The organism is Flavobacterium sp. GL_143, from assembly GCF_057834355.1.
The window spans coordinates 1,441,790-1,557,132 of the sequence record NZ_CM174401.1 but is presented as its reverse complement, the minus strand read 5'-3'; the positions used below and the strand labels follow the sequence as shown (position 1 = coordinate 1,557,132).

Here is a 115,343-nt window from a genome sequence, read left to right as displayed (position 1 = left end):
AAAATAATTTTCATTTGTCATCCTAGAAAACTAAAATCGGGAGAAATAGAAATCTTAAATATTAATAATCTTAAGGAAATAGATGAATGGTTAGCTTTGTTAAAAAAATAAACATTATCCTCGTTCCCCGCGCCCAAACGTGTCATTTTGTGTGGCATAAGGAATTATTCTGGTCAAAAAGAATTTATTAATGATGTTGTGATTTTTTGAATATTTGATATTTGGTTGTTATGGCCTCATGAAAGGATTCGTATGGATGCATAGGGAGAATTATTTGAATCACAATTAATACAATTGCATAGATTTTGGTCTCGATAGTGCTAAAATTATCTATCCCAACAACCGAAATAAAAAAATAATCAAGAAGAATAGCATTAAACATTAGAAAACTGGACTTATTTAATTTTTGTGTTTACTTTTGCAATCTAAAATTTGGATCATGTATAGAAGTCATAATTGTGGCGAATTAAACGCCTCACACATTAATACAGAAGTTACACTAGCGGGCTGGGTTCAGAAATCGCGTGATAAGGGATTTATGAATTGGGTCGATTTACGTGACCGTTATGGAATCACACAACTTATTTTCGACGAAAGCCGTAGCGACAAAGCCGTTTTTGAAGCAGCAAAAACGCTAGGAAGAGAATTTGTTATCCAAGTTAAAGGAACTGTGATTGAACGTGAGGACAAGAACAAAAATAAAAACATGGTTACTGGTGACATAGAAATTTTAGTCACTGAACTAACTGTTCTTAATGCTGCATTAACACCTCCTTTCACAATAGAAGATGAAACTGATGGTGGAGAAGATATCCGAATGAAATATCGTTACCTTGATATTCGTCGTAATCCAGTAAAAAATAGTTTACTATTCCGTCATAAAGTGGCAATGGAAGTTCGTAAATATTTATCTGATTTGGATTTCTGCGAAGTAGAGACTCCTTACTTAATAAAATCGACTCCAGAAGGAGCAAGAGATTTCGTTGTACCAAGTCGTATGAACGAAGGACAATTTTATGCATTACCACAATCTCCACAAACTTTCAAACAATTATTGATGGTTGGTGGAATGGATAAATACTTCCAGATTGTAAAATGTTTCCGTGACGAAGATTTACGTGCAGACCGTCAGCCTGAGTTTACACAAATCGATTGCGAAATGGCATTTGTAGAACAAGAAGACATTTTAAATGTTTTTGAAGGACTGACAAGACACTTACTAAAAGAAATAAAAGATGTAGAAGTAGATAAATTCCCCAGAATTACTTACGACTATGCTATGAAAACATATGGAAATGACAAACCGGACATTCGTTTCGGAATGGAATTTGGAGAATTAAACGAATTTGCACAACATAAAGAGTTCCCAGTATTTAATGCTGCCGAATTAGTAGTTGGAATTGCAGTTCCTGGCGCAGGAAATTATACTCGTAAAGAAATTGACGGATTAATTGACTGGGTTAAACGTCCACAAGTTGGCGCATCTGGAATGGTGTATGCTAAATGTAATGACGATGGAACTTACAAATCATCTGTAGATAAATTTTATGATCAAGACGATTTAACCAATTGGGCAAAAGTTACAGGAGCAAAACCTGGCGATATGATTTTCGTGCTTTCTGGTCCGGCTAATAAAACACGTGCTCAATTAAGTGCTTTACGTATGGAATTGGCTACACGTTTAGGATTACGTAAACCAGAAGAGTTTGCACCACTATGGGTAGTTGATTTCCCATTGTTAGAATTAGACGAAGAAACTGGTCGTTACCACGCAATGCATCATCCATTTACATCTCCTAAACCAGAAGATATGCAATTATTGGAAACTGAACCTGGAAAAGTTCGCGCCAATGCATATGACATGGTTCTTAACGGAAATGAAATTGGAGGAGGTTCTATTCGTATTCACGACAAGGCAACACAACAATTAATGTTTAAATACCTTGGTTTTACTGAGGATGAGGCCAAAGCACAATTCGGATTCTTAATGGATGCGTTCCAATTTGGGGCTCCACCACACGGAGGATTAGCTTTTGGACTAGACAGATTAGTAGCTATATTAGGTGGACAAGAGACAATTAGAGATTTTATCGCGTTCCCAAAAAATAATTCGGGTCGTGATGTAATGATTGATGCTCCTGCAGCAATTGATGCTTTACAATTAAAAGAATTACACATCCAAATTGAAGCAAAATAATAAGTGAATACACTGTAAATCAATATTTTTTCTAAAAAATTAACAGTTTGTTGTCTTTTGTATTATTTTATATCTTACATTTGCCTCATTATAAATTATTATTACTATTACAATGCGTACAGGTACAGTTAAATTTTTCAATGAGTCTAAAGGTTACGGGTTCATTACAGACGAAGAAACAGGAAAAGACATTTTCGTTCATGCATCAGGAATCAACGCGGAAGAATTACGCGAAGGTGACAGAGTAAGCTACGAAGAAGAAGAAGGAAGAAAAGGTAAAGTTGCTGCTAAAGTTGCAGTAATCTAAGCATAAAAATATAGCAATTTATTTTTTTTGCCACCGAATGCTTAAAAGCGTTTCGATTAATTTCGAAACGCTTTTTTTTTACGCCTAATTCTTAAAAAAATCATAAAATTCGAAATCTTATTTATAATCAATAAAAATTACACTATTACTACATTTCAAAACCTACTTAAATCATTTTTTAGCTTGTGATTTACATACTTGAGGGCTATCTTTGTGACTTATTTTTAAGCAAAAAATCCTTAAATTATGCATTCAGATCAAGTAAATTATATTCCAATTTTAATGCAGCTTATTTTAGCTGTTGGTTTTGTAGTAGGAACCATTATCATTTCTGGAAAATTAGGCCCAAAAAGAGCTTCCGCAAGCAAAGACAAAAACTTTGAGTGTGGTGTAGAATCTATTGGTAATGCTCGTGTACCATTCTCAGTAAAATATTTCTTAGTTGCTATATTATTTGTATTGTTCGACGTAGAGGTAATTTTCCTTTACCCATGGGCTGCAAACTTTAAAGAACTAGGTATGGAAGGAATGCTAAAAATGTTAGTATTCATGTCACTTCTTTTAGTAGGCTTCTTCTACATTATCAAAAAGAAAGCCTTAGAGTGGGAATAAAAAGAAATTTCAGATTTCAGATTACAGATTCTAGATTGATTTCGTTTAGAATTTTAGATTTGAAAAATAAATTTCTCAAAATATAATTTCGGTTTTATAAAATATTGATTTCGGTTTTTTCAGATTTTCTAAATCTAAGATCAGAAATCTAAAATCTAAAATAATAATGAGCGATTCAAATATAAATATGGTTGCCCCGCCAGAAGGAGTTACAGGAGAGGGTTTCTTCGCTACAAAACTTAACGACGTTGTAGGTTTAGCGAGAGCCAATTCGTTATGGCCTTTACCATTTGCAACTTCTTGTTGTGGTATCGAATTTATGGCTACAATGGCTTCGCATTACGATATAGCACGATTTGGTTCTGAGCGTGTGAGTTTTTCTCCTCGTCAGGCTGATATGCTAATGGTAATGGGAACTATTTCTAAAAAAATGGGACCAGTTTTACGTCAGGTTTATGAGCAAATGGCCGAACCTCGTTGGGTTATTGCCGTAGGTGCTTGTGCATCATCCGGAGGTATTTTTGATACTTATTCAGTTCTTCAGGGAATTGACAAAATAATACCTGTAGATGTTTATGTTCCGGGTTGTCCGCCAAGACCAGAACAAATTCTTGATGGTGTAATGAAATTACAAGAATTAGTAAAAAGCGAGTCTGTAAGAAGACGTAGCTCACCTGAGTACCAAGAATTATTGGCTTCATATAACATTCAATAACAAAATGGCATTAGAGACAATAGAAATTCAAGATAAATTAATTGAAACATTTGGAGAAAGTGTTTTCAATTTCAATCAAGAAAGAGACATTTTTTCATTAGAAGTAGATTCTGATAAAATTACAGCTGTAATTCTTTTTTTGAAAAATGACCCGATATTACGTTTTCATTTCCTAACTGATTTATGTGGTATCCACTACCCTGATAATGAAGTTGACCGCCAATTTGCAATAGTATATCATTTGCATAACTGGTATGAAAACAAAAGAATTAAAATAAAAGCCTTTATCAATGGTGAAAAACCAGAAATAAAAACCATATCAAACATTTTCTTGTGTTCAAACTGGATGGAAAGAGAAACATATGATTTTTATGGAGTAAATTTCATCGGTCATCCACAATTGAAACGTATTTTGAATATGGATGAAATGATTTCATTTCCGATGCGTAAAGAGTTCCCATTGGAAGACAGTGGAAGAACTGATAAAGACGACAGGTTCTTTGGAAGAACAACAACAAATTGCTAAGACAAAATCATATAATTTTTCACATTAAATAAATGTCAGAACTATTATTACCACCAGAGCATCGCTATGCTAAAATAATCGAACAGAAACTAAACGACGAAGGAAGCGAACTTTCTGTTCTGAACTTAGGACCAACACACCCAGCTACACACGGTATTTTTCAAAACGTACTGTTAATGGACGGTGAGAGAATTCTTGAGGCTGAAACAACTATTGGTTACATCCACAGAGCATTCGAAAAAATTGCCGAAAATCGTCCTTTTTATCAAATCACTCCTCTTACAGACCGAATGAACTATTGCTCCTCTCCTATCAATAATATGGGATGGTGGATGACTCTAGAAAAACTTTTAGAAATTGAAATACCTAAACGTGTTCAATACTTAAGAGTTATCATAATGGAACTGTCTAGAATTACCGATCATATCATCTGTAATTCAATTCTTGGGGTAGATACAGGTGCTTATACAGGTTTCCTTTACGTTTTTCAATTTAGAGAAAAAATATACGAAATCTACGAAGAAATTTGTGGAGCTCGTTTAACTACAAATATGGGAAGAATCGGTGGATTTGAAAGAGATTGGTCTGAGGCCGCTTTCAAAAAAATTGAAATTTTCTTAGAAGAATTTCCAGTTGCCTGGAAAGAATTCGAAAGCTTATTCGAAAGAAACAGAATTTTCATTGACAGAACGGTTAATGTTGGACCAATAAGTGCCGAAAGAGCTATGGCTTACGGTTTCACAGGACCAAACTTACGTGCTAGTGGTGTTGATTATGACATACGTGTTGCACAACCGTATTCATCTTACGAAGATTTTGACTTTATCGTTCCAGTTGGAAAATCTGGTGATACTTACGACCGTTTCTGTGTTCGTAATGCCGAAGTTTGGGAAAGTTTAAGCATTATTCGTCAAGCATTAGATAAAATGCCAGAAGGAAATGTTTTCCATGCTGAAGTTCCAGATTACTATCTTCCTCCAAAAGAAGATGTATACACTAACATGGAATCGTTAATATATCACTTTAAGATTGTTATGGGAGAAGTTCCTGTTCCAGTTGCCGAAATATACCATGCGGTTGAAGGCGGAAATGGTGAATTAGGATTTTACCTGGTAACCGACGGAAGCAGAACTCCATACAGATTACATTTTAGAAGACCATGCTTTATATATTATCAAGCTTATCCTGAAATGATTAAAGGAGCTATGTTATCGGATGCCATTGTAATATTATCAAGTTTAAATGTTATCGCTGGAGAGTTAGACGCATAAAGAATTCAGATTGAAGAATCTAAAACTTAAACAATGATTGCAGAATATAGATTATAGACAACAGAAAAAACTGAAATCTAAAATCTAAAATCTAAAATAAAAATGGAACGTAAACATTACAAACAAGAAATAAATATGACTGAGGCATTGATGAACCGCATCAATGAGTTAATCAGTCATTATCCTGAAGACAAAAGAAAATCGGCTTTATTGCCTGTTTTACACGAAGTACAAGATGCCCATGAAAACTGGCTAAGTATTGAGCTACAGGACAAGGTTGCCGAAATTTTACATATAAAACCGATTGAGGTTTACGAAGTGGTAACTTTTTATACCATGTACAACCAAAAACCAATGGGGAAATACATGTTTGAATTTTGTCAGACTTCTTGTTGTTGTTTAAATGGTGCCGAAAATTTAATGGATTACACATCTGAGAAATTAGGTATCAAAATGGGTGAAACAACTCCTGACGGAATGTTCAGCATTGCTGGCGTTGAATGTTTAGGGGCTTGTGGATACGCTCCAATGATGCAGTTAGGCGATTTCTACAAAGAAAAACTTACAGAAGAAAAAATTGATCAGCTAATCACTGATTGTAAGGATAATAAAATAATATTACACGATAAATAATATGTCACAGAAAATATTATTAGATAAAATCAATATTCCTGGTATCAAAACCTACGAAGTGTACCGCAAAAATGGTGGTTATGCATCTGTAGAAAAAGCTTTAAAAACGCTTACACCAGACGAAGTTGTTGAAGAAGTAAAAAAATCAGGTCTTCGTGGTCGCGGTGGTGCAGGTTTCCCTGCAGGTATGAAATGGAGTTTTATTGATAAAAAATCAGGAAAACCAAGACATTTAGTATGCAACGCCGACGAATCTGAGCCAGGTACTTTTAAAGATCGTTATTTGATGGAATACATTCCTCACTTATTGATTGAAGGTATGATTACTTCAAGTTTTGCCTTAGGCGCTAACTTATCATATATCTACATTCGTGGAGAATATATGTGGGTTTTCAAAATATTAGAAAGAGCCATTGCCGAAGCGAAAGCTGCTGGATTTTTGGGAAAAAACATATTAGGATCAGGATATGATCTGGAACTATACGTTCACTGTGGGGCTGGTGCTTATATTTGTGGTGAAGAAACTGCACTTATTGAGTCATTGGAAGGAAAAAGAGGAAATCCGCGTATTAAACCACCGTTCCCTGCTGTTTCTGGACTTTGGGCTAACCCTACCGTAGTAAACAATGTGGAAACTATTGCCACTGTGCCATGGATTATCAATAACTCTGGTGATGATTATGCCAAAATTGGTGTAGGTCGTTCTACTGGAACTAAATTAATCTCTGCTTCTGGACACGTTAAAAATCCTGGAGTTTACGAAATTGAGTTAGGTTTAAGTGTTGATGAATTCATGAATTCTGATGAATACTTAGGCGGAATGTCTTCTAGCAGACCTTTAAAAGCGTTTGTACCCGGAGGTTCTTCTGTGCCAATTTTACCAGCTGAATTAATTTTTAAAACTGCAAATGGTGAAGATCGTTTAATGACTTACGAATCTTTAAGTGATGGTGGTTTTGCTACTGGATCTATGTTAGGTTCTGGAGGATTTATCGTATACAATGACACTGCTTGTATCGTAAGAAATACATGGAATTTTGCACGTTTTTACCACCACGAATCTTGTGGACAATGTACTCCTTGTCGTGAAGGTACAGGATGGTTAGAAAAAATATTATGGAGAATCGAAAACGGTCAAGGTCGTGAAGAGGATATCGAATTATTATGGAGCATTCAAAGTAAAATCGAAGGAAATACGATTTGCCCACTTGGAGATGCAGCATCTTGGCCAGTAGCAGCAGCTATTCGTCATTTTAGAGATGAATTTGAATATCACGTTCGTTTCCCGGAAAAAATAAAAAACAGAGAACATTTTGTTGCTGAGCCTTTTTCGCAAGTAAAACATTTAGTAACAAAACAAACAGTTTAAATTAGTTTGAAGCTTTTTAGCTTTAAGTTCAACAACTTGAAACTTTAAACCTTAAACTAAAATAACAAAATATAGAGATGAAAGTAACCATAGACGGTCAAAGTATAGACGTAGAGCCAGGAACAACAATCCTACAGGCTGCACGTATGATTGGTGGAGATTTAGTTCCGCCAGCCATGTGCTATTACTCAAAATTAAAAGGTAGCGGAGGAAAATGCCGTTGTTGTTTAGTTGAAGTATCGAAAGGAAGTGAAGCTGATCCAAGACCAATGCCAAAATTGATGGCATCTTGTGTAACAGGATGTATGGATGGTATGGAAGTAAACAGCAAATCTTCTGACAGAGTAACGGAAGCACGTAAATCTGTAACAGAATTTTTATTGATTAATCACCCTTTGGATTGCCCTGTTTGTGATCAGGCTGGTGAATGTGATCTTCAAAATTTAAGTTTTGAGCACGGAAATCCGAAATCACGTTTCATTGAAGAAAAAAGAACTTTTGAACCAGAAGATATAGGTCCGCATATTCAATTGCACATGAACCGTTGTATCTTATGTCAGAGATGTGTACAAGTTGCAGATCAATTGACAGACAATAGAGTTCACGGAGTATTAGATCGTGGAGATCACGCTAATATTTCGACTGGTATCTCTAAAGCAATCGATAATGAGTTCTCTGGAAATATGATTGATGTATGTCCTGTTGGAGCTTTGACTGATAAAACTTTCCGTTTTAAATCAAGAGTTTGGTTTAATAAGCCTTATAACGCACACAGAGAGTGTACTACTCCTGGATGTTGTGGTAAAACAACTGTTTGGATGTTTGGTGGTGAAATACAACGTGTAACTGGTCGTAAAGACATTTACCATGAAGTAGAAGAGTTTATTTGTAACAGTTGTCGTTTTGACCACAAAAATGTTGCTGACTGGACTATTGAAGGACCAAGAGAGTTTGAAAAAGATTCGGTTATCAACCAAAATAACTACACTCGTAAGTTAGAAAAAGTAGAAATCGCTACTGAAAAGAATATTCTTTTGGGTAGAGATGAAGACCGTAAAAAAATTAGTATGGCACAAATTCCATTAACCAATAACGACAAAATCTCTTAGGAATGGATAGTACATTTATTATAGAAAAAAGTGTTGTAATCTTAGTGGTTTTTGCCGTGACTATGATTATGGCGATGTATTCTACTTGGGCTGAACGTAAAGTTGCAGCATACTTGCAAGACCGTGTTGGACCTAACCGTGCTGGTTGGGGTGGATTATTACAACCTCTTGCAGATGGTATGAAGTTATTCTCGAAAGAGGAGTTTATACCTAATACTCCAAATAAATTTTTATTTGTTGTAGGGCCTGCAATTGCCATGAGTACTGCTTTAATGACAAGTGCTGTAATTCCTTGGGGAGATAAATTACATTTATTTGGCAGAGATATTTTACTACAAGCTACAGATATCAATATTGGATTATTATATTTCTTCGGAGTTGTTTCTGTTGGGGTTTATGGTATTATGATTGGTGGATGGGCATCTAATAGTAAATTCTCATTGATGGGAGCAGTTCGTGCTGCTTCGCAAATGGTTTCGTATGAAATCGCAATGGGATTATCGATGATTGCTTTATTGATGATGACTGGTAGTTTAAGCTTAAGAGAAATCTCTATGCAACAAGCTGAAATGAACTGGAACGTATTTTACCAACCTTTATCTTTCTTGATTTTCCTTATTTGTGCTTTTGCTGAAACAAACAGAACTCCTTTTGACTTAGCAGAATGTGAAACGGAATTAGTTGGTGGATATCACACAGAGTATTCTTCGATGAAAATGGGATTCTATTTATTTGCTGAATATGCAAATATGTTTATCTCGGCTACTATTATCTCTGTATTATTCTTTGGTGGATATAACTATCCTGGTATGCAATGGATGGTGGAGAATGCAGGTGTAAACCCAGCTAACGTTTTAGGAATGGTTGTTTTATTTGCCAAAATATGCTTTTTCATATTTTTCTATATGTGGGTTCGCTGGACTATTCCAAGATTCAGATATGACCAATTGATGCATTTGGGTTGGAAAATATTAATTCCGCTTTCTATCATCAATATCATGATTACTGGTGTTGTAATGCTAAGAGGTGAAATTGCAGCTTATTTAGGGTTTTAATAAACGAAATACCTAGCCCTGATAGAAGTGGAAATCCTTTATTGTTTTCCTTTAAAACAATAAAGATTGTAACGGATAGCAGGATTAGCTTCAGATAAAAATAAAAGAAATAAATTTTTGAATTTGGTTTTGGAATCAAAATCGCAAATGATAAATTAAAATGTCGATAGAAACTATATCATTATCGGGTAGAAAAAAGGTAGTCTCAAATAAAGAGATGACTTTTCTTGAGCGATTGTACCTTGTTGCAATTTTCAAGGGCTTGGTTATTACAATCAAACACTTTTTTAGACGTAAGAAAACAATTCACTACCCAGAACAAGTTCGTGTACGAAGCGATGTTTATCGTGGTCAACACCAGTTGAAACGTGATGAACAAGGTCGTGAGAACTGTACTGCATGTGGATTATGTGCTTTGTCATGTCCTGCTGAGGCAATCACAATGAAAGCTGAAGAGCGTAAACCAAATGAGAAACATTTGTACAGAGAAGAAAAATATGCTTCGATATATGAGATTAATATGTTGCGTTGTATTTTTTGTGGATTGTGTGAAGAGGCTTGTCCTAAAGATGCAATTTACCTGACTACGTCAAAAGTATTAGTTCCTTCTAGTTATGAAAGAGAAGATTTTATTTTTGGAAAAGATAAATTAGTGATGCCATTAGATGTGGCTATGAAAAACGCTCAACTTAAAAACGCTAATTAATGATACATATACCTGATTTTGCAAATGCAAATGCAATACAAATTACTTTTTGTATATTAGCTTTCATAACAGTGATAACTGCTTTCTTAACGATTTTTAGTCGTAATCCTATTCATAGTGCTATTTATTTAGTGATTTGCTTTTTCTCGATTGCGGGTCATTATTTACTATTAAATGCTCAGTTTCTAGCGATTGTTCACATCATAGTATATTCGGGAGCCATAATGATTTTGTTTTTATTTACCATTATGTTGATGAACCTGAACGAAAAACACGAAGTACATAAACCCCGAATTACTCGTTTGGGTGCTATTGTTTCTTTCTGTTTGATTTGTATTGTATTAATTGCAATATTTATTAACTCTAAACCAATTGTTGGTGAATACGACTCGACTGGTGAAGATTTTCAATCGATAAAAGTATTAGGTAAAATATTACTGAACGAATATATGGTTCCGTTTGAATTTGCTTCTATTTTACTTTTGGTTGCCATGATTGGAACTGTGTTATTGTCTAAAAAAGAAAAATCGAAAAAATAATGAATAATATTTTAAATCAAATAGGTATTGAAAACTACATATTTTTAAGTGTAGTCCTTTTTTGCGTAGGCATATTTGGTGTTTTATACAGACGTAATGCGATTATCGTTTTTATGTCTATCGAAATCATGCTTAATGCGGTAAACTTATTATTTGTTGCTTTCTCTACTTATCACCAAGATGCACAAGGACAAGTATTCGTATTTTTCTCGATGGCAGTTGCTGCAGCTGAAGTTGCAGTTGGATTGGCAATTTTAGTATCGATATTTAGAAACATACATTCAATTAGTATCGATAATTTAAAAAATTTAAAAGGATAAATGGCAATGGATACCAATTTAGCTTTAGTTTTAGTATTAGCTCCTTTTTTAGGATTTTTAATCAATGTTTTCTTTGGGAAAAGTCTAGGAAAGACAGTTTCTGGCGCTATAGGAACTCTTTCTGTAGTTGTTTCATTTGCTGTAACTATTTATTTTTTCCTTCAAATAAATCAGACTCAACAACCTATCAGCATTTCTTTATTTGAATGGATTCAGATAAGTAATTTCAAAGTTGATTTAGGTTTCTTATTAGATCAATTATCATTGCTTTGGTTACTTTTTGTAACTGGTATTGGTTCTTTGATTCACTTATACTCTATCAGCTATATGCATGATGATGAGAAAATGCACCAGTTTTTTGCTTACTTAAACCTGTTTGTGTTTTTCATGATTACATTAGTTGTTGGAAGTAACTTATTAGTATTATTCATTGGTTGGGAAGGTGTAGGACTTTGTTCTTACTTACTAATCGGTTTCTGGTATAAAAACCAAGAATATAATGATGCGGCTAAAAAGGCTTTTATCATGAACAGAATTGGGGATTTAGGATTATTAGTTGGTATTTTTATCATCGGTTCTATGTTCTCTTCTCTAGATTACGCAACTATAAAAACTGCAATTGCTAGTGCGACTGACTTAAATGTTCCGTTGCTTTCTTTAGCTGCTTTTTGTTTATTTATTGGTGCTTGTGGTAAATCGGCTCAAATCCCATTATACACATGGTTGCCTGATGCGATGGCTGGACCAACTCCAGTTTCTGCATTAATTCACGCAGCTACGATGGTTACTGCTGGTATCTTTATGATTACCAGATTAAACTTTGTTTTTGATTTAACTCCAGATGTACAAAGCTTAATTGCTATTATCGGGGCAATAACTTCTCTTGTTGCTGCTACGATTGGTCTGGTTCAGAATGATATTAAAAAAGTATTGGCTTACTCTACTGTTTCGCAATTAGGTTTAATGTTTTTAGCATTAGGATTAGGTGCTTACGAAGTAGCTGTTTTCCACGTAATAACTCACGCTTTCTTTAAAGCTTGTTTATTCTTGGGTTCAGGTTCTGTAATTCACGCTTTACATGGTGAACAAGATATGCGTAAAATGGGTGGATTGCGTAAAGCTATGCCAGTTACATTTATCACGATGCTTGTTTCTTCATTGGCAATATCGGGAGTTCCATTATTCTCTGGTTTCTTCTCGAAAGACGAAATTTTATTGACTGCTTTTCATCATAATATTACGCTTTATGTTGTTGCATCGGTTGCATCTATCATGACTGCTTTTTATATGTTTAGATTAATGTTCTTAACTTTCTTTAAAGATTTTAGAGGAACAGAACATCAAAAAAGTCATTTACACGAAAGTCCTGCTTTAATCACTTTTCCATTAATCGTTTTAGCAATCCTGGCTACTTTTGGCGGATTGATTAGCTTACCTGGAAATAGCTGGTTAAATACTTATTTAGCTCCGCTTTTTACAAAAGTAGCTGGCGAAGCTCATCACTTAGGAACTACTGAATATACCTTAATGGGTGTTGCAGTAATTGGTGGTTTAGTTGGAATTTTTATTGCCTACTTAAAATACATCAAACAAAATAATGTTCCTGGTGAAGATGAATCTATTACTGGAATAACAAAAGTATTATACAACAAGTATTATGTTGATGAAGCTTACGATTTTGTATTTGTACGCTCTATTAATGGATTATCTAAATTCTTTAGAGATTATGTAGAAACAAGTATATCAGCTCTTGTTTTCGGATTAGGAAAAGTAACCAATGAGATAAGTTATCAAGGTAGAAAATTACAAAGCGGAAGTATCGGACTATATTTGTTTGCTTTTGTTTTGGGTCTTTGTGCCATTGTTTCTTATATATTTTTAGCTCAATAATTTAATAACTATGAACGTTTCTCTTATATTAATTATACTTTTAATTGGTGCATTTGTCACTTATTTTGTTGGTGATAAACTGGCTTCAAAAGTAGCTTTGTTCTTTAGTTTGGCCGCTTTAGGTTGTTCGGTTGTATTGTTAAATCATTATAATCTTGGCGAAAGCATCAGTTATATTAGCCAATGGATTATTCAGCCTAAAATTTCATTTGTATTAAATGCAGATGGATTGGGTATTGCAATGTTGTTGCTTACAACGGCATTGACTCCTATAATCATACTTTCTTCTTTTGGGAATTCTTACCCAAATGCAAAAGGATTCTATGCTTTAATTTTATTCATGGCATTTGCAATGGTTGGGACTTTCCTTGCCGCAGATGGTTTGTTATACTATATCTTCTGGGAATTATCATTAATCCCTATTTATTTCATTGCCTTAATTTGGGGTAATGGCGATACTGAAGAACGCAAAAAAGCGGTAGTTAAATTCTTTATCTATACTCTTGCTGGTTCATTGTTTATGCTTGTAGCATTTGTTTATTTATACACAAAAGCAGGTAGCTTCTTATTGACTGATTTATACGAATTGGATTTATCTGCAACAGAGCAACTTTGGATATTCCTGGCTTTCTTCTTAGCTTATGCTATTAAGATTCCTCTTATTCCTTTTCATACTTGGCAAGCAAGCGTGTACCAAAAAGCACCTACTGCAGGAACTATGCTTTTATCTGGTATCATGCTTAAAATGGGACTATACAGTATCATTCGTTGGCAATTGCCAATTGCTCCACTTCCTGCAAAAGAATACATGACTGTATTTATTGCATTAGGGATTGCTGGTGTAATTTATGGTTCTATTGTTGCATTAAGACAAAAAGACTTAAAAAAATTACTTGCTTATTCTTCATTAGCTCACGTTGGGTTAATCGCTGCAGGTACTTATACTCTAACTGCTGATGGTTTAAGCGGATCGGTTTTACAAATGATTGCTCACGGTTTTGTAGTAGTTGGTTTATTCCTTGCTGCCGAAATCATCTTTAGAAGATACGAAACCAGAGTTATCTCTGAAATGGGTGGGATTCGTTACCAATCGCCTAAGTTCACTTCGATGTTCTTAATTTTAGTATTGGCATCGGTTGCATTACCATCTACTTTTAACTTTGTTGGAGAGTTCACAGTATTATATAGCCTTTCTCAAATTAATATTTGGTTTGCCGTTTTAGGTGGAACTACTATTATTCTTGGTGCTTACTATATGCTTAAAATGTTCCAACATGTAATGTTAGGAGAAACAAATACGAAGCCTTTTGCAGATGTATCTGTCTCTGAAGGTATTTCGCTTATAGCAATTATTGCTGTATTATTCTTTTTTGGATTATATCCAAAACCAATTACAGATTTAATTTCTCCAAGTTTAGATGTAATTTTAAAAGTTATACATAGAAACTAAGCTGGTAAAGAATAAATAACATATTTTAAATAAAAATAAATTAGGGCATCATTAGTTTTAGATTCCTAAATCAAAAAAACAAAAATGAATACATTAATAGCTATAATAGGATTGGGTGTTTTTTGCCTACTGTTTGAAATTCTTAATTTAAGAAAAGCCATTATTCCAGTAACTATAATTGGTTTATTAGGCGTTTTGGCAATAAACTATTCAGAGTTCGGTTTAACCGAGAGTTATTACAATAATATGATTGCGGTGAGTAAATACTCTACGGCGTTTTCATCTTTGTTTATTGTTTTAACGATTTTTTTAGTGGCTTTGAGTTACAATTTCTACGAAGATCACCAAACTAAAATTTCTGATTATGTAGCTATAAAAATATTCTTATTGGCAGGAGCTGTTGCAATGGTTTCTTTCGGAAACTTAGCGATGTTCTTCTTAGGAATCGAAGTATTATCAATTGCTTTATACGTATTAGCAGCTAGTGACAGAACAAAAATAAAAAGTAATGAAGCCGGAATGAAATATTTCCTAATGGGTTCTTTTGCTTCTGGAATTATCTTATTCGGAATCTGTTTGATTTACGGAGCTATGGGAAGTTTTGATGTAATTGAAATTAGTGATTTATCTCAATCTGCTGAATTGCCAATTTGGTTCCCAATCGGGATTGTTTTATTAACTGTTGGTATGTTGTTTAAAGTTGCTGCTGTTCCTTTCCACTTTTGGGCTCCAGACGTTTACGAAGGTTCTCCTGCTTTAACAACTGCTTTAATGAGTACTTTGGCTAAAGTTGTTGCTATTGCTACTTTATACAAACTATTAACGATATTAAATGCTGAGCTTTCTGAAAGCTATGTAATCGTAATCGTGATTGTTTCTATGTTATCTATGACAGTTGGTAACATTATGGCATTGCGTCAAGTAAACGTAAAACGTATGCTTGCATATTCTGGTATTTCGCATGCAGGTTTCATGTTAATGACTTTATTAACTTTGGCAACTTCTGCAGGAACTCTTTTATATTACACAACTGCTTATGCATTGGCTGGAATCGCAGCTTTTAGCGTAATATTATATGTTTGCAAAAATCAAGATAACGAGGATATTACCAATTTTCATGGTTTAGGAAAAACGAATCCTTTATTGGCAGCAATCCTTACGGCTTCGCTTTTATCTATGGCAGGTATTCCGATTTTTGCAGGTTTCTTTGCTAAGTTATTCTTGTTTAATCAAGCAATACAAGCTGGATATATTGCATTAGTAATTGTTGCAGTGGTTAACTCTATTATTAGTGTTGGTTACTATTTCAAATTAATCTTAGCTATGTACACTAAAGAACCAAATGAAACTCGTACTGGAAGACCTTTCCTTATATACGCAGTTGCAGTGGTTTCTATACTATTAAACATTGTTATCGGTTTGTTCCCTTCTTTGGTTTTAGACCTTTTGAACTAAATAGACTTACATAAAAATACAAGCCATCAAGTTTTAAACTTGGTGGCTTTTTTATTTAAACCATATAAGCGATGTAAGGAAATATAAGTTTCAGCTATTCCTCTTAAATGGACTTATATGACTTACATGGTTTCATTTTTTATAGTTTCTATTAATACCGTAGATTTTTTATGACTATATAGAATGAATTGCATTCAGTAAACTCTCTCGCAAAGACGCCAAGGCGCAAAGTTTACATCTAATCGCTTGGCGGCTTTGCGACTTGGCGTGAAAACTACTAATTCTGCCTTTATAGGGAAAAGTTCTACTTGATAGCATTGAACTAAAGCAGGAGGCAATTCATAAATAAAATGCGCTAAATAAATCTCTTGTTAGTATAAAAAAGGCATAATCCAATTGTTAAAATATTTATAGCAACTAGACCAAATATGAAAATATGCGTTATATTTGGTACGTTTTAAAATCAAAATATATTATGGCTTTCAACTCAAACAATCCGTTTTTAAGTAACAAACGTTTTTCTCCAACATCGGTTGCTGCAAAAAGTGACAATGTTCACCAAGCAAAAATTATCGATTACGGTAACGAAATGACATTGTCTGGTACTATCAACAAAACTCTTATCTTGTTTTTATTGCTTACTGCTACAGCAATGATTACTTGGTGGATGTCTTTTAACGGAATCAACCCTATGCTTCCTACTATTGGTGGAGCTATCGTTGGATTAATTTTAGTAGTAGTCGCTGCATTCAAACCGCAACTTTCTCCATACTTAGCTCCAGGTTATGCCTTGTTCGAAGGTTTATTTATTGGTGGAATATCTGCGATTTTTGAAGCAATGTATCCTGGTATCGTAATTCAGGCTGTTGGTGCTACATTTGTAACATTTATGGTTTGTCTTGGTTTATATAAATTCAAAATCGTAAAAGTAACTGAGCAATTCAAATCGGTTGTTATGGCTGCTACACTGGCAATTGCAACTTACTACTTAATTTCTTGGATAGTTTCGATGTTTACAAGCTTTACTCCTGTTCATCACGGTAACTCTATGATGAGTATTGGTATTAGTGTTTTTGTAATCGTTATTGCTGCTTTAAACCTATTTTTAGATTTTGACAGAATCGAAGAAGGTGTACAACAAAAAATGCCAAAATTCATGGAATGGTACGGTGCAATGGGATTAATGATTACTCTAGTTTGGTTGTATATCGAATTCCTAAGATTGTTATCTAAATTAAATAACAGAAACTAATCCTTTCTATACTTATACAAAAAAGCCTTTTTGAAAATCAAAAAGGCTTTTTTTATGCCGCTTTCTCAAAAGCAATAAAATGAGATAGTTTTCCCTTTACATTAAAAACAGGGAAAGCATTTATAGTACAAAAGTATGTTTCTCCGTTCTTTTTATAATTAAGAATGGTCTTTTCAAAAGTTTCTTCAGAATCGATAGCTACTCTAATTTCATTTGTGGTTTGTGAACAGGTTTCGGGTCCTTGAAACATTTTTGGTGTTTTACCCAAAACCTCAACTTCAGTATATCCAGTCATGTTTACGATTCGGCTCGAAGCAAAAACGATCTTCAGCTCTAGATCGGTAATTACAAAAACTTCTTCTTTCAATCGTTCTAAAACATCAAATTCGGATTCATCCCAATTGAATTGATTGGAGATATTGTTTACTCTTTGCCAATCTGAATAATTAGCTTTTAAGTCATTTAAAAAACCATGATGAAAATCCCATGAAATCACAGGAATGCCATTGCAATTCATCTCTCGATGGTATTTTGCAATTGCGGTATCATAGGCATCTAAATTAGACATAATCAAAAATTTTAATCAAAGGTATATTGAAAACAACATCTATCATAGCGATATTACGCATTTAACGCTTGTTTAATCAATTTAAAAGTCAAATTTAAGCTGTACAACAATAGCCTTCTTTTCTTCTGTATTTAGATTGCTTAATGAAATCCCTAGTAATCGAACTGAATCTTTCATTCGTTCCTGATACAATAACTCTTTTACAGTTTCCATAATCAAACTCTTATCAGCAATAAAATAGGGTAATGTTTTACTTCTGGTTTGCTGAGTAAAATCACTATACTTAATCTTAAGTGTAACTGTTTTACCAGAAACTTTATATTTTTTTAAACGTCTTTCTAATGAAGTTGCAATTCTTTCTAGTTGTTCTAGCATAAAAATCTCCGAAGAAAGATTGACATCAAAAGTATGCTCTGCTGCCACCGACTTTGTAATTCTATCAGCTTTAACTTCGCTATTATGAACCCCACGTACAACATGATAATAGAAAGTACCCGATTTTCCGAAATGCTTTTCCAGAAACTCTAAGCTTTTACTTTTTAAATCTGTACCGGTAAAAATACCAAGCTGATACATTTTTTCGGTGGTTACCTTCCCTACTCCATAAAACTTCCTGATGGGTAATTCTTCAAGAAAAGGAACAACCTCATCTGGATTAACCGTTTTCTGACCATTTGGCTTATTATAATCACTAGCAACTTTGGCTACAAATTTATTTATCGAAATTCCAGCCGAAGCTGTTATTCCAACTTCATTAAAAATACGCTGCCTTATTTCCTGAGCCAATAAACTGGCACTCGGATTTCCTTTTTTGTTAACCGTAACATCAAGATAAGCCTCGTCAAGCGAAAGTGGCTCAACTAAGTCAGTATATTCATGAAAGATTTTATGGATTTTTATTGATATCTCTTTGTATCGATCAAAACGCGGAGGTACAAAAATAAGCTCTGGACAATATTTCTTGGCAAGAACTCCGCTGATTGCGCTACGAACACCAAATTTTCGAGCTTCATAACTCGCTGCAGATACTACACCTCGATTCTCTGAGCCACCAACGGCAAGGGGTTTCCCTCTTAAAAAAGGGTTATCCATTTGCTCTACCGAAGCATAAAATGCATCCATGTCTATATGGATAATTTTTCGATATGTAGGCAGTTCAGACATGCTACAAATTTAGACAGGAAACTGTTATAACAGATTCAAATGACACCAAAAAAATTCGATAAATACGTTAAATTTTATCTATAGTCTGGTAAACCAAAACAATCCTGAAGAACGTAATAAATAGGCTAATTAAATAAACTAAGATTTTTGTAATAATAACAAACATTAACAAGTGAATAAGTAAATACCAAATCAATTTCTGCTATTTTTGTAAGTACATTACAAAATATTAAAATGAGAACATTCGTTATTGGCGATATACATGGTGGCTTGAGGGCTTTGCAACAAGTCATGGAAAGAGCCGCTGTAACAGACAAAGATACCTTGATTTTCTTGGGTGATTATGTAGACGGTTGGAGCCAGTCGCCACAAGTAATTGATTTTTTAATTGACCTGAGACAAAAACAAAACTGCATTTGTATTCGTGGCAATCATGATGATTTACTACAACAATGGATGAGAGATGGTATAGACAATGAATTATGGCACCATCACGGAGGCGAAGCCACTGTACTTGCATACGAAGCAATAAGTAACAGCCATAAAGAAATACATGTTGCCTTTTTTGAATCATTACAGAATTATTATTTAGACTCCCAAAACAGATTATTTGTTCATGCTGGTTTTACCAATATGAATGGAGTAACCTATGAATATTCTAGTGAAGCCTTTTATTGGGACAGAACTCTTTGGGAAATGGCTCTTGCCCTAGACCCGAATATGAAAACTGATTCTTTGTTTTACCCAAAGAGATTAAAACACTATAAAGAGATTTATATTGGCCATACTCCTGTAACTAGAATACATGAAACTGTTCCTGTGCAAAAAGCCAATGTTTGGAATGTAGACACTGGAGCTGCATTTACAGGAAAATTAACAATTATGGACGTTGACACTAAGGAGTTTTGGCAAAGCGAACCCTTAAACGAACTCTATTTTGACGAAAAAGGTAGGAATTAAGATATAAAAATCCTAGTTTTGCAAAAAAATTAAATCAATAAATTTTATGAAAAAGATTATTACACTTGCGTTTTTATTGGCATTTGGTTTAACTCAAGCACAACAAGCATTTAGTGGTAAAGGTGACACTAAAGTAAATATCGGTGCAAACATTCAAGATGGTGGATCAGGAATTCAAGCTTCTGTAGATTTTGGTCTTGGAGAAAATTTCTCTATCGGATTTGTTTCAAATTACTTATTAGGAGTTAACGAATATTCAGGTTTTTATGGTACAACTCAGTATTATGGAACTAAACCAGATTTTCAAGATCGTTTTGATGCTAAAGTTAGAGTTAATGCTAACCTAGGAAGCGTTATTAATGTAGATAAAAAATTAGATGTTTACCCAGGATTAAGCTTAGGTTTAAGAAATTTTGGTGGTCACGTTGGTGGTCGTTATTTCTTTACTGATGGATTTGGAGTATTTACTGAACTTGGTTTTCCTATTGCAAAATACGGAAATGATGACAGAGTATTTTACAACCTGAATAATCAATTCACATTTAGCTTAGGAGCTTCTTTTAATTTGTAAAAGAACAAGAGATAAAGCTTTTACACATAATTACTGTAGAAACTTACAAAAAAAGACCATTTGAAATTTCGAGGGCACTGAAAAACATCCCTTATTTTGATCAGGTTTATTTTTTAGACAATGAAAAAACGCTTATAACAGGATTTAAAAATATCCGTTGTAAGCGTTTTTCGTTTTATATCTGTTTTTTATTTGCAGCTATATGAATCGATTTTTGATTTATAGAGAGGCATTTTGTGTAGGCATACTTATTTTATAAATTTCTTACATTAATTTCAGTATTCTTTTTAAGTTGACTGTAAAAATAGCCATTGCTCCTTGCATTTGCATATTGGCAATGCCGTACGATATTGCTCTATCATAGCCATGTACGTTTTTTAACTCACTATTTTTAGCCTCTATTTTGTATCGATGTTTTGCTTTTTCTTTGAAATAATCCGTTTCTTGAAAGGCGATTTGTTCTTGGTGTAAGTCTGATTTTATCCTTACACAGTAGGTTTTTGTTTTTGCCCCTTTATAACACCCCTGTTTTAAAGAACAAGATTTGCATTTTTCGACATCGAAATAGTAGGTATATGTTTGATTTTTCCCAACATTTTTTTTGCCCTGTCTAGCTTTTCGTATAGCCATATGTCCTGCAGGACAAACCATTCTATCGGCATCTTTATTATATTGAAATTTATCTTCCTCTTTTCTTGTCCCATTTGCTACTGAAACATTTAACTTAGCTACAACTCTAATATTTTTCCCGTTTGCTCGCTTGAGATTTTCTGTTCCTGAATAAGCTCCATCACCAATAATGGTATTTACATCAATTCCGTTTTGCTGACTAATCTCTAAGAGTTTTGGTAACTCTGGACCATCTGCTTTCTCTCCTGAGGTAACTACAGCCGCTGTGATGATTCGCTCTTCGGTCATCGCTAAATGAGTCTTGTATCCAAAGAAAGAGCTATCTGCGGATTTATGACCTGTTTTAGCATCTATATCTTTTGATAAGATAAAATTTTCCTGAGTATCTTCTATAGTTTCTTTAAGCAGATTTAGCTTTTCTTTTACAGCAGGTATAGAACTCAAAGATTCTTCTTTTTCTATGCGCTGCTCCAGTTCTTTACAATAGGCTAATTCTTTTTCCAATTCATTGGTATTGTTCTTCTCGGGCATATGCTCTTTGAATTGGTCATCAAATAAATATACTGTTCTTCGTAGAAGTTTAGAGCGCTCTCTTAATACATCAATTGCTGCAAATGGATTTGATCTTGATAAAGTGTGTGTAGCATCAACTATAATAGACCTGGATCTGATGATTCCCTTTTCGACGGCTATAGATACTGTTTTACCAATGAGTAGATTTAATAAGTCCGTATCCTTCAGGCGAAGTTTACGAAATTTCGTTAAAGAACTTGGATTAATAACACTCTCCTCTGGTGTCATTTCTAAGAAATACTTAAAAGACATATCAAAACGTGAACGTTCTACTACATCAACATCCGAGACATCATAAATTGTTTTTAGAAGTAAATACTTAAACATACGCACTGGGCTTTCTGCTGTGCGACCATTAGTGATGCAATATTTATTTAGCAACTCATCGTAGATGAATGAGAAGTCTATGAGTTCGTTGATTTTTCTAAGGAGATTATCCTGAGGAACAATTAAATCATATAATGAGGAATAGGGACTAAACTGAATTTGTTGCTGTTGAATTAACATCTAAAAAGCCTTATGATTACACTCAAAAGATACAAAAAAAAGGAGCAGAAACTTTTAGCTTCTACTCCTTTTAATTAACAATTTATTCGTGAAAAGGACTTTTTCAGTGCCCTCGAAATTTCAAATGGTCTTTTTTTATGACTAAACTTCAATATGTCTATTAATTATTAAATACATTTGTAATAAATTATTTACATCTTAATTATGAAAAAACTAATTCTAAATTCGTTCTGCTTTGCAGCAATAGGAGTTTTAACTCTTAGTACTCTATCCTGTAAAGACTCTAATAAAGCTTCTGAATCTGAACAATCAAATCCATTTGCAGGTACGTGGGTTGCTAAAGACTTCATTGATAATATAATCGAAGACAATGGAATTGAAACCGTTGATAATGGGGTTACAGAAATAATTATCCCAGAAACACTAAAAGACAGCATTACTTTCCTAAATGAAGATTTAGAAAGAGGCAAATATACTGCTACAATTAAAAACGACACTTTAGTCAATCATTTATACGAAACCAAAACTCAAAAAGCATTTTTACAAAATGGAAATTTAGTATTATTGCCTCTTGACGAACGCTATGAGGCACAGGAATACGTAAAGGCTGACAGTACTTTGGTAAAGAAAGCAAAAGAAGCAAATGTATCGGTAGTACGTATTTTAATAAACAAGATACTTTCAGGAAATACCTATTCTAATAAATCTTCTACAACCGAAATTAAATTTTCTGAAGATGGTAAAGTAAGCGGATTAGCCAATTTTAAAAACTATTACATTAGTATTAATGGCGATGATGCCAATACACAAGGCATAACATCCATAAATTTTACAACTACAGATGGAACCTACAAAAAAATGGGAATAGAGTTTCTAAAAAACAAAATAGAACTATACGATGTTGTTCTATTAACAAAACCAGATGAGAAACCATCATTTAAAAAAGGTAAATTATTATTTTCGTTGAAAGTCACAAAGTCAAAATAATTTAAAGAAAACTATTAAAATAGAAAAACGAAGCATCCTCATTCGTTTATAATAAAAAGCAACTCCTATTGAGTTGCTTTTTTTATGACCTAACGTCAAAAAAACTACTGAACACAGAAGAAACGACAACTAATCCTATACCAATAGAAAATAATTAACAAAACCAGAATACACATACACAATCAATATCCAAACATGGTTTTTTTTATGCAATGCGTATTTTTTTGACAAAATAATTATTAATACAGAAATTTTATTTACTTTCGTGTAATCGATTACATTTTAAATTAAAACAACAAACCTATTGCAAACAATTAATTACCAAACCATTATTAAAAACCATGATTATGAAAAAATTTCTACTTTTATTGACAATTACACTTGTCTCTGCACAAGTTTGGGCACAACAAGTCACAATTAATGAAGCTTCAGGCTGGCTAGAATCTGCTTACGTAAAATGGCAACCAGTTACTAATGCCCAAAGTTATAATGTATACTATTCGGGGATGGGCGTAACCGACCAAAAAATAGATGGACAACTCATCCGAAGCTACGGAACATATTACCGTGCAGATATACCAGGAATTAAAGCTGGTTCATACACCATAAAAATTAGACCGGTCATATCTGGCATAGAAGGTACAGGCTCAACAACAAGTGCAGTAACTGTAAAAGCGCATGACCGTGCAGGATTTGCTTTTTCTAACGGTCGTATTCCCGGAGCATATAATGCAGATGGTACACCAAAAAATGGAGCCGTAATACTATATATAACTGAGAATACTAAAAACACAGTTTCACTAGCAGTAACTGGTGCAACTCCGAGTCCTTCTGTAGGTTTACAAACTATCTTGGATGGTTATAAAAAAGGGAAAGATCTACGACCTTTAATTGTTCGTATAATCGGACAAATAACAGACCCTGCCTATATGCTGGCTGGCGATATTGTAATCGAGAACAATAATAATGCTTCTAGTTATATAACTCTTGAAGGAATTGGTGATGATGCAGTAGCAGATGGCTGGGGGATTCGCGTAAAAAGCGCCTCAAATATCGAAATTCGCAATATAGCCACAATGAACTGCGACAGTGGCGAAGGTGACAATATAGGCTTACAACAAGACAATGACTATGTTTGGGTACATAATTGTGATTTCTTTTATGGAAATGCAGGTGGTGATGCCGATCAAATAAAAGGTGATGGCGCTCTGGATTGCAAGAAATCAACTTATATCACATTCTCTTATAATCATTTTTGGGATTCTGGAAAATCTAATCTATTAGGTTTAAGCGAGAATACTACAACAGGATTATACATCACTTATCATCACAACTGGTATGATCACTCCGATTCACGTCATCCACGTGTGCGTTTTTATTCAGCTCATGTATATAATAACTATTATGATGGCAATGCAAAATATGGTGTAGGATCTACCATGAGTTCCTCTGTATTTGTTGAAAACAACTTTTTTCGTAATTGCAAATACCCAATGCTTACCTCAATGCAAGGTACAGATGTATATAATGGTGCTTTAGGAACTTTCTCTAAAGAAGATGGAGGAACAATAAAAGCCTATAACAATACCATGAGTGGCGAAACACGCTTTGTAGCATATGATGCTGCTAATTACCCTATAGAATTTGATGCTTATGTAGCAACTACAAGAAATGAATTAGTGAGCAATACCATTGTTTCTAAAAAAGGCGCTAAAACATACAATAACTTCGATACAGATACAGCTGTAATGTATCCTTATACACCAGATAGTCCCGAAGTTGCCAAAACTAATGTTATGCAATATGCGGGGCGTATTTCTGGAGGTGATTTTAAATGGACTTTTAACAATGCCATAGATGATGCCGAATCTTTGGTAAATGCACCATTAAAAGCCGCTCTGGTAGCTTACAAAACAAGTTTAATAGCAGTACAAGGAGAAAACAACACACCAATAACTTCTCATACACTAACTTCAACTGGAAACAATGATCAAACTGTTGCTACCGGATCAGCAATTAACACAATTGTGTTTACTTGGGGTGGAGATGCTACAGATGCAACTGTAACAGGATTACCAGTATCTGGAATTACGTATACAAAAAACTCAATTGCCAAAACAATTACAATAACTGGTACACCAAGTGCTACGTTATCGTATTCTATTACTACTACTGGTGCTGTAGGAACACCTGCCACTGGCTCAGGAACTATCACAGTTACTACCAATGGCAGCGGTCCTGCAGATAAAACACATAATTTTACTACCGATGCAAAAGTAAATGCTTTCTATACAATTACTGGAAACATGAACTCAACAGCCGGATCTGTAACCTATTCTGGTTTATCATTAACAGCTCGTTTAAAAATGGAGTCAAGCACCTCTATCACTTACAGTACAACAAGTGAATCAACATTAACCTTAGTGTTCGACAATACATTTGCTGGAAAAGTAAAAGTAAATGGTTTAAATTATACCGCAGTAGCAGGAATTGTTACCATCTCGGTACCGGCGGGTAACAATACAATTACCAAAGGAGATACTACAAACTTATTCTATATAAGTACTGCATACAAAACGACATTACGTATTGAGGACGAAATCATGCCAACAAAGTTAATGTTGTACCCTAATCCCGTTACTGATTATTTACGCATATCAAACCCAAATCAAAATGTAGAGAAAGTAACGATTTACAGCATGAACGGTTCAATAGTAAAAACTACTGAAAAAGGTATTGAAACTATAGATATGAGCCATCTAATTCCTGGAAATTATTTGGTAAAACTACAAACAGCAGCAGGCATATTAAACCAAATAATAATTAAGAAATAACCAAAACCAATTACTGCTTTAAAATAAAAGGCTTCCGAAATCGGAAGCCTTTTATTATTGCAACTTTATTGCGAAAAGTATTTTTAATGCGAATTTCACAAATCAAGATCAATTTATTTAAAAAATTAGCGCTAATCTGGGCAAAATGCATTAATTTAATTACTTAAATCCAAATAGCAACTATATTGCATTATCTGTTTCTATTTCTAAATTCTTGCTGCTCTGTTAATTTTCCGAACTCTTTTACAAACTTTTTAATCGTACTAAGGTTAAACACTACAAAGAATAACATCCCTGAAAAGATTGTTATCCAACTGTAAATTAGCTGCACGCCTGAAATATCTGATGCTACTACACAAAAAATAATTGTTGGTAATATCGAGATTAACAATGTTAGTCCTAAACACAATGTTAGTGGTGATATAAAATAACTAATAATAGCAGTTAAACCAATCTTTCTAAATATGATTGCAATAATACTTAATCCTAAAATACCAAATATTAGAACAGCAAACCCATAGATTAAAACTAAATCATGTGCTTTATTGATTTCGGCTTCATAACCGAAGAATGTATTAAAATTGAATCCCATTATATGCTTTTTCTTCTGTTGAAACTTCAAATAACGTTTGTGTATGATATCCTAATATTTTTGCCAAAATAAGATTAGGGAATTCCTGAATTCCGATATTATAAAGATTGACACTATCGTTAAAAAACTCCCTTCTGTCGGCGATTTTATCTTCCATCTGAGAAACTCGTCTTTGTAATTCCAGAAAATTTGAATTAGAAGCTAATGTTGGATAATTTTCTGAAACAGCAAATAAGGTTTTCAATGATTTAGAAAACTCATTGGCGTTTTCAATCTTTTCGTCGACCGTTTTAGAATTTAAGAAATCAGTACGAAGCTTAGTCAAATTAGTTAACATAGCGGTTTCATGTTCCATAAACTTAGAAGCAACTTTAACCAATTCTGGCACTTCATCTGCTCTTTGCATCAAAATAACATCTATATTTCTAAAAGCTTTTTCGAAGTTATTCTTTAGCATAACCAGCTTATTATAGGTACCTATAAAAAAGTTAAGTAGTATAATTACCAGAATTAACCCCACGATTAAAGCAATGTTTTGTGCTGACATAATTTATTTAGTTTAAAATGATATAGATAAGTATAAGTGTAATAAAAAATAGCGTTGTTAAAAATGAAACTAGCAAAGGTTGGTATTTATTCCTAAACGAGATACTTTGAGGTATTCCAACCCCAAAAATGCCATTAGAATCACCTTTTCTGAGAATAACATTCCCATTATCAGAATCGGCATAACCAATAAGCAACATATAATCATCGTGTTTTAAATAGGTTTCAGAATATCTCTTTTTACCTCCCTCTTGCCTATCGACTCTATCAAAATAGAATTCTAATCCTTCTCCATTTACAGTAACACTTCCCGTTTCGTCTTTTATTTTAAAATTACCCGTTTTTAGTTCGGTAAAAATAGTTCTATAAGATCTTTTACCATCATCATCTGCCGGACCTTCTTCTTCGATAGTATAATAATATCCTATGCAAGGTTTACTGAAATAAGGTGAAATGATAGGTTCAATTTCTTCCAAATCACCCTCAACTTCAACTAATCCCATAGCAATAGCATTCATTTTAGAAGTTGGTAAAACTGCCTGAAGTTTAAGAAACTTACTTTTGTTACTCGGAAAAAAAATAATTTTTATAAAAATAAGTCCTGGAATAATAAAGAAAAGAAACTGTAATTTCTCTATATAAAGCAACCAAAAAAATCCTCCAATAACTCCAAGCATCATAAGCAAGCCCAATAGTTTCTTGCCTAAAGGTGTTTTCTGGATGTTGTGTTTAGCATTAAATTTTTCTCTTTCCGCTTTTTCACTTTTACTACTTCTAATTCCGGAATAAAACATACCAACAATTCCGAGTATAAAAACAGATGCAAATAAGAAGAAGAAAACCATGAGAGCATATTTGGAATCTACCAGAAAGCTCAAGCCAATAAACAATGGACATAAAACAAAAAATAACCAACTTGGGAACTTTAAATTATATAACCCAGAGAGAATTATAGTTTGAAACAAAGCAATACCAAGACTGAAGAACATCAGGAATACTACCATTCCTCCATCTAGTTTATTCTGCTCAAAAAAGGCAAAGAATTCGTTCATTATTAGAATTTAAAAAAGGGTTATCAATATTTAGAAGTTATTAAAACACTATTTCGACCTGATTAGCAAGCAACTTACGAATCTTATTTCTTTCTACATCAGAAATAGGATTACCACTTAGATCCAAACCTATTAATTGCTGCAATTTATTTACTTCGTTGGGGATTTCACTAATATTATTATTACTTAAAGTCAGAAACTTAATATTTTTAAATTGTAAAATCGCTACGGGAAATTCATCTATTTTGGCATTAGCTAAATTTAACTCCACTACCATATCGGGTTTTAGCTTTGCTTCTTCTAATTTATAAAAAGTGGTCTTTTCTTTTTTCTTACCTTCTTTAGTTTGAATTACAAGGCCAATAGCAGCCAAAATAAGTGATGCCAAGAAAAAGATACATAAGAAAGCAACCCAAATAGGAGAATCATCTTTTTCATGAGTAAAAAGCCTTAAATAAACAAAATAAGCTAAGCCGCCAACCATCGTTAAAAACAATCCTAGCACTATTAAAAACAAAACGTATTTAAAAATCGTAAGAAGCACTTTTTTAACTCTCGTTCTATTCTTGCTGAATACAATGAATGCTGCCAAAACTAAAAGTATAGACCAAAAAATAGCCACTCCTATCTGTGCAATTTTTGCCCCATTCTCTATAATCGAAAAAGATATAGAAGCAGGAAACATTAAAGCAAACCAAATAACAAGAGCTGTTAATCCGACGGAGAGACATCCCATCTTTTCTTTTTTGCCCGATGATTTAAGCCACACATAAGCAATTAAAAAAGACAGTGCCAATATTCCTAAAAATCCATATCCATAAGGAGTAAGCCCTGCTAAAAAAATCAAACTCATTTTAATAATTTTTCAAAATATTATTTGGTTACTCTATTATTATTTCTGCTACTATTTACCCAAAACAGCATCAGAAATAACAAAAAATTTCATACTTAAATGCGAATTTAAATAAAACACTATAAATTATGCAATAAAAAAAACCGCTTCTTCCAAATAATATGGAAAAAAGCGGTTTTTATATAAATGATTCTAATCTTACAAATCAAATTTGATTCCTTGTGCCAATGGCAAACTTGTAGTATAATTGATCGTATTGGTTTGGCGACGCATATATATTTTCCATGCATCAGAACCTGATTCACGACCTCCACCAGTTTCTTTTTCACCACCAAAGGCTCCACCGATTTCAGCACCAGAAGTTCCGATGTTTACGTTTGCAATTCCGCAATCAGATCCTACTACAGATAAGAAATACTCTGCTTCACGCAAATTATTAGTCATAATTGCAGAAGATAAACCTTGAGCAACTCCATTTTGAATATCAACAGCATTTTCTACAGTTCCACTATATTTAATCAAATATAAAACTGGAGCAAATGTTTCGTGTTGTACAATTTCAAATGAATTTTCAGCTTCAGCAATAGCGGGTTTTACATAACATCCACTTTCGTAACCTTCTCCAGAAAGTACGCCACCTTCTACAAGGATTTTACCTCCTTCGGCAACAACTTTAGTTAAAGCATTTGCATACATCGCTACCGCGTGAGTATCGATTAGTGGACCAACATGATTATTTTCGTCCAAAGGATTTCCGATACGTAATTGTTTGTAAGCAGAAACAATTGCATCTTTTACTTTGTCATAAATACTTTCGTGAATAATTAAACGACGTGTAGATGTACAACGTTGTCCTGCAGTTCCTACTGCTCCAAAAACAGCACCAATCACAGTCATTTTAATATCTGCATCCGGAGTAACAATGATTGCATTATTTCCTCCTAACTCTAATAATGATTTACCTAAACGTCCTGCAACAGTTTGCGCAACAATTTTACCCATACGAGTAGAACCTGTAGCTGATACTAAAGGAATACGTTTATCTGCAGTCATTAACTCTCCTACTTTATAATCTCCATTAATTAAACAAGAAATCCCTTCTGGAAGATTGTTCTCTTTAATTACCTGAGCAATTATATTCTGGCAAGCTATACCACAAAGAGGTGTTTTCTCTGATGGTTTCCAAACGCAAACATCTCCACAAATCCAAGCCAAAGCCGTGTTCCATGACCAAACTGCCACTGGGAAATTAAATGCCGAAATAATTCCAACAATTCCCATTGGGTGGTATTGCTCATACATACGGTGTCCTGGACGCTCTGAATGCATTGTTAATCCGTGAAGCTGACGTGATAATCCTACTGCAAAATCGCAAATATCGATCATCTCTTGAACTTCACCATATCCTTCTTGTAATGATTTCCCCATTTCGTAAGAAACCAATTTACCTAAAGCTTCTTTATTCTGACGTAATTTTTCTCCAAACTGACGTACGATTTCTCCACGTTGTGGCGCTGGCATAAGTCTAAATGTCTTAAATGCTTCAGTCGCTGTTTGCATTACTTTTTCGTAATCGGCAGCTGTAGATGTTTTTACCGATGCTATTAATTTTCCGTCTACTGGCGAAAAGCTTTCAAGAATATCACCTGAAGAAAAATTATTTATTCCGGTAGATGTTCCTTCGTTTATGGCTTTTATACCCAATTGCGCCAATGCGTCTTTCATTCCGAATTGCTCTGCTATTGTTATCATTGTAACTTTTTGGTTAGAAATTGTTATATTTTTTTATGTAAATATATTTGAATTTATCTATCTATTAAAATTTTATTACGTGTGGTTACATAATGTTTTTCTTTTTAAACCAGATATAAATAAAAACACACATGACAAACATAAAAATAATTGCGTACAAATAACCATATTTCCACTCCAATTCTGGCATAAATTTAAAATTCATCCCATAAACCCCAACTAAAAAGGTTAAAGGCAAGAAAAAAGCAGAGAAAACTGTTAATAGTTTAACCACATCATTATTTTTCTGCGCTGTTACAGACAAGAAAGTGTTCATTAAATTTATCGCATCCTCCATCGCTTCCTCATAGGCTAAGATGAGCTTAACGAGATTATCTTTTACATCCTCAAGTGCCGATAAATTTTCGTCTGGAACATGAATCTTATTGATTACATTTTGCGTAAGCACCAATAACTTCTTACTAATCCTTGTTTCAGCTTTCTGGAAATACAAATCTTCCAGCGAAATTTTGTTTTCCTTTTTCAGGAAGATCGTTTTCTCAACTTCATCGACCTGATCCGTTTGCCATTGCGAGGGTACATTATAAGTTTGTACGATTTCTTTAAAAATATGAATAAGTAATTCGTAAACCGATTTAAACTTAAAATCTGATTTGTGAATATCTTCCAAAAAAGGAAATGCTGTTCTATGAATCGTAATCAATTGCTTTTCATTATAAAAAAAAGCAACTTTATTTGACAGTTCTTCTACTGTAGAATTGTTATCAAACTCATTTGCCGTATAAGCCCTTAAAATGATAAAATCAAAGTTTTTAATCTTTTCAATTTTAGGTAAATGCCCATGTTCCACCGAATCTTTGACTGGAAAAACCTCTAGATCAAACTTTTTAGCAACATCTTCTAATTGTGTTTCAGTAGGTCCTTTTATGTCGAGCCAATTAAACGATTCAAATGTTTTCTCGGAGATATTTTTAGTCATTATACTATTTAGTTTTTTAATTAAGATTGAACCTATTAGGCGTAATTAATTTTAAACCTATAAAGTTACGATTAAGGATTTAAAACAAACAAAATGATTTTTGTTTCAAGCAGATATTACAGATTCAAGCAGATTTATAAGTAAATAAATCTGCGTATATCAGCTTAAATCTTGTGAAATCTGCGTGAAAGAATATCTATACCTTTTATTGTAAAATTACATAACGGGCTTAAAACATATTCTTTTTCTTGAACAAGAAAACACCACAAATTGATATTAATAATGAAATCAGTAATATGATAAAGAAACCGTGATTGTTTTCCTGAAGATTGTTAGGAACGTTCATCCCGTATAAACTCGCCACTAATGTTGGAATCATCAATATTATCGAAATAGAAGTTAACCTTTTCATGATAACATTTAAGTTATTGGAGATTACAGATGCATAAGCATCCATCATTCCGGTCAGGATATTGCTGTAGATATTTGTCGTTTCTTCCGCTTGACGTAACTCAATCTCGACATCTTCGACTAAAACAGGATCAAAATCATCTCTGTGATTTTTAAGATTCTTAATTCGGTGAAACAACATATCGTTACCTTTAAGGGAAGTAATAAAGAAAACCAAACATTTTTCTATTTGAAGTAATGCTTGTAATTCTTCATTTTTGATTGATTTTTCAAGGTTATCCTCCGCCAATCGAATACGTTGATTGATTTGCTTTAAGTATTTTAAGAACCAAATACTTGAAGACAAAAGCAATTTTAAAACCAAATCGAAATGATTACTGATATCCGATTTTTTCCGTTGGGTATATAAAACAAAATCGGGTAAAATCTCGGTTTGATGAAAACTAAGCGATACAAAAACATCGTCTTTAAACATCAATCCTAAAGGTGCTGTATTAAAAGGTAATTTTGCATCATTGCTCTTAAAAGGAATTCGCAAGATGATAAGAAACCAACCGTTTTCGATTTCTATACGAGGTCTTTCGTCGATATCTTCAATATCGTTATAAAAAGCTTCTGGAATTTGTAACTCCTGGAGCAAAAATTTAGTTTCTTCCTGAGTAGGGCAAACTACATTGATCCATTTGTTGTTTTCACGGTTTTCTGTAGGGAATAATCCGTTGTTGTTTTTGTAAAAGGTAATCATAATGCAAAACGTTATTATAGAAATAGCGCATGCATTATGCAACAACTATTTCTGTTTATCTTTCTTCTTCCTCGAATAATAATCGTCCATGTGGATAATTTATTTTTTTTTGCAAAAGTATACCTTTTAAATAGAAAACTCAGAATTATTTTTTGGCTATAAATCTTGGATCAGATTCCATTACAGTTCCACATTTTGTACAGGTTCTCAAATCTTTAGAATTATAAAAATGTTCAAAGTGTGGCAAGAAATCTTTCTCGATATTATGAAGCTCAAAAAACACTTCGTATAATTTATGATTGCAATTATCACAATGCCAAAGCAATCCGTCTTTATATCCTTTCCCGGCACGTTTTCTCTCGATTACCAAACCTATAGAACCTTCTGAGCGTACTGGAGAATGTGGTACACGAGCAGGATGAAGATACATATCTCCCGCATGTAATTCCATTTCCTTGCGCTCACCATCTTCCTGAATAATAACTTTTATACTTCCCTCTAGTTGGTAAAACAACTCTTCGGTTTCATTATAATGATAGTCTTTTCGGGCATTAGGTCCCGCAACAACCATTACAATATAATCACCAGATTCAGTATATAAATTTTTATTTGCTACTGGTGGTTTAAGTAAGTGACGGTTTTCATCAATCCATTTAGTAAGATTGAATGGTTTTGCTATAGCCATATTTTTTAGGTGCTAAGTTACTAAGGTGCTAAGTTAATAAAAAGTACGCTGTCTCGATGTTCAGTCACAGTTTTTAGTACCAGTGTTCAGTATCAGTTCGCAGTACCAGTCGCAGTTTTCAGTTGTAAACTGGTACTGTAACTGCAACTAAAAACCCATCTCTTTAATAAGATAAACATAAACCGGAAAATGGTCACTGTAACCAACTTCGGTTGTCGCATGTCGAAGCGGATATCCTTTGTATTGACCAGAAGTTTGTATCAAATACGATTTATTGAATATTCCAGCTTTCCAAAATCGATAAGAACTAAAATCGGACTTAATTAAAGATTCCGTAACCATGATTTGATCAAAAATATCCCATGAATCCCGATAAGCGATAGTTCCCATTCCTTTCTTTGCCATATCTTCAAAGGGATTGTAAACACCAAACTCTGGAACATCGGCTTTATTGGCTTTCGCGCCAAGCGCAACTTTTACACTTTTGTTATAAGGTCCATCGTTTAAATCGCCCATTGTAATAACTTTGGCATTGCGATTTATTTGCTGCAAGGAATCAATTATTTTTCGGTTCAAAGCACCGGCTGCTTCACGATACGGACTCGATTTTTGTTCTCCTCCAGAACGTGACGGCCAGTGATTTACAATTATATTAATTTCCTCCCCATCCAGAAATCCCGTTACAAGTAATTGATCTCTTGTAAACACCCGATTCTTTTTATTCGCGATTGTATCGACACTATTTTCTGTTGGTTTTTTATAAATAACAAGCGGAGTATTCGAAAACGAAACTGGTTTAAAATGTTTCTTCTGATATAGTAACCCCACATCGATACCGCGTTGATCTGGCGAGTCAAAATGAATGATTCCGTATTCTTTATCTATTAATTTAGGTTGTTTTATTAAATCCTCCAGAACTCCCCTATTTTCTATTTCGGCACAACCAATAAAAGTTGGTGAATTAGGATTTTCTGGCGTTCCAATTTCGGATAACACTCTGGCAAGATTGTCTAATTTCTTAAAATATTTTTTAGATGTCCAATGTCGTGTCCCATTTGGCGTCCATTCGTCATCCAGAATATACGGATTCTTTATTGTATCAAAAAGATTTTCGAGGTTATAAAAAGCCACTGTATGAATCGTATACTTTTTTGTTTGTCCGTGTAATTGTGTCATCAATAAATTGAAAAATATAAAGATAGAAAAGGTAATTATTCTCATAGCAATTCATATTAAAAAAGGAAAACTTTTAAATTAAAGAAATTTCTTTCAATTATAAATCTAATTCATTTAATTAAGATATTTTAAATTACTTTTGATAATGGCTATCTTTGTTTTACAAAATCTAATTTATCCCATAAATACAAGGGATTGACATTTATAATATTAATATAGAATGAAACTTTTAGCGACAACTTTACTCGTCCTTTTATTCAACTTTACTTTTGCACAAGTCACTTTTAAAGTAAATAACTTTTCGAAGGATTATTACGGAAAGATATTTATCGCAGATACATCCGAAGTTTTTTCTAAAGGCTGGGTTGCGATTTATGATACTAAATCCCAAAAACAAATTATAAAAGTAACCGCTGAAGAACTGGCACTGAGTTTACATGACGGAAAAGCACTTGCAAACATAAAACAGTTGCCTTATGGCGAACAAAGTTCAATAATGTATGAGGATTACAATTTTGACGGAATTAAAGATTTTGCTATCGAAGACGGACAAAACAGTTGCTACCACGGCCCTTCTTTTAAAATATATTTAGGAACTAAAAATGGTTTTAAATTCAGTCCCGAATTTACAGCACTTGCTCAAAATTATTGCGGAATGTTTCAGGTAGATTATAAGACTAAGAAAATAAGCGTAATGACAAAAAGCGGATGTTGCTGGCATCAGTTCTCGGAATTTATTGTCGAGAATAACAAACCGAAAGTAGTCAAGATAGTTGAAGAAGACCAAATGGGATATCCTTATAATAATTATAGCGAAGAAAATTGGGATGGCAAAAAAATGGTACTAACATCAAAAAGGACGATTAATCTTGATGAAGATGGTATAAAAACCATACTATCCTTTACAGTCGATAAAAATCAGAAGCGAGTTGTTTTATTTAATATCAACGACCGCACGCTTAATTATGTTTTAATTGATAAAAATGATGAAGTTGAGTTTTCTTATCCTATAAATACAGTTTATCAGAACCCCGATTTTACTCTTGACAAAAAGAACAATACCGTTACATTCCAGAATAAAGATGTTGTTTATACCATATATGACAACAACGATTCTATCGGAATCACAATAAATACTGGCGGAAAAATATATAACTGGATTGGAAACAGTACAACCAAAAAAGGCAAACTAACGGATATAACTACAACACAACTAGACAATGTTGTTGTAAACTAAAGATAAAAAACATGAACACAAACCAATTCCGATACATCAAGAAACATTTTGCTTTTTGTAAATTCGCATTTCTTATTATAGCATTACAATCATTCACCTGTCAATCTCAACAAAACATGATAACACCACCTTACTTACAAAAAGGCGATACTGTAGCACTTGTAGCAACAGCTAGAAAAAACATCGATGATAATTTAAAACCTACAATAGACTTGCTTAAAAGCTGGGGGATAGAAGCTGTAATAGGAAGCACAATAGGTTTAGACACCAATCAGCTTGCTGGAACCGATGAACAACGTGCAGCCGATTTTCAACATCAGATGGACAATCCAAATATTAAAGCTATTTGGTGTGTTCGCGGTGGTTACGGAACCGTTCGAATGATAGATTTACTTGATTTCACAAAATTCAAACAACATCCTAAATGGGTTATTGGTTTTAGTGATGTTACCGTTTTACACAATCATCTAAACACGATGGGGTATAAATCTATTCATGGTATTATGCCAGTAAGTATCCCGCGTGCCACTCCAGATGCAATTGCAACTATGCAAATGGCTTTATTTGGGAATCCAATATCTTATGCTGTTTCGCCAGATCCTATGAACCGATTTGGTAAAGCAACCGGAGAATTAGTTGGAGGTAATTTATCTATACTATATAGTTTATTAGGTTCGAAATCGGCTATCGATTGTCAGGATAAAATACTATTTATAGAAGACTTAGATGAATATCTATACCATATCGATCGTATGATGATGAACCTTAAACGCAATGGTTGTATCGAAAACCTAAAGGGAATAGTGATTGGAGCAATGACAAAAATGAAAGACAACGATATTCCGTGGGGAAAAAACGCCTTAGAAATCATTGATGATGTTACCAAGAAATATAATATTCCCGTAATCTTTAATTTCCCTGCAGGACATATTCAAGACAATAGAGCATTGGTAATGGGAAGCACCGTAACAATAGAAGTTAATGCATCAGGAAGCACACTTGTTTTTAATAAATAATATAAACGATTACCTAGTCTAAATACCTATTTAATTAAGTACAATCTCGCAAAGACGCAGAGTCGCAAAGAAACCTAATTCAAACTTTGCAACTCTGCGTCTTTGCGTGAAAACTATTAGTATAAAAAAAAACTGAGACCGAAACTGAATACTAACCTCTAAAAACTAAAAAAAATGGCTGAACACAATGAGCTCGGAAAAAAAGGAGAAAATCTTGCTGTGGAATATCTCCAACAAAACGGTTATAAAATTCTAGATAGAAATTGGACTTTCCAAAAAGCCGAAATTGATATTATTGCTACCAAAGAAGATATCTTGGCAATTGTAGAAGTAAAAACCAGATCGAGTTTAGATTTTGGCTCACCACAAGATTTTGTCGATGCAAAAAAAATCCAACTTCTTGTAAAAGCAGTAAATGCCTACATAAACGATAGGGAAATAGATTTTGAAGTTCGTTTTGATATCATCGGAATCCATAAAAATAAGGAATCATTTGTGGTTGAACATCTTATAGATGCTTTTTATCATTTTTAACATAATTTTTTATTGTTATAATTGTAACAAATTGTTTTTTAATTTATATTTGTAAAAAAATATAACACAACAACTAACTAAACCAACCACACTAAATTAGTAAAAAACCAGAAAATTATGAAAACTGTTTCCTCCATCGTAGAAAATTACATCAAAACGAAGCCTTTTTTATTAAATGCATTATCACTCGGCATTATTAATCTGACCTCATTGTCTAGAAATATAATGACAGAATTAGAAAGCGAGTTTGGCAAAGAAGTAAAACAAGGTGCTGTAGTAATGTCTTTAAAGCGTTTAACGGAAGAATTAGATTTTAAATTAAACCACAAAATCAATAAAGTAATCAAGAATATCGGTGAAATTACGGTACGCTCAGAACTTACAGATTACACTTTTGCAGCATCAGAAACTGTCTTAAACAAACAAGCTGATTTAATTTCGGATATTAATACATTATCAGATATATTTTATACCTCATCTCGTGGTGTAAATGAAACTAACATTGTAGTTAGCAGCAGTATAAATCAATTAGTTGAAAAACATTTTGCTCGCGAAAAATTAATCCAGAAATTGAGCAACTTAGCTTCAATTACTGTAAAACTACCAAAAGAAAACATTGTCGTTCCTGGAATTTACTATTTCATTTTCCAACGCTTAGCTTGGGAAGGAATTATAATCAACGAAGTAATTTCGACTTCAAATGAATTTACCATTTTAGTAAGCGAAGATCAGGTAGATATCGCTTTTAAAGTAATTAAAGACCTGAAGAACTAGATTCTTAATAAATATACCGAAATCCCTTTTCCAATTTAAAAGTTGAAAAAGGGATTTTTTTATGTATACTTCTCAATACTTGTAACATATAAAACGAGGAAAAGAAAAGCGCCTTTAAACATTGCCACCAAAAAATCAAACTGATTTGTACTGGTAGGGTTATTTTTGAATCAATCCGAAAAGAATAAACAGTTCTCCCGTTAAAACTTTTAGTATTAAAAAAGAATAGATTCTAACTATTAATTGTACTAAAACTCATACTTAAAAATTTACTTCGACTACAGAATAATTTCAAAAAAACAGTATTTAAACAAAAAAATTACATTTAAGAGATTACTTTAAAATATTCACCCTAACACATTTCACTTAATATTACAACGAAAAACCTTATGTTTTTTCGTCATTCAATCAAATTTTACTCCATTTTAGTTTCCTCTTTACTAATTTATGAGTATTTAAAATCATTCCTCTTTTTTGATTTTCTAACCTCAACAATCTACTGATTTTATCACTTGATAAAATGGCACACTTGGCACACTTTTTTCTAAGCATCAAAAACAAACTGGTAGGTACTGGTGTATTTTATATATACAATCTTCTAAATTTGAATTTCATTATTCTTAGTAAAAAGCATTCAAAAAAATAAATATCACTTTTTTAAAAGTAAAACCCATTCATAATGACAAAAAATTAATAACCACGACAGACAAAACCACCCAAATAGAATAAAAAAGCTTAACCACAACCAGAAACCAAAAACTAACACCAATGAAACAATTAAAAAACTTACTTAGGAAGCCTTTTCTAATGCCGATCATTCTCCTTTTTTGGCTGCCTAATACCCTGCTTGCGCAGGAAAGTCAGGCAAAAAAAACTATCTCTGGAAAAGTTACAGATGATAAGAACAACACCTTACCAGGTGTTAGTATATCTATAAAAGGAACCAAATACAACGCTGCAACCGATTTTGATGGGTCGTACTCATTAACGTATACACCAAGCGGTACAAATCAAACTATTGTTTTTTCATATGTAGGTTTTATAGAGAAAACTGAACCTCTTGATAATCGCAGTGAGATTAATGTATCCATGCAAGAAGAAACCAATAAACTTAACGAGGTAATCGTGATTGGTTATGGTACTCAAAAGAAAGGTAATGTTACCGGAGCTATCTCATCTGTAAAGAAAGAAAGTCTTGAAACACGAGCTACAACAAATCCAGCCGAAGCATTACAAGGTTTAGTATCTGGAGTAAATGTGCAAAAAGCAGGTGGTGTTGCAGGTGCTGATGTAAGCGTAAAAATACGTGGGGTAAATACCTTTGGAGCTACTGAACCGCTTTATATTATTGATGGTTTTCAAGGAAACATCAACACAGTTAACCCAACAAATATAGAATCTATTGAGGTTCTTAAAGATGGTGCAGCTGCTGCAATTTACGGATCTGTTGCTGCCAATGGTGTAATTATTGTTACAACCAAAAACGGTCAGAAAGAAGGAATAAAAGTAGACTTTAGTTCATTTTTAAGCATCACTAATCCATCAAAAACATTGGATTTATTAAATGCAGATGAATACAAAACCGTACACAAAAGAATGTACGATGAATATAATAAATATGCTACTTCTCCTAAACCTCTTCCTGCATATATAAGCGCACCATCTACAACCGATACTGATTGGCAAGATGAGGTTTTCCGTTCTGGACTTACTCAAAATTACGGTTTAGGTATCCAAGGAAGACAAGGCGATATTAAGTTTGCATTATATGGTAACTATGTAAAGCAAAAAGGAATTGTAATCGATAATGATTTTGGCCAACAAACTGCCAGCGCAAGAGTTAGTTTCAAAAAATCAATCTTTGATGTAGATGGAAAAATGGCATTTATAGGAACACAAAATGCACAGCCAACATTTCAGTTAAAAGAAGTATATACAATGTCACCATTAGTGCCTGTTTATGACGCTGACGAACCTTATGGCTATGGATTATCAAACAAAAATGGTTTACCAGCTGGTACAAACCCAGTTGCCGAAGAACATTTTAGAGATAGAATGAACAAAGGACAAGATTTAACTGCAAATATTGCCATAACTGCAAACATTACCTCTTGGTTAAAATATAAAATAGCGTACTCTTACCGTGTAAAAAACAATCAGGAAACCTATCATTTCCCTCCATACATTGCCAATCCTAAAGAAATACATCAATATGCTTCACAAGAAGAATTAAGAACACATTGGGATGAACAAATATTAGATAACATTATTACAATTGATAAAACTTTTGGAAAACATTCTTTTGGATTAATGCTTGGTAATACTATAAACGGAGTTTCGTCTAACTGGAATCGAGTAACTGTAGAAGGAAAAACAACCGATTATTCTGTAGAGAATGGACAATTAGTATCGATTGATCGTCCGTCTGGGTTTTTAGATCCAGGTTTTGCAACTATCGGAGCTGGTAAAGGAGGAACATTTTCTGCGGATGGTTCAAAATATCAATACAACCGTGTTTCTTTCTTTAGCCGATTAAACTACTCATTTAATGATCGTTATTTACTTCAAATGACAGTTAGAAAAGATGGTTCTTCTAAATTTGGCGAAGACAGCCGTTGGGGAACTTTCCCATCTATAGCATTAGGATGGAAAATAGAAAAAGAAGATTTCTTCCCTAAAGATTTCATTATATCAACTTTAAAATTACGTGCTAGCTGGGGACAATTAGGTAACGAAGCTGCCTTAGGATATTACTCTGCAAATACATTAATTAAAACAGGAAACACTTTAGGCTCAGGTTATGTACAAGGAAGCGGAAGTAACCCATGGCCAGGAAGTATTGCAACAGCATTAGAGAACAGAAACTTACAATGGGAAACAACAGACTCTAAGAATATTGGTATCGATTTTACACTTAAAAACGGAAAAATTAGCGGTTCTATGAACTACTACCATAATGTAACCGATAATTTATTGATTACAAAAAAACTGGCTCCATCTGCTGGAGTAGATGATCCAACACTTAACGTAGGTAAAATTAGCAATAAAGGATTTGAACTTGAAGTTAATTATCGTGATCAAATCGATGAGTTTAAATACAACGTAGGCTTTAACTTTACAACGCTTAAAAACAACGTAGAATCTCTTGCAAACGAAGGGCAGACTATTTACGGACAAGGATTAAAATTTGGCACAGAACATTTCCCTACTCAAGCACGTGTAGGAAGCCCAATTAGTGCATTCTACTTATACAGAACCGATGGTATTTTCCAATCTACAGATGAAGTAAATGCTCATAGCAAAAATGGTGTTTTATTACAACCGAATGCACAACCAGGAGATATTCGCTTCAAGGATTTAAACGGAGATGGTGTTATAGACGAAAATGACAAATCATACGCAGGAACAGGATTGCCAAAAATGGAAGCTAACCTTAGTTTAGGCGCTAGTTATAAAGGATTCGATTTCTCTGCTTTGATAGGAAGTGGTTGGGGTAACAAATTATATAACGGAAACAGATATTTTTACGAATCTATGAATTCAGGAACCAACATGTTGGCTACAACGCTTAACTCATGGACACCAGAAAATCCTAGTAATACTCCTCGTGCGGTACTACAAGATCCTAACGGAAACAGTCGCGAATCTGATCGTTTCTTAGAAAGTGGTGATTTTATAAGAATGCGTCAGTTACAAATAGGATATACAATACCTAATAAAATGTTAGGTGGTGCAAAAATAGATAAGCTTAGATTTTACGTAAGTGTCGAGAACCTATTTACAATTACAAATTACTCCGGTATTGACCCAGAATTCTCACGCGACACAGTTCTTAATACAGGAGTAGATCGTTTTGTGTACCCATTTACAAGATCATTTGTATCTGGTGTTCAATATATATTTTAATACTATTATAAAAACATAATCATGAACAAGATATTTTTTATATTATCCGTTATAGGTTTATTCACAATCACTGGTTGCAGTGACTATTTAGACCAACAATCGCCCGACCAACTTACCTCAGAGAATTTCTGGAGGAACAAATCTGATGCTGAATCTGCTCTGGCTGCAACATATTCTCAACTTGAAGCTGCTACAAGTGAATGGTATTTTGCCGAAGTAAAATGGCCCGTTGAGGCATATCGTGAAGACATTTGTGATTTAGGAAGTGATGCATTAAATTACCCAAACTGGGTAGAACTTTCAACATTTACCTACACAAATGGTAATAGCCAGTTTACTGAATATTGGAGAATCAATTATAGAGGAATTAGTAATGCCAATCAGGTTATTGATAAGTTACCACAAATTCCAGCAGCAACTATTACCGATGCCGACAGAGCGCAAATAGAAGCTGAAGCTCGTTTTTTGCGTGCGTATTATCACATGAAATTGCTGCTTAACTGGGAACAAATTTATGTTAGAAGTAAGTATGTTACTAAAGAAAGTGATTTAAACATACCATTATCTACACGTGCCGAAGCTTGGGATTTTATTACAAGTGAATTTAAAGCTGTAGCTGCAATATTGCCTCTTAAACAATCTCAGGACAAAACAGGTCGTGCTACTAGTGGAGCTGCCAATAGTTATTTAGGGTTTGCTTATTTAACCAGAGCTTATGAAGAAACGGCTCAAAAACAAACCTACTTAAACGAATCTCTTGCCGCATTAAACAAAGTACAAGGATATGATTTGGTTAAAGATTATGTGTCTATGTTTGACGGAACTAATAAGAACACCAAAGAATCTATATTCGAACTTCAATTCTCAGAAACAACTGCCAATGGAGCATTCTATCGTAATGCACTACATTATTGGATGGGTGCTGCAGAACTTGGCGGATGGGACGAAATTCTTCCGAGTACAATGCTTGTAAATGAATTTAAAAAAGAAGGAAAAATAGCCACTACAGGAAATTATGATTCTCGTATTTATAGCACGCTTTTCTTTAAAGATCCTTATTTTAATGACCCAGATAACCCAAGAGTATTAGGAACTACTTATGATGAAAGATTTGGCGATGCCGACAAACCTGTGTTCCGAAAATTCATACCAAGTACTCAGGAAAAAATGGATCAGGAATTTACAGCAATCAACATTCCGCTTATGCGTTATTCAAATGTATTATTGATGCAAGCTGAGGCTTTAAACGAATTAGGTCGTACACCCGAAGCAATCCCATATATTAACAAAGTTCGTGACAGAGCCGATATGCCTGCAATGACTGGTACAACAGGTAGTGAGGTAAAAGCACAAATCGAACACGAAAGAATACTAGAATTCCCACTAGAGAACTATCGCTTTTATGACTTACGTCGTTGGGGAAAAACAAAAGCGGCACTTGATGCTGTAGGCCGTACAGGTTTTGATGCATCAAAAAACAATTTTTATCCAATACCATTAACAGAATTACAAACAAATTAATCCATTGAATCATTTTAATTTTTAAAAGAATAGCCCTATATTTCTTGGGCTATTCTTTTTATCTACTGATTTCGTATTTCCCTATTAATCACTACTTTAAAAAAAGAAATATATCTCAAAACCAAAAACATTCAATAAAAAACGAAATAACATGGGCAAAAGGCAAACACTTTTTATTCTTTCATTCTTTTTTATATTACAATCCAGTTGGGCACAAAAAGACTTTCCGATTTTAGAATCTTCAAAAAACAGCATAAACTACAAAGGAAACCCAGCAAATGCAACCGATAGAGAATCATTAGTTTTCTCGGATAAAGGCGCTTGGTTCGGATTCGGATTTCTAGAACCATCTGAAGTTCAAGGTGGTTTTTCTGGTCCATTTTTAATGACAGAACAAAACGGAGTTTGGTTAAGTCCCTCGTTTGTTTCCTTACAACTTAATGACGAGAACAAACAACAAGCTATAAACTGGAAAAAGGCTTTAGTAAGTCAAAACAGCTACAATAGCCACCTCGAACAACAATTTAAAAACGAGAAATTAGAGATAAAACAACAACTTGTTTTTTTATCAGGACATTCGGCATTACAAAAAACAAGTATTACTAATAAATCTGGGAAAACGATAACTCTTTATCCTTCCTATAATTCTAACATGTTTTTAGATGATTTACAGTTATCTAAAGATGGTAAAACATTAAAAATCGTTTCCACGAAAAGTACTTCTGTAGGTTACATTCAGTTTTTTAATACAACACCACAAATTGAAATCACAAAACAAGGTTATAAAACTCAAACAGAAAAACTAACATTAAAACCAAATGAAACTAAAGAAATAGTTGTTTCTCAATCCTTTATTTTCCCACAATACTCATGGAAAAATGAAAATGAAGTTATAGCAAAAACAACGTTCAACACACTACTTAAAAACACACAAAAAGAAAAAGAAACCCAATTGGCACAATTAATTGCCAAGAAAAAAGCGATTTACAAAGACAATACTTATTCTGATTTAGTAGCTAAACTGGTACTTACATTACAAAACAATACCCGAATTGCTGCCGAAGGTTTAAAACACGGTGGACTTTTCCCGAGTTACAATTATGAGTGGTTTCATGGCTTTTGGGCATGGGATAGTTGGAAACATGCAGTTGCAGTTGCCAATTATGATTCTGAACTAGCAAAAGACCAAATGCGTGCTCTATTTGATTATCAGGAACCAAACGGATTTATTCCGGATTGTATTTACAGAAATAATCTAATAGAAGAAAACAATTACCGTAACACAAAATCTCCACTTGCAGCATGGGCAATCTGGAAAATTTATGAAAAAACTAAAGATGCTGATTTTATAAAAGAGTTTTATCCAAAATTAAAATCATATCACAATTGGTGGTACAAAGAACGTGACCATGACCAAGACGGAATATGTGAATTTGGTTCTACAGATGGTACATTGGTTGCTGCAAAATGGGAAAGCGGAATGGACAATGCGGTACGTTTTGACGATAGCAAAATACTGAAAAACGGAGATAAAGCCTATTCTTTAGATCAGGAAAGTGTTGACTTAAACTCGTTCTTATATGCCGAAAAGAACTATTTAAATAAAATGGCTCAAGTTTTAAAATTGAATGAAGAAGCTAAAAAATGGCAAGACGAAAGTGTAGCATTAAAAGCTAAAATCCAAACTCAATTTTGGGACCCGGCAACAGGTTGGTATTACGATACCACAATCGACGGTAAAACATTGATAAAAGCAATGGGATGCGAAGGATATTTGCCTATTTGGGCTGAGGTTGCTACTGCTGAACAAACCAAAGCGATGAAAGAAAACATGATGAATCCAACTATTTTCAACACTTTTGTTCCTTTACCAACATTGGCAGCAAACCACCCGAAGTTTAAACCAGAACGCGGATATTGGAGAGGACCAATTTGGCTTGACCAAAGTTATTTTGGAATAAATGGATTGGAAAAATATGGTTACACAACCGAAGCAAACCAATTAGCACATAAACTCATTCATAACGCAGAAGGAGTTTTAGACAAAGGCACATCTATAAGAGAAAATTACCAACCGCTTACAGGAAAAGGAATGGAAGCCTTTAACTTTAGCTGGTCGGCATCACATTATTTAATGCTACTTTTAGAAGATAAATAATTAAACAACTGATTGTAATTATTTTTAACACATAGAAACATAGTTTACAAGTTTCAAAAAAGACGTTTCACTTAAAAATAAATCGCATCCCGAAGCTTCGTGACTATGCGAAAAAATTAAGATTTTCTAGAAACAACTTTAAATTTCAATCCTATGTTTCTATGTGTTAAATACATTTTTATGACCCGAGCGAAGCAAACAGACGCAATAATTACAACCATAAATAACAAATTACCTATATTCGATTAACTCAATACAACCAAGAATGTTCAAGCAAAATATACCATTAGTTAAAATTTTATTTACACTATTGCTTATCGCAAATTGTAATTTGAATCCCGTTTTTTCTCAAAACAAAAAAGCTACTTCTACGGAGAACAAAGACGCACAACGTTTTTTTTCAAAACCCGATTTAATGCAAATTGGTGTTTACTATTATCCTGAACAATGGCCAAAAGAACAATGGGAACGTGATTTAAAAAACATAAAAAAACTAGGATTTGAGTTTACGCATTTTGCCGAATTTGCCTGGACGTATATGGAACCCGAAGAAGGTAAATATGATTTTAAATGGCTTGATGATGCACTTGCTATAGCCGAAAAAAATGGCTTAAAAGTGATACTTTGTACCCCAACTCCAACTCCACCAGCTTGGATGGGAGACAAATATCCTGAAATTTATTTAGTAGATGCAAGCGGACGTCGCAGAGAACACGGTAATAGAGCTAATGTATCTATAACAAATGAAAAATACCGAGAATTTACAGATCAAATAGTTGCCGAACTTGGAAAAAGATACGGTAAGAACAAAAACATCATGGGTTGGCAAATCGACAATGAACCTTTGGGAACTGCCGATTTTAGTCCTTCAGCCCGCAAAGCATTTCAAATTTGGCTTAAAGCCAAATACGGAACAATCGAAAAACTAAATACAGAATGGGTTGGGAATTTTTGGAGTACTCGTTATAATAACTTTGAACAAATAGTTTTACCTAATGCCGAAATTTATTTTGAAGATAAGCTAAGCCCTCATGCCGTTTTAGATTTTAAAAGATTTACCTCGGATGCACAAGGTGAATATTTAAATAGACAAGCCGAAATACTTAGAAAGTATGTTGATCCAAAACAATGGATAACAACCAACTTTACCAATGTAATTTATGATGCCGATCCTAGAAGTGCCAATAAAATGGATTTCATTACCTATACCATGTATCCTGTAAGTGGACAGAATCCTTTAGGAGGAGATAGTTTTAGAATGGGGCATCCTAACAAAATATCTGAAGCAAATGATTATTACAGATCTATAAGCGGTGTTACTGGTATTATGGAATTACAACCTGGGCAAGTAAACTGGGCTGGAATTAACCCACAATTACAACCAGGAACGGTTCATATGTGGATATCTCAAGCTTTTGGTGGAGGTTGCTCATTTACTTGTACGTATAGATACAGACACCCGCTAGGAAGTAGTGAAATGTACCATGACGGAATCGTAGGAACCGATGGTGTTACACTTACTACAGGCGGAAAAGAATTTGTACAATCTATCGAGGACATGAAATTACTTCGCAAAGAATACAATCCTAAAGCGGTAATTCCTCAGGAAATTGCAAAAAGAAAAACAGGTTTTTTATGGAGTCATGAAAACCTTTGGGATTTAGAAAACCAAAAACAAACAGAATTCTGGAGTACCTGGAGACATAGAAACATATATACAACTGCAGTAAAATCGACTGGTGCGCCAATGGATTTTATTACAGAAGACGAAGATTTCTCTGCTTATCCGTTTATTGTTGCTCCTGCTTACCAACTTATAGATCAGAAATTGGTCGACAAATGGACAAAATATGTTGAAAACGGAGGAAACTTAATCCTTTCTTGCCGTACAGGTCAAAAGGATAGAAACGGACATTTCTTTGAAGCTAATTGGAGTGCGCCAATCGTACCATTAATTGGTGCCGATGTAGATTTTTTTGATATGCTTGTTGCCAATGTAAACGGAACAATAAGCTCAGGAAACAATACCCACAAATGGAATACCTGGGCAGATGTCCTAAACCCAAAACAAGGAACAGAAGTATTAGCAACTTATGCAGATCAATTTTACAAAGGTAAAGCTGCTGCTATTACAAGAAAATTAGGCAAAGGAACTGTTACTTATATTGGTGCAGAAAGTAAAGACGGAACTTTAGAAAGACAAGTTGTACGTACTATTTACGAACGTGCAAAAGTAGCCATCGAAGATTTACCAAAAGGAGTATTTGTAGAATGGAGGGATGGTTTTTACGTAGGTGTAAACTATACAAACGAACCTATAAACTTACCAATACCTCAAGGAAGTAAAATTCTTGTGGGACAAAACCCTTTACAACCTGCCCAAGCCATTATTTGGAAATAATTTTTTCATCACGAATTTCACAGATTAACGCAAATTAAAAATGCTTTTATTTTAAAAAAATTCGTGATAATTCGTGAAATTCGTGGCAAGAAAACTTTTCACTACGAGGTCAGATAAAAACCTTGCACGATAACGAGAAAACAAACAAAACAACTTAATAAACAATACCAATGATTTTTTCAGAAACAGACATTCAGCAATTAGCGATAGAACATTATGGATTATCCGCTACCGTAAAAGCGTTAGACGGTTATGATGAATTGAATTTTATCTTAACCGATGAGAAAAATCAAAAGTATATATTAAAGCTTTCTGATGAAAATCAGCCGTATCCTTTTCTGGATGCGCAGGTTAAAATCATTCAGCATTTAAGCAAAAGCCCTTTAGCAGAAAGCTTTCAGCAGTTTTCTCTCAATAAAAACGGAGAAGCTTTAACCCAAATAATCAAAGACAACAAAACGTATTACATACGAATTCTTAGTTTTCTTGAAGGCACTTTTTGGTACGAAGAACAAAAAAAATCAAGTACTGCTCTTTATAATTTAGGTGCATTTATGGGTAATATGGATAAAGCATTACAAGACTTTTCTCATCCTGCAATGCATCGCCATTATACGTGGGACATTAGCAGAGCGGGTGATGCCAATGAAAAACTGAAGTACATTACTAATCACGAACGTAGACGAATTGCCGGGTATTTCCTTTTGCAGTTTGATACCGAAGTGCTTCCGCAAATACACACATTACGACATGCATACATTCATAATGATGCCAATGATTGTAATGTAATGGCGCAAGGAGAAAAAACTACTGGTTTGATTGATTTTGGCGATATGGTTTATTCCGCTTTAATCAATAATCTTGCAATAGCTTGTACGTATGCAATCCTAGAAAGCGATGATCCGTTAACAGCTGCTTCATTCATCGTAAAAGGATATCATGAAGCATATTCGCTTACAACACAAGAACTAGATTTACTATATTATTTAATCGCTGGAAGGCTTTGTATAAGCGTAACACAGTCGGCTTATAACGCATCGCTAAATAGCGATAATGCCCATCATTTCATAACAGAGAAGCCAGCTTGGGAGTTATTATACAAACTCATCAAAATAAATCCTATAAAAGCTCAAGATACGTTTAGAAAAGCTTGCGGATTTGATGGCGTGATAAATGACTCCAACTATTCTGATTTATTACAGGCTCGCCAAAAAAATGTAGGTAGAAATTTAAGCATTGGTTACAACGAGAAACTAAAAATCGTAAAAGGGGCATTACAATATTTATATGATGATAAAGGAAGAACCTTTGTAGATTGTGTAAACAACCCATCACACGTTGGACATTGTCATCCAGTAGTGGTAAAGAAAATGCAAAAACAAATTGCAACTTTAAACACTAATACAAGGTATCTTAACGATACTATATTAGAATATGCTGAAAAACTTACCGCAACATTACCATCGTCATTAAGCGTTTGTTATTTCGTAAACTCTGGTAGTGAGGCAAATGACCTTGCTATAAGAATGAGCCGTCATTTTACGAAGCAAAAAGACATTATCGTATTAGATCATGCTTATCACGGAACCTCAACCGTGGCAATGGAAATGAGTCCTTATAAATTTGACAGTAAAGGAGGTTTTGGAAAAATGTCTTGGATCCACAAAGCAATTAATCCCGATTTATATCGAGGTCCTTATAAATACGGCGATGCAAAAGCAGGCGAAAAATATGCTGCTGATGTACAAAGAATAATTGAAGATTTAAAAAAAGAAGACAAAGCACCTGCCGTATTTATCTGCGAAACCTTATTGGGCGTTGGAGGTCAGATTCCGTTACCAGAAAACTATCTAAAAACCGTTTATGATTATGTAAGAGCTTCGGGAGGAGTTTGTATTGCCGATGAAGTTCAGGTAGGATTTGGAAGAGTTGGCGATAAATTCTGGGGTTTCGAGTTACAAGATGTCGTTCCGGATATTGTTGTACTAGGAAAACCTATAGGAAACGGTCATCCGCTTGCAGCAGTAATTGTTACAAACGAAATTGCCGATGCTTTTAACAACGGGATGGAATACTTCAACACTTTTGGAGGTAATCCAGTATCTATGTCGGCTGGACTAGCTGTTCTGGAAGTAATTCAGGACGAAGAAATGCAACAACACGCATTAGAAGTGGGTAATTACTTAATGGATTTACTAAAAGGATTAATGGATAAATTCCCAATCATTAGTGATGTTCGCGGACATGGTTTATTTATTGGTGCCGAAATGGTAAAAGACTGGACAACCATGGAACCTGCAATTCCTGAAATTGACATTGTTGTCGAAAAAATCAAAGAAAGAGGGTATTTACTAAGTACTGATGGACCTTTGCACAATGTTTTAAAGATAAAACCACCAATGCCATTCAACAAACAAAATGCAGATGAAATGGTACAATACCTTGAAGAAATATTAAAAGAAGTTACTGTTTAAATAAATTAATTGTCAAATAGTTAATTACAATAATCGGGTATAGTTTCTATCCCGATAAATTAATAAGGGCGTATGAAAATTTCATACGCCCTTATTTTATTAAAATAATGTCTGATTTTTTTAAAATTATTGATAAAGAAAGTCCCAGTGGGACGTTATATTTATAGCAATTTTAATTGTAATCAAAAGAAACCCCATCGGGGTGGCATTTCATTAATTAGACAACCTATCTTATTTAACTAGGACCAATTGATGGTAATATATATAGCAATATCTAAAGAAAAACCAAAATATCGCTACGCTGTAGCTTCTGCTCAAACCTCTTTAAATTTGCTATAAATATGATGCTCCGCTGGAGCAATTATCTATCAAATCTTCTAAAACTTTCAAAAATAACAAAGAGGCCGTCTGAAAATTATTTTTCGAATAGCCTCTTATGTTTTTAGGAAATCATATTCTAATTATAACTTCCCTCGTTTTTGTAAACCCTCAAGAAAATCTTGTGCAAATTCAGCAGGATGAAGTGCATATCCTAAATGTCCTCCCGGAACATACAAAACTTCAGTTCCAAATTGTTTAGCTAGATTGGTAACTGGCCAAGCAGGCATAGTTTCAAGTGAATCTCGTCCTACACAAAAAAGGATCTTATCTTTATTTTCTTCTAACTTATCGGTATCAAAATCAGTCGAAGGATATTGTCTGACTTCATATTGAAACCAATATTTTGTATTTGGTGTTTCCGGTCCTTTTCCACCTTTCATTAGTTCACCATCTTTTGTACCTGGAATAAGCTCATTTACAAACTTTTCCTTCGCAGGGCCTTCTCCATCTTTAGCATAAATATCATAGATTTCCTGAACAGTAGCTTTCCATTTATCAACATCTGGAAGATATTTTAAAGCTGTTGGTTCATGCGGAATCAATGCTTTAATTATTTCTGGATGAAGGCACATTAACTGTAACGAAACTAAAGCTCCCGAACTACTTGCGAATACAAAAGCTGGTTCGCTAGTGAGATGCTTAATTAAGCTAGCTGCATCATTGGCGTCGGTATTTATACGATGTGAGTAATCTTGTTCTCCTACTAGTTTAGATCCTGAAAATCCTCTACGATCATAGGTTACTACTGTAAATGTCTTTGATAATATTTCGCGAATCGGAGTAAAGATAAAATGATCTCCATTTGCTCCCGGAATCATTAATAAAACTGGTCCGTTTCCTTTAGTTTCATAATATAATTCTGCTCCTGGTACATTAAGTATTCCTGTTGTTACTCCTTCAATTTGTTGTGTGTTATTTTCCATATTTATTTTTTTTAATGTTGTAATTAATTAGATCTAGATATTTCTTATTTTAAAACCATTAGATGCAATAAAGATTTAATTAAACACATAGTCCCGAAGCTTCGGGATAGATTTTATGTGTTTGAAAAAAAGAAAATCAAAAAGAAACCCGTTTCTCACACATAGCTATGCGTATTAATGCAAGTGAAACGCCTTTTTTGAGTTCAATAATTCTATGTTTCTATGTGTTAAAAACAATTATACCTAACGGGATTATTTCAAAAAATCTAATATTTTTTCAGCTATTAATTGAGGATTCTCTAACCATGGTAAATGTCCTGAATTAGCAATTGAATAAAAAGTACCATTGGGCATAGCCTCAACAATTTTCTGTCCTTTTTCTTGTGAAAGAAAATTATCTTCTGTACCTAAAATCAATGCTGTTGGCTTATGAAGACGACCCAATTCTTCAGCATTAATTTCGGGAATCATGTTCTCAATAAGACTAGTAGCTGAAATTACATAATGTGGCAAATGATCAAAATTAAAATAAGCATCTGCTAACTCTATTGGAAGTGTCGCTACAAATTCTTTAGAATGCCCCATTACTGTCAATGTTTTTAATGCCTTTTCTTTGTTCTTAGGAATTATAAAATGCATTGCCAATTTTGTAAATGGCGGAGTCCCTAAAAGCCGAATTGCTAACGGAGGTTTACCGCCCATAATATTACCGGGATTTCCTAATAAAACTAATTTCCTTACTTTCTCTGGATGCTCCATTGCAAGTAATGTACTCCAATGTGCACCCATAGAATGCGCAACAACATCTACGTTTTCTAAACCTAATGCTTCTAAAATTGTATTAAGTGACTGATGCGCAAATTCTCTAACATTTACAGTGTTATGATCCATGCCTTCGCTCAAACCACCACCCGGACGGTTGATTGCAAAAACGCGTCGCCCTTTGAATTGTGCTATAAGTGAAGCTAAAACAAAAGCATCACCTACATTACCTGGAACAATTACCAAGGGTTCTCCTTCGCCAATTTCCAAGACACGAACTTTTATTTGCTCTTCGGGTAAAGTTACATAATGCTCTTTTGCTTCAATTCCATAATGGCTGAATAATGCTTTTTCAGCGTTTCTTGCATTGATGACTTTAGGATCATCGTTGTTTAATGTTAGAATTTTATTTTTCATAGTATTGAAATTAATTGCATTTCGCTTTCAGCTTTTAAAAATATTTTACCAACAATTGCACAAATTATCGCAAATTAATTTGCGTAATTTTTGGTTTGTGTTTTGTGTTTTACAAGTTCAGCAATTTCTCTACATTCAAATGCCCAATTTTCGCTTTATCTTCATCAGAAATTGGTGCATTTTTAAGAAAATCTCCTGTTTCTTTTTTCATTAAATAAGGATAATCTCCTGAGTAAATAATATGATCTGCACCCATTTGTGCAATTGCAAATTTTAACTGCACTTCAGAGAAGATTCCGCTTGGAGTGATATAAACATTAGTCTTGTAGTAATCTGAAATTTTACGTTTCAAATTTGTTGTTTCTGGAGTCATAACCTCATCCATTCGCTCTAAAAAGAAGGGTACAAATTCTCCCCAATGACCTGATATCAATTTTAGATTAGGTAGCTTATCAAAAATTCCCGAAAGTATCATACGTACCACATGAATACCAATATCCATATGCCATCCAAATCCTGCGGAAGCAAATGTTCCTGTAACTTGTTCCGACCATTGGTCACTTTTAAAATAATAATCGGAAATGTTTTTAGCAATAATTGCCGGATGCATATAAATAGGCACATTCAACTCGGCTGCTTTGGCAAAAATTGGAAAGAAGATTGCATCATCAAAAAACTGACCATGAAAAGTTCCAGAGAGCATAGCACCTTTAAAACCAAGCTTGATTACAGCACGCTCCAATTCGGTAGCGGCAGCAACTGGATCTGTAACAGGTAAAGAAGCAAAACCAGCAAATCGTGTTGGGTTTTGCTTAATTAAACTAGCTAAATCATCATTTGCCATCTTACAAAGTTCAATTGCATTAGCAGCATCAATTAATGTTTGTGGATTTCCATTCCCATATGAAATGACTTGCATATCGATACCGCTTTCATCCATAAACTTAATTCTGCGCGCACCAACATCTTCAATATCTTCGCTCGACTGCAAATATTTTTTTGCAATCTCTAATCCAGCTTTATTCTCTTTTGCATCAGCACCATTAACAGCAAGTTGTTCCATTCTTTCACTTACTTTTTTTGATCTAAAATGCTCTTCAATAGTTATAATTTTCATCTTTATGTTTTTTTAAATCTTATTATTTTTATTCAATAGTTTGAAAAAATCCGATTAGGAATTCAACCAGTTTTCAGATTCCTGATATAATTTTGAGACCATTTCCGGTTTATCAATTCCAGGTAAATTAACGTCTACATCATATCCGCTTTTGCTTAAAGCATAAGACATATTGGCATAACTTGGTCTGAATTTGGCGATTTCTTCTTTCGGAATTACAATTCCATTTGCAGGAGAAACTGGGGTTAAAGAATCTTTTTCATAGATTCCTTCCATCGAAATTATGGACCAAAGTCCGTTTATTTTCTGCGTTTTATATAAAAGTTTGGCATCTGATTTTAACTCTAATAAATGTCCCTGAATTTCCATTCTCATCTGGATGGTTGTCATTGTTATGGAAACAGCTTTATCATTATTCAGCCAAATTAAAGTATCGTATATTTTATGGGGAGCATAAGTTTCCATTTTGCTTGAAGCGTCGACAAAACCATATCCCGAGCCATTAAACCATGAAATTGTTACAGTTGAATTTTCTGCAAAACATTTTTTCATTTCCTCCCATTGTGCATTATCTCTGCAAAAACGTTCAAATTCTATTAACTCTTTAATATTGAATTTATCGATTACGTTTTCTAAAGCATTCCCTGTTGGCTTTTTTAATAGCATTTTCATAATCAGCTCTTTTTAATTTTATTACTATATCATATCAGTTTATTTTCTGATGATTTATAGTACAAAATTAGGCGGATAGAAAAACCTGTGCATTGACAAAAGTCAAAAAGAGTTATTTGGATTTAATTCTGCTTAAAGTTTCCTGAGACATATCTAAATAAGTGGCCACGATTCTATTAGAAAGAAGCTGAATATAATGAGGTTGTTCTTTTAGAAGTTTTTCGTATCGTTCTTTAGCAGATAAAGTCACCAAATCTTCGATTCTGCTATTTTGAAAAGCAAAAGCCAATTCTAAATTTTTTTGATAGAAAAGATTCCAACAAGGAATTTCATCCAGAAATTTAAAGAAATCTGTTTGGGATATAGACAATAATATAGAATCTTCCAGAGCATCTATATATTCAACAGAAGGTGTTTGAGTAATAAAACTGGTAAGTGACGTTATAGGAGTATTACCAAATGAGACCAGTCTTGTTTTTTCCTGACCTTCTTTTGTGATGTAATAAGTGCGCATACAACCTTTTACTAAAAAATAAAATTGAGTACAAACTTGTCCCTGAGATAAAATGATTGTATTTCTTTTTACTTTTTGAGAAGTTAAACAAGACATTATTTTATTCAGATCTTGTTCTTCAATTGGAACTAATCGTGTAATAAATTCTTTAAATGTATCGGTCATAAGAACAATTTTTTTATACGCCTAAGTAATAAATTGAACAAAACAGAAGCGATTGATTTACTTCTAAATATAAAACAAATTCAATTGCTATAAAATTAAAACGTAAGAAATAATCTACTTTAACAAAATACTGACATAATCCCCACTTACAGTAAAACATGTCATTATCAACACTTAAATCAATTTCACATTTTTAAGAAGCTCATCCGTAAAAATGTTTTATTTTTGCCCCCTTTTCATCAATTCAATTAAAGCAACTCGTAAGTGATAACAAACAAACCTTATTTAAAAGAAATCTCACTCAAAAGAGAATCAATTACAAGTTATGAGGAATATCCATTTACGATACCATCTATAAAAGGGTTGGATAAAGTTGAATTTCACTCTGATGTTACTTTTATCGTAGGAGAAAATGGCTCAGGAAAATCTACGCTGATAGAAGCAATTGCTTTAAGTATGGGATTAAGTCAAGAAGGAGGAAGTAAACATGCTCGTTTTAGTACCCATCAGAATACATCAGGGCTTTTTAATTATTTAAAGATTGCAAAGAGTCATAGTCTCCCAGAAGACTATTACTTTCTTCGTGCTGAAAGTTTTTATAATCTGGCAACTTATATGGAGGAAACGGATAACCTTCAGGGAACGGGTCATTCCTTACATGAATGCTCTCATGGTGAATCTTTCATGAAAATCATTACTGAACGATTAGGCGGAAATGGTCTTTATGTTTTTGATGAGCCCGAAGCGGCTTTATCGCCCATGAGGCAACTTACACTGTTTACAGCAATAGATGAACACGTAAAAAACAATTCGCAATTTATAATTGCAACCCACTCTCCAATTCTTTTGGCATACCCAAATGCAATAATATATCAATTGGATGAAAACGGAATAAGACAAGTTGATTATGAAGAAACGGAACACTATTTAATCACCAAAGGGTTCTTAAATAATTATAAGAATATGACCGAAATTCTTTTAGATCATAAAAAATAAAACTCCTTTTATTGATTTTACTTTATTAGAAACTAATCGTAATCAAATTAGACAAATTAATAAAAAGTAAGAAAAGTCCTTTTTTGGCTTTTGTCAAAGGATAAGCTTTTTACTCGTCTTAAGTTTGCTCTAATAAAAGTAAACAACATTTAAATAAATAGAGTTATGACATTAGACGAAAAAAAAGAGCTTTTGTTGCAACAATGCAACAAAACCTAAGATATTATAGAAATTACATCTGAAACACATCCAATTCATATTACTGAGTGGGGAAATTCAGGTCCTACAGTATTGCTAATCCATGGAGGTGTTCAGGGTGGTTTAGGCGGAGAACCAATTAACTTTATTAATCAGCGCGAGCTTGCAGATAAAGGGTATAAATTGAGAGTACCTAACAGACCGGGATTTGGAGATAGCCCATCACGTGGTGCAGATAGTCAAACAGCCGATGCGGTTTGGATTGCAGAAGAATTAGGAAAAGGTTCTCACCTTGTAGGACATTCTTTTGGTGGAGCCGAAGCATTATTAGCTGCAGCAATCAGACCAGAAGCCATACCAATTATAAAACAAAAATACAATTTTTCAGACAAGTACAAATCAAAGTAGCATGCCTTTTAATCTTAAGAAATGGCAAAACAATAAAAAAAAACACAAAATACTGAATATCAATACCATAAAACCAACTTTGCTAAAAAATATGCTTCCATGCAGCATTTTGAGTATAAACTCAAGCGCCAACTCAATAATACTAAAGTAAACTTAATTTATAAGGAAACAAAAAGAGATTATTTATTTAAAAATTAACACGTATAAAATTCAGTATTTATACGTATAAATGTAAATAACTAAGAAAGTTAACACAAAAAAAACATGTCAACATGTTGATTATCAAAAAATTAAATTACATTTGTAGTGTTAATCCCCTAAAAACTTAACCTTATGAAAAATGTTAAAAAAAATGTATGTGTAACAGTTGTTAGCACATTATTGTTAGTTCTTAGTAGTAGTTTTAGTTATGGAAATAACGTAAAACAAAATTCTCGCCCTTATGATTTAATTTTTCAATTACTTGACGTAGATGATAGCGGGTACCTTGAAGGAGACGAACTTGAGGGACTAACTTCACTGCTCAATTTAACCACTAACGCCGTACCTCTTCTTATATCCCTGGCTGATGTAAATCACGACAATAAAATTAGTGAAGGAGAGTTTACAATTGCAGGAGGACTTCAGGGTATATTGGATTTATATAAAACCTATTTTCCAAATTAATTCATTCAAAGTACTTTAGATCAATTTTTAAATCGAATAAAACCTGTTAACATTAGTTATCAGGTTTTTTTGTTTTCGTAAACTCTCAAAAATATAGAATTAGCAAATTCTAAGTCACTCTATAATAAAATATCCTAAAAAGAATAAACACAAGCAAACCCAAAATCAGATTTTAAATTTTCATTCCTTAAATTCATTATATGTTTAAAAGCTAAGTTTTCGCTCACATTAAACTGAGACAAAGCGGCATCGATATTAGCATCTATGATATTTAAAACATAAAAACCAACAATAAACAGAGCTGATAAATCTCTATTACGTTGAAATTGCTTTTGAGCAGAAATTAATTGACTCTCGCTTAAATTCTTTAAAAATTCAGAACCACTTGTATTTCCTGCTAATCTGCTTTTGTATTCGTCCCGATAAATATTGTAGTTTTTCTGACTGTCGATATAAAAATAAACACTTGTTCCTATTGCTCCATAAACCAAAGGAAGTTTCCAGTATTTTCTATTATAAATCTGTCCTAAACCAGGAAAAATAGCCGAATAAAATGCAGCTTTTGCAGGACGCAAAGGATCTATTGTTTCTGATTTAAGAATATCATTTGAAACGATTTGTTTCTTTTCCTGAGCAAAAATCGAGGTTAATCCAAAAAATAAAAACAGAAGAATAAATTGATATTGCATAAGGAAGTTTGCTTTAAAATTTCTCTCAAAGAAAACTCATTAGTTCTAAGAATTTTCTTAAGCAAAAGATAAATAAAACTTAATCTTTAAATTTTGAAATTGATATTGTTTCCAACTTAAAGGACTATAAAAACTCCTAAATTCCTCACTTAGCCCCGATAGAACTGGAAATCCTTTTGTGCTGGCCCCGAGGCTTCGGGAGGCACAAAAGATTGAAAGGGATAGCGGGATTAAAGCTCTTATGAAACGAAATTTTTCTGCTTCTAAAAAAATTACTCCCCCAACATTTCCATCAATTCCAAAGCTCTTTTGGTAGATTTTACATTTTCAAAAGTCAATAAAAGACGTAAACCATTTGGAGTTTCTTTTTCTTTCATTTTGCAAATATTACTATGTGTTTGTACAAAATTTATCACTTTATGAAAACGTTTCGATTGGTAATAATCAGACTGTTGATCGGAAACAAAATAACCAATCATTTTACCTTTTTTCATTACCAGTTTCTCAATTCCTATTTTAGTCGCAATCCATTTAATGCGGATACTATTCATCAACGCATTAGCACGTGGAGGCATTGGCCCAAAACGGTCAATTAATTTGTTTTGGAAGAGAACCAGTTCTTCTTCATTTTTCACAGAACCTAACTCGTTGTACAAACTCAAACGCTCTGTAACATTATTAATATATTCATCAGAAAACAATAACTCAAAATCGGTATCGATTTGCAAGTCTTTTACGTATTCCTTCGTTTCAATATCGTTCTCCGCAGGATATAAATCTTTGAATTCGTTTTCTTTTAATTCTTCGATGGCTTCATTCATGATTTTCTGGTAAGTATCAAACCCGATTTCATTAATGAAACCGCTTTGTTCACCACCTAATAAATCTCCTGCCCCACGAATTTCAAGATCTTTCATCGCGATATTAAAACCGCTTCCTAACTCGCTAAATTGCTCCAAAGCCTGGATTCGTTTACGAGCATCTTCGGTCATGGATGAATATGGCGGACAGATAAAATAACAGAATGCTTTCTTGTTGCTACGCCCTACTCGACCACGCATTTGATGTAAATCTGACAATCCGAAGTTATTAGCATTATTGATAAAAATGGTATTGGCATTTGGTACATCAAGTCCACTTTCGATAATTGTTGTGGCAACCAGAACATCAAAATCTCCGTTCATGAACGCCAGCATTAATTCTTCGAGTTTAGCGCCTTCCATTTGTCCGTGTCCGATTCCTACTCTTGCATTTGGGACTAAACGCTGAATCATTCCGGCAACTTCTTTTATATTTTCGATTCGGTTATTAATAAAGAAAACCTGTCCGTTACGCTGAATCTCATACGAAATCGCATCACGAATCAATTCTTCATTAAAACCAACTACATTAGTCTCGATTGGGTAACGATTGGGCGGAGGCGTTGTAATTACCGATAAATCTCTCGCTGCCATTAAGGAGAATTGTAATGTTCTCGGAATTGGCGTTGCAGTCAATGTCAACGTATCAACATTGGCAGCAATTGTCTTCAATTTATCTTTTACGTTTACTCCAAACTTTTGTTCTTCATCGACAATTAGCAATCCTAAATCTTTAAAAACTACATTTTTATTTACTAATTGGTGTGTTCCAATTACAATATCCAGTTTTCCTTCTGCTAAATCTTTGAGGGTTTGTGCTTTTTGTTTTGCCGTTCTAAAACGGTTTAAATACCCCACAGAAACGGGCATTTCTTTTAATCGTTCCGAAAATGTTCTATAATGTTGGTAGGCAAGAATTGTCGTTGGTACTAAAACTGCAACTTGCTTGCTATTATCTACTGCTTTAAAAGCGGCACGAATTGCAACTTCTGTTTTTCCGAATCCTACATCACCACAAACCAAACGATCCATTGGTCGGTCGCTTTCCATATCGGATTTTACTTCCTGAGTTGATTTAGTTTGATCTGGTGTGTCTTCGTAAATAAACGAACTTTCTAATTCGTTTTGTAAGTAACTATCTGGCGCAAACTGAAAACCTTTTTCCAATCTTCTTTTAGCATACAACTGAATAAGATTGAAGGCTATATGTTTGACACGTGCTTTGGTTTTTTGTTTTAAAATCTTCCAAGCATTCGAACCTAACTTATAAATTTTGGGTGGCGTTCCGTCTTTTCCGTTGTATTTGGAAATTTTATGAAGCGAGTGAATACTCACATACACAATATCATTATCGGCATAAACCAACTTAATGGCTTCTTGCGTTTTTCCTTCTACCTGAATTTTTTGCAATCCACCAAATCGCCCGATTCCGTGATCGATATGCGTTACATAATCGCCAACCGATAATGTGGTTAATTCTTTAAGCGTGATATTCTGTTTTTTAGAATAGCCGTTTTTAATATTGAATTTATGATAACGCTCAAAAATCTGATGATCGGTATAACACGTAATCTGATTTTCGTCATCGATAAAACCTTGATACAATGGTAAAACTATCGTATGATATTGCTTGCGAATATTCTCAGAATTGGCTTCGTCCAAGGTTTCAAAAATATCATGGAAACGTTTTGCCTGCGCATCATTTGAACAGAACAAATAATTCTTGTAACCGTTAAAATGATTATCACTTAAATTATTAAGCAATAAATCAAACTGTTTATTAAATGAGGGTTGTGGCTGGATATGGAAATCATATTTCTTGATTGTTTTAAAAATTGGTTTACTGGCCAATTCTACAATCGAAAAATCCAATGCTTTTTTTATAAACGACTTCTGGTTTAGGAATAACTGATCTGGCGTTGCGCGCTTAATTTCTTGTGATAATTTCTCGTAAGCTTCTTCGGCTCTTGCAAATTGTTTGTCTAACTGACTCAGAAATCCATCTGTATTCTGAATAAAAAGAACTGTTTTTTCAGAAATATAATCTAAGAAACTTTCTCTATTTTCCTGAAACACTTTGTTCTCGACATTGGGTATTATCGTAATTTTTTTATGTGTTTCTATAGATAATTGTGTCCCTACATCAAAGCTTCGAATACTATCGACTTCGTTTCCAAAAAACTCAATTCGATATGGGTTATCATTCGAAAAAGAAAACACATCGACAATTCCACCTCGAACAGAAAACTCTCCGGGCTCGGTAATAAAATCTACTCTTTTGAATTCATATTCGAATAAAACTTCATTAATAAAATCAATTGAAATTTTATCGCCAACCGACACTTTCAAGGTATTCTTATCCAACTCTTTTCGAGTTACTACTTTTTCAAATAATGCTTCGGGATAAGTTACGATTACAGCAGGCTTTTTACGCGAATTAATTCGGTTTAATACTTCCGCACGAAGCAAAACATTGGCATTATCAGTATCTTCTATCTGATACGGTCTTCGGTAAGATCCGGGATAAAACAATACATCTTGCTCCCCGATCATTTGCTCTAAATCGTTCAGATAATACGCTGCTTCTTCTTTATTATCCAAAATAACAAGAAAAGGCAATTCGACTTTCTTAAACAAAGAACGAATTACAAATGAAGCCGACGATCCTAACAATCCGTTAAGATGCAATTTCACTTCATTGTTTTCTATTAACTGATTGGCAATTTGCTGTGTTTTGGGCAAATTATCGTACGTAGTATATAAAGCACTTTTACTCAACTCTAGGAATATTTGGGGTCACTTTTTCATTAGGAATTGCTCTTGCAGTATCCTTTATCATTTTCATTAACTCTGTCTCCCCGTCTTCAACAGGAATCTTACTCTTTACAAGAATCTTATCCATTTGTCTTTGTAAAGCCATTAGTTCATTATTTATTTCTCTGATTAAAATACTGACCTTTTCGTCGGGAATTCTATCCAAATGAATATATAAATCCATCATTTTTATTTTCGTAATTATGATAGCGATTCTAGTTTTAACTTGAGGTACATTAAGTTGGGCTGGAATATTATTATTTAAAGCCTCGGCGCTTTTGGTGATTTCAGTAGATTTTTTTTGAAATGCTCCAATGGTTTTTTGAGGCGTTCCTTTTAATACTTTTAAAAACAGGTGCCATTCATTCCATTGGCTTTCAATTTGTTCAGAAGCCTCATTAATAGAAGTATCGTAAAAAACCCAACTATTTCTAATATTATTAAAAATCAATTCTTTCTTTTTGGCTTCCTTTTTATTTTCGGCAAGTCGCTTTTCGTCGTTATTCTGACATGAGTTTAAAAGAAAAACAAAAAGCAGGAAAAGAGATATTCTATATTTCATCGGTTCAAACATTAAGCTACAAAGTTACAAAGTAATTTTACAATTACGAATTCTGTTTTTTTGCTAAAGATTCTATAAATCATGGTTGATTTTTTAGCCCACAGATTTAGCGGATTAAACAGATTGACACAGATTTTTTCTAGTTTTTAAACCATCATTTTGAAAAATTTAACCGCAAAAGCACGCAAAGATTTTTATTTTGTGTTAAGGTTAGAAAACACAAAGTTCGCAAAGCTTTGTATTGATCTAGCTTTGCGAACTTTGTGTTTTTATAAAAATGCTTAATTAAAAAACTTTGCGTGCTTTGCGGTAAAAATAATCTGCCTATAAACTTAGTGCAGGATAAAAATCTTTGCGTGCTTTGCGGTAAAGATAATTAAACACCTCAACGGAGAATAATCCAAAAATCAATCTTCATCCTTATTAAATTTATAATTTGTTATTCCGAAAAGTAAAATTATTTGCGAAAACGTTATATTTGCGTTACTAAAAACAACACATAATGAATCCAAAAATATTAATCATTGGTGCTTGCGGTCAAATCGGAACGGAGCTTACCCAAAAACTACGCAAACTATACGGAACAGAAAATGTAATTGCATCTGACATTCGTAAATTAAATACTGACGTTGTTAATTCTGGTCCTTTTGAAGTAGTAAATGCCTTAGATTTCAATCAAATCGAGCACCTTGTAGAGGTTCATAAAATAACTGATATTTATTTAATGGCTGCTTTATTATCGGCTACTGCCGAAAAGAATCCAGCATTTGCCTGGGATTTAAACATGAACTCTTTATTTCACGTTTTAAACTTAGCCAAGGCAAATAAAATAAAAAAGATTTTCTGGCCATCTAGTATTGCTGTTTTTGGACCAACTACTCCAAAAGAAAACACTCCACAATATACTGTCATGGAACCTTCGACTGTATACGGAATTAGTAAACAAGCTGGTGAAAGATGGTGCGAATACTACCATAACATATATGGTGTCGATGTAAGAAGTATCCGTTATCCTGGTTTAATTAGCTGGTCTACACCTCCAGGTGGTGGAACAACAGATTATGCTGTTGATATTTTTTATAAAGCTATTGCCGATAAAAAATACGAATGTTTCTTATCATCTGAAACTAAAATGCCAATGATGTATATGGATGATGCTATAGAAGCAACTATAAATATCATGAAAGCCCCTGCTGAAAAGATCAAAATTCACTCCTCTTACAATTTGGCAGCAATGAGTTTTACTCCTACTGAAATTGCTAATGAAATTAAGAAACATATTCCTGAATTTACGATTTCATACAATCCAGACTTCCGTCAAAAAATTGCTGATAGCTGGCCTGCTAGCATCGACGATAGTTCGGCTAGAGAAGATTGGGATTGGAATCATACTTTCGACCTTGAGTCAATGACTAAAGATATGCTGGAGCATTTAGGTAACAAAAAATAAACATCGCCTTTATACGATAAAAGTCCATTTTTAAAAGGAATTCCTTTTGAAAATGGACTTTTCTTTTTTTACCAAACAGATCCTTTCCTTTTAATTACAAACAATATTTGTCATTTAAAATTTGATTGCTTTATATTTTTCTTATTTTTGATTTAGCTATGAATAACTCAATAATTCATACAAAATCATCAATCAAATCACAATAAAAACGTTAATCAAATGACAAATTCTTATCATCCTGTCGAACAAAGCAAAAGAACTGCTATTGTCGACATTCTTCGGGGCTGGGCCATATTAGGCGTTGCAATTGGCAATTATTCCGGTTTACCACACATTAATCTACCACAAGAAACTAAGAATAGTATGTTATCTGAAATACTATCTAATTTTGATCAGTTTTTTTTCTCTGGAAAATCCTGGACTTTATTAACAATCTTGTTTGGTTATGGCTTTGCAATTTTAATTAATAATGTCGCTGCGAAAGGCAAAAATCCAGTTACTTTTTTTAGCTGGCGAATGATATTGCTTTTTGGTTTGGCTTTTATTAATTGTATTTTTTGGTTTGGCGACATCTTAAAAGATTATGCTTTTCTAGGACTTGTATTATTGTTTTTTTACAAATGTTCTGCAAAGACATTAAGTATAATCTGTACAGTTCTTATTCTTATCATTCCTTTTTTAATGGCCTATATCAAAGGTTTTAACTTCGAAAGAATAGATATTATCTCCAATCCTGAATATTTAAAATTATACCATTCCGGAAACTGGCTGGACTTTTTTAAGTTTAATCTATTGGCTTCTTATTACCAGCAAATCGTTTCGCCTGGTTATGCCATTATAGCACATATTGTAATGCTGGCTTGTATGCTTTTTGGGGTTCTGCTTCAAAAATTAGATTTTTTTAATCGTTTAAACGAAAAGAAAAAACTTTTAAAATATGTACTTATAATCAGTCTGATTATTGCCGTTATAATTGGTATTGTTTTTTTCTTTGCTATTGAAAACAAAGCTGGCTTCCTCAAATTCTTCCACCCCTATTACTGGCTTATTTTAAGTACAATGGTTTTTATTGCAACGGGAATATGCTTACTATATGAAAATGGTAAACTAAAAACGATCTTCAAATATTTTAGTGCTGGCGGAAAAATGACTTTGACAAATTATATATCTCAAAATATACTCGTTGCCTTTAATTTCTCTGGAATTGGTTTAAATATTGAGAATTCCTTTCCGTATTGGTTTTACTTTTTATTAGCTGTTTTTGTTTTTATAATTCAATTATTTATTAGCAAATGGTGGCTTTCTAAATACAATTATGGACCAATTGAGTGGCTATGGAGATGTGCAAGTTATAGAGAATTATTTCCGTTTAAAAAACAAAAACAGAACACCTTTATTTCTGAAACTAATGCAGAAGCAGCAGAATAATCATCTCAATAAAAAAACCATTTATAAAAACTACAAATTCAGTTAATTATATGACAAATTCATTTCAACCAGTTCAGGAAAACAAAAGAACTGCCATCGTAGATATTTTAAGAGGATGGGCGTTATTAGGGGTTGTAATAGGTAACTATGTCGATTATCGTTATGTAGGATTAGAAAGCGCTGTTCTTAAAAAAGGCCCTTTTTCTGAAGTAATCGCTGCAATTAATCAATATTTTTTTGCCGCCAAATCCTGGACATTACTAAGCGTTTTATTTGGTTATGGTTTTGCAGTACTTATTAATAATGTGGCAAGTAAAGGCAAAAATCCAGTTTTGTTTTTTTGCTGGAGAATGGTTATTCTCTTTATACTTGCTTTTATTAACTCTGCTTTTTGGTTTGGCGATATCTTGAAAGATTATGCCTTTTTGGGTCTATTTCTTTTATTGTTTTACAAAAGTTCTAAAAAAACAATACTTATAACCTGCGCAATACTCTTTTTGACTATTCCGTTTCTTACGGCCTATATCAATTCAATTAAACAGAATTTACCCGATGTACAATCGAATGCTGGTTATTTAAAATTATTTTACTCAGGCAATTGGCTGGATTTATTTCAATTTAATTTGCTAGGTACTTATTATAGCGAAATGATTAATCTGGTATATGCCGTTACGGTACATGTAGTAATGTTTGCTTGCATGCTTTTAGGTTTTTATGCTCAAAAAATTAACTTCTTTAATCGTTTACCAGAATTTAAAAAACTATTAAAAAGAACCATTATAACAACTTTTATTATTGCGCTAGTATTCGGTTTTCTTTTAATAACGGCAATAAATTATAAGTTAGCTTTCCTTAAATATTTCCATCCAATATTCTGGTTAATAATAAATACTATGCTATTTATTGCATCGGGAATATGCTTGCTTTATACAAATGGTAAACTAAAAACAGTTTTTAGCTATTTTAACGTGAGTGGAAAAATGACATTGACCAATTATATGGTTCAAAACATTCTGGCTACCTTTATTTTTTCGGGTATTGGCTTAAAAATCTACAATACATTACCTTATTGGTTTTACTTTTTTCTTGCGGTAGCATTATTCATAGTTCAGCTTTTTATAAGCAAATGGTGGCTTTCTAGGTACAACTATGGTCCTGTCGAATGGTTATGGAGATCTGCCAGTTATAGACAGTTTTTCCCTTTTAAAAAACAAAAACAGAACATTGTTATTTCTGAAACTAATACGGAAGTAGTAAAATAATCATTTTTTAAGAAAACCATTTTTTAAATAAAAAGCCCTTAAAGAACAATATGTCTTTAAGGGCTTTTTTATTGAATAAGAGCAAAGATTTACTTCACTTCATAAACATTATTCGCAGCTTTAATATCAGCCATTAATCCGCTTGGATCAATAGTGATTTTCTTAATTGTGCTTTTGCTTTTTGAGATTGTCAAATTATAAGTTGGCATTGCCCAAGCCCAGTCATTTGAAACCGTTCTTTTCATAGAAGGATTAGGATTTTCTTTTATGAAATTCATCATTCGTAACGGAATGTAAAAACTCTCTTTAGTTCCATCTGTATATTCTACAGTTAAATCAATAGGCATTGGCATTCTTCCAATTCTTTCTAAAGTTACAACTGTTTTATCTCCACTATCAGCTACGTCTTTAATACCGTAATCAATAGTATTAGTAGTTCCTGTCCAATCGATTAAATACCAATCTAACTCTGCTCCAGAAACACGCTCAGCAGTTCTCTTAATATCGTTTGGTGATGGGTGCTTGAATTTAAAATCACTATAATATTTTTTTAGCGTTTTATCTAGATTGTTTTCACCAATCAAATATCCTAATTGAGATAAAAAGATACTTCCTTTTACATAAGAAGAAATACTATATGGTCTGTTCTCATCATAACGATCACCATGTGTAGTTTGTGGTTGCTCTTTACCAGATTCTACCAATTTATAATACGCTGCATAATTTCCTTTAAATGGATTTTCTACTTTTTTATCTCCAGCTAATTCATTCAAAGCTAAATCTTCTATGTAAGTTGTAAAACCTTCATCCATCCATGGGTGCTTAGATTCATTTGAAGCCAAAACATGCTGGAACCAAGAATGTCCTAACTCATGCGTTGCCGTTCCTAAGATTCCTTCAAGAGTTCCGTTTCCTAACATTAGAGTACACATTGCATATTCCATTCCGCCATCTCCACCTTGAATAAATGAATATTGTTTGTATGGATATGGTCCTACTTTATGATCATAAAAATCCATTACTTTCACCATTAATGGCTCTAGTTTCTTCCAGTTTTCTGTAGTTTTTGGATTGTTTTTGTATAAGAAATGTAAATCAACATCATTTGGTCCTTTTACCACATCATGAGTGTATTCTTTATCGGCAGCCCAAGTAAAATCATGTACCATTGGTGCTACAAAATGCCAGGTAAGTGTTTTTGTTTTTTTAGGATAAACTACTGTAACACCAGCATCTTCATATCCATGACCAATTTCATTTTTGTTTTGCAAATATCCAGAACCTCCGATTGTGTAGTCTTTGTCGATTGTAATTTTTACGTCAAAATTTCCCCAAACTCCATGAAATTCTCTTGCGATATAAGGATCTGCATGCCAACCTTCAAAATCAAATTCGGCTAATTTAGGATACCACTGAGACATTGACAAAGCAACACCTTCTGAGTTATTTCTTCCTGCACGGCGAATTTGTACTGGAACTTGTCCGTCAAAGTCTAATGTAAAAGTAGTTTTTGAGTTTGGTAAAATTGGCTTAGCCAAAGTAACTTCCATAATAGTTCCCGAAACTCTTGTTGTAGCATTTACACCATCTTGCTTGAAATTGGTAATATTAAGAAAACCTATTTCATTAGGTTTTAAAGTTTTCATGCGGCTTTCTTTAACATCTTTGCCATCAACTTTTACCTTATTTATCATTCTTCCATCAGGATCTTTTATAGTCTGGATTCTTGCATCCATCTCACTTCCTGGCTGAAATGCATTAAAAAACAAATGGTAAAATACTTTTCTCAAAGTATCTGGCGAGTTATTAGTATAAACCAATTCTTGCTTGCCTTTGTACAGATAGTCTTTTACATCCATCGATACATCCATTTTATAATCTACATGTTGTTGCCAATAAGGTGCATTTTGAGCAACTAGTGAGCCAAAACTAAGGCTCAAAAAAGAAAGTAATATAATTTTTCGCATGGGCTATATAATAAAAATGGAAGGGTTGCCACCCTTCCATCGGATTAATATTCTTTACAATTTATTTTTTTGACATTTTTTCTGCCATCAATAACGCATTATAAGCATTCACCATTTTAGCCGTTTTTGACGACTCTGACGATGAAACAGCTACTGGTTTTTCTGCTGGATTTGGATTTTCACCCAAAACTACCATCGACGGAAGCAAAACACCAGAATCCATCAATATATGTTTTACTTGTGAAGCTTTTAATTTTGGATAGTACGAACGAATTAAAGCTGCAACTCCCGCTGCATTTGGAGCGGCCATCGATGTTCCTTGCAAATATTTATATTTGTTATTTGGAACTGTTGCATAGATTTCTTCTCCTGGAGCATAAACATCAACATTTATTTTTCCAAAATTAGAGAAACTAGCAATTACATTTTCTCCGTATACTTTATTAATTGCTCCAATTGTAATTAAATTATCTGCAAACTCTTTTATGTTATCTTCAGAGTCATTTGGGTAATTGATGTTTTTCTCAATATCTATATTGTATCCATCATTTCCAGCTGCGTGTACAATTAGCACATCTTTTTTAGCAGCATATTTTATGGCATCATAAACCCATTTTTTATGTGGAGAAAAGCTTTTCCCAAAACTTCCGTTAATTACTTTTGCTCCATTATCTACTGCATAACGTATTGCCAATGCAATGTCTTTATCATACTCATCTCCATCTGGAACAGCTCTTACAGTCATAATTTCGACATTATTAGCAACTCCGTCTCCACCTAAATTGTTATGACGAACCTGAGCTACAATACCTGCTACGTGAGTTCCGTGTAATGCTTTTTCTTTATCTGGTCCTGTAACATTGTTATTACCATAACGAGTATTTTTAATATCCTCTGGATTATCACCTACAATTTTACGACCATCAAATTCTTTATTCAAATTATAATTTAACTGATCATAAACCTGAGCTCTATATTCTTCAAAATCTGCTTCAGGATTAAAAGTTGGACCTGCATTACCAAAAATTTGGGTCATTATCATTTTAGCTCTAAGTACTTTTGAATCTGTAGAGCTAATTGTACTTAAATCTTCAAGATTGTAGTTTTCTTTATTCAAAGCTGTTTTCACAGTCTTGTGTACTTCTAGTAAAAAATCTACTTGTTCTTTATCTTTTAAAGCTTTCTCGTATTTTTCATTGTACTGTGCCAATGCGTTTTTATATTCAGCAGAGCCATCGTCACCTTTCTTTACGATACGAGTCATTTCTATATTCTCGTTTACAGCATCACCAAGAAAGTTCCATCCATGAACATCATCTATAAAACCATTCTTATCATCATCGATTCCGTTACCAGGAATTTCTTTTGTATTCGTCCAGATGTTTCCTTGTAAATCTTCGTGTTCTATATCTACACCCGAATCAACAATTCCTACGATTACCTTTACTCCTTTTTTGTCTTTTAGTAATTCGGCATACGCTTTATCAACACTCATTCCGGGGATAGTATCTTTTACTAAATCCAGATGACTCCATCTTTTTAAATCATTTTCAGAAAGTGGGGCTTTTTTTACAATAACTAAAGGTGCAGTAATCGTTTCTTTAGAAGTTGAAACTTGTGCCTGTACAGTTGCACTACTAGCTAAAGCAAGTAATACCCAAGCAGATATGTAAATAGGTTTAATACTATTCATTTATGTAAATTTAATAAAAGTTAAAATATGGGCCTAAATTATGATTTTTGTTACAAAAAAAAGACAGATTAACAATCTGTTAGGAATCTGATTTAATCTTTTCTTGACAAAATGAAACGGCTCAAATATAAACATTCTTTAAGAAATGAAAATACTGAATCTAATTACAATCTGATAAATAATATTTTAACACGAAATCATTTGTAATTTGTATCATTGCATATTCTAATTCAAATAGTTAAAATTATGATTAAAAAACTACTCTTTATTATTTTCTTGGCATTTTCCTCAACTTATGCTCAAACTACTACTGTCCCAACATACGTACCGAAGGACGGATTACTTGCTTATTTCCCTTTTAATGGTAATGCAAATGATGCAAGCGGAAGTGGAAGCGACGGAAATCCTACAGATGTTACTCTAACTACCGATCGTTTTGGAGTTGCCAATACAGCCTACTCTTTTAATGGCATCAGCAGTAATATTAATGCTCTAATAACTAATATTCCTCAAAACAATTCTCCAAGAACAATTTCGGGATGGTTCAAGACAAATGATGCCTTTACATCCCCAGACAAATATGAAATTTGTATTTTTAACTATGGTATTTTAGCAAAAACACAAAGACTTTCTCTTTCTGTTTACTCAAAGGGATACCTCAATGTAGTAAATGGCCCTGTTTTTTCTGACGGCTCTTTTTATGTAAACAACTTTGATTATTCAAACAATAACTGGTATTTCTACACACTTACATACGATGGAACTAAAGCTTCATTATTTATCAATGGCGAATTTGTATCTGAAAATCTTATAAGCTTAAACACTACAGGCAATACTTTCAAAATAGGACAAAGAATTCCTGGGGATACTACAGATGAAAGCTTCAAAGGTAAAATAGATGATATTGGAATTTGGAATCGTGTTTTAACTCCAACAGAGATCAACGCTTTATATGAGTCTGGTGACACAAGCAGTTTTTACACATTAATCCCCGACGCAAACTTTGAGAAAAAGTTAATTGCGTTAGGACTTGATTCTGGTCCTATTAATGGAAAAGTCATGACCGCAAATATTTCATCTATAACTTCCTTAGACGTATCTGCCAGCCAGATATCCGATTTAACTGGAATTGAAAGCTTTGCCGCTTTACAAGTCCTTAATTGCAGAGCTAATTACTTAACAAATTTAAAGATATCCAAAAATAATGCTCTGACATATTTAAACTGTAGCAGCAATCGACTAACAAATTTGGATATTTCTAGTAACATTAATTTAAAAACTTTAAGCTGTGATAACAATCAATTAACCAGTTTAGATGCCTCTAGCAACATTGCTTTAACAACTTTATATTGTAGTTCCAATAGCGCACTAACAAATTTGAATGTTTCTAAAAATACTGCTTTAACATATTTAAAATGTAATGCTAATAAGTTGACATCTTTGAATGTTTCCAATAATACTGCTTTAACAAATTTAAATTGTAGTGACAATAAATTAACTAATCTAGATGTTGAAAAGAACGTCTCTCTAAATATTTTATACGTAGCGGTCAATCAATTAACAAATTTAAATCTTTCTAAGAATGTTAACTTAACAGAATTATATTGCGGCGTAAACCAATTAACTAATTTAGATCTTTCAAAAAATATTGCTTTAACAAATTTCGACTGTAGTGAAAACCTATTATTAGCAAGTCTTAATTTAAAAAACGGAAAAAATACGCTTTTAAAAAGTTCAAATTTGGGATTCATTTATAATCCACAATTAACCTGTATTCAAGTAGATGATGTAGCATATTCTGATGCAAATTGGTCAAGCAAAAAAGATGCTAAAGCAACTTTTAGTACCGATTGTTCTCCAAAATACATACTACTACCTGACAATAATTTTGAACAAAAATTAATTGATTTAGGAATTGATACAGATGGCTTAAACGGAAAAATTTCCAATTCAAATATAAGCACGATCACCTCTCTGAATCTTTCAAATAGTAATATTTCAGATTTAGCAGGTATTGAAAATTTCACATCGTTAACGGATTTAGATTGTAGTAATAATCAATTAACGACTCTAAACCTGAATCAAAATCTACTTTTAGAAACACTTAATGCGTCTTCTAACCAAATTACTACATTGGATTTATCAAAAAACACCAATCTTAAAATCATATACATTGCAAACAATCCGCTAGTAGCATTAAACATACGAAATGGAAATAATACAAAACTTATTGTACCATCAAAAGCTGGAAAAAGAACTGCTATTAGCACAAGTTTTCTAGGTCTTAATAAGCTTGGCTGCATTCAGGTAGATGATGAGGAATACTCAAACGCCAATTGGTCAAATATAAAAGAACCAACCACGATTTATTCAAACACTTGTAAAACTTTGGGCGTTGAAGAATCCGTATTCGATAAAGTTGTGATTTATCCTAACCCAACAATAGGAGAATTACACATTAATAACATTTTGTTAAATAAAGCAACTGTTTATGATTCATTAGGCAAATTGATAAAAACAACGACTTTCAGCACTGGTAATAATGACAATGTAATTCATTTGGCTGGTTTGCCAAAAGGTACTTATTATGTATATCTAGAAAGCGAAGGTGCAAATACTGCTAAAAAAGTTATCGTAGAATAATCTCAATTAGTTAAAACTAAAAAAATCCCATTTTCGTTATATCGAAAATGGGATTTTTTTAGTTTTAAGTTTTCTTTTAAAGAATCTCTTCACAAGTAAAAACATCTTTAAGGCGAACACCTTTTTCAGTATGTTCTACAGTTATGATTTGATTGTGTGCATCATGTTCCAAAAACAAATAGTAATTATTATCTGCTGCAGCGTTTAAGAATTTTGCTTTTTCAGGTAGCGTTAACAAAGGTCGAGTATCATATCCCATAACATACGGCAACGGAATATGTCCGGCTGTAGCCAATAAATCGGCGCAAAAAACAATTATTTTATCTTGGTACTGAATATGCGGAATCATTTGTTTTTCGGTATGACCATCGGCAAAGAAAATACCAAAGCCAAGTTCAGATGTTGGAAGAAAATCTGTTTCTGGTCTTTTTATAAAATTTAATTGTCCGCTTTCTTGCATTGGCAAAATATTCTCGGATAAGAAAGAAGCTTTCTCACGAGCATTAGGTTTCGTTGCCCATTCCCAATGATTTTCGTTACTCCAGAATTTTGCATTTTTAAACGCTGGTTCATACCCTGTTTTATCAGCATTCCATTGTACACTTCCTCCACAATGATCAAAATGCAAATGCGTCATAAAAACATCGGTAATATCATCTCGATGAAACCCATATTGAGCCAATGATTTATCTATAGAGTGTGAGCCCCAAAGCGAATAATACCCAAAAAACTTTTCAGTTTGCTTATCACCCATTCCAGTATCAATCAGAATAAGTCGATTACCATCTTCAATAAGCAAACATCTTGCGGCGATATCTATTAAATTGTTAGCATCGGCTGGGTTGGTTTTATTCCAAATAGTTTTAGGCACAACACCAAACATTGCACCACCATCTAATTTAAAATTTCCAGTTTCTATAGGATATAACTTCATTATATTTTTTATTATAAAATTAAACATCAAAAAAGCAAAATCACGATATATTCAAAAAAACTATCAAATAGCGTCTTAAATTATCAAAACCTCAAACTTTTTAAATAATCCTGCAATTTAACAAAATCCTTTTGCATTAAATGAAATCAAATAGACTTTATCTATTTTAACATTAATTATAAAAATGTTAAGCGTTATGGAAAAAGGTTTTTATATAGTATCTTTGCGCATAATTTAGACAATAATCTATATAACAATGATAAAGGTTTCAGATACTGCCAAAAAGAAAATTATCGACTTGATGCAAGACGATGGTTTTGATGCCGCACATGACTACGTGAGAGTAGGCGTGAAAAGTGGTGGGTGCTCCGGTTTATCATATGATCTAAAATTTGATAAAACCAAAGGAGACGACGATAAAATATTCGTAGACAATGATATAACTATTGCTGTCGAGAAAAAATCATTTCTGTATTTAGCTGGAACAATATTAGAGTTCTCAGGTGGATTAAACGGAAAAGGATTTGTATTTAATAATCCAAACGCAAGCAGAACTTGTGGTTGTGGAGAATCTTTTTCTCTATAAATAATTAAATGATTGCAAAATTTAAAGATTTAAAAATTGCGTAAGTGATTTTGATATTTAAATCCTTCAATTTTTAAATCTTTCAATAAAAAAACAATGAGCAAATACACAGAAGACGATTTAAAAATCGAACTCGAAACTAAAGAATACGAATACGGATTTTATACAAATATAGAATCGGATACGTTTCCTATTGGGCTAAACGAAGATATAGTTCGTGCCATTTCTCTAAAAAAAGAAGAACCTCAATGGATGACCGATTGGCGTATTGAAGCTTTTCGTGCATGGGAAGAAATGATTGAACCAGAATGGGCAAATGTACATTATCAAAAACCCGATTTCCAGGCTATTTCATACTACTCTGCTCCTAAACAAGTAGATCCAAATAAAACATTAGACGATGTTGATCCGGAACTTTTAGAAATGTACAAAAAGTTAGGAATCTCTGTCGATGAACAAAAAATGATGAACAATGTCGCTATGGATATTGTTGTCGATTCTGTTTCTGTTGCAACTACTTTCAAAAAAACATTGGGAGAAAAAGGTATTATTTTTTGCCCAATTTCAGAAGCAATTAAAGAGCATCCAGAATTAGTTCGTAAATATTTAGGAACAGTTGTACCACAAAAAGACAATTTTTATGCTGCATTAAATTCTGCAGTATTCTCAGATGGTTCATTCTGTTATATTCCAAAAGGCGTTCGTTGCCCAATGGAACTTTCAACTTATTTCCGAATCAATCAAGCAGGAACAGGACAATTCGAAAGAACATTGGTTATTGCTGACGAAGGAAGTTATGTATCATACCTAGAAGGTTGTACAGCACCAAGCCGTGACGAAAATCAATTACACGCTGCTGTAGTAGAATTAATCGCTCTTGATGATGCTGAAATTAAATACTCAACTGTTCAAAACTGGTATCCAGGAAATAAAGAAGGAAAAGGTGGGGTTTTTAATTTTGTAACCAAAAGAGGTTTATGCGAAACTAACGCAAAAATTTCATGGACTCAGGTTGAAACTGGTTCTGCCGTTACTTGGAAATATCCTTCTTGTGTTTTAAAAGGCGACAATTCGGTAGGTGAATTTTATTCGATTGCCGTTACCAATAATCACCAACAAGCGGATACTGGAACAAAAATGATTCATTTAGGAAAAAATACTAAATCGACCATCATTTCAAAAGGTATTTCGGCTGGAAAATCACAAAACAGCTACCGCGGATTAGTGCAAATAAGTGCTCGAGCAGATAATGCCAGAAACTTTTCTCAATGTGACTCCCTTTTAATGGGTAACAATTGCGGTGCACACACTTTCCCTTATATCGAAAGTAAAAATCCTTCTGCAAAAATAGAACACGAAGCTACAACAAGTAAAATTGGTGAAGACCAAGTATTTTACTGTAACCAACGTGGAATTCCAACTGAAAAAGCAATTGCATTAATTGTAAACGGTTTCAGTAAAGACGTTTTAAATAAACTTCCAATGGAATTTGCTGTAGAGGCACAAAAATTATTAGAAATTTCTTTGGAAGGTTCTGTAGGATAGAAATTGTTTAAAGTTTAAAGTTTAAAGTTTTAAAACTGCTTTAAACTTCGAATATAACTTTAAACAAAATATAAATGGCAACAATAACAAGATTTGAAGATTTAGACATTTGGCAAGAAGCTCGAAGATTAGCCAAAGAAATTCAGATTATTGCTACTGAAACCGAATTGAAAAACGATTTTAGATTTAGAGATCAAATAAAAGCATCATCAGGTTCAATAATGGATAACATTGCTGAAGGATTTGAAAGAAACGGTAATTTAGAATTTAGACAATTTTTATCGATTGCAAAAGGTTCTGCCGGAGAAACGAGATCTCAATTATACCGAGCTTTTGATTATAATTATATTAACGTAGATAAATTTGAAATCCTGAAAAAAGATTTTGAAAATCTAAGTGGAAGAATAAACAATTTTATATCATATTTAAACAAGAAAGATTTTAAAGGAACAAAGTTCCAGTAAACACGGGAACTTTAAACTTTAAACCTTAAACAAAGAAAACATGTTATCAATAAAAAACCTTCACGCCTCAATTGGCGATAAAGAAATTCTTAAAGGAATAAACATAGAAGTTAAAGCTGGCGAAGTACATGCCATCATGGGACCAAACGGTTCTGGAAAAAGTACACTTTCGGCAGTAATTGCCGGAAACGAAAACTACGAAGTAACACAAGGTGAGGTTTTTCTTGACGGAGAAGATTTAGCCGATTTAGCACCAGAAGAAAGAGCACACAAAGGTGTTTTCCTTTCTTTTCAATATCCTGTAGAAATCCCAGGAGTTAGTGTAACTAACTTTATGAGAACTGCAATCAATGAGACTCGCAAAGCAAACGGACAAGAGGAAATGCCAGCTAACGAAATGCTGAAAGTGATTCGCGAGAAATCTGAATTATTAGAAATTGACCGTAAGTTTTTATCACGTTCTCTTAACGAAGGTTTTTCTGGTGGAGAGAAAAAACGTAATGAAATTTTTCAAATGGCAATGTTGGAGCCAAAACTAGCAATCCTTGACGAAACAGATTCAGGTTTAGATATCGATGCATTAAGAATCGTTGCTAATGGTGTTAACAAACTAAAAAGCGACAAAAATGCAATTATTGTTATCACACACTACCAACGTCTACTAGACTATATCGTTCCTGATTTCGTTCACGTACTTTACAACGGAAAAATTGTAAAATCTGGCGGGAAAGAATTGGCTTACGAGCTTGAAGAAAAAGGATACGACTGGATTAAAGCAGAAAATTAGTTTGCAGTTACAGTTTACAGTTTGCAAAACTCATAACTTATAACTCATAACTTACAACTAACAAAAATGGATTTAAAAGAAAAATTAGTATCGTCTTTTATGGCTTTTGAAGAAAGTGTTGATGTCAATTCAGATCTTCACGAAATCAGAACACAAGCGATAAAAAACTTCGAAAATAAAGGTTTCCCAACTAAAAAAGAAGAAGCTTGGAAATATACATCGTTAAATGCCATCCTAAAAAATGACTTTACAGTATTTCCAAAACAAGAAAATGCAATCGAATTTAATCATGTAAAGAAATACTTCTTACATGAAATAGACACTTATAAAGTAGTTTTTATTGATGGTGTTTTTAGCTCGCATTTATCTTCTACCACACATGATGGAATTGATGTTTGTTTGATGTCTTCAGCATTGACCAAACCTAAATATAAAATGGTTATTGATAAGTACTTTAATCAAATAGCAAATAAAGAAGATAGTTTAACTTCTTTAAACACTGCATTTGCAATTGAAGGAGCTTATATCAATATCCCTAAAAAGAAAGTAGCTGCTAAACCTATCGAGATTATGTATTTCTCAACAGGGAATGAAGCTGCACTTATGGTTCAACCAAGAAACTTGGTAATTGTGGGTGAAAATTCACATGTACAAATTATTGAACGCCACCAAAGTTTAAATGAGAATCCTGTTTTAACCAATGCTGTTACAGAGATTTTTACAGAAAAACGTGCCATTATTGATTATTACAAGATTCAAAATGATAATAGCGAAGCCAATTTGATTGACAATACTTATGTTTCACAACAACAAGAAAGTCACGCATCGGTTCACACATTTTCTTTTGGCGGAAACTTAACCCGAAACAATCTGAATTTCTATCACTTTGGAGAAAGGTTAACAAGTACGTTAAACGGAATAACAATTATTGGCGAGAAACAACACGTAGATCATTATACTTTAGTAAAACACTCTACTCCAAATTGCGAAAGTTTCCAGGATTACAAAGGAATCTTTACAGACCGTTCAATAGGTGTTTTCAACGGAAAAGTATTGGTTGAAAAAGAAGCGCAAAAAACAAATGCATTTCAAAAAAGCAACAATATTTTATTGAGCGATAAAGCAACTATAAATGCAAAACCTCAATTAGAAATTTTTGCTGATGATGTAAAATGTTCTCATGGTTGTACAGTTGGACAATTAGACGAAACAGCAATGTTCTACATGCAATCTCGTGGAATCCCTCAAAAAGAAGCCAAAGCATTGCTAATGTATGCATTCTCGAATGCCGTTATCGAAAGCATCAAAATACCAGAATTAAAAAAACGAATCACCACGATTATAGCTAGCAAACTAGGTGTAAAAATGGGATTTGATTTATAGAGGATTTTAACCGCAAAACTTTAAAGTTTTAAACGCAAAGTTCGCAAAGGTTTACGCAAAGGGCGCTAAGTTTAGTAATTAAACTCTGCGCCCTTTGCGATTTCTTTTACTTTGCGAACTTTGCGGTTAATTTTTTATTTAATGGCAGAAACTACCTCCTTCAAAAATACATTAAAATCAAATTCGAGATCATCTGTCAAGCCCATTCTTACTATTACTAAATCCAAAGATGGAATAATAAATACTTTCTGACCTTGAAAACCGCTACAGTAAAACATATCTCGTGGTGCATCTTTATACTTTCCACCGGCATTTAACCAAAATTGAGCCCCGTAATCACCATTTGATGTATTGGTAGGCGTAGATACATATTTCACCCAACTTTCGTCAAGAATTTGCTCTCCATTCCAGTTTCCTTTATGCAAATATAACAAACCTAATTTCGACCAATCTCTTGTTGTAGCCCAAGCATATGACGAACCTACATAATTCCCAACCATATCCGTTTCGATAACTGCCGAGTTCATTCCGATTTTATCTATTAAAGCCGAATACCAAAAATCCAGATATTCCTGATGTGTCTTAAATTGTTTTCTCAAAATAGCCGATAGCAAATTGCTAGTTCCCGAAGAATAATTCCAGTGTGTATTAGGCTTAAACAAAGCTGGTTTTTCTAACTGCACTTTTGCCATATCTTCAGATTCAAAAAGCATAATAGTAGCATCACAAATTGTATTGTAATTTTCAACCCATTCTAAGCCCGAGTTCATATGAAGCAAATCGTTGGTTGTAATAACTTTACGTCCATCATTTTGCCATTCGGCTATGGGAGCTGGTTTATAAATATCAAACTTTTTTTGCTTTTGCAGAACCCCAAACATAGTTCCAGTAATACTTTTAGTCATAGACCACCCAAGTAATTTACTGTTTTTGGTAAAACCTGATTCGTACTTTTCAACTATCAATTTATCTTTATACAAAACCAAAACTGACCGTGTTCTTTTCGTTTTTCCTCCTGAAGCATCAAAAGCGTTTGCAACAGCTTTATTTAATTTTGCATAATCTATATTAGAAAACAAGGTATCTTTCGGTTCATTATTCCCATAAGGGAATGGTAAATTATTCACCAACTTCGTTCTTTTAGGAACTTCATATGGTTTAGATACATCAAAATTATCATTAATTAATGTAGCGCCGATGCCTTCACGGTAAATTGCTTTACGTTCTTTTAATCCGTAAACATTTGATGTAGCAAATTTCCCTTCTTCATTAATTTTACTTGTAGCCAAGTCGAGTAAAGGAATATCATTATCTCCTTTTTCTATAGATTCCAGCGAACGATTATCGATAAAATGACATGATGCAATACTTTTTGAAGTAAAGCCAGAAATCAAATCGAGTTTGGGATAAGTAGTAAATCTGAAATAAATAACAATGATAACCAGAAGAAGAACAAGTAGTTTTAAGATTTTTTTCATAATTGTACAGGTTAATTTACACTGCAATATAATTATAATTTCTTCACAAATTAACTTTGAATCCATTCAAAATCAAATACAAACCACTAAAAAATATCAAATCAGCAAGACAATATTGTATTTAATGTGATTATCTAAAACCAGAAAAGGAAATTTAGCAATTGCTACTTAAAACAATTTTGTTTTAGTACTTTTGTATGTAGAATTTTTCTAAATAAGATATGCTAGATATTCATAAAATAAGAGCTGAGTTTCCGATACTTTCACAAAAAGTAAACGGGAAACCTTTGGTATACTTTGATAACGGAGCAACATCACAAAAACCACAAGTTGTGATTGATGCAATTTCAAAATATTACCAAGAAATTAATGCAAACATACACCGTGGAGTACATACTTTGAGCCAGTTAGCAACCGATGCTTACGAAATTTCAAGAGTAAAAATCCAACATCATATTAATGCCAAACTTTTGCACGAAGTACTATTTACTTCGGGAACAACTCATGGAATTAATTTAGTCGCAAATGGTTTTGCTTCTATATTAAAACCTGGAGATGAAGTACTGGTTTCGGCGTTAGAGCATCACAGTAATATTGTGCCTTGGCAAATGTTGTGTGAGAAAACTGGTGCTATTCTTAAAGTGATTCCGATGACTCAGTCTGGAGAACTTGACATCACTGCATACGAATCTTTATTATCGGATAAAACCAAGATTGTAACTGTAAATCATATTTCGAATGCATTGGGAACAATCAATCCGATAAAACATATGATTGAGAAAGCCCATGCAGTTGGCGCAGCAGTTCTAATAGATGGTGCACAAGCCGTTCCACATTTAAAACCTGATGTTCAGGATTTAGATTGTGACTTTTATGCTTTTTCAGGACATAAAATGTGTGGATCAACAGGAACTGGAATTTTATATGGTAAAGAAAGTTGGCTAAATAAATTACCTCCTTATCAAGGTGGTGGTGAAATGATTAAAGAAGTTACTTTCGAAAAAACTACTTATGCTGATCTTCCTCATAAATTTGAAGCCGGAACGCCAAATATTGCTGGCGGAATTGTTTTAGGAACTGCGGTAGATTACATGAATAGCGTAGGTTTTGAGAATATTCAACAACAAGAAAATGAATTATTAGCTCATGCTACAAAACAATTACTTGAAATTGAAGGTTTAAGAATTTATGGTACTGGTAAAGAAAAAGCTTCCGTTATTTCATTTAATATCGACGGAATTCACCCATATGATATTGGTTCGATAATTGATAAATTAGGAATTGCAGTACGAACAGGACATCACTGTACTCAACCGATTATGAATTACTTTGAAATTCCGGGAACTGTAAGAGCATCTTTCTCTTTTTATAATACAAAAGAAGAAATTGATTTAATGGTCGAAGCAGTGAAAAAAGCCAAAACAATGCTATCTTAACAACACGACATATGAAAATACTATCTTTTTTACTTCTGACAATTTTTATAGGAAACAGCTGCACTAGCCAAAAGAATACGGATATGAGTACAACACAGATAGAATATTCGGCTATGTCGCGAGGTTATTATCTGAAGGTTGTGGTAAAAGACCAAATGGTTACTATCACAAAAAGCAGAGGTGAAGAATCTGCTACCAACAAAATCAATGGAATGCAATGGGCAAAAATTACTTCTGAATTTAAAAAAATAAATCTAGAGGCAATTCCAAATTTAAAAGCACCTACCGAAAAACGTTTTCATGATGGAGCTGCCATTGCAAATTTAAAAATAACACAAAACGGAAAAACCTATGAAACAAAAGGATTTGACGATGGTTTTCCTCCAACAGAAATAGAAAAATTAGTAACTTTATTAGTTGCTTTTACGCAAGAATAACATGACAATAAAAGAAATACAAGACGAAATAGTCGACGAGTTCTCCATGTTCGACGATTGGATGCAACGTTATGAATACATTATCGAACTAGGCAAAAATCTTCCGTTAATAAAAGAAGAATATAAAACAGACGAAAATCTAATTAAAGGCTGCCAATCGAAAGTTTGGTTACAAGGCGAACAGAATGATGATAAAATTGTTTTTACTGCTGATAGTGATGCTATTTTAACCAAAGGAATCATTGCAATCTTAATTAGAGCTTTCTCAAATCAGAAAGCAGAAGATATCTTAAAAGCAGATGTTGATTTTATTGATGCAATTGGATTAAAAGAGCATTTATCTGCAACACGTGCAAACGGTTTGGTTTCGATGATTAAAAACATCAAAATGTACGCTTTGGCATTCGACTCGAAAAACAAAAATTAAAATAATAAAACATAATGTTTTTGATTTGAACCATTAAGAAATTAAGTTTCATTAAGAAATAAACTTAATCATTTTACTATAAAATAACTAAAACATCAAAACATTAAATTTCATAAAGAAGCAAAACTTAATTTTCTTAATATCTTAATGGTGAGAAAAAATAAGCTTGCTGTTTAAAATGAACTTACATCACTTATACGGTGAAAAAAACAAATACAAAAAAATGGAACACGAAATAGACACTAACGAATTAGGAGAATCAATCGTAAAAATCTTAAAAACAATATACGATCCTGAAATTCCTGTAGATATATATGAGTTAGGATTAATTTATGATGTAATGGTAAATACTGATTACGAAGTAAAAATCTTAATGACACTTACATCTCCAAACTGCCCAGTAGCCGAAAGTTTACCAAGAGAAGTTGAAGAGAAAGTAAAATCTATCGACAATGTAAAAGATGCTGAAGTAGAGATTACTTTTGATCCGCCATGGAGTAAAGAGTTAATGAGCGAAGAAGCTAAATTAGAATTAGGAATGCTTTAAAAAGTAAACGGTTTTCAGTCTCAGTTTACAGTATTTAACTGTGACTGAGGACTGAAACTGAAAACTAAAAGAAATGGAAGAAATAATCAATAAAGTTGCCAATAGTGCTTTGGAAGTTTTTGACCTAGAGGATTATTATCCAAAAGGATTACGTGCGCAAATTGATATTTCGCAATGGCTTCTGGAAGGTTTTCTATTAAAAGAAAAAGACTTTCGCGAACACCTTAAAAACCACAATTGGTCACAATACCAAGATGCTTATGTAGCAATTAATTGCAGCACAGATGCGATAGTTCCCGCTTGGGCTTCAATTTTGGTTGCTGTGCAATTAGCTCCATTTGCTAAAAAAATTGTTGATGGCACATTAGAAGATCTTGATGCTAGTTTGTACGAAGAAATCTTGCGCGAGCTGGATTATACAGCATATAAAAGCAAACCTGTTATTATAAAAGGATGTTCTAAAAAACCTGTCCCTACACGTGCTTACATCTTGGCGGCACACTATTTACAACCTTTTGCCAGAAGTATCATGTATGGCGAAGCGTGCTCTGCCGTGCCTTTATATAAAGAAAATAAGAAATAAATTACAAATAAAATTGAGTAAGTTTTAACAACTTCAAGGTTTTTAGTATATTTGTTTAAATCAACTTTTAAACAGGATCATATGAAAAATCTTCTTCAACTCCTTTTTATCTTCCTAACAAGCTTAACGCTTGTTGAGGCACAGAACACTGAAAAAGAATTAGTAAAAAACACAGAAAAAGCGGTAAAATTCATATCCGATACAACAGGAAATGGATGGAAAAGCACAGGGAATATCTCATTCCTTTTTAACCAATCTAATTTTAATAACTGGATTGCTGGTGGTGAAAATAATGTATCAGGAAACTTAGGGCTTAATTACAACATCAACTACAAGAAAGATGACATCAGTTGGGACAATAAAATCCTGGCTTCTTATGGTATCTTACAAACAGAGAATTCTGATTTTGAGAAAAAAACAGATGACCGTTTAGAGATTAATTCTATTTACGGAAAAAGGGCATTCGGAAATTGGTATTACTCCTTTTTTGGTAATTTCAGAACTCAGTTTACCAAAGGATATGTTTACGGACAAGATGCAAATGGTGCTGAAATAAGAACTGAGAACACTAATTTCATGTCTCCGGGTTATCTTACTTTTGGTCCAGGTATTTTCTGGAAGAAAGATGACAATCTAAAATTAAACTTCGCTCCTGTAACCTCAAAAATGACTTTTGTAGACAAGTTATATACTTCTGAAGTTGGATATGTAGATGAATCTTATTTTGGCGTTAAAGCGAACAAAACGATGCGTTACGAGTTAGGTTTCTATGCTTCGGCGTATTATAAACTTAATATTATGACAAATGTTTCTGCCGAAAACATTTTAAACTTATATTCTAATTACTTAGAGGACCCTCAGAATGTAGACATCGATTATTCATTAAACATTGTAATGAAAATTAATAAATTCTTGTCGACCAATTTATCCTTTCAAGCGATTTATGACGACAATGCTTTTCAAGGATTTCAAACCAGAGAAGTATTTGGTTTAGGAATCAACTACTTATTTTAAAACATAAAAAAAGCGCTTACAATTTGTAAGCGCTTTTTTTTTAATCTTCATCTTCTTCTTTCTCGATTGCATCCTTATAATCCGGATACAAAAACTTATTGTATGGAAATCGGGTTATATGAATTTGTCTAACAGCTTCATAAACTCGCTCTCTAAACTCTTCGAAGTTCTCTTTATTGGTAGCCGAAATAAACAAAGCATTTTGCTCTCCTAAACGGTGCATCCAAGTAGTCTTCCACTCTTCAAGCGTATAATGTCTTGGTGTTTTTTCGGTAATTAAATCATCGTCATCGATTGTTAAATGTTTGTAAGCATCAATCTTATTAAAAACCATAATAACTGGTTTATCATGAGCTTTAATATCTAACAAAGTTTGATTTACCGATTCAATATGATCTTCAAAATCAGCATGAGAAATGTCTACAATATGCAATAACAAATCGGCTTCGCGAACCTCATCTAGTGTACTCTTAAAAGAATCTACTAATTGAGTTGGTAATTTACGAATAAACCCTACCGTGTCTGAAAGTAAAAAAGGTAAGTTTTTGATAACTACCTTACGAACTGTTGTGTCCAAAGTAGCAAACAATTTGTTTTCTACAAAAACATCACTTTTACCAACTGCGTTCATCAATGTCGATTTTCCAACATTGGTATATCCTACCAAAGCCACACGAACCATTGCACCGCGATTACTACGTTGCACACCCATTTGCTTATCGATAGTTTTTATTTTCTCTTTCAATAATGCAATTCGGTCACGAACGATACGTCTGTCTGTCTCGATTTCCGTTTCTCCAGGTCCACGCATTCCAATACCCCCTTTTTGGCGTTCCAAGTGCGTCCACATACCCGAAAGTCTAGGCAATAAATACTGGCATTGTGCTAGTTCTACTTGTGTTCTCGCATAAGATGTTTCGGCTCTTTGAGCAAAAATATCCAGGATAAGATGCGTTCTATCAAGGATTTTACAATCTATAATTTTGGATATATTCTTTTGTTGCGATGGTGATAATTCATCATCAAATACTAGAGTCGAAATACCATGTTCTTTTACAAAAAGATTGATTTCGTCTATTTTACCTGTTCCAACAAAAGTTTTAGGATTTGGACGTTCCATTTTTTGCGTAAAGCGTTTTATAACTTCTCCGCCTGCAGTAAAAGTCAAAAACTCTAACTCGTCCAGATATTCATTTAACTTTTCTTCACTTTGATTTTGAGTTACAATCCCAACAATGGCTGTTTTTTCAAAATTTAGTACTTCTTTTTCTAACATAACTTTAAATAAGCTACAAATTTAGTGATTTGCAAGGTACTAAAGCCAATTGAAGTCTTTTTTTATAATACAAAACCAAAGACTTCAATTGCTATTCAGTAATTATTCTTACTCGTAAATGTAAGTTTTATCAATTTTAACAATTCCATTTTGCTCTAAAAATGAAGATGATATTGGATAATTCGCAGCATTGTACTTATATTTTCCGGTAACTCCAGTGTAATTTGTAGATGATGGAATAAATGCTAATTCATTATTATATGAAATAGATTCAAAGTCAAACTCTTCTTCATGAAAAGAGATTAATGGTACAATTACTTTATAGTTTGGTCCAAATAAATTCTGCACGATTAATAAATCAACCGATTTTTTGTCATCGAAAGTAAAATTATTAAACATTTTTTCTCCAAGTACTCCTTTGTGTCTTATCACATTATCATTAGAATACACATATTCGATCTTATTAAAAATTTGCTGATTTCTGTCTCTGGATGAACGTCTGATGATAAGTCCATTTTCTACCACATATTCAATATCCTCAATTACAGTATGAATATTGCTTTTTTTGGTAATAGCTTTTATTCTGGCACCTTCGTAAGTCATCGTTACTGTCTTGGTTACCGTCTCACCGTTTTCATCATATTTTTTTAAGAATTTGGTGATTCTGTCTTCTTTGTCATAACTATAATTTACAACCTCTTTCCAGTTGCTACCTATTCTTTCTTTTACAGTCATGTCTAGCAATCCTTTTGGATTATAAAAAAAACTTTGCACAACGTCGGATGTCTTAATTGACAAAAGTTTACCATCCTTAAACAGCACCGTTTTGTTTTCAATTTCACCACTTTTTAAATCGCGGTAATTAGTCTTTACGACATTAATTTGTTTTAACTTAACTTGATTTTCTTGATCTTGACTGTGGATCAAACATGGAAAAGCCATCATAAAAATGGCAATAAAGTAGTTTTTCATCATGGTATTTATATCGATTTGGGATGACCAAAATACAAAAATCATCGAAAAAATACTGTTTTTACTTCTAAAAAACTAAGTCATATAACAAATCCTTAAAACAGGTTTTTACTTATCAATTGAATAACAGTGATTTATATTTATTTCTAAATAGTATTCAAAATATAAATCCTTACTTATCTCCTACAATTACAACATCGTCTACCATAAAAGATCGAAAAACTAGAAACTTTCTCATCTCCTTAATTTATCATATACAAACCATCTTCTAGTTTTTTACCCTCAGGTAAATAAAGATATATGTGAGGCACATAAGCAGCCTTATAACCTTCTTTGTCTATACTATTAATTCGTAATGCCCCATTTCCCCTATAAGGCTGTATTAATGAATTTAATTGCAAAAATAAAATTTGACCATTTCCTAAAAAAGTCATTCTATAATTTTCTAAGGGTTGTATTTCTATATCTTTTTCATATCTAATTTATCGTATCCTCTGATAGTTTTTGTATTAAAACAAAACTATGATAATGTAATTATTCATTCTTTACCCAAAAACCGATATCGATATTTTAATTATTAAGTCATTTATCTTAGTTGTATTTAGTATCAAAACTTTTATTCAACTCATTATAAATAGATTCAAATGACAAATCCGCATTCAACTCCTTGTTCTTTCCTGTCATATTAAATCGAATAACAATAGTTTTAGGTTTTTCTAAATAGTTGATAATACTAGTAAAATAATCTGAGTCAGTTGATAAATCATAACCAATCGGTTTAGATTTATTAGAGTTGAATGCGTAATAGTTCTTCATGTTTTTTAAAGAGGGATTATCTTTGTTAATCGTTAACCTTAAACCATTATTAGATAAAGTAACACCTGACGGCAACTTGTCAACATCATATTCTTTGTCATAATAGTAACGCATTTTTAATGTAATTTTTCCTGTTATTTTTTTAATTTCAAAATTAGGCCTGGTAAATTGAAGAGTTGATGAATTATTTTTAATCCCTAACACATAATCCACGGCTGAATAATTTAATTGATCATCACTCTCAATTTTAAGAGTGTCATTTCTACCGTGAACCGTTAAATCACTAAAACTTACATTAAGATAAAGTCTATTATTATAAATATTAGGCATTGACACATATAACAATATATCCTCCGACTTATAATCTTGAGAATAAACGAAATTAAGATTTGTTTTAAGCACCTTCCTTAAGTCACTTTCAGTAACGTTCATAACAGGTAAGTATTGTTCATTATCACCTTGTTGTTTTTCGCTTTCAATTTCTTTTTTAACACTATTTTTTCCCAAATCAACAATTTCAGCATGTCCTTTTTTCGATCTTAATAAGATATCAATATTCTCTATTTTTCCAATACCCCTAAGATTGACAATATATATAGGATTTGAAGTTTTTAAAGAATTTATATTATTTTCTTTATATTCCAAAAAGATTTTTTCATAGGCAGATCTTAACTTATTAATATATACCTCATTTGGAAATTCATGATTTTTATATTTCAAATCTTCTTCTCTATAATTTAAAGAATTTCTAAAATCATATTGTTGGGCATCACTTATAAGCGTCTTTCCATTCTCACCAATTAAACCAATTTTAAGCCTCCCACTAATTACCCTAGTTAAAGTATCTTCTAGAATAAATCTACAATTAGAATTGGTTAGGTCTTCATCAACAACAAATATATTGTTAAAGTCCAGCGATTTGGAAATAATGTCTGTATTATAATGTTTTTTATTTAAATAATCTTTTTGAGATTTCGAAGTAAGATAGTTTTGTTGAATACTTAAATCTTTTATCATTAATGTTGCGCCATCATTTCTCATTTCAAGTAAAACAAATTCAACACCATCTTTAATTAAAGTTTTACCAACATCACTTCTTTTTATTGAAAAATGAGAGTAATCATCAGGTATGAAAATCGAAAATTTTACATGTAAATATTTTTGACCTTTATCAGGATAGGTAAATTGATAAGGATAATCAAGATTATCTATCCCTTCAAAATAAGGAAAAAATGGATATACTTGATGCAACTTAAAAGTTTTTTTTAAATTTGATTTAAACAGTGAAACATTAAAACTACTGTCATTATGTATTGGAGAATCATTATATACATTATTTAAATCAAAATTTTTATAATACAATGTATTATTATACTGATCTTCAAGTTTTGCAAAATCTAGAACTAATTGTTGTTCTCTGCTTAACTTATTTTGGCATGCAGCTAGAAAAAGCATAGAACAAAATATCATTAACATTAAGTTCTTTTTTATATAATTAACTTTTCTCATCTCTTAATCTATCATGTATAATCCATCTTCTAATTTTTTACCCTCTGGTAAATAAAGTTGGATTCTAGGCATAAATGTTGATTCATCACTATCAATAATTAATGCCCCACCGCCTCTATAAGTTGGATCTAACGATTTTAATAATAAGAACACAATTTTGCCATTACCAAAGAATACTGTCTTATAATTCTCAATAGGTTTTATTTTCACATTATTGCAATCTAAATCCTCTAAATCTTCATCCCACATTTTTTGTATATCATGAATCGTAAAATAAAGAGATTTACCACCATACAAATCATCTCCAAACTTAACTTTTGCAAGAGCATCTTTATCATTATTTTGATGTATTTTACTATATTCTTTATAAAACTCAACTGCTTTTGCTTCAAGTAATTTCTGATCCAGTTTTGTTAAATCCTGCCCTTTGCTCCAGCCTTCGTTTGCATACGGTACTTGGGCATTAAATTTAAAAGTGAACTCATAATAAGGTTTTCCAGAGGCTATAAAACGACCTTTATCATCGGTTAAGCTCGTATGTTTCATCACCACTTCTTCATCCTCTAGTTTTTTCTCACTACCATTATCCATTTTTATAATAGAAATCGATATTGCTGTGTTATCGGTTAACGTGGTTACAGTATCTCCTTCGCCATATTCTTCTTTTATTAAATCCCCCACTGGGTACAATCGATACGTAAGTGTTTGCTCCCCGCTTTTTAGTATCGCATAATTAATTTTTAATGGTGTTGCAAAATTGGACAGCTCATAATCATCATGTACAGGATAGTCATTCACTAAAACTTCAACCACACAATTTGTTTTGTTGATACGCATATAATACATAGGTTCTTTTTCGTAATGTTTAACTTGTTTAGCTATTTCATTAACAAAATTAGAAGCATTAATATTTGGATATTTTGTATTCATTTTCTTGTCATTAAAATTTATTTCTTGTTTATTTTGTGCGCAACTAAAGATGCTAACACATAGAATTAAGATTGTGATTTTTTTCATTTTTATTTGGGTTCATTAATTATTTTTTCGTCGAATAAAAATACCTTTTCTCCTTTTACTACATAAGGTTCCATTAAAATAAAGTGAGTTTCAGAAACAGTAATCTTTTCTTGTTTTGGAGTCTTTTTCTTCTCTTTATAAACTGCACTCCCCGACAAACTTCCTGCAATGCCTGAGAAAATAACATTATCTACATAATAGGCTTTGGGGTTCTCGAAAGTGTATTTACGCTCAAAAAACAAACTGCCATGTATTTCGGCTTGTCCCTCGGCTTTGGCTTCATGGTCTATTACTGGTACAACGCCTTTTATAAAATCGGGGGCATAACGCATGATCCAGTCGGTTTTTATGGCATAACCCGTTTTAAGCTGGCAGGAGGCTACGGCATCTATTCCTTTTTTTCGTCCTATAATACCTTTACTATTATTTACATAATTTTCTAATTGATCCTCGACACTTACTGCACCTACCAAATGATTTATAAATACCTGATAGTTGGCTTGATATTCGCCTTTTATGGTTAGGATAAACTCGAGTTTATGTCCCAATTTTTCAGCCAATCCGTCGATACTATTTTCTATGGCTTCTTGCACATAATCTATACCGCTATTAACATCGTTCCGATTAACTGCACCTGGTAGTTTATTAGGATCTGTTGGTACTTTGTTTAATTTATCACTAATTTTTTTAAGCAAAGTAATTCGTCCAAAAATAGCCATTGCTTTACGGGCATAATCAAATACGGTCGAAATACCTATTAAATCTGTAGTAATGCTTCCTAAGGTATGTTTGTCCTCATATTGTAAACCAAATAAAGGCAATGCCGATACTTTTTCGGTTTGTATCAGAGCAATTCTGTCATCTGCTTGTCTCTCAAAATACTGTGCTCTAAAAGACGTGATTTTTGGGCTTATCGTTTCAAAACCTTTTCTTTCCATGGCAATAGCTGCTGATCTACCATATTTATGAATATTTTCAGCAACTTTTCCTGCTTTTGTGGCTACTCCTCCTCTCCCACGAGTTAGGTACAGTATTATAATATCGATTACTACCGATACTACAAGGAAGGTAGTAATTAATGTTCTTGCTATCCAGGGGTATTTTGCCGTATAATCCATAATTACAGCAGGTTTGTTCTGGCTTTCATCAAATGTATGATAGGCATGAATACCAAAACCAAAACTACTTGCTGAGCTCTTAAAGTAATCTGTTAAAAATATTACCATTAATTCCCTCATGGATTGCGGCAACTCCCTAAACATCAACTTTATTGTAGCGTCCAGATATGGGGTGAGATAATCTAATTCTTCATCTAATCCTGTTTGTATTTTAATATTTATATCTTTAAAGAAACCTCCATTGGGTTTGTCATACTGAAAATGATATGCCCAAGCCACATCGGGATTTATATTAATATCTAAAATATGCTGATATCCACAAGTCGCCAGAGGAATCTTTGTCTTAATAACTACTTTCGGTAAAAAATATTCCTTAAAAAACTCTTTATAATCATTTTGAAATTTGTACTTAAAAGTATTATCAAATGAAAAAGCGTTATTTGAAATCTTTTTAGCATTTTCAAATCCTGCCTTTTGCAAATCGGTAATATCAAACACCTGTCCTCGGTGGTTATCACATTTTCCGGGTAGCTTTTCGCCCAATTCTATCTTTATCTTTTTATATTTATCGTTTCCTCCAGCAAATAAATGTACTCTAATTTCTTTACTTATATTCTGCCCTTTTATTAATTTTGATTCATCAAAAAGCAGTTTATCATTCATCTTTATCGAAGTATACTTGCAATAATGATAACTCATAAAATTTTTGTCTGGCTCCCCAATTTTTAAAGGCGATAAACTTGTAGAGGGCTTTACTACTCTCGAGGCTATCTTATCCTTAACTCGCAAGAAACGAGCATGCTCGGTATCATTGTTACTATCGGTAATATAAAGTCTATCGGCGGGATCAAAGACTTTTACATAAAACTCTTCGAGTTCTTTTCGTTTTTTAACAGCTCCATACCACAAAAAACTATCATTTATTTTATAATTTATCTCTCCATCTATAACATCTACACTTGAATATCTTTTTATAAACTGGTCTTCACCCTTAATACGTCTATAAATGTCTATGCCTAAATTTAAGTTCCCGTTGAGTCCTTCGGTTACTAAGTTCAGATAGATTATTTCGCCATAACCAAAAAAATATTCTTTTCGTACATCTGTTCCGTTATTGGCTTTGCACCATTTACTACTTACGATTTTGGGAGTACAGTATCCTCTTACATATAACCCTGTTTCATTTAGTAAATCTACACTTCCGTAAAGACTTGCTTCTACATAATATTCAAATGGGCCACATAAGGCTTTAGGAATGCTAATTTTTTTAGGCGTATTTACAGCTGCTGTTTTTTGTGCAATTATCTTTCTTGCTTTTCTATCTTGTAATATCCAAGTGATATTTTTTCTTTTATCTGCTTCTGGTGTGCCATCATACCACTCCGATACCTCAAAAGAAACTTCCTGATCTGGGGCTATTGCCAATTTTTCATTGGGTCTGGAAAAACTGCTTATTACCTTACCAACCCCTGTCCATTTAATTTTTTTTACACCTTTAGCCATTGTATCAACAAATTAATCGTTAAAATTTATTCCCTTGTGTTTAGCTTCTACTTTGTACATCTGTCTAACATCTACCATTGGATTTATTTGATTGTGCAACATTGGATCTACGTTTTTAAAATTTTGCTCAGATGGTTCTGCAATTTGTCCGTGATTTGCAATTTCAATACAATCGGGCGCTCCCATTGGGCAAGTAGCTTTACTATCTTCTGTTAAAATTTTGCCTTGATTACTTAGAGTTACTTTGTCATAAAAACCACTCCACTTAGTAATTACAGCCTTACATGGCAAATAATCACTCCCTGTAGGTTGTTTTTTACATTTACCAAAGGTATTTTTTTCTAGTGTTTGCCCAATTTCTTTGGTTGTAGCAATTAGTTTTTCGGCACCCTCTTTATCGTTTGCATAATGTTTTTTTTGTGTTTTTACTTTTAATTTGTCCAATTTTGGTTCTACACTAAACTTACATTTTACAGTAGCTCCTTGTACTACAATATGTTTCTCACTCATAATTCTTATTTTTTAAAAAGACCACCACTTTTTTTTGGGTTTAATTTCTTCAACAAATATTTTTTGTCTTGAAGCAATTACTTGTTCGTCTTTATCATCTAAATTAGAAATCGTAATTTCATATTTTTGAGGAACATCCAATGCAATGTCGCAAGTCAAATTAAGTGCTTCAACTATATAACTATTTGGATTCAAAAAGTATTTTGCTTTATAATTACCCGTTGGTTTTTGCTCTGAAAATTCTTTTGAAACTAAACCTAATTCTTGTTCAAAATCTGTTTTGGTTCGTTCATCATCGAGTTTACCCATTATCTCGATTACTATAAAGTTATCCCTATCAAGATGTTTATTTAATCTTTGCTCTACTTGATAGTTAATATTTTTGGCTGTTGCTATAAAAGGAAAATCAAGTTGTTTATTAATAACTAAACTTGAGGTATAATGGGTATGAATTCCGTTAAAAAAGGCATTAAGAAACCAATCTTGCGAAAGTGATAAGAATAGCGAATCGCTACTTTCTAAATTTGTGTCGTAAATCGAAAAATATTTTTCAATACTATCACCTCTAAACTCTTTTATAATTTGAGTTTTTATTTCTTCCCAGCGTTCTTTAATTTGATTAAAATTATTGATGTAAACCCATTTTCCGTCTCCATCAACAACAACTAATAAAGGATATAAAGCTGCGGAAGCTTTTTCGGCAATTACTTGAGCCATAGAACCTGCTTCAGCATCGTTTATATAAATATTACCGATACGGGTTACTTCAAAAAAATAAAAACCATTGTCGCTTTTAGCCTTCCACTTTACATTTATTTCTTGTTTTAGGGTATGTATTTTTTCTCCGCTTTCTATAGTATAAAGCACTCCATAAGTATTGTTTATGTGTGCGTAGTTTAATGAAATAGTAGAGGCTCCATCATTAAAAACTACCTCATTTTGAATTCTTTCTTCTTCAGGAAGTTCTTTTTTTTCTGGAGCTAAAATTAAATATTCAAGATGGTATTTAAAATCTGCCTCAATTAAATCAGGAATTCTGCAATGCATATTATGGTAAGCTCTAAGGGTTCTTGGCTCAACTTCCAGTTCTAAAGCTACGCTTTGCAGGGTGTCGCCCTTTTTAATTTTATAAGTGAGAAAGCTCTTGTTATAAGAAAGCTCTTGATTATCTGATATATACATTAGAAACTTGTATTAAATATCAAATATATGTTTTTTCTTGTTATTTAAAATAATAAAAGAAAGAAAATACTTAAATACATAATTGGTCTTTAAATAACTATTCTTTCTTACATAATATCTCTACTTACTTATCTCCTACAATTACAACATCGTCTACCATAAAAGCTCCGTTAAGTGTTTTGTCTTTACCTGACCCAATATATTTAAATGCAATATGAATATTTCCTGAATAAACAGATAAATCTATTCCTCCTGAGCTTATAAACTGTCGTGTAGGAGTTGATAACGAGGCAACTTTTGCAGTTAATTTTGTCCATTTAGCCTTAGCGATATTCGAACCATCAAAATTAGTTGACACATAAACTTCTAAAGCATTCAACGGAGAATCCACTTTTAAATCATGTTGTGCACTTCTAAAAGACAGTACCGCGTTTTTATAATCTGTTGTATTGATTTTAGGAGAAACTAACCAAGCAACGTTTTCGGCGGCTGTTGTACTTGTCGTATTGAACTCGGCGTAACCATTACCTGCGTAAACAATACTTTTCCATAATTTGGTTGCTTTTTCAACAATATTACTCCAACCTGGCAAACTAAAATTTACATTATGCTTGACTGATTGAAAATCTTCTGAGAAAAACGGAATGGTTCTCTTCCCCTCCATTACTACATCTTTTTCTGAACGTACCATTATTTGATAATCTGTACCATATTTTGTCAATATTCCTCGTACTGTTCCACTTCCTTTAGGCACTAAACTGGTTGCGAAATCGGCATAACTACTAGTTCTAAAAATAACCTGATTACCAGCTTTATCACGCAAATTCCAGTTGGTAGCACCTCCTATATTATTTGCTTCTTCAAAATAATGACGACCTAATGCTGCATCGGCAAATTGAACATCAGATAATTGCACTAATGTATTTATGTTATTATCATTTAATAATTCGGCCATCGAAAGTGAACGAACTAACTTGCTTTCATCAATTACAACACAAGAAGTATTCAATACATTTTTATACTCATTTTGTGCAATTCTTCCAACTGTTGCTTCTCCATAGGCATTAACATACAAACTCCCAATTCTCATTCCGCCATAATTAACATCGGTAAATTGGTTCTTTAATTTTATGAATACCTTGCTTCCTATTCTATAATCGATATAGGAGTTTGTCGCGTCAAACCCTATACTAAATCCTTGTGCAACGCCATTTGTAGGTATGGTTTGAAAAAATATTGTTTTAAAAAAATTACCCGATTCATCACTAGAAACTACATATCCTTCTATAATATCATCATATAAATATTTAGCCGCAACAGGATTGGCAGCATTATAAACATCAGACACTGTCTTGTTTACTTTTAAATCAGGCTGGTTACATGTAAGTTCCGGAATTGCCGTTTCTTCTCCTGCACAACCAAAAAAAGCAAGCATCACAATTACTAAAAAAACCGAAGAGTTATATTTATTCTTCATATTAAATACGTTTATATATTTATAAATTAATTGCCAGGTTTCCGAAATAGGTTCTTCCATATCCATAAAAATACTTTGGCGCAAATGATGGCGTTCCGCTCGAAGCTTGCTGATCTAATCGACGGAAATTTGCGTTCCTTGCTTGTTCAAAACCACCCGTTTTATAGATCGTATTCAGTACATTATTTACACTTGCAAAAAAAGAAATATTCTTTCTGCGAATACGCCATGATTTTCCTCCTGTGATATTTAATAATGAAATCGGATTAAACTTTTCTTGCTTCAATAATACCCTGGCTCTTTCTGCTGAGGCTTCAGGAAAAGGAAAACCGCTCTTAGGGTTAATATAAAACTGCGCTGTTCTGGAAATTGGAGATACGTCTATATAAGAATTTGTGAGGTAATTTATATTCGCGCCAAGCCACCAATATCTAGGATTACGATATTCAACCCCAAATGAATAGGCTTGTTGTGGCATTCCTGGTTGTTTGTAATTTTTTAGTGCTGCAGTTCCGAAATTATAAACAGGATTACTATTTGTTAAAGACGCTTGAGCATCGTTTGTAATTGTTACATTCGGGTTACTATCATACGTATATTGCCCATATGCAGCAGACAAAGTAGTTTTAAAAGTAGGCACGATTTGATATTCAAAACTAAGCTCAGCACCAATATTCTTTTTGTTTAAATGTGTTAAAGTCTGGCTCACAAATGCATTTGTATTATCATATCCAGCGCCATCATCAAAAATTCCTTCGGCATAGAAAAAGGAAGTTTGCGTTGCATTCTTTATCAAACTATAATAGCCTGTAAGTCGAGTTTTTAGTTTAGGCGAATGATATATGTAGTTTCCTTCAAGACTACTAATGTTCATACTTTCTATTCCGTCGACTATACCATTATTAAGTCGAGCGTTGGGAAATGTATTTCTTATTGTCGGTGCTTTGGTTAAATGCGCTCCATTAAAAAACAACCATTGTTTTCCTGATATTTTATATGTTAATCCTCCCTTAAAAGCAAAATTCTCAAAATTCACTTTCTCACTTTTGCCAAAAGAATTTGTAGCATAGATTCCGTTTTGATATAAACCATCTCTTTGATAAGTAGCACTTGAGAAAGCCTGAGCAAGATAAAAATCGACTTTGCGATAAGAGAATTTAAACTGCGTAAAAACGTCAACTGTATTTGCCAGATAATTATAGTTATATCCATACGTATCTCCTACTCCTACTTGACGATTTGGATGCTGCAAATCCGATTGCGATTGATCACCTTTATAAAACAAATCAATATCTACAAAATACGATCCTCCCAATAAATCCGTGAGAAACTGATAATTGTGTGATTTTAAATTTCTAAAAGCAATTCCGCCATTAAAAATTATATTCTCCGTTAATTGAGAGTTTATAGTAGAGTTAAAAGATATTGTTTTATCATCTGTTCTGTCTTCATACAAAACGTAATGACTCTGAGCGGGTACATAACCATTTACGATTCCTTTTGAGTCGGTTGTAATAGTTCGATTTGATCGATATAATTCATCCCAATTTATTTGAGGATTTGCTAAGAAATGAGTTCTGTTTATCTCTGCATTTTCATAATCGGGTGTAAAATCACCTGAATATTCTCCTCGGTCTTTTGCATAAAGCGAACTATAATAACTTGGTAATTTACGATAATAGGTAGGATCAGGACTATCGGCATTTTGATAATCGATATTACTATTGCTGATTTTCCCGAACTGATATGTTATACTGGAATTTAAAGTTGTTTTATCATCTATCTTAAAAAAATGATTCAGCATTAAAACAGGTTCTTCAATAGTTTTTAGTCGTGCATTTCTTTTCTTACCATCTTGCCAACCCCAATAAGAATTATATTGTTCGCTGGTAAGTTGTGTTACTTCGTTTGTATTTGGTGAATTTTTCCCTCTTGAATTTGGCGTATAAAATCCTGTGAAATTGAGCGAATGACTATCACTTAATTTCTTTTCGACACTCATAAAAAAAGAATCAGCATCGTAATTTGTTCCTTCAAAATAACCTTCGTTTGCCCAGCGTTTCCCTGCTGAAACTACAAAAGCCCATCCAGAAGGCATTAATCCTGTAGCGTAAGTTGCCATTGCTCGCAAACTATAATTGGTATTACTACCCGAAAATGTAATTCGGGAAGTTGGTCGGTATATCGAAGCACGGGTATTAATTTGTTGCGTGCCTAAAATTCCTCCAAATGTATAATCTGATGTTGCCGTCCCGACAGAAAACTCTTGATTTCTGGTAGCATCATTCAGCCCACCCCAATTTCCCCATTGTGGTCTGCCATCATACATTTTGTTCATTTCGACACCATTAATCGTCATCTTAGCATGCTCACTATCTAAGCCTCGCATCCTAAAACGCGCTTGTCCCCAATTAAAAGCCGATGCTTGTAAGAATGCATCACGTGATGATTGCAAAAGTCCCGAAGTATTCTCGGACGTACTATTATCATCTGTCAAATCACTCTCGGATAAAGAAATCAGAATAGCTTGTGAACCAATTTGATTGTCTTCATCTAAAATCAAAACTCCTAAATCTGTCATTTGTCCAGAAACAACCTTTACAGGAAAAAGCAAATCTTTATATCCTTGACTGTGCAGTAATAATAATTGATCTCCTTCGGATAATAAAAGTAATTTAAATGTACCATCACTATCTGTTAATTGCATGGTTGAAGAATTTTGAATACTAACCACAACATATTGCAACGGCTTCTGTGTTCTGGAATCGATAATTTTTCCTAAAAAACCAGTTTCGCTTTGCGCGAAAGAAATAGCTACTTGTGAGATAAATAAGAATACCGCCATCCAACTTTTCATAAACATATTATTTTTAAGATTTTAAAATATATTATCGAAAAATGGCGTTCAAGAAAGAATTTCTGAAAGCACTACAACTCGAAAGAATGAACTTTCAAGTTATAGAGCAATCAAGAAAAAAATCTATTTTTGGAATAGTGCTTTAATAAAAACATGTGGTATTTTGAAATTCCCTATTAAAAAAATGTACGTTTTTTCTTTAATTTAATTTCAAATATAATCAATTTTATATTTAACTAAACTTTTCCTGTTAAATAAAAATACAAAACGCAGAAAATTACATTATGAAGAGCTGAGAAAATTAACGTATTACATCATTCACTTTCATACTTAAAGTTCTAAACTAACACTTTAGTTTGAACCATGTAAGTAATGAAAGTAAATATAAGCGTGACTATCAGCATAAAAACTTAAATGAGCTTACATAACTTATATGTTTAACTTCTTTCCACAATTTTAAAGTAATGTGATATGATTATTCTATTGCTTTGATTCTTGTAACCATAAAAGCAATAAAGAATCCGAAGATGCCGATAAAGGCAAAAGAGAAACGAAGACCAAAAGCTTCGGCAATATGACCGATAACAGGTGGTCCCATTAAAAAACCAAGAAAGCTAACGCTCGAAACGATTGTTAAAGCTTCACCAGCCGGAACTGATGGGTTTTTACCAGCAACACTATACAAAGTTGGTACAACTGTAGAAACTCCTAAACCAACAAACATAAAGGCAATTGTACAAGGAATTATATAAGGAAAAAGCACCGAGGTAAAAAGTCCTAGCGAAATGACCAATCCGCTTATTTGTAATACTTTTTTTCTTCCGAATTTAAGAATTAGTCCATCACCCAGAAAACGTCCGCTTGCCATCATAATCATGAATGATGTATAACCTAAGATTTCTAATGCCCCAGGAGCTTTTACGACATCTTTAAAATAAACACCGCTCCAATCGAACATTACTCCTTCGCTCGCCATACAACAAAACCCAATTACTCCAAGCCAAATTAATGAACTGTCTGGTTTTGCAAAAAGTTTCTTTTTCTTCTCCTGTACTTTGATTTTTTCTTTGGCTTTGACCAAAAATTTATAATTGAAAGCAATCATAATAAGTACAATTCCTGCAACAATTACAAAATGATAATATGGTGATAGTTTTAATGCTAACATTCCTAAACCAACTAAAGCTCCTGTAAACCCAGCAAAACTCCACATGCCATGAAAGGAAGACATTATAGTTTTCTTGAAAAGTACTTCGGTGTAAACTCCTTGTGTATTTACTGCAATATTGGCTAGGTTTCCGAATACTCCGAAAAGGAATAAACCAGCAGATAACTGCCAAGATGTAGTTGCCAAACCTAAATTAGTCAAGCTAAAAGCATAAAATAGCAACGAAAAAATTAAAATTCTATGACTGCCAAAACGAGTGACAACTTTACCCGAGAAAGGCATAATTAGCAATTGCCCCAACGGTAATGCAAACAAAATAGATCCTAATTGTCCTTCGCTTAAATCTAATGCGGCTTTAATACTCGGAATTCGGCTTGCCCAGGTAGCAAAACATAAACCCATTGCAAAATAAAACATTCCGACAGCAAAACGGATTCGGTTTAAGTACGAAGCTTTAGCATTTTTGTAGGTTTTCTTAAATTTTGCTTTACTTCTGAATCTGCCTAGGAAGTTTAAATCTATCAAAATGAGTTCTTTAAAGTTTGATTGGGCAAAATTACGAAAATCATCCTTAACATTAATTCAACCCTACTAGTTAGGATTAATTATAACGTTATTGTTTATAAATTAAGTGGAACGCGAATGGAACACGGATGAAGCGGATTCGCCAACGCGAAAACGCGGAAAAACACGGATTTTCTACCATCCAAAAGCTGAATGTCATTAAGTTAAGAATAATAGCGCCGAATAAATCTCACGCAAAGTCGCCAAGCCGCCAAGTTTACACCTAAAACCTTTGCGCTTATGCATCTTTGCGCGAAAAAAATTAATCATAATTAAATCAAAAAAGCTTAACTCAATAACGTTGTCAAAAGCTTAGGGATTAATTATTTTTAAAAATCCGTATTTTTCCGTGTCTTTACTTTAGTAAATCCGTCCCGACGCTTCGGGATCGCGTTACTTTCGCAAAGAGTTAAACGCCTACAAATTAATTACTTTGTGTTGTGCATTACTTGCAATAGCTGCTTCGATGATTTTCATGGTTTTAACTCCGTCTTCGGCTGTAACTGGTTCTATAGCATTTGTTGTAATCGACTTATAAACACCATCAAAGAACTCATAATAATTCCCTTGTAAAGTTGGAATTTTCTCTTTGATAACCTCACCATCAATTTCCGTGTGTAAAATTCCGTTTAAACCTTCTGCTTCAGTTCCCCAAGTTACAGTATCTGGTTTTTTACCCAATTTCAAATCATCTTCCTGAACATCTCCACGAGGTTTCAAGAACGAACCTTTTTTTCCGTGAACTACATAAGCAGGGTTGGCTTCTCTAACAAAGAAACTAGCTTTTAGTCGAACTCTAAAATCATCGTAATATAATAGTAAATCGATATAATCATCGACCAATGAATTTTCGCGTGTTATTCTGACATCTGCAAAAACCGATTTTGGAAATCCGAACAAATGCAATGCCTGATCTATTAAATGCGGACCTAAATCTTTTAGGATTCCTGCGCCTGAGTTGGCAGTTTCTTTATGTGCTTTAATACTTAACAAAGGATTATAACGATCAAAATGAAATTCGGCTTCGACCAAATCTCCTAACAAACCGTCTTTAACAACTTTTTGAACGGTTTTAAAATCACTATCCCATCTTCTGTTCTGGAAAACGGCCAATTTTAATCCTTTTGCTTTAGCTAAATCAGCCAATTCTTGTGCCTGAGCAACGGTGGTCGTAAATGCTTTTTCGACTATAGCGTGTTTACCAGCTTCTAGAACTTTTTTGGCATATTCATAATGTGTTTCAACTGGTGTGTTTACAATCACCAAATCGACATCGTCTGCAAGAACATCTTCGATAGTTGGGTAACTTCTTACTGTTGGATAATCTGCTTGTATTAATTTCTTGCTTCTTTCCCAAGAACCAATAAGTTCAAATCCTGGGTGAATGTTTATAAATGGTGCGTGAAAAACTTTCCCCGACATTCCGTATGATAATAGTGCTGTTTTTATTTTTTGCATTTGATTTTTATTTTTTTTCTTCACCATTAAGAGATGAAGAAAATTAAGTTTATTTTTTTGCCACTCCCGATAGCTATCGGGATAAAGGATTTTCCACCATTAAGAAATGAAGAAAAATTAAGTTTCTCTTTTCAATGAAACTCAGTTAATATTTATTGTTTTTGCCACAGATTAAATTAAGTTTTTTTACCATTAAGAAATAAAGAAAATTAAGTTCAAAGCTTAATGAAACTTAATCTCTTAATGGTTCAATTAAAAAACTTATGTTTTATTTCTTAATGGTTTAAATAAAAAAAACATTAATGTTTCATCAAATCTTAGCTCGTTCGTATTGTTTTGGCCATTGTATATCGGAGTTTAATTCGGATGCAAAATGCAAAGCTAAGTTTGGGTCACGAAGCGATTCTCTGGCAAACAAGATTAAATCGGCTTGACCTGAAGTTAAGATTGCTTCGGCTTGAGTAGCTTCGGTGATTAAACCTACTGCCCCTGTTAAAACTCCTGTGTCTTTTTTTATCCTTTCGGCAAAAGGAACTTGGTAATTTGGTCCTAGTGCAATTTTTTGATGTGAAACCAATCCTCCCGAAGAAACATCTACAACATCTACTCCTTTAGATTTCAAAATTACTGAAAGCTGTACCGATTCTTCAAGATTCCAACCTCCTTCTGCCCAATCGGTTGCCGAGATTCGAACAAACAACGGTAAATCTGTTGGCCATTCTGATTGTACTGCATCAACTATTTCTAAGGTAAGACGAATTCTGTTTTCGAAACTTCCACCATATTCATCGGTTCTTAAATTAGACAATGGCGACATAAACTGGTGTAACAAATATCCATGCGCTCCATGAATTTCCAAAACCTGATATCCCGCAGCAACGGCTCTTTTGGTAGTTGACTTAAAATCGGCAATTACTTTCTGGATTCCTGCTTTATCCAAAGCTATTGGAGCAGCTTCATTATCATGATAACCAATGGCACTCGGTGCAACGGTTTGCCATCCGCCTTGAGCGAAATCTAACTTTTTGTTTCCTTCCCAAGGAGCTGAAACACTCGCTTTGCGTCCGGCATGTGCAATCTGGATTCCTGGAATAGCATTTTGAGAAACTATAAATGTATTGATTGCTTTTAATTTTTCTATTTGTTCGTCTTTCCACAGTCCTAAATCTTCAGGTGATATTCTTGCTTCGGGCGAAACTGCTGTAGCTTCCTGAATTATCAATGCTGAACCTCCCGTTGCACGAGCTCCTAAATGTACCAAATGCCAATCATTAGCAAAACCATCAATAGCTGAATATTGACACATTGGCGAAATAACGATTCTATTTTTTAAGGTAATTTTTTTTATCGAAAGCGGAGAAAATAATAATGAAGCCATATAATGTAACTTTTAGCGGATTAACACTACTAATATTTAAAATAGTGTTTAAAAAGTAAAGTTACTGCATCTTGTTAAAAGTAGAAATCTAAATGTTTATTAATTAACAAACATTTAAAACCTTATGACTTATATTGCACTATGAATTAAAATAGAAAACGTTACTTTTGTGCGTTATTTAAGAACTAAAATTAAACAATGGATATAGTTATCAAGCTTTCTCAATTTTTATTGAGTTTATCATTACTTATTATTCTTCACGAATTAGGGCATTTTATCCCCGCAAAATTATTTAAAACAAGAGTCGAAAAATTCTATTTATTTTTTGATGTCAAATTTTCACTTCTAAAAAAGAAAATTGGCGATACTGAATACGGTATCGGTTGGTTACCTCTGGGTGGTTATGTAAAAATCTCTGGAATGATTGACGAAAGTATGGACAAGGAACAAATGGCTTTGCCTCCACAACCTTGGGAGTTTCGTTCTAAACCAGCTTGGCAACGTTTAATCATTATGTTGGGTGGTGTTACGGTAAACTTTATTCTTGCGTTTATTATATATATAGGAATGGCATTTGCTTATGGCGAAACTTATGTTGCTAATGCTGACATAAAAGACGGTCTTTCTATTGAAAATCCTGTTATGATTAAAGCTGGTTTTAAAACTGGTGATAAGATTCTTGCTATCGATGGTAAAAAAGTAGAGAGTTTCGACAATCAAATAAACATGGACTTAGTAATGTCTAAACAAGTTCTTATTGAAAGAAACGGTGTTGAGCAAACTATCCAGATGCCAAACGATCTTGTTGACCAATTATCAAAACATGAAAAAAGCCCTCTTGCTTCTATAAGAATGCCTTTTGTTATTGGAAATATTGCTGCAGAATCTCCAAATAAAGAATTGCAACCAAAAGATTTGGTTACTTCTCTTAACGGACAGAAAGTAAAATATTATGACGAGGTAAAAACAATACTAGAAAATAACAAAGGAAAAACTATTCCTGCCGTTGTTTTAAGAAACCAAAAAGAGACTCCAGTTAATGCTATTGTTACTAAAGAAGGTAAACTTGGTGTAAATGTTGGTACTCTAGGAATGGAATCATTAGAGAAATTAGGCTACTATAAAATAAGCACTAAAGAGTTTGGATTTTTTGAATCGATTCCTGTAGGGATTGAAAAAGGAAAAGATCAATTGGTAAGTTACGGAAAACAGCTTAAAATGATTTTTAACCCGGAAACCAAAGCTTACAAACAAGTAGGTGGTTTTGCGGCTATTTATAATATTTTTCCTAGCACTTGGAGTTGGGAAGTGTTTTGGTCTATCACTGCACTTTTATCAATTATGCTTGGAGTAATGAATTTATTACCGATTCCTGCTCTTGATGGTGGTCATGTGATGTTTTTATTATACGAAATCATTAGCGGTAAAAAACCAAGCGATAAATTCCTAGAAAACGCGCAAATGGTTGGCTTCGTTTTACTTATAACATTGCTTTTATTTGCTAACGGTAACGATATTTATAAAGCAATCGTAGGCAAGTAAAATTTATTAATAAAAAGTGCGAAAAAATTTTTTAGAAAGGAAAAAACCTTCTATATTTGCACTCGCTAAAAAGAACAACAACTTCCTCCTTAGCTCAGTTGGTTAGAGCATCTGACTGTTAATCAGAGGGTCCTTGGTTCGAGCCCAAGAGGGGGAGCAACTTTTTTTTAGCAAACATATTTACCTTTAAGGTGATTCCTTCTTAGCTCAGTTGGTTAGAGCATCTGACTGTTAATCAGAGGGTCCTTGGTTCGAGCCCAAGAGAGGGAGCAAAAAAGACTATCAGAAATGATGGTCTTTTTTTTTGGTTATAGGTTTCCCATATTTTATTCCTTACCTCAAACCCGATAACACAGATTTTCATTGATTGTGGTTTTTTACCGCAAAGAGCGCAAAGAGAAAAAGACGCAGAGGTTCGCAAAGTTTAATCAATAGCTTTTCAAACAACGATAACGCGGATCCATTGTTTGTGGGCTTTTACCGCAAAGAGCGCAAAGGATTTACACAAAGGTTCGCAAAGCTTAATCAATAGCTTTGATAACCTTTTTGCTCGATAACACGGTTTCCCTTATTTTATTATCACCCAATCTTGTCACCCTGAGGAACGAAGGGTCTCCGCTAGTAACTCGATTACAAAAGTTGAGCATTAAATAAAAAGACTTTACCGCAAAGAACACAAAGGTTACGCAAAAGTTCACAAAGCTTAATCAATAACTTAGCGAACCTCTGCGTCTTTTTCTCTTTGCGCTCTTTGCGGTTAAATTGAGCGTTATTATATTACGACTGTTTTACACACAAAATTAGAAGCACAAAGACATTATTAAGCTTTTACAATCCCATTGCAGGCTTTTTCTATTTCTTGATCGGAGAATCGCTCTAATGCTTTTTTTAGCATTTTACTAGTTTTAATACAACTTATCATTTTAGTTCGTAAATCCTGGTCATTACCGATTTCTGTTTTAAGAATATTCTCGAAAATTTCAACTAAATAGTCCGGTTGATACCTAAACTCTCCTTCCACCCAAAGAGCCGAAAGGAATCTCGCTACCGATTGCATTACCTCATCATGATGCAATGGAATATGATTTTCTTTTTGCATTACTATATTTTTTTGTTTTTAATCTCTACCTGTGCGAAAAGTTGTATTTTTACAACACATCGCAATTAAGCAATCTATTCAACTGTACTGTATCATTTTTAGCCGTACCGTACTTAGCTAAATATGTTTTTTACATATTGGCTGTTATTACACTTAATTATTATCTTTGAATTATGAGCACACTTACAAAACCAAATCATATAGGGCGAAAAATAAGCCGCATTCGCGAACTTCGAGATATGAAGCAAGAAGCTTTGGCACAAGCTTTAGGAACAAACCAACAAGCAATCTCTGCTATTGAAAACAGCGAAACAATAGATGATGAAAAACTTAAGGCAATAGCTGAAGCATTAGGAGTTTCTGTTGAAGGAATTAAGAATTTCTCTGAAGAGGCGGTTTTAAATATTATTGGAAATACTTATAGCGATAACGGCATTGTTAACGCTGGACTTAATTATAATTGTACTTTTAATCCGCTTGATAAAGTTGTAGAACTTTATGAGCGTTTGGTTTTGGCAGAAAAAGAGAAAGTGGAGTATTTGGAGAAGTTGCTGAAAGGTAAGTAAATCTATTATATAAATATATCGTTAATAATAAGAAAGAGGCCTCGTGAGACCTCTTTTCTTATTTTATATTTAAAAATCATTGGAAATTAAAAATAATAAAATATGCTTTTTTTTAATTCATAATGATTTCGTTTAATATTTGTTTTAAATTTAAATGACTTGCATCAGGATTTTTTTTTGCGTTTTCACAAACTAATTCAATCCAATCAGATACTTTCTTATTATCAGTAGTTTTTATACCCCAATATTCTGAAAGTTCAAATTCAGACATCTGCATAATTACACCAATTATAAGAGGCATTTTTTTAAATAGTTTCAAAAATATTTGTGGCACATTATTATAAATTTTGCTACCCAATATAAAGACACCTTTGCCACCAGCACTAAAATCATCCCTTACATTTGGATGCACAATTTTTTCCACTGAAACTAACCAAAATGCAATACGACTAAATTTATCACTAGACCTTCCAAAAATTTCTGGAAATAAAATCATTCCAATATTTACTAGTTGCTTCTTTTTTTCTATACCTAGGCTTGACCAAAACTGAAGTGTAGTACCTCCAATTTCGTTATTATCCATCCACCATAATTCTTGACCTGGCTTTAACTTACTTCTATAATAATCAACTATTGGCTTAATGGGATTTTCCTTTTTTCTCAAAGTATCATATGGCACTTTAATTTTATCGAAAATTGTATCACCTTGATTCAAGTTCATATCAATTAAATAGCGTGGTGAATGAGTAACAACAACTTCTGACAACACTTCCTCATATGGGCGACAACGAAATTCAATTGGACTTGCCAATTTCGCAAATAACATATAAATTCTTTCAACATTATCAACTCTCGTGCCTTCTAAAACACTATTTCCAGTGGTTTTCCAATGATCTTGAGTTGTTGTCTTAACTTCTATGCCATAATATTTCTTCGCAACTATATCAGGAAATTTCTGACCACCTATCAATTCAATTGAATTTTCAAAAGCTGTATCTACAGCCAATTCAGTCATTACATCTCTCACATATGGCTCAAGACTTCTTCCTAAAAGAGTTTCTATTTTCTTAGTTGAACTTTTAGCATGATTATTCAATTCTAAAATTGTTGAGTTAAGCAACAAGTCAAATTCGCTTCGATTTGGTTCTGAATTCGCTGAAACTATCATAGCTCTTTTTTAAAATATAAATCCCATACATCTTCAATTCTCTTCGCTAAATTGTAAGCAAGTAGTGGGGGAACTGCATTTCCTATTATTTTATATGCTTGAGATGGGCTAACTAAATATGAGCCTTTTCTACCATTTTTATTTTCTATTACAAAATCATAATCTGGTGGAAAAGTCTGAATCAAAGCACACTCTCTTGGGGTTAATCTCCTTTCAATCATTCCTTTTGACAGCTCTACATCTATCTTACCTCCATTTTCCTTAGATAATCTTCTAAATTCGATATTTCCGTGATGCTCCGCACGAATAGTTGGGCTAATTCCATTTGGTTTAATCTCAATTTGTCCTTGACAGTGTGCACCCATATATTTAGCCTTTGAATAGAATTTTTGCGATAAGTCATTTGTATTATCTGGCTCGTCTATTAAAGAAAAAAGTTCATTTAATTCAACAAATTTTTTCAAGTTTTCTCCTTTGGCAGTATAAGAATGAGTTGGTTTGGGATATGGATTGTACCTCTCTGAAATTATTTCCTTTTGTAATTCTAATAACGCAGATTCTGTTAATTCTGATTTTTTTATACCAATAAATATTACTCTTTCTCTTGACTGTGGAACTCCATAATTTGCAGAATGTAAAACTCGTGGGTTTAAAACTATATATCCATTTTCTCCGGCAGAAGAAAAATCATTTTGAATAATATCTTTTACGTTTTCAAGATTTACCAATCCTTTAACATTTTCAGCAATAAATATTTTTGGCTTAGTTATTTCAATAACCTGTTTCATCCACATATAAAGTTGACCACGTGTTTCCTCTGTCGGAGTTAAATCATCAATTAATTTTCCATTATGATTTTTATGTGAATTGAATCCGTTTCGTTTTCCTGCTACACTAAAGTCTTGACAAGGAAAGCCACCGGTAACAACATCAATGTTTTTTGGAAAAACATTAATTCCACTTTGATGTAGTTTTACTAAGTCAACAATACTTTGTGTATAAAATAAATCCGCTTCTTTTCCTTTTTTTAAGAAATGATTCACCCAAGCATTTCGTGCATCACTTAAAATGTCATTTGCAAAAACTGTTTTAAACCTTGTTTTTTTTAATTGAACAAATCCATTTTTAAGGTTTTTACCAATAAAATTAGGTGTTAAAATCTCATTTACTGATGATTTTAATACAGAAAAGTCTCCCTCAAATCCAAGATCCATTCCTCCACAACCAGAAAAAAGAGACAGAACGTTTAATTTTTCATTTTTTTTCTCTTTTATTATATTTTTCTTTTCAACAGGATCTACATAATATTTAAAATCTAATTGCGGTTCTTCGAGAACGTCAATTTCAAATCTTTCTAAATAGTTTGCTTTCATATTTTAGATTTTTATTGGATGAGATTTTATATATTTTATTTTTTCACTAGCAATCTTTAAAACTCTGCTGGCACAATCTTCATCGGCAATTTCATAAGCAATTTTGTCGCTCATAAATTGAATTAATAATTCTTGTTTGTCAAGTTGTAAAATCTCTGCTATTTTAAAAATGACATCTTTCTTCGCTCTCCTTTCATCACGCTCAATTTTACTTAAAATTGCTTGATCTATATCTGCGTAAGCTGATACTTGTCTAAGTAATAAACCTAAACTCTCTCTTTTTCTACGAATGATTTGTCCAACTGTTTCCATTTGATAATTACCACTTGACATTATTTGTCAAATATAAATCATTGTTTTAATCTAATCCACTTTTTAATTTTCATTTTTAAACAAAAGCATGTTAATATTGTTAGATCTATTTAATTCTAATTTTGTAGATCCAACAATATCCCCTTTTAATCTTTTAGAAAAGCTTCTAATATCTAATAAGAATAAATTAAAAAGCGTAAAAAAAAACGCCACAATCTCTTGCAGCGCTTTTTCTATATTCTAAAAAGAATTAAAATTCTTAAACTCCTAACTTCTTAGCAATATCAGCAGGTAATCCGCCTTTGTTTACCATAAGAGCTGTAGTTTTATATTTCACGAAATTTTTGGTTACAAACAAGAAACCTTTGTAGTCATTTGTTTCTCCCCAAGAATTTTTTACGATGTAATATTCTTTACCCGTTTGATCTTTGGCTAAACCAATAATGTGCATTCCGTGATCATCTGTAGTTTGATAGTTATCAAAAGCAGCCTGACGCATTTCGGCAGTAATTTCTGGTTCTGCTTTTGGTCCGTTAAACATATCTGCTTTTTCATCAGCAGTCATATCATCAAATTTCTTTGTTGGTACATATGCTACACCGTTTTTCCAGCTAAAGCTTTTCTCACTTACATCTGTAGCCCAAGCCACTGTATATCCTTTTTTTAATGCATTATCAATAACATCGGTCATATCATTAACTTTTACATTGTAAACCTGATCAAATGACCAGTTGTCTGGCACTGCCAATAATGTTTTTTGGTAATATGGCGCTGTTGTAAATGATGACATTTCAACATATTCATCTGGATTAACACCTACTATCTCTTTTGCAAATGATTGTGGTGTATAATTTTTTCCTTTGTAAGTAAAGTTTTCTGGCACTTTTCCTAAGTAAGAATCAATAACTGCTGCATAGGCTTTTTCCCAGTTTGGAGTAAGTTCTCCGTTTGGATTTTTTACTACTGCTGTTAAAACTCCTTCGTTTATAGCTGCCATTTCGGCAAATTTATTTTTATCTGTTCCGTAGTTTAATCCTGTATATACTTCTCTTGGAACAGCTCCGTATTTTCTATACATATTGATTACATCATGCAATGAACCTCCGTCGCCTAATGTTACTGCTCCATGCATACGCACGTAGTTTTTACCTTTTTCAACATACACATTTCTTGCAGAGAAAATTTGAGACAACTCAACTGGTTGTTTTCCAAGTCTAATCATTTCTGACTCTAAGAAAGAGTTTGTCGCATAGCTCCAACATGTTCCTGATGAACCTTGAGATTTTACCGATGTTGTTCCTAGGTTAATTTGCTCCGTAAATTTAAAATTCTCTTTACTTTTTTCGCTTGCATTTAACTTTAAAGAGTTAACCAAAATGTCTTGTGCGAAACAACCACTCACACCTACCATAAAGGCAGATGCTGCGAATACCGATTTCATCGTAATTTTATACATAATCAATGATTTAAATAGTTGACTAATTAGTAGCCTTGATTTTATTTTTGTTACAAAACAATTAAATATTAAATAAAAAAACTAACCTAATGCAGTTAATTTTTATACAATGTTTTTATTAATCTATAAAAACTTACAAAATACTCAAAACAGGTAATCTTTATGCAGCAATAAAGTAAAATTATGCTGTTGCTTCTAAATAAAAAGTCCTGAATAATCTAACACTCACGCGTGTTCTCTTTTTTTATATAAAGTTTTCTTAAATTATTATTTTTATCAAGTCTAAATAAATATATATTTGCACCGTAAAAATCCAAATACCATACAATGAAACTAATTTATATAGTGCTACTTATAGCATTTTTTAATATTGGGCAAGCTCAAACTACCCAAATTACAGGAAAAATAGTTACCGAAAACGATGAAGAGGCTTCTTATGCAGCTGTTTTTATTAAGGAACTAAAAAAGAATATCTCTGCCGACGAAAAGGGAAATTTCCAGATCAATAATCTTAGACCAGGAACCTACACTCTTCTTTTTTCTAGTTTAGGTCTATCTTCTCAGGAAAAAACGATCGAATTACATGAGAATGAAAAACTAAACTTACCAACCATTACGCTAAAAGAAAATATTAATACGCTGCAAACTGTAGAGATTACTGGTAGAAAAGAGAAATCATACAAAAACACAAAATCTTTTATTGGTGCAAAAACAGAAATTGCTCTAAAGGATTTACCACAAGCGGTTTCTTATGCTACTAAAGAACTAATTGCCGACCAAGGCGCAATACGTATCGGAGAGGTTATAAAGAATTTTAGTGGTGTAAGTCAGTTTTCTTTTTATGATGATGTATCGATTAGAGGTTTTAGAATAAATGGCGGAAGCAATACGCAATTACTAAATGGTTTAAGGACTTCGACAGGATTCTGGAAACAGCCTTTGGCAAATTATCTGGAACGTGTAGAGGTATTAAAAGGTCCATCATCAGCATTATTTGGTAATGCATCACCTGGTGGAGTTATAAATAGGGTAACCAAAAAACCATTGGACCAACCAGCAAATAGTATCAGTTTTTCTACAGGAAGTTTTAATACTCTTAGAGCATTAGCCGATTTTACAGGACCGCTTACCGAAGATAAATCACTTTTATACCGTTTGAATATTGGTTACGAGAATGCCAATTCTTTTAGAGATTTGCAATTTGATAAGAACATTGTTATTGCTCCTTCTCTATCGTTTTTACCAAATGATAAAACCCGAGTAAATTTTGATTTAATTTATACAAGTTCAAAAGGGATGCTTGATCGTGGACAATCGACTTACGAAAACAACTTGTATTCTACAAAAACTAAACAATCATTAAACTCTCCTAATGATTATCTTAACGAAGAAACTTATATTGTTACAACTTCATTAAACCATCAATTTACCGATAAGTTATCATTCTCTGCTTCGTATATCCGAACGGGGTATAACGAAGACTTGCTAGAACATCGTGGTGCCAACAAATATGCGTCTGCAGCAGATGGCAGTACAATTCCGTCTGCGATAGAAATGCAGGTTTTTATGCGTAAACGTAAACGCTATATCGATAATATCTCGACCTTTTTTGTGTACAAAACAAAAACAGGCGATTTAGATCATAATTTAATCTTAGGATATGACTACGCACAGGAACAAGTTCCATCTGGAGGTTCTCAGCTTGAGGCAAAAGGATACAGAAATGCAGCAAATAATGGAGCGATTAATACTTATAATCCGAAAAATAGCAGTGCTTATTTATTAGATTCCAAAGGAAATCCTGTTCCGAATGTTGCTCATTTTGACTTAACAAATCCATCAGGATCTCAACAATTAAAAGATGTTAGCAAATATTTTTATACTGCACGTCCATTCGACCCTAGCTATTATTCTTTGTATGGTATCTATTTGCAGGATCATATAAAATGGGGTCGTCTGCAAGCCTTAATTGGAGTTCGCTATGACGAATATACCGACCGCGAAAATTACACAAAAGATAATGAGAAGAAAGTAAAACAACATTCATTCTTACCACGTATAGGTCTAACGTACACAGTAAACTCAAACATTAATGTTTATGGTACCTACGTAAAAGGATATAACCCACAAACCACATCATCATTATCTAATCCAAATGCTGGTGGGCCTTTTGATCCTTTAGAAAGTAATATGATAGAATTTGGAGGTAAATCGTCATGGTTTAAAGAAAAATTATTTGTTACGCTAGCCTTGTTTAAGATTCAACAAAAAAACACGTTGTATAATGCCAATGATCCTTCTAATATTGACTTAATGAGACAGGTAGGTACAGAAGAATCTAAAGGAATAGAAATTGATGTAAATGGAAGTATAACTCGTCAATGGAGTATTTCTGCAGCTTATTCGTATAACGAAGCACATATTACCGAAAGTCCAATAGCTGACGAAATAGGAAGACAAAAACCAAACACTCCAATACAACAAGGAAATATCTGGACACGTTATAATTTTGTAGATGGTGCTCTAAAAGATTTTGGGCTTGCTATGGGAACAAACTTTGTAACAACTCGTAACTTAAGTATTAGTGCAACACAAACAATACCTGGTTACACGTTAATGAATGCTGCTTTGTATTACACCATTAACAAATTTAAAATACAATTGAACGCAAATAATCTAACCAATAAAACCTATTGGGTTGGTGGATATGATTACATCCGTTTATTTCCCGGAGCTCCAAGAAACTGGTTACTTACGCTTGGCTATTCATTTTAAGAGAACTGTTTAGAAATAAAAAAACCTGATAGCAATCGCTATCAGGTTTTAGACAATTATTGAATTAACTAACTAACAGAAACGTTTTTAAGGTAATTTAACGAAGCCAATTGCTTCCAAAAACTACATAATATGCCCAATCTTCCGGACCTCTCGCTACATCGACTCCCATTCTTAATTTAAATTTTCTAGCAATTAAATATCGAAAACCTGTTCCATAACTATAAACAACTGGTTTAGCAAAAGCTTTATCCCAATCGTTAAAAGCACTTGCCAGACCGCCATAGCCCATAAGACTCCATCTTCTGTACAAATCCCATCTTAGTTCAGCTTCAGTTACAACACTGGCTTTACCCTGATATCTGGCTGAAGGAATTCCTCTTAAATTAATTCCCGGTCTAAGATAAAAAGGAGCATTACCAAGTGACTGTTCTCCTTCTAGTCTAAGTCCGCCAATTAATTTTTTGGCGATAGGATAATACCCTATTGCAGACAAATTTAACCGCCATGCATCATAATCACTGCCAATTGTGTTATCTGACCAGAAAAAGTCAAACTGAAACCGCATTCCTTTATCTGGCGTAAAGATATTATCGCGTCCATCAAACTGAATGGCTCCACCTAATTGGCTTACTACACTTTTAATATCACTAAATTTAGCAAACGAGGGAAAATTATTTAAATCAGGAAAATTAATTTTAGAATTGAGAAAAAAATACTGAGGCCCTGCACTCCATTTTCCGTTTCTAAACTGTTTCATGACTCGAGTATAGAATGCAAATGATTTAAAATTAAGGTCAATTTCTTTATCTTTTCCGTTGGGCAAATTTTCATAAAAAGACATGTTTACATCTCCATAGCCTCCTCCTACACGATATAATATTCTTGATTTTATGAAACTTCCTGCACGAAATGCACCTGCAGCCCAACTTTTATTACCTGTATACATCCCCATTGCTCCAGTTATATCAGGATCTATAAATCTTTTCTTTCCATTTGCATCTATAACTGGGTCGTGTTTTTTAAG

General features: G+C 33.2%; 95 protein-coding genes and 2 tRNA genes (2 of these 97 running past the window's edge). 54 read left to right on the top strand and 43 right to left on the bottom strand.

What is annotated here, in order from left to right; all coding sequences use genetic code 11:
• The 18 genes from AC3IPI_RS06640 to AC3IPI_RS06555 form a co-directional block, all read left to right on the top strand.
• Positions 1 to 111, top strand: partial view of a hypothetical protein gene (locus tag AC3IPI_RS06640; RefSeq protein WP_323490168.1) — the final stretch only. Its footprint begins 333 nt before the window's first position; 111 of the gene's 444 nt are visible here — the last part of the coding sequence; the start codon falls outside the window, past its left edge; it ends in the stop codon at positions 109 to 111.
• 328 nt (positions 112 to 439) lie between these two features.
• The gene (aspS, locus tag AC3IPI_RS06635) at positions 440 to 2,197 is read left to right on the top strand and encodes an aspartate--tRNA ligase (RefSeq protein ID WP_489157940.1); all 1,758 of its coding nucleotides are present in this window, start codon (positions 440 to 442) and stop codon (positions 2,195 to 2,197) included.
• A gap of 112 nt (positions 2,198 to 2,309) precedes the next feature.
• Complete coding sequence (locus AC3IPI_RS06630; RefSeq protein ID WP_007137066.1) at positions 2,310 to 2,504, top strand: cold-shock protein; 195 nt, start codon at positions 2,310 to 2,312, stop codon at positions 2,502 to 2,504.
• Positions 2,505 to 2,750: 246 nt separating this feature from the next.
• Positions 2,751 to 3,116 carry an NADH-quinone oxidoreductase subunit A gene (locus tag AC3IPI_RS06625; RefSeq protein ID WP_035618204.1) on the top strand — a complete coding sequence of 122 codons (366 nt, stop codon included), beginning with the start codon at positions 2,751 to 2,753 and terminating at the stop codon, positions 3,114 to 3,116.
• A gap of 166 nt (positions 3,117 to 3,282) precedes the next feature.
• Entirely contained in the window at positions 3,283 to 3,831 is a 549-nt protein-coding gene (locus AC3IPI_RS06620) for an NADH-quinone oxidoreductase subunit B (protein ID WP_035618207.1), read from the top strand.
• Between the two features lie 4 nt (positions 3,832 to 3,835).
• A complete protein-coding gene (locus tag AC3IPI_RS06615) occupies positions 3,836 to 4,357 on the top strand; it encodes an NADH-quinone oxidoreductase subunit C (RefSeq protein WP_039113669.1) in 522 nt (173 codons plus the stop codon).
• 32 nt (positions 4,358 to 4,389) lie between these two features.
• The gene (locus tag AC3IPI_RS06610) at positions 4,390 to 5,628 is read left to right on the top strand and encodes an NADH-quinone oxidoreductase subunit D (RefSeq protein WP_039113667.1); all 1,239 of its coding nucleotides are present in this window, start codon (positions 4,390 to 4,392) and stop codon (positions 5,626 to 5,628) included.
• Between the two features lie 102 nt (positions 5,629 to 5,730).
• On the top strand, positions 5,731 to 6,261 hold the full coding sequence (locus AC3IPI_RS06605; RefSeq protein WP_039113666.1) for a complex I 24 kDa subunit family protein: 531 nt from the start codon (positions 5,731 to 5,733) through the stop codon (positions 6,259 to 6,261).
• Between the two features lies 1 nt (position 6,262).
• Positions 6,263 to 7,630 carry an NADH-quinone oxidoreductase subunit NuoF gene (nuoF, locus tag AC3IPI_RS06600; protein WP_039113665.1) on the top strand — a complete coding sequence of 456 codons (1,368 nt, stop codon included), beginning with the start codon at positions 6,263 to 6,265 and terminating at the stop codon, positions 7,628 to 7,630.
• 77 nt (positions 7,631 to 7,707) lie between these two features.
• Positions 7,708 to 8,739, top strand: a complete 1,032-nt coding sequence (locus tag AC3IPI_RS06595) for an NADH-quinone oxidoreductase subunit G (RefSeq protein WP_489157934.1) — start codon at positions 7,708 to 7,710, stop codon at positions 8,737 to 8,739.
• A 2-nt stretch (positions 8,740 to 8,741) separates the two neighbouring features.
• Entirely contained in the window at positions 8,742 to 9,794 is a 1,053-nt protein-coding gene (nuoH, locus tag AC3IPI_RS06590) for an NADH-quinone oxidoreductase subunit NuoH (RefSeq protein ID WP_086893655.1), read from the top strand.
• Between the two features lie 160 nt (positions 9,795 to 9,954).
• The gene (locus AC3IPI_RS06585; protein WP_039113659.1) at positions 9,955 to 10,500 is read left to right on the top strand and encodes a NuoI/complex I 23 kDa subunit family protein; all 546 of its coding nucleotides are present in this window, start codon (positions 9,955 to 9,957) and stop codon (positions 10,498 to 10,500) included.
• Positions 10,500 to 11,039 carry an NADH-quinone oxidoreductase subunit J family protein gene (locus AC3IPI_RS06580; RefSeq protein WP_039113657.1) on the top strand — a complete coding sequence of 180 codons (540 nt, stop codon included), beginning with the start codon at positions 10,500 to 10,502 and terminating at the stop codon, positions 11,037 to 11,039. The genes AC3IPI_RS06585 and AC3IPI_RS06580 overlap by 1 nt, the downstream gene beginning before the upstream one ends.
• Positions 11,039 to 11,359, top strand: coding sequence for an NADH-quinone oxidoreductase subunit NuoK (nuoK, locus tag AC3IPI_RS06575; RefSeq protein ID WP_035618229.1), 321 nt, complete (start codon positions 11,039 to 11,041; stop codon positions 11,357 to 11,359). Before AC3IPI_RS06580 ends, nuoK begins: the two co-directional genes overlap by 1 nt.
• A 6-nt stretch (positions 11,360 to 11,365) precedes the next feature.
• Complete coding sequence (gene nuoL, locus AC3IPI_RS06570) at positions 11,366 to 13,249, top strand: NADH-quinone oxidoreductase subunit L (RefSeq protein ID WP_489157930.1); 1,884 nt, start codon at positions 11,366 to 11,368, stop codon at positions 13,247 to 13,249.
• 10 nt (positions 13,250 to 13,259) lie between these two features.
• On the top strand, positions 13,260 to 14,699 hold the full coding sequence (locus AC3IPI_RS06565) for a complex I subunit 4 family protein (RefSeq protein ID WP_489157928.1): 1,440 nt from the start codon (positions 13,260 to 13,262) through the stop codon (positions 14,697 to 14,699).
• A gap of 84 nt (positions 14,700 to 14,783) precedes the next feature.
• Positions 14,784 to 16,154: an NADH-quinone oxidoreductase subunit N gene (locus AC3IPI_RS06560; protein ID WP_039117046.1), complete on the top strand. Its 1,371-nt coding sequence runs from the start codon at positions 14,784 to 14,786 to the stop codon at positions 16,152 to 16,154.
• Positions 16,155 to 16,629: 475 nt separating this feature from the next.
• Positions 16,630 to 17,406, top strand: coding sequence for a Bax inhibitor-1/YccA family protein (locus AC3IPI_RS06555; protein WP_039113651.1), 777 nt, complete (start codon positions 16,630 to 16,632; stop codon positions 17,404 to 17,406).
• Positions 17,407 to 17,458: 52 nt separating this feature from the next.
• On the opposite strand, the gene AC3IPI_RS06550 is transcribed toward AC3IPI_RS06555, so the two are convergent.
• On the bottom strand, positions 17,459 to 17,974 hold the full coding sequence (locus AC3IPI_RS06550; protein ID WP_489157925.1) for a PAS domain-containing protein: 516 nt from the start codon (positions 17,972 to 17,974) through the stop codon (positions 17,459 to 17,461).
• A gap of 81 nt (positions 17,975 to 18,055) precedes the next feature.
• Complete coding sequence (gene dinB / locus AC3IPI_RS06545; RefSeq protein ID WP_039113648.1) at positions 18,056 to 19,138, bottom strand: DNA polymerase IV; 1,083 nt, start codon at positions 19,136 to 19,138, stop codon at positions 18,056 to 18,058.
• Positions 19,139 to 19,372: 234 nt separating this feature from the next.
• Here dinB and AC3IPI_RS06540 point away from each other — a divergent pair, with 234 nt between their 5' ends.
• Positions 19,373 to 20,098: a metallophosphoesterase family protein gene (locus AC3IPI_RS06540; RefSeq protein WP_039113646.1), complete on the top strand. Its 726-nt coding sequence runs from the start codon at positions 19,373 to 19,375 to the stop codon at positions 20,096 to 20,098.
• 46 nt (positions 20,099 to 20,144) lie between these two features.
• Complete coding sequence (locus tag AC3IPI_RS06535; RefSeq protein WP_039113645.1) at positions 20,145 to 20,669, top strand: DUF6646 family protein; 525 nt, start codon at positions 20,145 to 20,147, stop codon at positions 20,667 to 20,669.
• Between the two features lie 264 nt (positions 20,670 to 20,933).
• Here the strand turns inward: AC3IPI_RS06535 and AC3IPI_RS06530 are convergent, their stop codons facing one another.
• Positions 20,934 to 22,379: an IS1182 family transposase gene (locus AC3IPI_RS06530; RefSeq protein ID WP_489153512.1), complete on the bottom strand. Its 1,446-nt coding sequence runs from the start codon at positions 22,377 to 22,379 to the stop codon at positions 20,934 to 20,936.
• Positions 22,380 to 22,583: 204 nt separating this feature from the next.
• Between AC3IPI_RS06530 and AC3IPI_RS06525 the strand changes: the two genes are divergently transcribed.
• Together AC3IPI_RS06525 and AC3IPI_RS06520 are read left to right on the top strand one after the other, a co-directional pair.
• Positions 22,584 to 23,366: a hypothetical protein gene (locus AC3IPI_RS06525; protein ID WP_489157922.1), complete on the top strand. Its 783-nt coding sequence runs from the start codon at positions 22,584 to 22,586 to the stop codon at positions 23,364 to 23,366.
• A 347-nt stretch (positions 23,367 to 23,713) separates the two neighbouring features.
• The gene (locus AC3IPI_RS06520; RefSeq protein ID WP_489157920.1) at positions 23,714 to 26,200 is read left to right on the top strand and encodes a pectate lyase family protein; all 2,487 of its coding nucleotides are present in this window, start codon (positions 23,714 to 23,716) and stop codon (positions 26,198 to 26,200) included.
• 190 nt (positions 26,201 to 26,390) lie between these two features.
• On the opposite strand, the gene AC3IPI_RS06515 is transcribed toward AC3IPI_RS06520, so the two are convergent.
• The 9 genes from AC3IPI_RS06515 to AC3IPI_RS06475 all read right to left on the bottom strand — a co-directional run bounded on the left by AC3IPI_RS06515 (position 26,391) and on the right by AC3IPI_RS06475 (position 35,036).
• Positions 26,391 to 26,792: a hypothetical protein gene (locus tag AC3IPI_RS06515; RefSeq protein ID WP_489157918.1), complete on the bottom strand. Its 402-nt coding sequence runs from the start codon at positions 26,790 to 26,792 to the stop codon at positions 26,391 to 26,393.
• Positions 26,776 to 27,339, bottom strand: a complete 564-nt coding sequence (locus AC3IPI_RS06510) for a LemA family protein (protein ID WP_489157916.1) — start codon at positions 27,337 to 27,339, stop codon at positions 26,776 to 26,778. The genes AC3IPI_RS06515 and AC3IPI_RS06510 overlap by 17 nt, the downstream gene beginning before the upstream one ends.
• Positions 27,340 to 27,346: 7 nt before the next feature.
• Positions 27,347 to 28,390 (bottom strand): hypothetical protein, encoded by a 1,044-nt coding sequence (locus tag AC3IPI_RS06505; RefSeq protein ID WP_489157914.1) that lies wholly within the window; start codon positions 28,388 to 28,390, stop codon positions 27,347 to 27,349.
• A gap of 40 nt (positions 28,391 to 28,430) precedes the next feature.
• Positions 28,431 to 29,243 (bottom strand): hypothetical protein, encoded by an 813-nt coding sequence (locus AC3IPI_RS06500; protein ID WP_489157912.1) that lies wholly within the window; start codon positions 29,241 to 29,243, stop codon positions 28,431 to 28,433.
• Positions 29,244 to 29,441: 198 nt separating this feature from the next.
• The gene (amaB, locus tag AC3IPI_RS06495) at positions 29,442 to 30,995 is read right to left on the bottom strand and encodes an L-piperidine-6-carboxylate dehydrogenase (protein ID WP_086893646.1); all 1,554 of its coding nucleotides are present in this window, start codon (positions 30,993 to 30,995) and stop codon (positions 29,442 to 29,444) included.
• A gap of 85 nt (positions 30,996 to 31,080) precedes the next feature.
• Complete coding sequence (locus AC3IPI_RS06490) at positions 31,081 to 31,974, bottom strand: CorA family divalent cation transporter (RefSeq protein WP_039117052.1); 894 nt, start codon at positions 31,972 to 31,974, stop codon at positions 31,081 to 31,083.
• Between the two features lie 229 nt (positions 31,975 to 32,203).
• Positions 32,204 to 33,130 (bottom strand): magnesium transporter CorA family protein, encoded by a 927-nt coding sequence (locus AC3IPI_RS06485; RefSeq protein ID WP_039117053.1) that lies wholly within the window; start codon positions 33,128 to 33,130, stop codon positions 32,204 to 32,206.
• A 145-nt stretch (positions 33,131 to 33,275) separates the two neighbouring features.
• The gene (locus tag AC3IPI_RS06480) at positions 33,276 to 33,815 is read right to left on the bottom strand and encodes a 3-hydroxyanthranilate 3,4-dioxygenase (protein WP_039113634.1); all 540 of its coding nucleotides are present in this window, start codon (positions 33,813 to 33,815) and stop codon (positions 33,276 to 33,278) included.
• A gap of 147 nt (positions 33,816 to 33,962) precedes the next feature.
• The gene (locus AC3IPI_RS06475) at positions 33,963 to 35,036 is read right to left on the bottom strand and encodes an endonuclease/exonuclease/phosphatase family protein (protein WP_489157908.1); all 1,074 of its coding nucleotides are present in this window, start codon (positions 35,034 to 35,036) and stop codon (positions 33,963 to 33,965) included.
• A gap of 175 nt (positions 35,037 to 35,211) precedes the next feature.
• Here AC3IPI_RS06475 and AC3IPI_RS06470 point away from each other — a divergent pair, with 175 nt between their 5' ends.
• The 9 genes from AC3IPI_RS06470 (at position 35,212) to AC3IPI_RS06430 (ending at position 51,012) form a co-directional block, all read left to right on the top strand.
• Positions 35,212 to 36,228 carry an XAC2610-related protein gene (locus AC3IPI_RS06470; RefSeq protein ID WP_489157906.1) on the top strand — a complete coding sequence of 339 codons (1,017 nt, stop codon included), beginning with the start codon at positions 35,212 to 35,214 and terminating at the stop codon, positions 36,226 to 36,228.
• Between the two features lie 116 nt (positions 36,229 to 36,344).
• Positions 36,345 to 37,244, top strand: coding sequence for a S66 peptidase family protein (locus AC3IPI_RS06465; RefSeq protein WP_409417928.1), 900 nt, complete (start codon positions 36,345 to 36,347; stop codon positions 37,242 to 37,244).
• Between the two features lie 174 nt (positions 37,245 to 37,418).
• Positions 37,419 to 37,778: a YraN family protein gene (locus AC3IPI_RS06460; RefSeq protein ID WP_086893641.1), complete on the top strand. Its 360-nt coding sequence runs from the start codon at positions 37,419 to 37,421 to the stop codon at positions 37,776 to 37,778.
• 117 nt (positions 37,779 to 37,895) lie between these two features.
• Complete coding sequence (locus AC3IPI_RS06455; RefSeq protein ID WP_035618292.1) at positions 37,896 to 38,552, top strand: aspartate kinase; 657 nt, start codon at positions 37,896 to 37,898, stop codon at positions 38,550 to 38,552.
• Between the two features lie 768 nt (positions 38,553 to 39,320).
• On the top strand, positions 39,321 to 42,458 hold the full coding sequence (locus AC3IPI_RS06450) for a SusC/RagA family TonB-linked outer membrane protein (RefSeq protein ID WP_242667413.1): 3,138 nt from the start codon (positions 39,321 to 39,323) through the stop codon (positions 42,456 to 42,458).
• Between the two features lie 21 nt (positions 42,459 to 42,479).
• Positions 42,480 to 43,979, top strand: a complete 1,500-nt coding sequence (locus AC3IPI_RS06445) for a RagB/SusD family nutrient uptake outer membrane protein (protein ID WP_489157903.1) — start codon at positions 42,480 to 42,482, stop codon at positions 43,977 to 43,979.
• Between the two features lie 151 nt (positions 43,980 to 44,130).
• On the top strand, positions 44,131 to 46,137 hold the full coding sequence (locus tag AC3IPI_RS06440; protein WP_489157901.1) for an MGH1-like glycoside hydrolase domain-containing protein: 2,007 nt from the start codon (positions 44,131 to 44,133) through the stop codon (positions 46,135 to 46,137).
• A gap of 265 nt (positions 46,138 to 46,402) precedes the next feature.
• Positions 46,403 to 48,538: a beta-galactosidase gene (locus AC3IPI_RS06435; RefSeq protein ID WP_489157899.1), complete on the top strand. Its 2,136-nt coding sequence runs from the start codon at positions 46,403 to 46,405 to the stop codon at positions 48,536 to 48,538.
• A 170-nt stretch (positions 48,539 to 48,708) separates the two neighbouring features.
• On the top strand, positions 48,709 to 51,012 hold the full coding sequence (locus AC3IPI_RS06430; RefSeq protein WP_489157897.1) for an aminotransferase class III-fold pyridoxal phosphate-dependent enzyme: 2,304 nt from the start codon (positions 48,709 to 48,711) through the stop codon (positions 51,010 to 51,012).
• Positions 51,013 to 51,473: 461 nt separating this feature from the next.
• On the opposite strand, the gene AC3IPI_RS06425 is transcribed toward AC3IPI_RS06430, so the two are convergent.
• The 5 genes from AC3IPI_RS06425 to AC3IPI_RS06405 all read right to left on the bottom strand — a co-directional run bounded on the left by AC3IPI_RS06425 (position 51,474) and on the right by AC3IPI_RS06405 (position 55,963).
• Positions 51,474 to 52,316, bottom strand: a complete 843-nt coding sequence (locus tag AC3IPI_RS06425; protein WP_489157895.1) for an alpha/beta hydrolase — start codon at positions 52,314 to 52,316, stop codon at positions 51,474 to 51,476.
• Between the two features lie 252 nt (positions 52,317 to 52,568).
• Positions 52,569 to 53,495, bottom strand: a complete 927-nt coding sequence (locus AC3IPI_RS06420; protein WP_489157893.1) for an alpha/beta fold hydrolase — start codon at positions 53,493 to 53,495, stop codon at positions 52,569 to 52,571.
• A gap of 109 nt (positions 53,496 to 53,604) precedes the next feature.
• Complete coding sequence (locus tag AC3IPI_RS06415; RefSeq protein ID WP_489157891.1) at positions 53,605 to 54,612, bottom strand: amidohydrolase family protein; 1,008 nt, start codon at positions 54,610 to 54,612, stop codon at positions 53,605 to 53,607.
• Between the two features lie 54 nt (positions 54,613 to 54,666).
• Positions 54,667 to 55,284: a hypothetical protein gene (locus tag AC3IPI_RS06410; RefSeq protein ID WP_489157889.1), complete on the bottom strand. Its 618-nt coding sequence runs from the start codon at positions 55,282 to 55,284 to the stop codon at positions 54,667 to 54,669.
• 112 nt (positions 55,285 to 55,396) lie between these two features.
• The gene (locus tag AC3IPI_RS06405) at positions 55,397 to 55,963 is read right to left on the bottom strand and encodes a Crp/Fnr family transcriptional regulator (protein WP_489157887.1); all 567 of its coding nucleotides are present in this window, start codon (positions 55,961 to 55,963) and stop codon (positions 55,397 to 55,399) included.
• Positions 55,964 to 56,227: 264 nt separating this feature from the next.
• Between AC3IPI_RS06405 and AC3IPI_RS06400 the strand changes: the two genes are divergently transcribed.
• From AC3IPI_RS06400 to AC3IPI_RS06390, 3 genes are all read left to right on the top strand, one after another.
• Positions 56,228 to 56,959 (top strand): AAA family ATPase, encoded by a 732-nt coding sequence (locus tag AC3IPI_RS06400; protein ID WP_489157885.1) that lies wholly within the window; start codon positions 56,228 to 56,230, stop codon positions 56,957 to 56,959.
• Between the two features lie 291 nt (positions 56,960 to 57,250).
• Entirely contained in the window at positions 57,251 to 57,565 is a 315-nt protein-coding gene (locus tag AC3IPI_RS06395; protein ID WP_489157883.1) for an alpha/beta hydrolase, read from the top strand.
• Between the two features lie 333 nt (positions 57,566 to 57,898).
• Positions 57,899 to 58,231 carry an EF-hand domain-containing protein gene (locus tag AC3IPI_RS06390; protein ID WP_489157881.1) on the top strand — a complete coding sequence of 111 codons (333 nt, stop codon included), beginning with the start codon at positions 57,899 to 57,901 and terminating at the stop codon, positions 58,229 to 58,231.
• Between the two features lie 134 nt (positions 58,232 to 58,365).
• Here AC3IPI_RS06390 and AC3IPI_RS06385 read toward each other — a convergent pair whose 3' ends face one another.
• From AC3IPI_RS06385 to AC3IPI_RS06375, 3 genes are all read right to left on the bottom strand, one after another.
• Positions 58,366 to 58,920, bottom strand: coding sequence for a DUF5683 domain-containing protein (locus AC3IPI_RS06385; RefSeq protein ID WP_489157879.1), 555 nt, complete (start codon positions 58,918 to 58,920; stop codon positions 58,366 to 58,368).
• Positions 58,921 to 59,192: 272 nt separating this feature from the next.
• The gene (mfd, locus tag AC3IPI_RS06380; protein ID WP_489157877.1) at positions 59,193 to 62,558 is read right to left on the bottom strand and encodes a transcription-repair coupling factor; all 3,366 of its coding nucleotides are present in this window, start codon (positions 62,556 to 62,558) and stop codon (positions 59,193 to 59,195) included.
• Positions 62,551 to 63,156 (bottom strand): hypothetical protein, encoded by a 606-nt coding sequence (locus tag AC3IPI_RS06375; protein ID WP_489157875.1) that lies wholly within the window; start codon positions 63,154 to 63,156, stop codon positions 62,551 to 62,553. The genes mfd and AC3IPI_RS06375 overlap by 8 nt, the downstream gene beginning before the upstream one ends.
• Before the next feature lie 502 nt (positions 63,157 to 63,658).
• Here AC3IPI_RS06375 and AC3IPI_RS06370 point away from each other — a divergent pair.
• The 3 genes from AC3IPI_RS06370 to AC3IPI_RS06360 all read left to right on the top strand — a co-directional run bounded on the left by AC3IPI_RS06370 (position 63,659) and on the right by AC3IPI_RS06360 (position 67,296).
• Positions 63,659 to 64,606 carry an L-threonine 3-dehydrogenase gene (locus AC3IPI_RS06370; RefSeq protein ID WP_489157873.1) on the top strand — a complete coding sequence of 316 codons (948 nt, stop codon included), beginning with the start codon at positions 63,659 to 63,661 and terminating at the stop codon, positions 64,604 to 64,606.
• Positions 64,607 to 64,825: 219 nt separating this feature from the next.
• Entirely contained in the window at positions 64,826 to 66,034 is a 1,209-nt protein-coding gene (locus tag AC3IPI_RS06365) for a DUF418 domain-containing protein (protein ID WP_489157871.1), read from the top strand.
• Between the two features lie 50 nt (positions 66,035 to 66,084).
• Positions 66,085 to 67,296 (top strand): DUF418 domain-containing protein, encoded by a 1,212-nt coding sequence (locus AC3IPI_RS06360; RefSeq protein ID WP_489157869.1) that lies wholly within the window; start codon positions 66,085 to 66,087, stop codon positions 67,294 to 67,296.
• Between the two features lie 89 nt (positions 67,297 to 67,385).
• Here AC3IPI_RS06360 and AC3IPI_RS06355 read toward each other — a convergent pair whose 3' ends face one another.
• The gene (locus AC3IPI_RS06355) at positions 67,386 to 69,263 is read right to left on the bottom strand and encodes a M1 family metallopeptidase (RefSeq protein ID WP_489157867.1); all 1,878 of its coding nucleotides are present in this window, start codon (positions 69,261 to 69,263) and stop codon (positions 67,386 to 67,388) included.
• 61 nt (positions 69,264 to 69,324) lie between these two features.
• Positions 69,325 to 70,956 (bottom strand): S8 family peptidase, encoded by a 1,632-nt coding sequence (locus AC3IPI_RS06350; protein ID WP_489157865.1) that lies wholly within the window; start codon positions 70,954 to 70,956, stop codon positions 69,325 to 69,327.
• Positions 70,957 to 71,202: 246 nt separating this feature from the next.
• Between AC3IPI_RS06350 and AC3IPI_RS06345 the strand changes: the two genes are divergently transcribed.
• On the top strand, positions 71,203 to 73,599 hold the full coding sequence (locus AC3IPI_RS06345; protein ID WP_489157863.1) for a LamG-like jellyroll fold domain-containing protein: 2,397 nt from the start codon (positions 71,203 to 71,205) through the stop codon (positions 73,597 to 73,599).
• Between the two features lie 76 nt (positions 73,600 to 73,675).
• Here AC3IPI_RS06345 and AC3IPI_RS06340 read toward each other — a convergent pair whose 3' ends face one another.
• Positions 73,676 to 74,533, bottom strand: coding sequence for an MBL fold metallo-hydrolase (locus AC3IPI_RS06340; RefSeq protein WP_489157861.1), 858 nt, complete (start codon positions 74,531 to 74,533; stop codon positions 73,676 to 73,678).
• Between the two features lie 256 nt (positions 74,534 to 74,789).
• On the opposite strand from AC3IPI_RS06340, the gene AC3IPI_RS06335 reads away from it, so the two are divergent.
• The 5 genes from AC3IPI_RS06335 to sufD all read left to right on the top strand — a co-directional run bounded on the left by AC3IPI_RS06335 (position 74,790) and on the right by sufD (position 79,298).
• A complete protein-coding gene (locus AC3IPI_RS06335; RefSeq protein ID WP_035618328.1) occupies positions 74,790 to 75,119 on the top strand; it encodes a HesB/IscA family protein in 330 nt (109 codons plus the stop codon).
• A 96-nt stretch (positions 75,120 to 75,215) separates the two neighbouring features.
• The gene (gene sufB / locus AC3IPI_RS06330; RefSeq protein WP_039113609.1) at positions 75,216 to 76,664 is read left to right on the top strand and encodes a Fe-S cluster assembly protein SufB; all 1,449 of its coding nucleotides are present in this window, start codon (positions 75,216 to 75,218) and stop codon (positions 76,662 to 76,664) included.
• Positions 76,665 to 76,738: 74 nt separating this feature from the next.
• Positions 76,739 to 77,128, top strand: coding sequence for a four helix bundle protein (locus AC3IPI_RS06325; protein ID WP_086895333.1), 390 nt, complete (start codon positions 76,739 to 76,741; stop codon positions 77,126 to 77,128).
• 40 nt (positions 77,129 to 77,168) lie between these two features.
• Positions 77,169 to 77,915 carry a Fe-S cluster assembly ATPase SufC gene (sufC, locus tag AC3IPI_RS06320; RefSeq protein ID WP_035618340.1) on the top strand — a complete coding sequence of 249 codons (747 nt, stop codon included), beginning with the start codon at positions 77,169 to 77,171 and terminating at the stop codon, positions 77,913 to 77,915.
• Between the two features lie 66 nt (positions 77,916 to 77,981).
• The gene (sufD, locus tag AC3IPI_RS06315; protein ID WP_039113603.1) at positions 77,982 to 79,298 is read left to right on the top strand and encodes a Fe-S cluster assembly protein SufD; all 1,317 of its coding nucleotides are present in this window, start codon (positions 77,982 to 77,984) and stop codon (positions 79,296 to 79,298) included.
• 134 nt (positions 79,299 to 79,432) lie between these two features.
• On the opposite strand, the gene AC3IPI_RS06310 is transcribed toward sufD, so the two are convergent.
• Positions 79,433 to 80,776, bottom strand: a complete 1,344-nt coding sequence (locus tag AC3IPI_RS06310; RefSeq protein WP_489157857.1) for a serine hydrolase domain-containing protein — start codon at positions 80,774 to 80,776, stop codon at positions 79,433 to 79,435.
• Positions 80,777 to 80,997: 221 nt separating this feature from the next.
• Between AC3IPI_RS06310 and AC3IPI_RS06305 the strand changes: the two genes are divergently transcribed.
• From AC3IPI_RS06305 to AC3IPI_RS06280, 6 genes are all read left to right on the top strand, one after another.
• The gene (locus AC3IPI_RS06305) at positions 80,998 to 82,212 is read left to right on the top strand and encodes an aminotransferase class V-fold PLP-dependent enzyme (protein WP_489157855.1); all 1,215 of its coding nucleotides are present in this window, start codon (positions 80,998 to 81,000) and stop codon (positions 82,210 to 82,212) included.
• A gap of 83 nt (positions 82,213 to 82,295) precedes the next feature.
• Entirely contained in the window at positions 82,296 to 82,649 is a 354-nt protein-coding gene (locus tag AC3IPI_RS06300) for a hypothetical protein (RefSeq protein ID WP_242667489.1), read from the top strand.
• A 1-nt stretch (position 82,650) separates the two neighbouring features.
• A complete protein-coding gene (locus AC3IPI_RS06295) occupies positions 82,651 to 83,076 on the top strand; it encodes a SufE family protein (protein ID WP_039113598.1) in 426 nt (141 codons plus the stop codon).
• Between the two features lie 223 nt (positions 83,077 to 83,299).
• Positions 83,300 to 83,623, top strand: a complete 324-nt coding sequence (locus AC3IPI_RS06290; RefSeq protein WP_039113842.1) for an SUF system Fe-S cluster assembly protein — start codon at positions 83,300 to 83,302, stop codon at positions 83,621 to 83,623.
• A gap of 73 nt (positions 83,624 to 83,696) precedes the next feature.
• On the top strand, positions 83,697 to 84,206 hold the full coding sequence (locus AC3IPI_RS06285; RefSeq protein WP_039120128.1) for a DUF2480 family protein: 510 nt from the start codon (positions 83,697 to 83,699) through the stop codon (positions 84,204 to 84,206).
• Between the two features lie 81 nt (positions 84,207 to 84,287).
• Complete coding sequence (locus AC3IPI_RS06280) at positions 84,288 to 85,220, top strand: DUF3078 domain-containing protein (protein ID WP_489157852.1); 933 nt, start codon at positions 84,288 to 84,290, stop codon at positions 85,218 to 85,220.
• Between the two features lie 40 nt (positions 85,221 to 85,260).
• Here AC3IPI_RS06280 and hflX read toward each other — a convergent pair whose 3' ends face one another.
• The 13 genes from hflX to AC3IPI_RS06215 form a co-directional block, all read right to left on the bottom strand.
• Positions 85,261 to 86,496 carry a GTPase HflX gene (gene hflX, locus AC3IPI_RS06275; RefSeq protein WP_409417824.1) on the bottom strand — a complete coding sequence of 412 codons (1,236 nt, stop codon included), beginning with the start codon at positions 86,494 to 86,496 and terminating at the stop codon, positions 85,261 to 85,263.
• A 108-nt stretch (positions 86,497 to 86,604) separates the two neighbouring features.
• Entirely contained in the window at positions 86,605 to 87,513 is a 909-nt protein-coding gene (locus AC3IPI_RS06270; protein WP_240474725.1) for a hypothetical protein, read from the bottom strand.
• A 197-nt stretch (positions 87,514 to 87,710) separates the two neighbouring features.
• Entirely contained in the window at positions 87,711 to 87,902 is a 192-nt protein-coding gene (locus tag AC3IPI_RS06265) for a hypothetical protein (RefSeq protein WP_489157849.1), read from the bottom strand.
• Positions 87,903 to 88,059: 157 nt separating this feature from the next.
• Positions 88,060 to 89,760, bottom strand: a complete 1,701-nt coding sequence (locus AC3IPI_RS06260) for a hypothetical protein (protein ID WP_489157847.1) — start codon at positions 89,758 to 89,760, stop codon at positions 88,060 to 88,062.
• A gap of 36 nt (positions 89,761 to 89,796) precedes the next feature.
• Positions 89,797 to 90,723, bottom strand: a complete 927-nt coding sequence (locus tag AC3IPI_RS06255; RefSeq protein WP_489157845.1) for a hypothetical protein — start codon at positions 90,721 to 90,723, stop codon at positions 89,797 to 89,799.
• 89 nt (positions 90,724 to 90,812) lie between these two features.
• Entirely contained in the window at positions 90,813 to 93,431 is a 2,619-nt protein-coding gene (locus AC3IPI_RS06250) for a hypothetical protein (RefSeq protein WP_489157843.1), read from the bottom strand.
• A gap of 12 nt (positions 93,432 to 93,443) precedes the next feature.
• The gene (locus tag AC3IPI_RS06245) at positions 93,444 to 93,941 is read right to left on the bottom strand and encodes a DUF4280 domain-containing protein (RefSeq protein WP_323490141.1); all 498 of its coding nucleotides are present in this window, start codon (positions 93,939 to 93,941) and stop codon (positions 93,444 to 93,446) included.
• 12 nt (positions 93,942 to 93,953) lie between these two features.
• Positions 93,954 to 95,123, bottom strand: coding sequence for a hypothetical protein (locus AC3IPI_RS06240; RefSeq protein ID WP_489157841.1), 1,170 nt, complete (start codon positions 95,121 to 95,123; stop codon positions 93,954 to 93,956).
• Between the two features lie 124 nt (positions 95,124 to 95,247).
• Positions 95,248 to 96,600: a DUF5689 domain-containing protein gene (locus AC3IPI_RS06235; protein ID WP_489157839.1), complete on the bottom strand. Its 1,353-nt coding sequence runs from the start codon at positions 96,598 to 96,600 to the stop codon at positions 95,248 to 95,250.
• 19 nt (positions 96,601 to 96,619) lie between these two features.
• Positions 96,620 to 99,457, bottom strand: a complete 2,838-nt coding sequence (locus AC3IPI_RS06230) for a carboxypeptidase-like regulatory domain-containing protein (protein ID WP_489157837.1) — start codon at positions 99,455 to 99,457, stop codon at positions 96,620 to 96,622.
• Between the two features lie 475 nt (positions 99,458 to 99,932).
• Positions 99,933 to 101,150 carry an MFS transporter gene (locus AC3IPI_RS06225; RefSeq protein ID WP_086896310.1) on the bottom strand — a complete coding sequence of 406 codons (1,218 nt, stop codon included), beginning with the start codon at positions 101,148 to 101,150 and terminating at the stop codon, positions 99,933 to 99,935.
• A gap of 456 nt (positions 101,151 to 101,606) precedes the next feature.
• The gene (locus tag AC3IPI_RS06220) at positions 101,607 to 102,647 is read right to left on the bottom strand and encodes a Gfo/Idh/MocA family protein (RefSeq protein ID WP_489157835.1); all 1,041 of its coding nucleotides are present in this window, start codon (positions 102,645 to 102,647) and stop codon (positions 101,607 to 101,609) included.
• 310 nt (positions 102,648 to 102,957) lie between these two features.
• Positions 102,958 to 104,025 (bottom strand): NADH:flavin oxidoreductase/NADH oxidase, encoded by a 1,068-nt coding sequence (locus AC3IPI_RS06215; protein ID WP_489157833.1) that lies wholly within the window; start codon positions 104,023 to 104,025, stop codon positions 102,958 to 102,960.
• A 198-nt stretch (positions 104,026 to 104,223) separates the two neighbouring features.
• On the opposite strand from AC3IPI_RS06215, the gene rseP reads away from it, so the two are divergent.
• The 3 genes from rseP (at position 104,224) to AC3IPI_RS06200 (ending at position 105,837) form a co-directional block, all read left to right on the top strand.
• Complete coding sequence (gene rseP, locus AC3IPI_RS06210; protein ID WP_039113587.1) at positions 104,224 to 105,567, top strand: RIP metalloprotease RseP; 1,344 nt, start codon at positions 104,224 to 104,226, stop codon at positions 105,565 to 105,567.
• A gap of 83 nt (positions 105,568 to 105,650) precedes the next feature.
• Positions 105,651 to 105,724, top strand: a tRNA-Asn gene (locus tag AC3IPI_RS06205).
• Positions 105,725 to 105,763: 39 nt separating this feature from the next.
• Positions 105,764 to 105,837 (top strand) — tRNA-Asn (locus AC3IPI_RS06200).
• Positions 105,838 to 106,387: 550 nt separating this feature from the next.
• On the opposite strand, the gene AC3IPI_RS06195 is transcribed toward AC3IPI_RS06200, so the two are convergent.
• Complete coding sequence (locus AC3IPI_RS06195; protein WP_039113584.1) at positions 106,388 to 106,666, bottom strand: hypothetical protein; 279 nt, start codon at positions 106,664 to 106,666, stop codon at positions 106,388 to 106,390.
• Between the two features lie 173 nt (positions 106,667 to 106,839).
• On the opposite strand from AC3IPI_RS06195, the gene AC3IPI_RS06190 reads away from it, so the two are divergent.
• Complete coding sequence (locus AC3IPI_RS06190; protein ID WP_489157830.1) at positions 106,840 to 107,232, top strand: helix-turn-helix domain-containing protein; 393 nt, start codon at positions 106,840 to 106,842, stop codon at positions 107,230 to 107,232.
• Between the two features lie 112 nt (positions 107,233 to 107,344).
• Here AC3IPI_RS06190 and AC3IPI_RS06185 read toward each other — a convergent pair whose 3' ends face one another.
• The 4 genes from AC3IPI_RS06185 to AC3IPI_RS06170 all read right to left on the bottom strand — a co-directional run bounded on the left by AC3IPI_RS06185 (position 107,345) and on the right by AC3IPI_RS06170 (position 111,541).
• The gene (locus AC3IPI_RS06185) at positions 107,345 to 108,400 is read right to left on the bottom strand and encodes a hypothetical protein (protein ID WP_489157828.1); all 1,056 of its coding nucleotides are present in this window, start codon (positions 108,398 to 108,400) and stop codon (positions 107,345 to 107,347) included.
• Positions 108,397 to 109,773 (bottom strand): DNA cytosine methyltransferase, encoded by a 1,377-nt coding sequence (locus AC3IPI_RS06180; RefSeq protein WP_489157826.1) that lies wholly within the window; start codon positions 109,771 to 109,773, stop codon positions 108,397 to 108,399. Before AC3IPI_RS06180 ends, AC3IPI_RS06185 begins: the two co-directional genes overlap by 4 nt.
• 3 nt (positions 109,774 to 109,776) lie before the next feature.
• Entirely contained in the window at positions 109,777 to 110,106 is a 330-nt protein-coding gene (locus tag AC3IPI_RS06175; RefSeq protein ID WP_489157824.1) for a helix-turn-helix domain-containing protein, read from the bottom strand.
• Positions 110,107 to 110,344: 238 nt separating this feature from the next.
• The gene (locus AC3IPI_RS06170) at positions 110,345 to 111,541 is read right to left on the bottom strand and encodes a C1 family peptidase (protein ID WP_039113572.1); all 1,197 of its coding nucleotides are present in this window, start codon (positions 111,539 to 111,541) and stop codon (positions 110,345 to 110,347) included.
• Between the two features lie 327 nt (positions 111,542 to 111,868).
• On the opposite strand from AC3IPI_RS06170, the gene AC3IPI_RS06165 reads away from it, so the two are divergent.
• Positions 111,869 to 114,316 (top strand): TonB-dependent siderophore receptor, encoded by a 2,448-nt coding sequence (locus AC3IPI_RS06165; protein WP_489157821.1) that lies wholly within the window; start codon positions 111,869 to 111,871, stop codon positions 114,314 to 114,316.
• Positions 114,317 to 114,413: 97 nt separating this feature from the next.
• Here AC3IPI_RS06165 and AC3IPI_RS06160 read toward each other — a convergent pair whose 3' ends face one another.
• On the bottom strand, positions 114,414 to 115,343 hold the 3' portion of the coding sequence (locus AC3IPI_RS06160; RefSeq protein WP_489157819.1) for a BamA/TamA family outer membrane protein. 231 nt of this gene lie beyond the right edge of the window; 930 of the gene's 1,161 nt are visible here — the last part of the coding sequence; the start codon falls outside the window, past its right edge; it ends in the stop codon at positions 114,414 to 114,416.

What these genes read in the sequence shown, in the direction of transcription:
- aspS (WP_489157940.1), top strand. Translation starts at nt 440, where the DNA reads ATGTATAGAAGTCATAATTGTGGCGAATTAAACGCCTCACACATTAAT.
- AC3IPI_RS06630 (WP_007137066.1), top strand. Translation starts at nt 2,310, where the DNA reads ATGCGTACAGGTACAGTTAAATTTTTCAATGAGTCTAAAGGTTACGGG.
- AC3IPI_RS06625 (WP_035618204.1), top strand. Translation starts at nt 2,751, where the DNA reads ATGCATTCAGATCAAGTAAATTATATTCCAATTTTAATGCAGCTTATT.
- AC3IPI_RS06620 (WP_035618207.1), top strand. Translation starts at nt 3,283, where the DNA reads ATGAGCGATTCAAATATAAATATGGTTGCCCCGCCAGAAGGAGTTACA.
- AC3IPI_RS06615 (WP_039113669.1), top strand. Translation starts at nt 3,836, where the DNA reads ATGGCATTAGAGACAATAGAAATTCAAGATAAATTAATTGAAACATTT.
- AC3IPI_RS06610 (WP_039113667.1), top strand. Translation starts at nt 4,390, where the DNA reads ATGTCAGAACTATTATTACCACCAGAGCATCGCTATGCTAAAATAATC.
- AC3IPI_RS06605 (WP_039113666.1), top strand. Translation starts at nt 5,731, where the DNA reads ATGGAACGTAAACATTACAAACAAGAAATAAATATGACTGAGGCATTG.
- nuoF (WP_039113665.1), top strand. Translation starts at nt 6,263, where the DNA reads ATGTCACAGAAAATATTATTAGATAAAATCAATATTCCTGGTATCAAA.
- AC3IPI_RS06595 (WP_489157934.1), top strand. Translation starts at nt 7,708, where the DNA reads ATGAAAGTAACCATAGACGGTCAAAGTATAGACGTAGAGCCAGGAACA.
- nuoH (WP_086893655.1), top strand. Translation starts at nt 8,742, where the DNA reads ATGGATAGTACATTTATTATAGAAAAAAGTGTTGTAATCTTAGTGGTT.
- AC3IPI_RS06585 (WP_039113659.1), top strand. Translation starts at nt 9,955, where the DNA reads ATGTCGATAGAAACTATATCATTATCGGGTAGAAAAAAGGTAGTCTCA.
- AC3IPI_RS06580 (WP_039113657.1), top strand. Translation starts at nt 10,500, where the DNA reads ATGATACATATACCTGATTTTGCAAATGCAAATGCAATACAAATTACT.
- nuoK (WP_035618229.1), top strand. Translation starts at nt 11,039, where the DNA reads ATGAATAATATTTTAAATCAAATAGGTATTGAAAACTACATATTTTTA.
- nuoL (WP_489157930.1), top strand. Translation starts at nt 11,366, where the DNA reads ATGGATACCAATTTAGCTTTAGTTTTAGTATTAGCTCCTTTTTTAGGA.
- AC3IPI_RS06565 (WP_489157928.1), top strand. Translation starts at nt 13,260, where the DNA reads ATGAACGTTTCTCTTATATTAATTATACTTTTAATTGGTGCATTTGTC.
- AC3IPI_RS06560 (WP_039117046.1), top strand. Translation starts at nt 14,784, where the DNA reads ATGAATACATTAATAGCTATAATAGGATTGGGTGTTTTTTGCCTACTG.
- AC3IPI_RS06555 (WP_039113651.1), top strand. Translation starts at nt 16,630, where the DNA reads ATGGCTTTCAACTCAAACAATCCGTTTTTAAGTAACAAACGTTTTTCT.
- AC3IPI_RS06550 (WP_489157925.1), bottom strand. Translation starts at nt 17,974, where the DNA reads ATGTCTAATTTAGATGCCTATGATACCGCAATTGCAAAATACCATCGA.
- dinB (WP_039113648.1), bottom strand. Translation starts at nt 19,138, where the DNA reads ATGTCTGAACTGCCTACATATCGAAAAATTATCCATATAGACATGGAT.
- AC3IPI_RS06540 (WP_039113646.1), top strand. Translation starts at nt 19,373, where the DNA reads ATGAGAACATTCGTTATTGGCGATATACATGGTGGCTTGAGGGCTTTG.
- AC3IPI_RS06535 (WP_039113645.1), top strand. Translation starts at nt 20,145, where the DNA reads ATGAAAAAGATTATTACACTTGCGTTTTTATTGGCATTTGGTTTAACT.
- AC3IPI_RS06530 (WP_489153512.1), bottom strand. Translation starts at nt 22,379, where the DNA reads ATGTTAATTCAACAGCAACAAATTCAGTTTAGTCCCTATTCCTCATTA.
- AC3IPI_RS06525 (WP_489157922.1), top strand. Translation starts at nt 22,584, where the DNA reads ATGAAAAAACTAATTCTAAATTCGTTCTGCTTTGCAGCAATAGGAGTT.
- AC3IPI_RS06520 (WP_489157920.1), top strand. Translation starts at nt 23,714, where the DNA reads ATGAAAAAATTTCTACTTTTATTGACAATTACACTTGTCTCTGCACAA.
- AC3IPI_RS06515 (WP_489157918.1), bottom strand. Translation starts at nt 26,792, where the DNA reads ATGGGATTCAATTTTAATACATTCTTCGGTTATGAAGCCGAAATCAAT.
- AC3IPI_RS06510 (WP_489157916.1), bottom strand. Translation starts at nt 27,339, where the DNA reads ATGTCAGCACAAAACATTGCTTTAATCGTGGGGTTAATTCTGGTAATT.
- AC3IPI_RS06505 (WP_489157914.1), bottom strand. Translation starts at nt 28,390, where the DNA reads ATGAACGAATTCTTTGCCTTTTTTGAGCAGAATAAACTAGATGGAGGA.
- AC3IPI_RS06500 (WP_489157912.1), bottom strand. Translation starts at nt 29,243, where the DNA reads ATGAGTTTGATTTTTTTAGCAGGGCTTACTCCTTATGGATATGGATTT.
- amaB (WP_086893646.1), bottom strand. Translation starts at nt 30,995, where the DNA reads ATGATAACAATAGCAGAGCAATTCGGAATGAAAGACGCATTGGCGCAA.
- AC3IPI_RS06490 (WP_039117052.1), bottom strand. Translation starts at nt 31,974, where the DNA reads ATGACTAAAAATATCTCCGAGAAAACATTTGAATCGTTTAATTGGCTC.
- AC3IPI_RS06485 (WP_039117053.1), bottom strand. Translation starts at nt 33,130, where the DNA reads ATGATTACCTTTTACAAAAACAACAACGGATTATTCCCTACAGAAAAC.
- AC3IPI_RS06480 (WP_039113634.1), bottom strand. Translation starts at nt 33,815, where the DNA reads ATGGCTATAGCAAAACCATTCAATCTTACTAAATGGATTGATGAAAAC.
- AC3IPI_RS06475 (WP_489157908.1), bottom strand. Translation starts at nt 35,036, where the DNA reads ATGAGAATAATTACCTTTTCTATCTTTATATTTTTCAATTTATTGATG.
- AC3IPI_RS06470 (WP_489157906.1), top strand. Translation starts at nt 35,212, where the DNA reads ATGAAACTTTTAGCGACAACTTTACTCGTCCTTTTATTCAACTTTACT.
- AC3IPI_RS06465 (WP_409417928.1), top strand. Translation starts at nt 36,345, where the DNA reads ATGATAACACCACCTTACTTACAAAAAGGCGATACTGTAGCACTTGTA.
- AC3IPI_RS06460 (WP_086893641.1), top strand. Translation starts at nt 37,419, where the DNA reads ATGGCTGAACACAATGAGCTCGGAAAAAAAGGAGAAAATCTTGCTGTG.
- AC3IPI_RS06455 (WP_035618292.1), top strand. Translation starts at nt 37,896, where the DNA reads ATGAAAACTGTTTCCTCCATCGTAGAAAATTACATCAAAACGAAGCCT.
- AC3IPI_RS06450 (WP_242667413.1), top strand. Translation starts at nt 39,321, where the DNA reads ATGAAACAATTAAAAAACTTACTTAGGAAGCCTTTTCTAATGCCGATC.
- AC3IPI_RS06445 (WP_489157903.1), top strand. Translation starts at nt 42,480, where the DNA reads ATGAACAAGATATTTTTTATATTATCCGTTATAGGTTTATTCACAATC.
- AC3IPI_RS06440 (WP_489157901.1), top strand. Translation starts at nt 44,131, where the DNA reads ATGGGCAAAAGGCAAACACTTTTTATTCTTTCATTCTTTTTTATATTA.
- AC3IPI_RS06435 (WP_489157899.1), top strand. Translation starts at nt 46,403, where the DNA reads ATGTTCAAGCAAAATATACCATTAGTTAAAATTTTATTTACACTATTG.
- AC3IPI_RS06430 (WP_489157897.1), top strand. Translation starts at nt 48,709, where the DNA reads ATGATTTTTTCAGAAACAGACATTCAGCAATTAGCGATAGAACATTAT.
- AC3IPI_RS06425 (WP_489157895.1), bottom strand. Translation starts at nt 52,316, where the DNA reads ATGGAAAATAACACACAACAAATTGAAGGAGTAACAACAGGAATACTT.
- AC3IPI_RS06420 (WP_489157893.1), bottom strand. Translation starts at nt 53,495, where the DNA reads ATGAAAAATAAAATTCTAACATTAAACAACGATGATCCTAAAGTCATC.
- AC3IPI_RS06415 (WP_489157891.1), bottom strand. Translation starts at nt 54,612, where the DNA reads ATGAAAATTATAACTATTGAAGAGCATTTTAGATCAAAAAAAGTAAGT.
- AC3IPI_RS06410 (WP_489157889.1), bottom strand. Translation starts at nt 55,284, where the DNA reads ATGAAAATGCTATTAAAAAAGCCAACAGGGAATGCTTTAGAAAACGTA.
- AC3IPI_RS06405 (WP_489157887.1), bottom strand. Translation starts at nt 55,963, where the DNA reads ATGACCGATACATTTAAAGAATTTATTACACGATTAGTTCCAATTGAA.
- AC3IPI_RS06390 (WP_489157881.1), top strand. Translation starts at nt 57,899, where the DNA reads ATGAAAAATGTTAAAAAAAATGTATGTGTAACAGTTGTTAGCACATTA.
- AC3IPI_RS06385 (WP_489157879.1), bottom strand. Translation starts at nt 58,920, where the DNA reads ATGCAATATCAATTTATTCTTCTGTTTTTATTTTTTGGATTAACCTCG.
- AC3IPI_RS06375 (WP_489157875.1), bottom strand. Translation starts at nt 63,156, where the DNA reads ATGAAATATAGAATATCTCTTTTCCTGCTTTTTGTTTTTCTTTTAAAC.
- AC3IPI_RS06370 (WP_489157873.1), top strand. Translation starts at nt 63,659, where the DNA reads ATGAATCCAAAAATATTAATCATTGGTGCTTGCGGTCAAATCGGAACG.
- AC3IPI_RS06365 (WP_489157871.1), top strand. Translation starts at nt 64,826, where the DNA reads ATGACAAATTCTTATCATCCTGTCGAACAAAGCAAAAGAACTGCTATT.
- AC3IPI_RS06360 (WP_489157869.1), top strand. Translation starts at nt 66,085, where the DNA reads ATGACAAATTCATTTCAACCAGTTCAGGAAAACAAAAGAACTGCCATC.
- AC3IPI_RS06355 (WP_489157867.1), bottom strand. Translation starts at nt 69,263, where the DNA reads ATGCGAAAAATTATATTACTTTCTTTTTTGAGCCTTAGTTTTGGCTCA.
- AC3IPI_RS06350 (WP_489157865.1), bottom strand. Translation starts at nt 70,956, where the DNA reads ATGAATAGTATTAAACCTATTTACATATCTGCTTGGGTATTACTTGCT.
- AC3IPI_RS06345 (WP_489157863.1), top strand. Translation starts at nt 71,203, where the DNA reads ATGATTAAAAAACTACTCTTTATTATTTTCTTGGCATTTTCCTCAACT.
- AC3IPI_RS06340 (WP_489157861.1), bottom strand. Translation starts at nt 74,533, where the DNA reads ATGAAGTTATATCCTATAGAAACTGGAAATTTTAAATTAGATGGTGGT.
- AC3IPI_RS06335 (WP_035618328.1), top strand. Translation starts at nt 74,790, where the DNA reads ATGATAAAGGTTTCAGATACTGCCAAAAAGAAAATTATCGACTTGATG.
- sufB (WP_039113609.1), top strand. Translation starts at nt 75,216, where the DNA reads ATGAGCAAATACACAGAAGACGATTTAAAAATCGAACTCGAAACTAAA.
- AC3IPI_RS06325 (WP_086895333.1), top strand. Translation starts at nt 76,739, where the DNA reads ATGGCAACAATAACAAGATTTGAAGATTTAGACATTTGGCAAGAAGCT.
- sufC (WP_035618340.1), top strand. Translation starts at nt 77,169, where the DNA reads ATGTTATCAATAAAAAACCTTCACGCCTCAATTGGCGATAAAGAAATT.
- sufD (WP_039113603.1), top strand. Translation starts at nt 77,982, where the DNA reads ATGGATTTAAAAGAAAAATTAGTATCGTCTTTTATGGCTTTTGAAGAA.
- AC3IPI_RS06310 (WP_489157857.1), bottom strand. Translation starts at nt 80,776, where the DNA reads ATGAAAAAAATCTTAAAACTACTTGTTCTTCTTCTGGTTATCATTGTT.
- AC3IPI_RS06305 (WP_489157855.1), top strand. Translation starts at nt 80,998, where the DNA reads ATGCTAGATATTCATAAAATAAGAGCTGAGTTTCCGATACTTTCACAA.
- AC3IPI_RS06300 (WP_242667489.1), top strand. Translation starts at nt 82,296, where the DNA reads ATGAGTACAACACAGATAGAATATTCGGCTATGTCGCGAGGTTATTAT.
- AC3IPI_RS06295 (WP_039113598.1), top strand. Translation starts at nt 82,651, where the DNA reads ATGACAATAAAAGAAATACAAGACGAAATAGTCGACGAGTTCTCCATG.
- AC3IPI_RS06290 (WP_039113842.1), top strand. Translation starts at nt 83,300, where the DNA reads ATGGAACACGAAATAGACACTAACGAATTAGGAGAATCAATCGTAAAA.
- AC3IPI_RS06285 (WP_039120128.1), top strand. Translation starts at nt 83,697, where the DNA reads ATGGAAGAAATAATCAATAAAGTTGCCAATAGTGCTTTGGAAGTTTTT.
- AC3IPI_RS06280 (WP_489157852.1), top strand. Translation starts at nt 84,288, where the DNA reads ATGAAAAATCTTCTTCAACTCCTTTTTATCTTCCTAACAAGCTTAACG.
- hflX (WP_409417824.1), bottom strand. Translation starts at nt 86,496, where the DNA reads ATGTTAGAAAAAGAAGTACTAAATTTTGAAAAAACAGCCATTGTTGGG.
- AC3IPI_RS06270 (WP_240474725.1), bottom strand. Translation starts at nt 87,513, where the DNA reads ATGATTTTTGTATTTTGGTCATCCCAAATCGATATAAATACCATGATG.
- AC3IPI_RS06265 (WP_489157849.1), bottom strand. Translation starts at nt 87,902, where the DNA reads ATGACTTTTTTAGGAAATGGTCAAATTTTATTTTTGCAATTAAATTCA.
- AC3IPI_RS06260 (WP_489157847.1), bottom strand. Translation starts at nt 89,760, where the DNA reads ATGTTAATGATATTTTGTTCTATGCTTTTTCTAGCTGCATGCCAAAAT.
- AC3IPI_RS06255 (WP_489157845.1), bottom strand. Translation starts at nt 90,723, where the DNA reads ATGAATACAAAATATCCAAATATTAATGCTTCTAATTTTGTTAATGAA.
- AC3IPI_RS06250 (WP_489157843.1), bottom strand. Translation starts at nt 93,431, where the DNA reads ATGGCTAAAGGTGTAAAAAAAATTAAATGGACAGGGGTTGGTAAGGTA.
- AC3IPI_RS06245 (WP_323490141.1), bottom strand. Translation starts at nt 93,941, where the DNA reads ATGAGTGAGAAACATATTGTAGTACAAGGAGCTACTGTAAAATGTAAG.
- AC3IPI_RS06240 (WP_489157841.1), bottom strand. Translation starts at nt 95,123, where the DNA reads ATGTATATATCAGATAATCAAGAGCTTTCTTATAACAAGAGCTTTCTC.
- AC3IPI_RS06235 (WP_489157839.1), bottom strand. Translation starts at nt 96,600, where the DNA reads ATGAAGAATAAATATAACTCTTCGGTTTTTTTAGTAATTGTGATGCTT.
- AC3IPI_RS06230 (WP_489157837.1), bottom strand. Translation starts at nt 99,457, where the DNA reads ATGAAAAGTTGGATGGCGGTATTCTTATTTATCTCACAAGTAGCTATT.
- AC3IPI_RS06220 (WP_489157835.1), bottom strand. Translation starts at nt 102,647, where the DNA reads ATGCAAAAAATAAAAACAGCACTATTATCATACGGAATGTCGGGGAAA.
- AC3IPI_RS06215 (WP_489157833.1), bottom strand. Translation starts at nt 104,025, where the DNA reads ATGGCTTCATTATTATTTTCTCCGCTTTCGATAAAAAAAATTACCTTA.
- rseP (WP_039113587.1), top strand. Translation starts at nt 104,224, where the DNA reads ATGGATATAGTTATCAAGCTTTCTCAATTTTTATTGAGTTTATCATTA.
- AC3IPI_RS06195 (WP_039113584.1), bottom strand. Translation starts at nt 106,666, where the DNA reads ATGCAAAAAGAAAATCATATTCCATTGCATCATGATGAGGTAATGCAA.
- AC3IPI_RS06190 (WP_489157830.1), top strand. Translation starts at nt 106,840, where the DNA reads ATGAGCACACTTACAAAACCAAATCATATAGGGCGAAAAATAAGCCGC.
- AC3IPI_RS06185 (WP_489157828.1), bottom strand. Translation starts at nt 108,400, where the DNA reads ATGATAGTTTCAGCGAATTCAGAACCAAATCGAAGCGAATTTGACTTG.
- AC3IPI_RS06180 (WP_489157826.1), bottom strand. Translation starts at nt 109,773, where the DNA reads ATGAAAGCAAACTATTTAGAAAGATTTGAAATTGACGTTCTCGAAGAA.
- AC3IPI_RS06175 (WP_489157824.1), bottom strand. Translation starts at nt 110,106, where the DNA reads ATGTCAAGTGGTAATTATCAAATGGAAACAGTTGGACAAATCATTCGT.
- AC3IPI_RS06170 (WP_039113572.1), bottom strand. Translation starts at nt 111,541, where the DNA reads ATGTATAAAATTACGATGAAATCGGTATTCGCAGCATCTGCCTTTATG.
- AC3IPI_RS06165 (WP_489157821.1), top strand. Translation starts at nt 111,869, where the DNA reads ATGAAACTAATTTATATAGTGCTACTTATAGCATTTTTTAATATTGGG.